This window comes from Salinactinospora qingdaonensis (assembly GCF_039539445.1).
Lineage (GTDB): Bacteria > Actinomycetota > Actinomycetes > Streptosporangiales > Streptosporangiaceae > Salinactinospora > Salinactinospora qingdaonensis.
Map to the genome: position 1 here is coordinate 1 of NZ_BAABDD010000004.1, position 115343 is coordinate 115343.

Below are 115343 nucleotides of genomic sequence, written 5' to 3' on the forward strand. Positions count from 1 at the left end.
CCGACACCCCACACGGCCCCGAATTCCTCATCGCCTGGACCACCCTGCACCACCCACCCATCGGCCCCCGCGCCGAACTACTCGACCACGCCATAACCACCTACCAACACCCCACCCCCCACCGCACCGACAACACCCACCACATCCTCACCAACCCACCCTGACCCACCACCACAACACAGCCCACAGAAGAAGCGCGGGACCGAGCACCCGCAGAAGCGCAGCCGGACTACTCATCCCCGCTGGCCACAAAGACACGAGATGGCGAGCCTTCGGCTACTTCCACCTCGCGACCGTCCTCCATCGCCACAACGCGATCGCACCGCGCAGCCACCCGCGGATCGTGTGTGGCGACCAGGAGGGAAGCGCCGTGCTCTCTCAACGAGAGCAGCAGGGTCACGACTTCCTGGGCTGTCGCGACGTCCAACGCGGCGGTGGGCTCGTCGGCGATGACCACGCTGGGCCGGTTCACCAGTGCACGCGCGATGGCCACCCGCTGGCGCTCCCCCTCAGAAAGCCGGGAAGCACGCCGACGGAACGCCCACCCGAGACCGACACCGCCGACCGCTTCATACGCGCGCCGCAGCCGCTGCCGCCGCCCCACGCGAGGCCGTGCATACTCCAGCGGGACCGTGACGTTACCGGCGACGCTGTCGGTGTCGACGATGGCGAGATCCTGCTGAATATAGCCGAAGAACTCATTGCGCAGCCGCGCCCGCTTCCGCTCCTCAACAGGTGCCGGGGCGCCGTTGACGGCCACGGTGCCACTCGTGGCCGCGAGGGTGAGCCCGACCAGCCCCAACAGCGTCGACTTCCCACAGCCGGACGGACCCATCAGCGCCACCGCCTCACCCGCCTCGACAGACAGCGACACGTCGCGGACCGCCTCGACACGCAGCCGCCCCTGCCCGTAAGTCTTCGACAGCCCGCAGGCTTCCAGCAGCGCCACCGTGTTCTCACCGACCTCTCAACTCGCGTCCGCTGTGCTGCTTGACCGCCCAGACCCACAGGCACCCGAAGATCACCACGACGAGCGCGAGCACCCACATCGCCCCCGACGACACGGGGCTACCGATCAGCCAGAGCCCCACCAGGGGCGGCAGCGGCGCGGCCAGCACCACAAGACCGACGAAACCGCCGATCCGGGCGGCAGTGTGGCCCCGACCGGCGCCGTAGGCGCGCCGGATGGCGAAGACCGCCCGCTCCCGACGCAGCGCCTCACCCGCCGAAGCGGCGAACGCGAGCAGCACCAGCCCCAGAAAGGCTGCCATGCCGGCGATGTACATCGCTGACACCACCATGAAGCCGGTGAGTCGCTGCGGCTGATCGACGGCGACGTTGCGCGGCACGAGGTAGAGGCCGCCAGTCGCGTTGCCGTCGACGTGGGCGGCGATCTCGGCGTCGGTCACGTCGAACAGGACGGCCCGCGCCATCGCCTCCTCACGCTCGACCGGGTTGAGCCGCGGCAGGCTCTCCGGCGGCATGTTCAACACCACCCGCTCGTCCAGCGGCACCGTTCCGAGATTGGCGTCGAAGTAGGTGGCTGCGCTGGGCAGCTCCTCGAACCGGGACAGGGTGTAGCCCGCGAACCGCACCGGCCCCACCGGCTGTGTGACCTCGGCGCCACGCATGGCGCACGGCGCCGGCTCGCACACGTCGAGGCCGGGCACCATCTCCTCCAGTTCCGCGCCGACGAGGATCACGGCCGGGCGTCCACCGGCGAAGTCGGAAGTGTCGAGCCGCACGTTCTTGATGACGGCGGTGTAGGCGTGCCCGTCCCGGATCGTGGCGACGAGGTCCGCCACGGTGCTGTCCGGCAGAGTGGTCGTGGTCGCGAGACGTTCGTAGTAAGGAGTGAAGACCACCGCCTCGCGGTCACGCATCTCCTGGGCGCCGCGTAGCGCTGTGAGCTGCCGCAGGACATCGGCGAGCAGGAACGCCAGGACCACGCAGGCGAGCGCGATCATGGCGGCCAGCGACAGCATCATGGGCCAGCGACGCAACGCCATGCGCACCCCGCCGGCCAGGTCACGAAGCACGGCCCGCCCCGTTCCGCGCCCACGTGCCCGCGACGGCAGCCGCGAGCCACGCCCCGGCCGCGAGCACGAGACCGAGCCCCACACTCGCACTCATTAGCAGGTACTCGGTACGCCCCAGCACCTCCCGGCCCGCCAACGCGACCAGCGCACCCGACAGCGCGACCCCGACCACGATCCCGAAAGCTTGGGCCGCGAGACCACGCAGCCACACCTGCCGCACCAACGCCAGGCGGGTGGCGCCGTGACGCCTCCGGATCGCGAACTCGCGCGCCCGCACCCGCAACCCCAACGTCCAAAACAGAGCCGCGGCCAGACACCCGGCCCCCAACAGCACGACGGTGGCCCCGAAAACCGGGTCGCGGGTGAGGTGTCCGGTGAACGGCAGACGCCTCGTCCAGCGGGCTTCAAAACCCGCCCGGTGGAGAATGCCGGTGAATTCGGCCAACTCGGCGGGATCGGTGGTGGTGACAACATAGTCGCCCGGCGGCAGCCGATAATCCCCCAGCGTGCGCACGAACTGGACATCGCCGCTTCCCTCCGGCGGGACCATCGTGCCGACGACCTCCACGCCATCGGGCACCAGCGAGGGAGAGCGCCCCGCCAGCCACTGCTGCTGCGAATAGGTGCCCTCGAACACGTGAGCCGCCGCTGCCGCGTTCCCGCTGCCGCTCGACCGCGCCGGAGCGTACCACGGCACAACACCTTCAGGGTCGGCCACGACCAACTGCGGATACCCCTGCCCAGCGGAACCGATGACCAGCGCCAACGAACGGTCGTCGATAAAATCGCGCAACTCGTCGAGGACAACGGGCACCTCCGCATCATCGACGCCGTGCGGCCCATGAGCGAACCGGAGAGTCGTCACCGTGCCCGGCATCTCGTAAGTGACGTCCTGGTAATTGACGACCGCCCAATGCAGCGCCCATGCCACGAACGCACTCAACACCCCGATGAGGACACTGCTGCACACCAGCCTCACGCGCATGCGCAGCCTCGTACCGACACCGCAGGGCTCGCCTCACCAACCGCTACCAACTCTGATCCCCCCAACTTTAAGGGCGAGGGAGCAGAAGAGGGCGATTAAAGGTTTCCAATTCGGGCTTTGACGTCCTTCGGAACTAATCGCCTTTTCGAAGAAGTGCCGATGATTTCTATGGTTTCTATGCCCTTCGGGCTTTGACGTCCTTCGGAACGTTCGCGTCCAACTTCTCCGCTGTCGAGATCGCCATAGTTTCTATGCCCTTCGGGCTTTGACGTCCTTCGGAACTCGTTACATACTAGAGAACCGCCTGTGCGCCATGTTTCTATGCCCTTCGGGCTTTGACGTCCTTCGGAACCCCTGGCCTGATTTTGGGGGGCTGGCCTGCGATGATGATGTCCGATTGCACGCGATCATGAAAACCACCCCGCAACACCGGGTGATGTGGGTCTCATTTTCAGATTTTGTGGCTGTGACCTGCTGCGATGCTCTGCACGCGATCATGGGTTTTCGGGGGTTCGCGGGTAACCCTGTACATACCCTGTCAGATGATCCAGAAGTCGTTGCGTTCTTCGAGTCGGCGGTTGCCGATGATGGTGATTTTAGCGAGGTCGGGGACACGCAGGGGATAGATACGGACCTGATCCTCGTCGGGGTCGATGATGTCGGTGAGTGCCTGCTGGAGGCGCTCGAAGGCGACCGGGGACTCGACGGTCGCCTCGAACACGCTGTACTGGACACGGGGACCGTAGCCCGACAGCAGCTCGGAGGCGTCGTCACGGCGCTCGTTGTCGGCGATGTCGTAGCAGACGAGGTAAAACCACCGCCGGTGGGGATGCTGGCTCACGAGGCGGTCACCGCCAGGCGAAGGGAGTGTAGGTGGCTTCATCGCCGGCGATGACGGAGGCCATGAGCCGGGCCTGGGTGGTCAGGGCCGTACGGTAGGAGACCCGACGCCCCAAACCGGGATGGCGGGCCAGGGTGAGCATTCGTTTCTCGTAAGCGGCCAGGAACACTTTCAAGGTGTCGGGTTTCATCCGGCAGCCCTGGTCGTCGTCGGGTTCGTCGAAGCCGTCCGGTTGGACCCTTCCTTCCAGCGCCAGGCGGGTAACGACCGAGTCGACGACGAGAGGGCGGAACTCTTCGGTGTGGTGTTCGTTCGTGTCTTGAGCGCTGCGCGATCTCGGTAGCTCCGGGGGTGGGCTATGCCTGGAGGGGTTGCCGTTCGCTCGTGCCTCGATCGCTCCGCGATCTCAGCAGCCTGAGGGGGCGCCGTGGCTGAGGCGACCGAAAACGATGCGGGTGGCCACGGGGTGAGGGAGCGTCACTCTAGTCTGGAACTTCGCTCTAGCGCGGGATGTCGCCCTAACCTAAAACTTCGCTCTACCTCAGGACGCCGCTCTAACCCGGGATGTTGCTCTGACTCGGGCTTCGCCGTAGCGCGGGAGGTTGCTTTACCCCGGGGCGTCGCTCTACACCGGGAGGTTGCTCTACGTTACGGACCTACTGTCCACGTTCATCGGTGTAGTGCATCGCTCTACACCGGGAGGTTGCTCTAACTCGGGCTTCGCCGTAGCGCGGGAGGTTGCTTTACCCCGGGGCGTCGCTCTACGCCGGGAGGTTGCTCTACCTCAGGACATCGCTGTAGCGGGACGTTGCTGTAGGGCAGGATGTAGCGAGGGGTCGGCTATCTCTCCGGGGGCGGTGGAGTGTGGCCCCTGCTGCGGGGACGGCTCCGCTTGCCAGCGGGTGACGAGCGTTCGAGCTAGGGCGGTAGGGAAACGTGACCCTCCCGGCGCAGCTGCCCGCGGCAGATGCCCCCAGAAAGCGTCAGGCCGCAATACCCACCACCCACCTCAGGCCACAGCCAGCCCGTCCCACCCACCTCAGGCACAGCCAGCCCGTCCCACCCACCTCAGGCCACAGCCAGCCCGTCCCACCCACCTCAGGCCACAGCCAGCCCGTCCCACCCACCTCAGGCCACAGCCAGCCCGTCCCACCCACCTCAGGCACAGCCAGCCCGTCCCACCCACCTCAGGCACAGCCAGCCCGCGGCGGTACCCGCCTCACCTCGGCCACAGCCCACCTGTCGTGGTATTCGCTCACCCCAGCCACAGCGCCCCCTCAGGCTGCTGAGATCGCGGAGCGATCGAGGCACGAGCGAACGGCAACCCCTCCAGGCATAGCCCAACCCCGGAGCTACCGAGATCGCGCAGCGATCGAGGCACGAGCGGCGGGAAACACTACGTGCCTCCTCACCCCGAACCCACGCCGCGCCGCAGGCCCCGCGTGCGCGGGGGCTTCTATGGGGTGTGGTCAAGCCGCTTGTGTGGCTGTGGGGTGGTAGAGCGCTCCGTCACGCAGCATGGCGAAAGCGCGGGATCTCCTCGAAACAGTCCTCGATGTCGGCGCGCACCACCCAGGTGTTGCCCGCCTCCCGCGCCGTCGCCAGCGCGTGCAATGCGTCAGCAACCCCCAAACCTTTGCGGTAGGCGAAGCTCCACGGCAGCAACACCGGGTCGACAAAGGGCTCCACCACCCTCAGCACCGCTCGTTCCACCACCCGATCGATCACCGCCGGGACCGCGAGAACTCGCGAGCCGCCCGAGGACTTGGGAACCTCGATCGCCACCACCGACTCCGGCTCGTATTCATCAGCCTGTAGCTGTTCCCCCAACTCCAGCAGCCGCCGCAGGGCTCCTCGCTCAAACTCCCGGACCTGCTCGGACTTCACCCCGTCCTCGAGGTCGTTATCCCGCACCTCGTTCCAAGCCGTAGATAAGAATTCCTCGCTTGCCACTCGCCTTAAGAGAGAGCCCATCGCATATTCCTCAAAATAAAAATTAAAAATTCAGACTTTGATGATCCCCGGAGTCTTCTCAACGAGGCCGTTCAGACCAAGGCGCAGCGTTTCTATGCCCTTCGGGCTTTGACGTCCTTCGGAACCCCTGGCCTGATTTTGGGGGGCTGGCCTGCGGTGATGGTGTCCGATTGCACGCGATCATGGAATCCGCCCCACAACACCGGGTGATGTGGGTCTCATTTTCAGATTTTGTGGCTGTGACCTGCGGCGATGTTCTGCACGTGATCATGGGTTTTCGGGGGTTCGCGGGTAACCCTGTACATGCCGTCCGCGCCTGCGGCTCTAGGGCCGGAGGCCGTAGAGGCGTCATGTTCGCATGTGGTGGGTCGGGCCGCCAGGGGTTTGCCGGTTTTGGTCATTTTTGGGTTTTCCGCGGGTTCTCGTGAGATGGCTTGCTAGCGTCGTCGTTTCGACGCTCCCCTTTCCTGCTCTTCTCTGCTTCCCCGCTTCTGCTGGTGTCTCCTCGCACATGTCCCTCTCGGACGCGCTGCGGCGGCGAGGTGGTGTCCCAGAGGACGAGGCAACCGTGCAGCGGCCGGGCGGGGAACGGCCTGCCGAGGGGAGCCGTGGGGGAAGTAGCCGACCGGAGGTGAGGGGTGGGGCTTGTGCCGGTGGGGTGGTCGTTGCGGCTGCACGGCGAGATGGCCGAGACGGAGGAGTCGAGCGGGGTGGGCGGGTCGGTGTCGGCGGCGCGGTTGCACGGGTTGGCGTGTGCGCTGGTGGAGACGCCCGACAGCGAGCACGCGGGGCAGGTCAAGCCGTTCAGTGTCGCCGTACCGCCCGCGTGTCCCAGAGGGGAGGGTATGCGGATCGGATGGCTCGATGACACGCGACTCCCCGACGCCGAGGCGTGGCCGGGGCGGCGGGTGTGGCTGGGTGCCGCACCGGTGACGGTGGGCGCGGTGGAGCGCGACGCGGTCTCCTACGCCGACCTGGCCGACGCCGCACCGGCTTCGCGGGTGCGGGTGGAGTTCCACACGCCCACGTACGTGAACCGGGCGGGGCGCCAGATCCCGCTGCCCGAGCCCGAACTGCTGCTGGGCGGGCTGCTGCGCCGTTGGCAGCACTTCAGCCCCGTCCCCGTCGCCGAGGCGACCGCCACGGCGCTGTTGGAGCGGGTCCACATCGCCCAACATCGGGTGCGCACTGTCGCGGTGCCCATGCGCGGCGGCGGCCGGGCGGGGTTCGTCGGCCACGCCGTGTTCGGGGTGCCTTCCAAGGCCGACACCGTGGTGAAACGGCTGTTCGCGGGGCTGTGGCGGTTCGCCGAGTACGCCGGGGTGGGCGCCCAGACCACCCACGGCCTCGGCCACGTGACCGTGGCGACACGATGAGCGAGGTGACGGTGGACGACACATCCCAACAGCCAGAGCCCACGGCGGAACAGGCGGGCCGGTCGCGGCGGGATCTGGTGATGGTCGCGTTGACGGGGGTGCAGCGTTTCATCGAGGAGTCGCGCTCCACCTCGGACCTGCGCGCGGGCAGCCGGATCATCGCCGATCTGGCCACCGAGGCCGCGCGGGTGTTCGAGGAGGCCACAGCCGAGTTGGTGTTCCCGACCTCTACCGCCGGTCAGGTGGGGGTGCCCAACCGGGTGGTGGCGCTGGCCCCGCAAGAGCAGGGGACGGTGCTGGCGCGCCGGGCCGCCCGGCGGGTGGAGGAACAGTGGCGGGCGTGGGTGCGCACGCACCTGGGGCGCGACGCCGCCACGCCGGGCATGCCCGGCGTGGTGTGGGTGGCCGTGCCGCCGGCGGAGGGCGGCTATCCGCAGCAGTGGCGCCAGGCTCAGCAGCGGCTCGCGGCGCGGCGTGGGGTGCGGGACTTTCCTGCCCAGCAGGCCCTGGCCGCCGACCTGTGTTCGCTGAGCCCGCGCTGGCCCGCGGTGGAGCCGCCGCGCAAGAACATGCGGCCCTTCGAGCGGGATCGGCTGGGCGCGGCGAACTGGGTCAAACGCGAGCGGGGCCGCAGGGGCGACGGGATCGCCTCCACGAGCGGGTTCGCCTCGGCCCCGTTCCGCGCGAAGGTGTTGGAGCACATGGCGCACCCGAAGGTGGCCGCCGCGGTGGCCGACCTGCGTGACGCGGTGGCCGCGGCGAAGCTCGGCACGTGGGAGCGGCCGGTGCCCGGCCTGCCCAAACCCAGAGGTAAGGGAGCGCAGGTGGGGGCGGCCCGGTGGCTGTGGCGATACGGCGGCCGGTGGGTGTACCGCGACACCTGGGAGGCCGAGGGGCTGGCCCGCGAGGTGGGGCGCCGCAGCGGCGACGCGGACTTCGCCGGGTTCCGCGACACCGTGGGGTTGGGCCGCATGGCCGCGGCCACGCTGCAAAAGGTGATGGCAGAAGAGTTCGCGGTGGCCGAGCCGGCGGCCCACCTGGCGCTGCTGGCCCAAGACCTGGACGGGATGGGGCGCCACCTGTCGCGTTCGGCGCTGCTCTCGCCCGAGGCCCACGCCGACCTGTCGCGCGCCTTGGGGCGGGTGGCGCGCTCCCAGGCCGACCTGCTGCGAAGCCCGGAGATCCTGGGCGCGGAGGTGTACGCCGGCGGCGACGACCTGTTGGCGTTCGTACCCGCCTCGACCGCGCTGACGGCCGCGCGCGGCTGCGAAGGGGCGATCTCGGCCGTGTCGGCGGAGCTGCCCACGGCCAGCAGCGCGGTGTTGTTCTTCCACCACAAGTACCCGCTGCGGCTGGCGCTGGCCGAGGTGCGGGCCTGCCTGGAGCGCGCCAAGGCGGTGCCCGGCAAGCACGCGCTGGCGGCGGGCTATCTGCGCCGGGCGGGGGCGCGCGAGGTGTGTGTGCAGCCGTGGGTGCCCAACCGGCTCGCGCCGGGACTGTCGGCGGGTGACTACCTGGCCGACTTCACCCCCGGCGCGGACGCCGACGCGCCCCGACTGTCGCCCGGTCTGCTGCGCGACGTGGAGCGCGACGCCGCCGCGCTGGCTGAACTCGACCAGGACACTTTCGAGGCCGAGCTGCGCCGGCTCGTCCACCGCCACACCTCCGGCGGCGACGAGCGCACGCGCCGAGAGTTCGCGGTGCTGGCCGGGCGGCGGCTGCGGACGTTGAGCGCCCCCGACAACCTGCCCGCCGACGATTCCCACCGTTCGTTGATCGCCGCCGCCCGGGTGGCGGTGTTCCTGCGCCAGGAGTGCCGATGACCAGCAGCGCCGCATCCCGCGCGGGGGCTGTCCGTACGAGCTGGGTGGCCGTGGAGCCCCACGACACGGTGCAGGTGCGTGACGGGCGCCGGTTCGACGCCGGCACCGAGGACACCACGGTCGCCGAGACGGTGCGGCCCTGGCCCAGCACCATCGCCGGGGCGCTGGGCGCGGTCCACGGCGGGGAGCTGGGGGCGGTGCGCGGTCCCGTGCTCGCGCACAAGGACGCGGGCGGGGTGTGGCGGCCCTACTTCCCGACCCCGCTGGACCTGGTGACCTCCGAGGAGAGGACCGCGGTGTACCGGCTCCGCCCCGGCGGCCCGACCGAGGGCACCGACCTGGGGGAGTTGCCCGACGGTCCCGAACGGCTGCTGGAGCCGGCCGCCCGACTGTCGAAGCCCGCCCCGGTGGATGGGTGGATGCGCGCCGCCGCCCTGTCGGCCTACCTGCGCGGCGAGCTGCTCTCGGGTTCCGGGTCGGCGCCCATGGGCCGGTTGGGGTTGTCGAAGCAGGAGCCGCTGGTGCCCGAGCGGCGTATCGGCATCGCCCGGCAGGACCGGGGCGTGCGCAGTGGCTACCTCTACCAGGCCGGTCACCTGCGCCCCAATCCCGGTTGGGGGTTCCTGGCCGAGGTCGAACAGCCCGCCGGCGCGCGGGAGCTGCCGCCCGGTCCGCTGACGCTGGGCGGGCGCGGGCGCCTGGCCGAGCTCAGCGACGCCGCCCCGGCAGCGGCGGACACCTCCGCGCCCCGCCTCGACTGGCCCCGCCCCCCTGAGGAGTTCCCGGAAGGGAAGGTGCTGCTCTACACCGCCACCCCGGCGTTGTGGCCCGGCGGGTGGCGTCCCCCGCTGCCTGAGGGGGCGCGGCTGGTGGCCGCGGCCGTGGGTTCGCCCCTTCCGGTGGCCACCGCCTCGCCCAAGCGGGGCTTCTGGGGCAGCCGCGCGCTGCGCTGGGCGGTCCCGCCCGGGTCGGTCTACCTGGTCCGGTTGCCCCCCGACACGGCCGCGGCCACGGCCGCCGCATGGCACGGCCGCGCGCTGGCCCCCTCGGCGGACTGGGACACCGAGTCCGGCGACGAACCCCAACCCCCCACCGACGTCCCCCGGCTGGACACCGCCGGGTTCGGTGTCGTGCTGACAGGAGTGTGGACTTGACCTCGTTTCTGCTGTACCTCTACGCCGAGTCGCCGCTGCATCCCGGGGCGGCCACCGGCGACGGCGCGTTGGATCTGCCGATCCAGCGCGAGAGCGCCACCAACTATCCCCTCATGTGGGGGCAGAGCCTCAAAGGTGCGCTGCGCCAGGCCGCCCGTGAGTCCGGGTGGGAAAGCGAGCACGAGATCCAGGTGTTCGGTTCCGAAGTCGGCCACGAGGAGGAGGGCGACAGCAACGGCGAGACCACGCCGGGGCGGCTCGCGGTGGGTGACGCCCAGCTCGTCGCGCTGCCGGTGCCCACGCTGCGGCGCTCTTTCGCGTGGGCCACTTCGACGCTGGCGCTGAGCCGGCTGGCCCGCAAGTACGCCATCATCGGCCGCGCCGACGCGGCCCCGGAGCCGCCCGCCCCCGAGGACAGTGAGGGCATGGCCGGCGCCCACGTGTGGGGCGGGACGATGCAGGAGGTTCTCGGCCCGTGCCTGGTCCACCTCACCGCGCCTCCCGGCGGCGGCCAGCAGCCGCCCAACGCCGTGGCCCGGTGGGCGGAGCTGCTGGCCGACGACGCCGTCGGCGACGCGGCCCACATGGCGACCTTCACTCGAAAGCTGCGCGAGGACCTGCTGGTGGTCGGCGCCGACACCATGACCACGCTGCTGCGCGAGTGCACCGAGTTCGCCGTGCGCGTCCAGCTCGAAACCGAGGCCAAGAAGGTCCGCAACGGCCCTTTCACCAGCGAGTACCTGCCCGCAGAGACGATCCTGGCCGCCGTGGTGACTCTGCGCGAGAAACCCGCCTCGGCCAACACCGCTCGACTGCGCGCCCTGCTGGACGGTGCGCTGCTGCGCGTCGGCGGCGACGAGACCATCGGCAAGGGCATGGCCTGGACTCGCATCATCGACGGAGGCGGCCGTGGCTAACCGTGTGGACCAGTCGATGGCCGCCCGAGCGGCCGAAGTCCTCAACCTCCAGGTCGACGCCCCCAACCTGTCCAAACGGCTACGCACCCGGATGCGGCAACTCCCGATGCGGCTGCGCTCCTCCGGGCTGGCCGCCACGTTCGCCTTCATCGACGCCAGGTGCGGCGGCGGCGACACGATCGCGCAGGCTTACACCCAGTTGCGCGGCGCCATCATCAGCCACATCGGGGAACGCGCCCTGCTGGGCGAGCTGGCGCCCGACGCGACGCCGGAGGAGTTCCTGCGCGAACTGGCCATGGCCGACACCGCCGCCCACAGCCGCATCACCGCCGAAATCGACCTGCTGGCCCGCTGGCTCAGCCGCATCGCCGACGCCCGCTTCGGCGCGCTGGCCCGATCGAGCCAGAACGGCCAGAACGAGCAGGCCGGGCACGGCGGCCAGGGTGGCGCGGCCGGCGACACCGACGAGCCCCAAGAGGAGCAGACATGACCCCGCCCGCCAACCGCCGCACCGGCTCGGGAGGCCGAGGGGGCGGCGAGGACGTGCGACTGCCCATGGAGCAGGTGCTGCGCCTGTCGCTGGCCGGCCCGCTGGGATGGGTGCTGGAGGCCGGCGTGTTCCAGGAGCCCGACAGCGACGGCGATAACAAGTGCAGCAAGAACCGCCCTCCCACCCGTGGCGGTTCGGTATACCGCCGCGACGGCGGCTCCGCCCTGGAGGCGGGCGCCAATGCGCTCGTCGTGCTGCGCCGGCTGGCCGTCCACCAGGAGTTGGACCGCGATCCGAGCGTGCCCGCCCAGCACAACGAGCCCTTCCTCACCTGGGCGCACCAGCACCGGCTGGGGTATCGCGACGACTGGGCCGAGGCCGTGGCCCAGCGCCGCCGGCACGCGCTGCACCGGCTCGCCGACCGGGGGTTGCACATCCGCCGGGTGGAGCTGCGCACCGAATGGCGGCTCGTCGTCGGCCTGGGGGAGGCCATGGGGGGCACGAGTTCGGATTGAGCCTGCACGGCACCCTGGGCTGGCCCCACATCCCCGGCTCCACCCTCAAAGGCGCCGCCGCGGCGTGGGCGCGCCGGCAGCAGAAACCCGCCGAGCGGCGCGCGGCCGTCTTCGGCGGGGTCGCCGCCACCCCGGGCCGCCCCGACGACAAGCCCGACCCCGTCCCCGCCACCGGGGAGGTCGAGGGAGACGAACTCGACGCCGAGGCTCCGGCGGACCCGGGCGACGACTCCGACCCCGACGCCGCCGGCACCACCCCCGGCACGGTGCGCTTCCTGGACGCCCTGCCCAAACCCAACGCCGCTCCCAAGGACCGGCTACAGGTGCACAGCGACGTGATCACCCCGCACCATTCCGCCTACCACACCCAGGAGCAGCCGCAGGCCCCCGGCGAGCACGAGCAGCCGAGACCGCTGCCGTTCCTCTCCCTCAGCGGCGTCTTCGTCGCCGACCTCGTCGGCGACGACCCCGACACCACCGAGACGGCCGCCGCCTGGCTCGCCGAAGCCTGCGACGACCACGGCATCGGCGCACGCACCAGCGCCGGCTACGGCTACCTCACCGCCACCGACAACGTCGACTGGACGATCCGATGACCACCCACCTCATCTCCGTGGGCCTGACCCTGCGCGACAACCTGGGCAGCGACCCCGCCGCCCATCTCGACGGCGACCACGACGACGCCCTGGACGCCCTCCACGAGCTGCTGCCCACCCTGCTGCCCGACAGCGGCGACACCGCCGTCCACCGCGAACGGCTACGGCGCGAACTCACCCCCGCCGGCGACGCCGCCACCGCGCTAGAGGACCAGATCAGCCGGGTCCGCCCCGAATTGTGGACCAGTCGGGCCAGCGCCGAACTCGCCACCTTCGCCCGCCACAGCGACCAGCGACCCGCCGCGCCGCCCAAACATGCTCACCTCGACAAAAAGGACACCGTCGTCCTGCTCACCACCGACACCGTCGCCGGGCTGCGCGCCGGGTTGTGGAACGCCCTGGCCCTGACCGCCGGCCAGCGCGACCGCGTGCGCTACCTGCCCCACCCCGAAGAAGCCGACCGCCACGCGCGCGGCGAGGTCGTCATCGCCGCTGTTCCCGGCCTGGACGCCGCCGACGACGCCGACATGACCCGCGCCATGCGCCACCTGGGCATGCTCGGCCGCATGCTCATCGACCACATCGCCGGCCCCGGCGCCGACTACGTCTTCCACCTCTCCGGCGGATACAAGGCCGCCATCCCCTACCTCATCGGCCTGGCCGAAGGCATGCGCGGCCTCATCCACCGTGACAGGGAGGTCAAGAGGGAGGTCAAGTCCGTGCACGCCTACGTGCTGCACGAGAGCAACACCAGCCGCCTCATCCGGCTCCCGCTGCGCACTTTGCCCTACGAGGTGATCCGCAACGAACTCGCCGATGTGGACCCCGACGACACCCCCACCGACGGCCGGGGCCGCCGGCTGCTCCAACCCCCCGCCCACCGGCTGCTGGAGGGCTACGCCTACGAGCCCGACCGCAGAGGGTGGCGGCTCACCCCCTTCGGCGAAGGACTCCTCGCGCTGATCCACTGACCCCGCTTCTTCCCGCCCCCTCAAGCTCTGCAAGGCGGTGGCCATTGCCCGACCACACCCCGCGCCCCGAGCAACTCCCGCCCCTGCTGCGTCCCCTCGCCCAGCGGCTGGACTCCGGCCTGCTGCCCAGCGCCAGGAAACTCGCCTCACCCGACCCCAGCCCCACCGAGTTGACGTGGCGGTACCTGAGGCGACGGCTCCACAGGCTGTGGAGCGCCGCACCCGACACCCCGGATGAGGCGGACCCGAGCGCCCCGGAGGCGCTGGATGGTGGAGACGGTGCGCCTGGCACGGAGGGACCGGACGGTGCGCCGGCCAGCGACGACGCCACGCCACCCCGGACAGAGCGGCCAGCCGCCGTGGAGACCGCCGAGGCTGTCGGAACCGTCGAAACGGATGGGGCCGCCGAGAGCCCCGCGGCTATCGAAGCGGATAGAGCCACCGAGAGCCCTGCTGCCGTCGAAGCGGCGATCGAGGAGTTCCGCCGCTACCTCGCCACCCCCGACGAGCGGGTACGGCGCGAACTGCGCACCCTCGTGCTCTACCCCCACGAACTGCTGCGCCACTCGGTGAAGGTCGGCGGGGTCAGTGACGAACGCGACCACTGGGTGCGTGCCTGCCGCGTCGTCGAAGCGGTTTGGCGCCATGTCGACTCCGCCCCCGACACCCACGGCGACCTGGGGCGACTGCGCCCCATCGCCGCCCGCAACCGCTTCCTGGTGCTCACCGAGCCGATGCGCTACCGCAGCCGCGCCCTCACCCCCCGCCTGCCCTTCCCTCGCGGTGGCCTCGCGCCGAGACTGCCGGTGCCCCGCAGCGGGCGGGCGTGGCTGCCCACCCCACTGGATGCTCCCCACGGCGACACCTACGGCGTCTTCAACCGCGCCTTCGGTCACCAGACCCACGCGCTGCTGCTGTCCCGCGCCCGCGCCGCCCGCCGCGACTGGTACACCTGCCTGGACACCTACCAGGCCCAGCCATTGCTCGCCCAAGCGCCCTCCGCCGCACTCGAAACCGAGGTCGCCGCCGTGGCCACCGCACGCGGCTACCGCAGCGGCCCGCTGGTCATCTCCGTCAACGACCTGAACCTCTCCGCCCGCCCCGACGGCGAAGACGAAGCGATCACCTGGGGGCTCGTGCAGCGCCACCTACTGCCGCGCTTCACGTTCCTGCCGACCGTCGTGCTGCGCGACACCCCCCTCCTGGGCCTCGACCACCTCCTTGCGGCGCTGGCCCTGGCCTGCGGGATCTCCGCTCCCGCCGCGCTTGCCCTGGGCGCGCCTTTTTCCACCGCCGCCCTGCTCGCCGCGGGGTGCTACGCCCTCATCGGCGCCGGCGCGCTGGTCTTCGGACGCATCTGGACCGCCCCCTGGCTGCTGCGGCTGCCCGCCACCGCCGCCCTGGGCCTGGTGGTGCTCATCCCGCTGCCCGACTGGTGGCAGCGCGCCAGCCTCGACCTGCCCTTCCCAGAGCCGACCCAAGTTGCGCCGCTCCTGCTGTTCGTGGGGGTGTCCCTGGGCTATCTGCTCATCGAGGCCCGCAACCACGGGGCCGGCCGCCTATCGGCACCAGTGCGCGCCGTGACCGTCGTGGCCGCCGGCGCACTGCACGCCTTCCTGGTGAGCCTGCTGGGCCTCGTCGTCATCGCCCCCGCCTTCGGTGAACACACCAACGGCACCGGGATCGACGCGGTCTGGAACGGCGCCACCGGCGACCCGGCGGCGGTGCTGGCGCTGGCGACCGCCTGGTGCCTGACCGTGGGCGTGTTCTCCCAAGTGCTGTGGGACGACCGCCCCATCACCGCGCCCCTAGCCCACCTGCACTGGCGAAACGACCGCTGACCACGAGCCTGTGAGGAGAAGCGCCCCATGGCCTGGACCCAGGTGCGCCTGCGCGTCACCACCCCGCTGTTCAACCACACCGACACCGACGGGCTGCGGGTCAGCTCGCTGCGCGGCCCCATGCGGTTCTGGCTGCGCGCCCTGGCCGGAACCCGCGTCGGCCCCCACATCGGTACCCTGCGCCAACTGGAGAACACCGTCTTCGGCAGTACCGACAACCCGGCCCCGGTCCGGATGCGGCTGGTCGACCCGCCCGGCGCCGTCACGGCGCCCCGCCCTGCCTTCCTCGACACCGCACCCGCCGAAGACGACGGAGACAGGGTGGAACCCGCCATCGGCTACCTGCTGGGCCAAGGGCTGGGAACCATCGCGAAGGGCTACCAGATCACCCGCCCCTACGTGCAGCCCAAACCGGGGTACTTCACCCTCAAGCTCGCCTTCTCCGGCAACGATGCGATCGACGTGCTGACCCTGGCCGCGCTGTGGATGACGTGCGCCTACGGCGGAGTCGGCGCACGCACCCGGCGCGGCTTCGGCGGCCTGTACATCCTCGGCGCCACACCGGCCACGGGCTCGCTGCCCGGCCCCTGGGACACCGAGACACTGCGCAGCCCCGGCCTGTCCCATTACGCCGAACTGGACACCCTGCACCCCACCGGTGTCCTCGCCCAATGCCTGCCCTACGTCGACGAACTCCTCGCCACCCTGCCCGACACCTGTCACGCGCGCCCCTGGCGCGACGACGAACGCCCCACATACCCGGTGATGAGCACCGCCCACACCCGCGCCGGTCTCAGCTCCTACACCGCCGCCACGTGGGACGAGCTCCTGGCCCACGTGGGACGCCAGTACCGCCTCTTCCGCGCCACCCGCGACAACAGCGCCTCCAAAAGCAACTACTCCCCGAAGGTCAAAACCCCCGAACACCTCAGCGTGGTCAACGGCGACTCCGACCGCTTCCCGTTGGGCGCGCTCGGCCTGCCCGTCGTCTACTCGAAAGGGGGCATCATCGGCGGGCGCCGCGCCTCACCTTTGTGGCTGCGTCCCATCGGCGACTCCGGAACCTGGCGACTGTTCTCCTTCGCGTTCCGCGCCAGGTTCCTGCCCGAAGGCACCACTGTTCCCATGACCGGACGCGAGGAGGGCGTGACCGTCACCGACGACGACGTGACCACCCGCACCGACAACTGGATCACGGGCATGAAAAACAACGACAGCCCTTTCCCCGATGCGTCCTCCCCCTGAGAACCACCCGATGACAACACCGGCGGATGTATGCTTCGCTTCTCCGAGCAGCGGGAACACGGCCGTGTACAGGGTTTCGCGCGAACCCCCGAAAACCCATGATCACGTGCAGAGCATCGCCGCAGGTCACAGCCACAAAATCTGAAAAATGAGACCCACATCACCCGGTGTTGCGGGGTGGTTTCCATGATCGCGTGCAATCGGACATCATCACCGCAGGCCAGCCCCCCAAAAATCAGGCCAGGGTTCCAAAAGACGTCAAAGCCCGAAGGGCATAGAAACAGAGTGAGCCAAACTGGGCGCGAACCTTCGCCATGTTCCGAAGAACACCAAATCCAGTAGAAAGCTAATTCTCTCTGTCCCGGTCTTCCTCGGGCGATTCGATCGGAGGTTTTCGCCGCCGATGTCGAGTGTCCGAGGCGAATACGATCATGGGATGCGGACGGCTGGGGCGCGTTGTCTTCACGCGCTGGTCGCTGGTCGTGAGCGCCTTTAGCCGTACCGGTGGTGGGGTCGGCGCGACTGCGTCAACGGTCCAGCTCGTGCAGGTCGACGACCACATCGGCTCGGGTGGCTTTCGTGCCGATCGCGGCAGCGGCTGCCGTCATCGGCCCTAGGGCGTCGCCGAGACGTGGGGCCGCCATGGGGGCCAGGAGTGCGAGGGCGGCCACGACGCCCTGCCCGGACATCGTGATCGGCATGGCCAGGGAAGACACACCCATACGGTGTTCCTGTGCGCTGCGGGCGAGCTGTTCGCTCTGCACCGTGTGCAGTTGGCGCCGCAGCACGGCGGAGTCGGTGACGGTGTACTTCGTGTGCGGGGTGAGGTCTGCCATCACCGCGTCTTGCAGGTCGGCGGGGGCGTAGGCGAGCAGGACCTTGCCGACCGCGGTGCAGTGCAGCGGGAGCCACCCGCCCGGGCGGTGCCGGGTGGGAAGTGAGCGGGAGCCGGCGAGCCGGTCGATGACCAGTGCACGCGTGCCGTCGCGGACGGCGAGGTGGACCGTGTGGCCCGTGCTCAAGACGAGATCCTGCAAGTAGGGCAGTGCCGCCTCGCGCAGCATCGTCGGCGGGGAGAGCAGGCCGAGCCGCCACATCCGCGCCCCGATCTCGTAGGCCCCGTCCGGGCGGCGGCTGAGCAGGCGCGCCTCGCAGAGTTCGGCCACGAGGCGGTGGGCGGTGGCCAACGGGAGGTCGGTGCGGCGGGCGATCTCCGACAGCGACAGTACACGGTGGCCGTGGTCGAAAGCGTCCAGCGCCGAGAGGGCACGAGAGGTCACCGACCGTCCGGGCGCGGTGCGCGCCGGCGGCCGGTGCGAGCGTTTCCGCATGTGACCAGCTTAAAGAGGCTTCCATTCGATGGAAAGCCCGATAGACGGGTCCGCGATGCTGGAAAGAGAGTGTTCTCAGCCATACAGCGGGGCGCTCCACGCGCTCGGCGGAGAGTCCCCCACCGCACGGCCGCAGGCGCGCCGTGAGAGAGGACGCATTCGTGAGGGATCACTACGACGCGGTGGTGCTCGGGGGCGGCCACCACTCGACGATCATCGCCTGCTACCTGGCGCGGGCCGGGCTGTCGGTGGGGGTCTTCGAGCGGTCGGGGCGGCTCGGCGGAGCGGCGCTGAGCGGGCCGGGTCCGCTGCGCGGGTACACGATGAACCACTACTCGCACTGGACACGGTTCTACTCGCATCCGGCCTACCGGGATTTCGACCTGCACTCCGAAGGGCTGCGGTACGTGTTCCCCGAAGGCAACGAAGCCATGGTGTTCGACGACGGTACGGCGTTCCTCGGCTGGTCGGCCTACCGGGTCGTGGACGAGTTCGGGCGCCAGGAGCCGTGGCCCGAGGGGGTCGCCCGCACCGAGGCGGCGATCCGGGAGTTCTCCGACGTCGACGCCGACACCTACCTGCGGTGTTTGGAAGCCTACGACACCGAGTGGAAGCGGGCGTTCGGACGGCACCGCTACACCCCGCCGCCGCCGTGGGGCACCCCCGACCCGCTAGAGGAGCTGGTCGGCGACGGCGAACTGATCGAACCGGTGCACATGTTCATGAGCGTGCGCCAGCTCGCCTACGACTTCTTCGTCTCCGACGAGCTGCGCACCCTGTTCATGCGGGCCGCGGCCACCTCCACCGGCGCCTACCCCGACGACGTGCTCGGCCTCCAGGGGCTGGTGCACGTGCTGGCGCTGACGCTGTCGCTGGAGCCGGCCGCGGTCGCCGTCGGCGGCACCGGCGCCATCACCGACGCGCTGGTCAGCGCGGGGCGTCGACGCGGCGTGGAGTACCACACGCACCAGGCGGTCAGCGAGATCCTCGTCGCCGAGGGCCGCGCCGCCGGCATCCGGCTGGGCGGCGGCGACGTCGTGGGCGCCGAGATCGTGGTGAGCGGCCTGGGCATGCCGCAAACCGTGCTTGACCTGCTGCCCGATGTGCCCCGGCCGCCGCGGGTGGACCACCGGCTGCGCAACATCCACTACGACCGGGGGCAGTTGGTGTGGGCGAACGTCGCGGTGCACGAGCTGCCCGACTACGCGGCCAAGACGGGCGACCCGCGGGTGGGGCCGCAGCCGCGGCTCTACTGGGGCCCCAAGGACCCCGACTGGCTGGCCACCCGCTACCAGGCGGAGATCATGACCCGCGGCTTCTCCAGCCAGCTGTTCGCGCTGACCAGCGCCGACACCATCTGGGACCCGAGCCGGGCGCCGGAGGGCGAACACCTGGTGGGCTTCGAGGAGTTCACCGCGCCGCTGCGGCTGTTCGACCGCGACGGCTGGAAGCGCATCGAGCGGGACTTCCGTTCGGCGATGGTCGAACAGTGGCAGCGCTACGCGCCGAACATGACCGAGGACAACATCGCCGGCGTGCGCCTGATCCTGCCGCGCGACGTGCTGGCCACCCACCCCGACATGGGCGAGGGCGGCTACAGCCAGGGCAGCACGATCGCCAGCCAGCAGGGCCGCTTCCGACCGATCCCGGAGCTGTCCGGCTATCGCACGCTGCTGCCCAACCTCTACACCTGCTCGTCGAGCATGCACTCCGGTTCGGGCATCGGGCGCGGCAACAGCCGCAACTGCTGGCGGGTGATCGCCGATGACCTGGGGATCGACCCCGAGGCGACCGTGCGTCACCCCGACACTCCCGCGGGAGCCCCGGCGTGAGCGCGGTCGGCCTTCCCGGGCTGCGGGTCCTGGTGACCGGCGCCGCGCGCGGCCTGGGCCGCACGATCGCCGCCGAGCTGGCCGGGGCGGGGGCGCGGGTGCTGGCCGTCGACGTCGACGAGGTTCGGCCCATCGCGGCCGGCGACGCGGAGGTACGAACCGGCCGCGTCGACGTCACCGACGAGACCTCGGTTCGCGCGGCCGTCTCCCGCGCCGAAGAACTGTTCGGCGGGCTGGACGCCGTGGTCAACAACGCCGCGCTCGTGGCCGTGACCCGGGCTCGCGCCGGCGAGATCCCGGTGGCGGAGTTCGACCGCGTCATGGCGGTCAACGCCCGCGGGCCGTGGCTGCTGTACCGGGCGGCGGCACCGTCGCTGACCGCCGCGGGCGGCGGCTCGGTCGTCAACCTCACCAGCGAGACCGCGGTCAGCGGCTCGCGGCACCTTTCGCACTACGTGGCCAGCAAGGCCGCCGTCGTCGGGCTCACGCGAGCGCTGGCCACGGAAGGGGGGCCGCTCGGAATCCGGGTCAACGCGGTGGGTCCCGGCTTCACCGACACCGAAGGGGCGCGCGCGATCGGCGACCCCGACACCTACGACACCACCGCCACGCCGCTGGGCCGCGTCGGCACCCCCGACGACGTCGTCGGCGCCGTGGCGTTCCTCATCAGCGAGGCCAGCGCGTTCGTCACCGGGCAGGTGTTGCTGGTCAACGGCGGCCGGGTCCTGGCCTGAGCCGGAGAACTAGGAGTGATCGATGACAACCACCGAGGCCGTGCCGCAATCCCACGCCAAGCCCAACTTCCCCGACCCCTACAGCATCCCCACACCCCCCGGCGCCGAGGGGTGGCAGGAGATGTACCCCTACTACAACCTGTTCCTGGAGTCGCGCCGCGACCGTGACGCGCAGCGCACCTGGTTCCGCAACGGGATGCACTTCCCCGAGCCGATGCCGCCGTTCGACATGGTCACCTCCGACAGCGCGTTCATGAGCACCGGCGTGATGAACACCCGCGTCTTCGCGCTGCCGCCCGCACTGGGCATCGACGTGCGGGTGCTCAACGGCTACGTCTACATGAGCGCCAACAGCGTCGAGGACCCCGCCGAGGTGGAGCGCCGCGCCGAAGAGTTCGCGGTGCGCGTGGGGTACTACTACCAGAACTGGTCGGAGCTGTACGCGAAGTGGGAACGCAAGATGAGCGACCACATCGCGGCGCTCCGGGCGGTCGAGATCCCCGAAATGGGCGAGTACGAGCCCCGGGAACGGGTGCTGGCCGGGCGCGGCGTCGCCTCGGCCAACGACCTCCTGGTGGCCTACCAGGCGATGCTGGCCTCGCTGGACGCGGCCTGGAACCTGCACTCCGAACTGCTGAACATGGGATACGCGGCGTATTTGAACTTCCTCACGCTGTGCCGCGGCCACTTCCCCGAGATCACCGACCAGACGGTGGCCACGATGGTCAGCGGCGTCGACGTGCTGCTGTTCCGCCCCGACGACGAGCTGAAGAAGCTCGCCGCCCGCGGTATCGAACTCGGGCTCGCCGCTGAGCTGACCAGCGGCGCCCCGGCCGAGGAGGTGCGGGCGCGCCTGGCCGGTTCCGAGGCGGGGCGGCAGTGGCTGGCGGACTACGCCGAGTCGGCCGAGCCGTGGTTCCACTTCTCCTACGGCAACGGCTTCTACCACCACCACCGCAGTTGGTCCGACGATCCGGCGTTTCCCATGACGATGATCGGCGAGTACGTGGGACGGCTCCAGGCCGGCGAGGACCTGTCGCGGCCGATCGAGCGGCTCTCCGCCGAGCGCGACGAGACCGTGGCCCGCTACCGCGAACTGATCGAAGACCCCGGCGAGCAGGAGGCGTTCGACGAAGCGCTCGGGCTGTCCCGGCTGGTGTTTCCGTACGTGGAGAACCACAACTTCTACGTCGAGCACTGGTACATGACGACGTTTTGGAACAAGATGCGGGAACTCGGTGCGCTCTTCGTGCGCTACGGCTTCTTCGAGCAGCCCGACGACCTGTTCTTCCTGCGCCGCTCCGAGGTCGCCGACGCCGTGGCCGACCTCCAGATGGCCTGGTGCGGCGGCGGGGAGCCGCTGGGCCCGGACCACTGGCCGCCGATCGTGGCGCAGCGCCGCCGCATCCACGAGGCGCTGCGCCGGTTCTCGCCACCGCCCGCCCTGGGGCCGGCCCCGTCGGGGATCGTGGAACCGATGACGATCATGCTGTGGGGCATCACCGACGAGCAGGTCGACAAGTGGCTCGCCGCCCAACAAGACGGCCACGACGGCGCCACCCTCGCCGGTTTCGCAGGCGCGCCCGGGGTGGCCGAAGGACCCGCGCGGGTCGTGCTCACCCCCGACGAACTCGACACGCTGCAAGAGGGCGAAATCCTCGTCGCCCCGATCACCAGCCCCAGTTGGACGCCGGTGTTCGCCCGTATCAAGGCCGCCGTCAGCGACATCGGCGGGATCATGTGCCACGCCGCCATCGTCTCCCGCGAGTACGGCCTGCCCGCCGTCGTGGGCACCGGAACCGCCACCGCCACCATCCGCACCGGTCAGCGCGTCCGCGTGGACGGCGACACCGGCACCGTCACCCTGCTGGAGGACTGATGCGTACCTACACCCGCTCATTCGCCGAGCTGCGGCTGTCAGACCGGGGCGAGGTCGGCGGCAAGTGCGCCAGCCTGGGCGAACTGCTCAGCGCCGGCGTGGAGGTGCCTGAGGGTTTCGCCGTGACCGTCGCGGCCTTCGAGGCGTTCCGCGACACCGACGGCCTGCGGCAGCGGCTGGCCGCCCTGGTGGACGGCGTCGATCCCGCGAGCGCCGCGGCGCTACAGGCAGCGCACGAGGACGCCGCCGGGCTGGTGGGCTCGGCGCCGCTGCCGCCCGAGGTGGAGGCCCAGATCCGGGACGGTTACGCGAAGTTGTGCCGGGAGCGGGGCCACACCGACGTGCCCGTGGCGGTGCGCTCCTCGGCGGTGGCCGAGGACGGTGACGGGGCCAGTTTCGCCGGTCAGCAGGAGACGTTTCTGTGGGTGGTCGGCGCCGACAGCGTCGTCGACCACGTCCGTGCCTGCTGGGCAAGCCTGTACACGCCGCAAGCCATCGCCTACCGCGCGCGACTGTCGGCCCAGGAGGCCGCGGAGGCCACCCGCATCTCGGTGGCCGTACAGGCCATGGTGGACGCGGCCGTATCCGGGGTGGCTTTCACCGTCAGCCCGCGCACCGGCGACCGCTCGGTCGTGGCTGTCAACGCCAGTTGGGGACTGGGGCACGCGGTGGTCTCCGGCGAGGTCACCCCCGACGAGTTCTGGGTCTGCAAGGTCGGCCCCCAACTCACCGACAAGACGGTGGCGGTCAAAACCGCGCAATCCCTGGCCGACCCGACCGGGCAGGGCGTGGTCACCGTCCCCGTGCCCGAGCATCGCCGGCGGGTCGCGTGCCTGGACGACGAGGAAGTCCTGGCGCTTGCCGAGCTGGCGATGCGCGTCGAGCGCCACTACGGCTGCCCCCAGGACATCGAATGGGCGCTGACCCGGTCCGACCAGGGACGTCCTGCCCGGTTCGTCATGTTGCAGAGCCGTCCCGAGACCACGTGGCGACAGCGCCAAGACGAGACGCGGACCAAGCGAGCGAGCGCGGCCGGCGGATACCTCAACCTGGTCCACGCGGCGGGCCGGCGCCAGAAGGAGGCCACCTCGTGACCCCGCCACCCGCCGACCAACCGCCGTCCTGGAACGAGCTGCTGGACCTCGTCGCCCGCCTGGACAGCTCCCCTTACGCCGACGTCGAACTCGACCTGCCGGGGCTGCACCTGCGGATGTCGACCGCCCCGGGGACCGCCGAGGGCGACAGCCCGGCTCCCGCGCCGGCGGTCCCCGCCCAGCCGCCGACTCCCCCGCCCGCCGAGGAAGCGCAACCGGCCGAGGCGGGAAGCACCACGGCCGGGGCGCAGCTCGTCGACGTCACCGCGCCGCTGCTGGGCACGTTCTACCGCCGCCCGTCCCCCGACGCCGACCCGTTCGTCGAGATCGGCTCCGAGGTCACCGCCGACACCAGCGTGGGCATCGTCGAAGTGATGAAGATGATGACACCGGTGCCGGCCGGGGTCGCCGGGCGGGTCGTGGAGATCCGTGCGCAGGACGGCGAAGTCGTCGAACACGAGCAGGTGCTGGTGCGGATCGCCCCGGAGGGCGGCCTATGACCCGGGTGCTCATCGCCAACCGGGGTGAGATCGCGGTGCGCGTCATCGCCGCCTGCCGGCGGCTGGGGCTGTCCCCCGTGCTCGCCGTGAGCGCCGCGGACCGCGACTCGCTCGGCGCCCGGCTGGCCGACCGGGCACTGTGCATCGGACCGGCCCCCGCCACCGCCTCCTACCTGCGGCCCGAGCTGCTCGTGGAGGCCGCGCTCGCCGCGGAGGCCGCCGTGCTCCACCCCGGCTACGGTTTCTGTAGCGAGCAGCCCGCGCTGGCCGAAATGTGCGCCGAGCACGGGATCGCCTTCGCCGGGCCGCGGCCGGAGACGCTGCGGGAATTCGGGGACAAGGGCTCCGCCCGGGCGGCGGCGGTGCGCGCCGGTGTCCCCGTGGCCGCCGGCGGGGAGTTCACCGACGTCGACCAGGCCCACGAGATCGCCCGCGGCGCCGGGTTCCCGGTGCTGGTCAAAGCCGTCCACGGGGGCGGCGGTCGCGGCATCCACCTGGCGCGCGACGAGGACGAGCTGGCCCGGGTCGTCCCGGTGGCCGCCTCCGAGGCCCAGGCGGGGTTCGGCAATCCGGCGCTGTACGTCGAACAGTTCTTCCCCCGCGCCCGCCATGTCGAGGTGCAGGTCTTCGGCGACGGTGAAGGCGGCGTGGTGGTGCTCGGCGAGCGCGACTGCTCGGTGCAGCGGCGCCACCAGAAGCTGCTGGAAGAGTGCCCGGCCCCTGGGCTCTCCCCGGCCACGCGGGAGCTGCTACGCGGCAGTGCCGAACGCCTCGCCGCCGACGTCGGCTACCGCGGCGCGGGAACAGTGGAGTTCCTGGTCGACACCGAGGCCGGCACCGACCCGGCCACTGTGGTCTTCCTGGAGGTCAACGCGCGCATCCAGGTGGAGCACCCGGTGACCGAGGAGGCGTACGGCGTGGACCTGGTCGCCGCCCAGTTGCGGTTGGCTCTCGGCGAGCCGCACGGGCTGCCCGAAAAGCCGCCGGAACCGCAGGGGCACGTGCTGGAATGCCGCATCAACGCCGAGGACCCGTGGCAGGACTTCCGGCCCAGCCCGGGCCGCATCGGGGTCGCGGAGTTCCCACGCGGCCCCGGAATCCGGGTCGACACCCACGTCACCGCAGACCACCTGTTCCCGCCGCACTACGACAGCCTGCTAGCCAAACTCATCGTGCGCGCCCATGACCGGACCGCCGCGATCGAGGCCATGCGCGGCGCGCTGCGAGCCACGCAGGTCACGGGGGTCGCCACCACCGCGCAACTGCACGAACACCTACTCGCACACCCCGACTTCCAGGCGGGCTCGGTCACCACACGGTGGCTGGACGCGACCTGGCCACCGCAGCAGCACCGAGGCGGGGAGGGAGACACCGCATGACCCGGCCAACGATCCGGCTCGTCGACACCAGCACCCGCGACGGCAACCAGAGCCTGTGGGGCGCCACCGGGCTCACCACCGGCATGGTCGAAGCCGTCGCCCCAGCCCTGGAACGCGCCGGGTTCTGCGCCCTCGACTTCACCTCGTCGACCCACCTGTCGGTCGGCGTGCGCTGGCACCACGAAGACCCGTGGGAACGCATCCGGCGGATGCGGGCCGCCACGCCCACCACGCCACTGTCCCTGATCACCACGGGCATGCGGTTCATGTCCTGGGACCGCTCCCCAGAGTCGGTGATGCGGATGTCGCTACGGTGCCTGGCCCGCAACGGGATGCGTCGCCTCCAGATCGCCGAGCCGATGAACGACACGACCGCGGCGCTGGCCGTGGCGCGCATGGCCAAGGAGGAGGGCATCGAGCAGGTCGTCGGCGCGGTGACCTTCACCGAGTCACCAGTGCACACCGACGACATCTACCGCGAGACCGCCGCCGAACTCGCCGGTGACCCCAGCATCGACGCGGTCTACCTCAAAGACCCCGGCGGGCTGCTCACCCTCGAACGCACCCGCACCCTCATCCCCGAGCTGCGCGAAGCCGTCGGTGAGCTGACCTTCGAACTGCACAGCCACTGCACCGCCGGTGTGGCCCCGCAGGTCTACGTGCTGGCAGCCCAGCTCGGCGTCGACGTGCTGCACACCGCCATCGGGCCGCTGGCCAACGGCACCAGCCAGCCCTCGGTGACCACCCTGGCCTCCAACCTGGACGCGGTGGGCATCGACACCGACGTCGACCTCGACGCCATCGCCGAAGCCGAAGAGCTGTTCCACCGCTTCGCCGAACAGCAGGGCCTCGAACCCGGGCGGCCCACGGAATTCGACCTGAGCGTGCACCGCCACCAGGTTCCCGGCGGGATGATGGGCACACTGCGCCGCCAGCTCGACGAGCTCCGGCTACCCGACGCGCTGCCGGAAGTGCTGGAAGAGGTCGGGCGGGTCCGCGCCGAACTGGGTTACCCGATCATGGTCACGCCCTACAGCCAGTTCGTCGGCAGCCAAGCGGTGTTCAACGTGCTCGCGGCGCGCGCCGGCCGCCCACGCTGGGACCGGCTGCCCGACGAAGTGATCCGCTACGTCCTCGGCCACTTCGGCACACCCATCGCAGACATCGCCGACGAGGTGCGCGAACGGGTCGCAGTGGCCCCGCGAACCCGCGAACTCGACCAGCCGCGGATCGAGCCGACCGAGGAGGAGCTGCGCGCCAAAGTCGCCTCCACGCTCGGCCGGCCGGCCACCGACGAGGAGGTCGTGCTGCGCACCGTGCTCCCCGCCGACCAACTCGACGCCGTCGCCGCGGCCGGCCCGGCGCCGGCCTGGAGCGACACCCCCGAGCCCGGCTCCGGCGGCACGCTGCGGGACTTCCTCGACGGTGTCGCCGAGCTTCCCCGGTGGCGCTTCCTGCACGTGCGGCTCGCCGACCAGTCGATCACGCTACGGCGCCACCCAAGCGCAACGGAGGGACCGTGAACGCTCCACCCCTACCCGCCGAGGTCCACCACCGGCTCGCCACGGCCGAGGGCGTGCTGTTCGACATCGACGGCTGCCTTGTGCTGTTCGGCCAGACCCCGCACGACAGCATCGCGCTTCCGGGCGCCGCGGCGGCGATCACCGCCCTGCGCGCCAGCGGCCGGGCGGTGGCGGCGTTCACCAACGCCTCCGCCAAGACCCCCGCCGGGATCGCGGCTGCCCTGCACGAGCTGGGCATCCCCCTCGACGAGCACGAGATCCTCACCCCGGCCGCAGTCGCGGCCGAGGTCATCACCAGCCGCTACGCCGACCGGCCGGTCCTGGCCTTCGGCGGCCCCGGGCTGCTCGACGTGCTCCACGCCCGCGGCACGGCACTCCTGGACGAGGACGCCGACCCCACCGACGCCGCCGCCGTGGTGGTCGGGTGGGACACCAACTTCCACCGCGACCGGCTCCAGCGAGCCGCCGAAGCCCTGTGGAACGGCGCCGAACTGCTCACCACCAGCGACGCGCCGAGCTTCGCCTCCCGCGGGCGGCCCACGGCGGGCGTCAGCGGTTTCATCGCCCACGGCCTGGCCCACGTGACCGGCGCGCAGGTGGAGATCCTCGGCAAGCCCTCCCCCACGGCGATGGAGATGGCCGCCCGGAAACTGGGCGTGGACCACGGGAAACTCCTCGTCGTCGGCGACGACCTGACGCTGGAGATCCGCATGGCCCTGGCCGCCGGCGCGACGGCCGTGCTCACCACGACCGGCACCCACAGCGCGACCGACGCCGCCGCGGCCCCGCGGGCCACGCGGCCCGATCTCGTCGTGGACGGCCTGCCCGAACTGCTTGCGCTGTGGCCCGAGGTCGACGAGGCCGACGGAGGTGGACTATGACCGCTCCCCGCAGCGGGGACGTGCTGCGCGAACCGGCCCCCGACGTCCATGACACCACCCGGATCGGCGCCTACCTGCGGTGGCTGCAACACGCCCGCGGCCTCGCCTTCGATGACTACCACGCCCTGCACCGCTGGTCGGTCGACGACCTCGACGGCTTCTGGTCGTCGGTGTGGGAGTTCGCCGGCGTGCGCGCCGCCACCCCACCCGCCGCGGTACTCGCCGACCCGACCATGCCGGGGGCGACATGGTTCCCCGGGGCCACCCTCAACTACGCCGAGCACGCCACCCGCCCCACCGGCGTGGCCGCGGCGGCCCCGGCCGTCATCGGCGTCTCCCAAAGCCGCGAGCGGGTCCAGCTCAGTTGGGCGGAACTGGCCGACCAGGTCGCTCGCGCCCGCGAGGGGCTGCGCCGCCTCGGCGTCGGGCGGGGCGACCGCGTAGCGGCCTACCTACCGAACCTGCCGGAGACCGTGGTCGCGTTCCTGGCCACGGCCAGCCTCGGCGCCGTCTGGGCGGCGTGCGCCCCGGAGTTCGGCGCCCACAGCGTCATCGAGCGCTTCGCCCAGGTGGAGCCGACGGTGCTGCTCGCGGTCAGCGGCTACCGCTACGGCGCCAAGGAGATCGACCGGCGTGACGAGGTCGCCCAGATCCGCGCGGCGCTGCCGTCACTCCACCACGTCGTGGGGGTGCCCTACGGCCCGGGCACGCTACCGGAAACCGTCTGCTGGACGGACCTGCTCGCCGAGCCGGCGCCACCGGCCTTCGACCCGGTGCCCTTCGACCACCCGCTGTGCGTGCTGTTCTCCTCGGGCACCACCGGCCCGCCGAAGGCGATCGTGCACGGCCACGGCGGAATCCTGCTGGAGCACTTCAAGAACCACCTGCTCAGTTGGGATCTGCACCCCGGAGACCGGATGCTGTGGTTCACCACCACCGCGTGGATGATGTGGAACTCGCTGGTTTCCGGACTGCTCGCCGGCGCCACGATCGTCACGATCGACGGCGACCCGGTGCACTCCGGCTTGGACTGGCAGTGGCGGTTGGCCGAGGAGATCGGCGCCACGCTGATGGGCGCCAGCCCCGGCTACCTGATGGCGTGCCGCTCGCAAGGGCTCGCGCCGGCTCGCCACCACGACCTGTCGCGGCTGCGCCAGATCGGCGCGGCGGGCAGCCCGCTGCCGCCGGAAGGCTACGACTGGGTGACCGAACAGTTCGGCAGCCGGGTGCTCCTCAACGTCGGCAGCGGCGGCACCGACGTGTGCAGCGGCATCGTGCAGGGCGGGCCGTGGCAGCCGGTGGTGCGCGGGGAGATCTCCGGCCCCTGCCTGGGCGTGGCCGCCGCGGCGTTCGACCCCGCCGGACACCCGGTCGTCGGCGAGTTCGGTGAACTGGTCATCACCGAACCCATGCCGTCCATGCCGCTCGGCTTCTGGGGCGACGACGACCGGTCGCGGTACCGGGCCGCCTACTTCGACACCTACCCCGGAATCTGGCGCCACGGCGACTGGGCGCGTTTTTCCTCGTCGGGGAGCTGCGTGATCGCGGGCCGGTCGGATGCCACACTGAACCGCGGCGGCGTGCGGCTGGGAACCGCCGAGTTCTACCGCGTCGTGGAGGAACTGCCCGAGATCGTCGACAGCCTCGTCGTCCACCTCGAAGACGCCCATGGCGGCAACGGCGAGCTGCTGCTGTTCGTGCAGCTCGCGGCGGGCCACGAATTCGACAACGCGCTGCGCGAGCGCATCGCGGGCGCGTTGCGGACGGCGCTGTCCCCTCGACACGTGCCCGACCGGGTCATCTCCGTGGCGGCCGTGCCTCGCAACCGCACCGGTAAGAAGCTCGAAGTGCCGGTGAAGAAGATCCTGCGCGGCGCCGCCGTCGACGAGATGCTCAGTCGAGACGCCCTGGCCGACCCGCGCGCGCTCGACGCCTTCGCCGCGCTGCCCGCACACCATGGATGGGAGACCGCGTGACCACACTCGACCTCGACCAGCTCACGGCGGTGGATGTGCACGTCCACGTCGAGCAGGACAGCGACGGCTGCTTCTCGCTCGACCGGGAACTGTTGGACGCCTCCGCGGCGTATTTCAAGTCCGACGAGCACCGCACCCCCACGCTGGAGCGGATCGCCGAGTACTACCGGGAGCGGCGGATCGCCGCCGTGGTGTTCACCGTCGACGCCACCGCCGGCACCGGGCACCCCGCCCTGTCGAGCGAGGAGATCGCCGAGCAGGCCGCACGCCACGCCGACGTGCTCATCCCCTTCGGCTCGGTGGACCCCCACGCCGGCAAGGCAGCCGTGCGCCAAGCGCGCCGGCTGGTCACCGAGTACGGCGTGCGTGGCTTCAAGTTCCACCCCAGCTTGCAGGCGTTCGAGCCGAACGAGACGCGCTTCTACCCGCTGTACGAAACGATCGCCGACTTGGGGGTGCCCGCGCTGTTCCACACGGGGCAGACGGGCATCGGTTCCGGCCTGCCCGGCGGCCGGGGGATCAAGCTGCGCTACTCGGACCCGATGCTGCTCGACGACGTCGCCGCCGACGTCCCCGAACTGACCGTCATCCTGGCCCACCCCTCGGTGCCGTGGCAGGACGAGGCGATCTCGATGGCCACCCACAAGGCCAACGTGTTCATCGACCTGTCGGGGTGGGCACCGAAGTACTTCCCGCCGCAGCTCGTGCGGGCGGCCGGCAGGATGCTCAAGCACAAGGTCCTCTTCGGCTCCGACTACCCGCTGATCCCGCCGGACCGCTGGCTCGCCGACTTCGACAAGCTCGACCTGCCCGACGCCGCGCGCCCGCTGATCCTCAAGGAGAACGCCGCCGGCGTACTCGGGCTCTAGTCTTCGGCGACGCGGTGACGGCGATGGCCGCGCGTGCGGGCTCTCCCGATCACGCCCCTTCTCTCACGGCAGACTGCGCCGTTCGCGTCGCGCTGTCTCACCGCACAGCGCGACGCCATAGGCGCGGTTGGCGGACGCGCGAGGTTTCCCGCGGCTGTGGGTGGGCGGCGTCCTCAAGGGGGAGCGCGTGCATGGCCGGGGAAGCGCCGGCTGCTCGCGAGGCGTCACGGCCCCGTGTGGCACGCACCCTCCCGCGGCCCGCCTGCGTCGCGGCCGGAGCGTCTTTTCGCCGACGCAGTCATATCTGGGCTGAGCGGAAAACGGAAACGTGCCCCCTGCGCCTCTCGGCGCAGGGGGCACGTTGAGGAGCGTCGCCCGGTCACAGCCGGGCGGCTCAGACTCCGGTGGCCGGCGCGCCCCTCAGGTCACACGGTGCGCCGGCATCCGGCCTCAGGCGGTGGAGAACGTGAACCAGTTCAGGTTGACGAAGTCGGCCGGCTGGCCGCTGGAGAAGGTCACGTAGACCGTGTGGGTGCCGGTGACCGCGCTCATGTTCGCTGGAACGGTCTGCCAGCTCTGCCACCCGCCGGTGTTGGCGATCGCGAACGTGGCGACGGGGGCGGCTGTCCGACTGTCCAGTCTGACCTCGACCAGACCGCTCACCCCGCCGGCCGCGCCCGAGGCGACGCGGGCCTTGAACTGGCGCGCGGCGGTCGAACCGAAGTCGACGCCGTCGAAGCGCAGCCAGTCGCCGTCACCGATCTGGGCGACGTTCTGCCCGCCCCCGGTGTCGGAGGTCGCTTCCAAGACGGTGCCCGACTGCGCCTGGTAGTCCTCGCCCTGGATGGTGGACCGGGCGTCCACGCCGCCGTCCGGCGGGTCGGTGGGATCGGGAGAGGGGGAGGGGTCGGGATCGGGGTCGTCACCCGTGCCGCTCTCCCACACCCCGACGTAGTCGACGCGCATGGGCGCTCCGGGCTGCGTGGCGGCGGTGGGGGTGGCGCTGCCCTGCACCCCGTCGGGGAAGGCACCGCCCATGGCGACATTGAGCAGGATGAAGTAGCCGGCGTGGCTGGTCATGTCGTCCCACGTGCCGGAGCCGACCTGGCTCTCGTCGACACTGTGGTACTGCTGACCGTCGACATACCAGCGCAACTGGCCGGAAGAACCGCTGCGGTCCCACTCGAAGCGGTAGGTGTGGAAACCGGACTGGCAGGTCGAGCCGGGGCAGGCCCGGCTGTCGCCGAGGCCCTGGGTTTCGTTGCACGGCCCGCCTGAGGAGACGCCGCAGTGGAGCACGCCCCAGACCGAGTCGATGCCGTTGACGTTCTCCATGATGTCGAACTCGCCCACGCTGGGCCAGTTCCAGTAGTCGCCCCGGTAAGGCGAGCCCAGCGCCCAAAACGCGGGCCAGTAGCCGAGGGCGGCCTCCCCGGTGATGTTGGGGACCTGGATGCGGCCCTCAATGCGCAACGTGTTGCCGTCGGCGGGTTTGAAATCGGAGCGCCGGGTCTCGATCCGCGCGGAGGTCCACTGGCCCGAGGCGTCGCGCCTGGGGGTGATGGTGAGGTTGCCCTGGCCGTCGAGACTGATGTTCTCGGGGTTGTCGGTGTAGGTCTGGATCTCTCCCGTACCCCAGTTCGCCGGGCCTCCCGGGTAGGAGGTGCCGGTGTCGATGATCCAGTTCTCAGAGTCGGGCAGCGAGCCGGCCGGGCCGGTGAAGTCGTCGCCCCAGACCAGGTTCCAGCCGTCCGGATCGGGGGGCAGGGCGGCCTGGGCGGGTGCCGTCGCGGTGGTCACGGTGGCGAGAGGGAGGAGGAGCGCGCCGAGCGCGGCGAGCAGCGCGCGGGGGCGTCTGCTCCTGGGAGGTTGATGGCTCTCCATGCTGGCCTCTTTTCGTGCGATTCGCGTGTGGCTGCGTTCGGTCGGGCGCAGGGTGTCCGTGCCGGTACGGCTGCGGACCGGCACGAGCACCGGCGGAGTTTCGGCTAACAGCAAGAGAGCGCTCTCTCACATAACGAACATGACATACACCACACAGACAGACAAGACGTGAGGAACATTAACTTCCCGTATTCAAAACAGCAGCGCCGATGACGGGGAACACGATGGGCCACGGCCTGGAAAGCCACCTGAGCTTTCTTCCGAAAACCCATCTCGAACTGGGATGATGGCCGCATAGGGCACAGCCGCCGATCGTGTGGCCCCACTGATGTGGTCACCTCCGCAGGCGGCTGTTTTTCCGCATGTCATAACGGGGTATGACACAGCGGTATTCGCCATGAACGCGAACGGACATCCCCGCATGGAGCGCGGAACTCTCCAGAGAGCGCTCTCCGAATGAGTGGTCGGCTGCGGCCAGGGGAGGATCATTGGGAGACAAACGTCCCACCTTGGAGGCGGTCGCGGCTCGCGCCCAGGTGTCCCGCGCGACCGTCTCCCGCGTGGTCAACGGGCAGGCCACCGTCAACCCCCAGATCCGAGACGCGGTCCTGCGCGCCATCGAAGAGCTGGGGTACGTGCCCAACTCGGCGGCACGCAGCCTGGTCACACGGCAGACCGACTCGATCGCCCTCGTCGTCTCCGAACCCCCCACCCGCGTGTTCTCCGACGACCCGCTGTTTTCGCTGGTGATCCGCACCGTAAGCAGCGAGCTGGAACTGTCGGGCAAACAGGTGATCCTGATGCTGGCCGGCTCGCAGCGGGCGCAGGCGCGGGTGGAAGACTACGTCGCCGGCGGGCACGTGGACGGAGTCATGTTCGTGTCGATGCACGGCGCCGACCCGCTCCCGGGCGCCATCGCGCGCATGGGGGTACCGGTCGTGTCCTACGGGCGGCCCGCGGTCGCGGTGGACCTGCCCTATGCCGACAACGACAACGTGGGAGGCGCGGCCCAGGCCGTAGAGCACCTGCTCGACATCGGCCGCCGCCGCATCGCCACCATCGCCGGCCCACAGGACATGATCGGCGGGCAGGACCGACTCACCGGCTACCGTGACGCGCTGCGAATGTCGGACCGCCGGTCGATCGTGGCGGTCGGGGACTTCACCCGAACCTCCGGCGTGACGGCCATGCGCCATCTACTGGAGGACGACCCCGAACTCGACGCGGTGTTCGTGGCCAACGACCTGATGGCCATCGGCGCCCTCCAGGCGTTGCGCCAGGCCGGGCGGCGGGTCCCCGACGACGTCGCCGTCGTCGGCTTCGACGACATCGAGGCCGCCGGCTTCACCGACCCGCCGCTGACCACCGTGCGGCACCCCGTCGTCGAGCAGGCCACCGCCATGGTCAAGCTGGTCCTCACCCCGCCCGAGGAGCGCGAAACCGACCACGTGATCCTGCCGACCGAACTCGTCGTCCGCGACTCCGCCTGAAAGGGGAATCCCCCTCCCGCCGCTTTCGGTGGGTCCTGATCCAGCGGCCGGGGGAGTACGACGCCGGTACACCCGCCCCACCGTGACGGCGCTGGGTTCTGGTTGTCGAACGGCTGGGGTGTGGGGTGGGTGGGGATGTTCGTCGTCCGCTCGTGCCTCGATCGCTTCGCGATCTCGGCAGCCTGAAGGGACGCGGTGGCTGGGGTGAACACCACCACCCAACACCCCCCGACACCCCAAAGAGACCCGATAGCTGGGGTGAACGCGATCACCCCACGCGTCCAGGAAGCCCCGGCCGAGACGAGAGGCTGTTACGGCGCCATACGCCCCTCTCGCCCCCACCAGGCTCTGCTTTTTGAAGAAACGGCGAAGGCCAGCAGCGGACACACGCGGATGAGCGCCTCCGCCGTCGCCCCTGGGCTGCCGAGATCGCGAAGCGATCGAAGCACGAACCAACGACGAACACCCCCACACACCCCACAACACCCCAAAGAGACCCGATAGCTGGAGTGAACACCACCACCCAACACCCCCCGACACCCCAAAGAGACCCGATAGCTGGGGTGAACGCGATCACCCCACGCGTCCAGGAAGCCCCGGCCGAGACGAGAGGCTGTTACGGCGCCATACGCCCCTCTCGCCCCCACCAGGCTCTGCTTTTTGAAGAAACGGCGAAGGCCAGCAGCGGACACACGCGGATGAGCGCCTCCGCCGTCGCCCCTGGGCTGCCGAGATCGCGAAGCGATCGAAGCACGAACCAACGACGAACACCCCCACACACCCCAGCCGTTCGAAAAACAACGACCTAGCGGTCCCCGCCGTACCGTGTCGCGGCGGGCGCGCCCGCCGCGACACGATCGGGAGCCAAGACGGCCGGTCGCTGCCGGCCCCGCGGGCTCAGCCCTGCGTCGGTTGGCTCATCTGGGGCAGCGCCTCGCCGCCGGCACGGTAGGCGTCGGCTTGGAGCTGGTACAGCTCGGCGTAGAGCCCGTCGAGCCCCATGAGGTCGTCGTGGGTGCCGTTTTCGACGACGCGGCCGTGCTCCAGCACGTAGATGCGGTCGGCCATGCGCACACTGGCCAGCCGGTGGGTGATCAACAAGACGGCGGCGCCCTGCGCCGCGGCCTGGAGGGTGTCGAAGAGGTGCTTCTCGGCGCGGGCGTCCAAGGCGGCGGTGGGCTCGTCGGCGATGAGCAGATCCCCCTGCCGGTAGAGGCCGCGGGCGGCGGCGATGCGCTGTTTCTGCCCGCCGGAGAGGTCGGCGCCGTGGGCGAAGCGTTTGTCGAGAAGGGTGTCCAACCCGTAGTCAAGGCCGGCGATGACCTCGTCGGCGCCGCTGAGGTCGAGCGCGCGCTGGAGGCGGTGGGGGTCGGTGTCGGCGTCGGTGGCCATCGTGATGTTGCGGCGGGCGTTGAAGGGCCACTGGGTGTAGTCCTGCCGCATGGTGGCGATGCGCTCGCGCAACTGGTGGGCGTCGATGGTGGTGATGTCGCGGCCGTTCCAGGCGATGGTTCCGTGCTGCGGGGTGTAGAGGCCGGCGATGAGGGTGGCCAGGGTGGTCTTGCCTGAGCCGTTCTCGCCGACCAGAGCCACCACCTCGCCACGGGCCAGGGTGAGGTCGACGCCGTTGAGGGCGGGACTCTGGGCGCCGGGGTAGGTGAAGGTCACTCCCGTGACGGTCAACTGCTCAAGCGGGCTGGGCAGGGAGTTCGGGGCGGGGGCGGGGGTGCGGCGGCGCGACTCGGTGCAGGCTTCCAGCAGGTCGGCGAAGTACAGGCCGGCCTCGTAGCAACTGTTGACCGCGGTGACGAGCCGATCGAGCGCGGCCTTGCCCCGCCCCAGGGCGAGGTAGGCGGCGCCGGCCACCGCCAGCGGCATGAGGCCCTGCACCAGCAGCGCGAGCAGCGCAAGGTAGGTGAACAGCGTGACCAGCCCGCCCACGGCGTCGCCGGTGGCGCGGGTGGTGGTTTGGCGCCGCACAATGGCCAGCATGACCTGCTGGACGTAGGAGGCGATGCGCCGGTATTCGGCGAGCAGGCTGGGGGCCATGTTGTAGGCGCGCAGCTCGGCGGCAGCGTCGCGTTGGGAGACCATGTCGCCGAGGATGTAGCGGTGCCGGTTGGTCGCGCTGAGCCGGCGCAGTTGCGTGTAGCGCATGCGGGCCGCGCGCACCGCGGCCCAGCCTGCCGGCAGCACCGTCAGCGCCAGCAGCGGCAGCAGGACGGGGTGCAGCACAGTGACCACCGAGGCCACCGCCACCAACCCTACGATCTCGGTGATGATGTCCACGGTGTAGTCGGTCATGTTGCGGGCCTCGAAGATGCCGCGGTCGCGGGCGCGGTAGATGGCGTCGCAGTAGTCGCTGTCGTCGAAGGACTCCAGCTTGACCTGGGAGACCAGCGTCATCAGCTCGATTTGGAGCACCCGGTCCACCTGCGGGCTCAGTCGTCCTTGCGCCCAGATCGCCGCCGAGGTCAGGGCCGAGCGCCCCACGGTGGCCGCTCCGGCCGCCAGCAGCGCGGGCAGCGCCGCCTGGATGCGTTCCGGGGTGGGGCCGTTGGCGAACAGGCTGTGCAGCACTCCGGTGATGGCCACCAGCACGAAACCGCTGAGCACGCCCGCGGCGGTGTTGCACACGAGCGCGACGAGCGTGTCGCGCGGGCTGGCCCGCCAACTCCACCGCAGCGCCGTGGCCATCAGCGAAGGCAACCGGGCGGCCATGCGCCAAAACGACATGCGCTCCAGGTCGGCCACCCACGGGAAATAGCGCGATCCGGCTAGCTCGGGAAGGTCGACCTTGGGTTCCGTCCTGGTTTTGTTTCGGCGGAAAAACCGCAGCATACTCATCCTTAAATAGGCGTGCGTAGGTGCCACAGGAAAAGGATCTTTATGGCCGCTTCCTTATGTTTTCCAATCCGGACAGGCGAGAACGCCCCATTCTCGACCAAAACCAGACCATCGGAAACCGGCCCACTCGCATTCCCGTGCGGCAGGGTTGTTCAAGATACCGAAGCGGGACGACACATCAGATGACTCTCGTCGCCGGAGGCTCTCGTATAGCCGGACGGATACTGCGAGGCGCCGGAGCTCTCGCCCGCTGGCGCAGCGCGAACCGCGGCGCCGTCTCCCCTGGCTGTATCGCAGGAGCGCCGCCCAGAGAGCCTCACTGAGCACAGACGACACCGCCAACTCGCCCTGCCCTGGGAGTGACTTTCAGGGCACAGCCAAACGATCCGTATTTACCGGAAAAGGAATTATCATGAGGGTGAGCATGGATGCGGTGATCACCGCCAGACTAGCCGCAACTCGAATTCGGTCATACCGGAGGTGACACTGACCAATGGCCATAAAAGCAGAAAAAAGGAGCTTCCCACGGAAGAGACAATTCAGGCCAACGGGGCAGCCTGGCTGGGAATTCGAGTAGCTTGCCATGACAGACGAATAGCAGAGAGGGGACCTTTGCCACAGCCTAGGACCTGCCGGGCACCCCTGACTTTTCCATGGAAGGCTTACTTAAAAGGTTTACTTAACTACAGAAAGTGAAAAAATTTCAGCGTGAGCACTACGAGAAACGAAGAACACTCCCTCCTCCCCATGCGGGCGGTTTGGGGCGCCGTGTGGCTCGGGGCCGCTCTGGTCTGGATCGGCCTGCTCGCCGTGGAGTGGTACCTCAGCGGTCCCACCGCTTGCCCTCTCACTTCGGAAACACCGGTGTACGGCACCGCGCAGTGGTCGTGGTGGCCGCCAGGACGGATCTGTGTCTGGGAACTCAGCATCGGCACCGAGGAATACACCATCACTGATCATCCCTCCCACTCCCGCCTCGCCATCCCGCTGCTCCTCCTGCTGTGGGGTGCCTCGCTGCTGACCCTGAGACACCGGGCGAAGAAGCGGTGACGTGGAGCAACCACAGCGCAAGGCAGCACGCCACCCGAAGAACGTGACCGCGAAACGCGACCTCCTCAGCAGCCCCCACGATCGTCCCCCGCTGATTTCGCTGAGCATCGGTATCACGGCGCGCCGGCAGGGGCGCTACCCGTTGGCCCAACGGGCCTGCCACGATGCGCGCGAACGGTACCGCGCGAGGTACGGGCCTGAGGACGTCGGCACGCTGGTCAGCCGGGGTGAACTGGCGCTGGTACTGGCCGACCTGGGACGGCCAGCGGCGGCCGAGGAGGAACTGCGCGCCGTGACAAAGACTGCCCGGCGCGCGTTGGGAGACGCTCACCCTGCCACCATGGCCCTCCGCGACAGTCTCACCCCTGTGCAGCACCATACGGGGCGCATCCCAGAGACCGAAGCGCTCTGAAGGACCAGCCCCCGCCGTCCTCGCGGCAGGGGCGGTTGGGCTGCGCTCCGGGGAGATCGGCCAGGTCAGCGGCGCCGGTTGTTGGTGGGGCGGGAGCGTCGGGAACCGTGGCTTCGGGACGGTGACGGCGGTGTGGGGGCGGTCTGCGAGGCGAGATGCCACAGCGAGGCCCACTGGTGGGCGGTGAGGTCCTTGGGCAGGGCCTGCGGTGACACGCGATGCTCGCGCAGCCAGCCGCGCAGCGCGGCGGTACCGAAGCGCCCCGTCCGGGTGAGGACCTCCTGGACGCCACGGCCGCGGCCGGTGAAGACCTCCTTGACGAAACGCTGGTAGGGCGCGCGGTCGGCGACGAGCGGGGTGGCCCGGCGGGTCATGGTGAGCAGCCCGCCGTCCACGCCCGGCACGGGCCGAAACGCCCGTGCCGGCACCCGTTGGTGCAGCGTGAACTCGTACCAGGGCCACCAGCTCGCGGTGAGCAGGGTCGCTCCGCCCACGCCGGCGCGGCGGCGGGCGACCTCCCACTGCACCAGCAGGGTCGCACTGCTCCAGTGCGATGCGGCGAGGATGCGCCTGAGCAGTCGCGTGGTGAGGTGGAAGGGGATGTTGCCCACGATCACGTGGGGGTGGCGGGGGAAGCGGTAGGTCAGCGCGTCCCCGGTGTGGACGACGACATGGTCGGGGGTGCGCCGGTCGAGGCGCCGGGCGCGCTTGGGGTCGACTTCGACGACGGTGAGGTTGCGGCCCAAGCGGCTCAACGGCAATGTGAGTGCGCCGTCGCCTGGGCCGAGTTCGACGATGGGACCGGTTGTGCGTGCGATGAGGGCGTCGATCGCGCTGATCACGCCGCGATCGACGAGCAGGTTCTGGCCAAGCTCGTGGGGTCCGCCCGCGTAGGAAGAAGGCATGAGTAGTGTGCTCCGCAGCGAAGTGATCGGAGCCGGGCAGCATGAGAACGCCGCACCGGCGGTGGCCCGGGTGCGGCGGAGCTGGCGCGTGCTAGGTCAGCCCGCCGCTATGAGCGGCGAAGGCGAACTATCACGCTGAACCCCCTGTTGTCGGTGGCGCTCGTGCTGCTACTCATCGTTTGGACTGTAACGGGTCGGAGTCTGCTGGTGCGAGCGATTTTTCGTTGCCGCGTTAGCTGCGGAGACCGGCGCCGACTGGTTCCGCCGAAACGGGCAGGGCCACCGTAGCGACGCCACGGCGGCCCTTGGATGCGTCCGTATGCGGTTGTCGGTGCTCGTGGCGCCGCCGGGTCAGTGGGCGCCGATGGGCAGTCCGCTCAGTTCGCGGTGCAGGGCCGCGCTCAACTCGTTGAGCCCGGTGATGTCGACCTCGATGCCGTTGTGGCTGAACTTCTCGGCGGCTTTGTCCAGAACCGCGACCGCGGAGGAGTCCCAAACGTGGGCGCCGGTGAGGTCGATGGTGACCCGCTCGATGCCCTCCTCCTGATAGTCGAACTGGCCGAGGATCTGGTTGCTGGAGCCGAAGAAGAGTTCGCCGTGGACGAAATAGACCCTGCTGGTGCCGTCGGGGTCGAGCACGCTGGTCAGTTGGGCGAGCAGCGCGGCTCGGCGGGCGAAGAGCACCATGGAGGTAATGACACCCACGAACACCCCGATCGCGAGGTTGTGTGTGGCCACGATCACAGCCGCGGTCACCACCATGACGAACGTTTCCCCGTAGGGCATCCGGCGGAGCGTGCGCGGCCGGATGCTGTGCCAGTCCATGGTGCTCGCGGCCACGAACACCATGACCGCCACCAAGGCGCCCATCGGGATGGCCGCCGCCAGGTCACCGAGCAGCACGACGAGCACCAGCAGGAACACCCCCGCGAGCAGTGTCGACAGGCGGGTGCGCGCCTTGGAGCGCACGTTCATCACCGTGGGGCCGATGGTGGCGCAGCCGGCCATGCCGCCGAAGAGGCCGGTGATGACGTTGGCCCACCCCTGGCCACGGGCTTCGCGACCCTTGTCGGAGCCGGTGTCGGTGTACTCGTCGACCAGCTTGGCGGTCATGAGCGACTCCATGAGCCCCACGAGCGCCAGTGTCAGGGACGTGGGCGCGATGATGCCCAGCGTCTCCAGGTTCAGCGGCACGTCGGGCAGGAACGGCACGGGCAGGGCGCCCGGCAATTCCCCCATATCCCCCACAGTGGGCACGTCAAGACCCACGAGCCAGGTGAACCCGGTAAGGACGACGATAGCGACCAGCGGCGCCGGAACCGCTGTGGTGAACCGGGGCAGCACCACAATGACGGCGAGCCCCACCACGATCATCGTGTACACCTGCCAGCCGTCGCCGGCGAAGTGCGGGATCTGGGCCGTGAAGATCAGGATCGCGATCGCGTTGACGAACCCGGTCATGACGCTGGGCGGGACGAACCGCATGAGCTGTGCCACGCCGAGAAGGCCCAGCACCACCTGGAAGCCCCCGGCCAGTATGGTGGCCGCGAGCAGGTAGTCGACGCCGTACTCGTGGCCGATCGGGGCCACCACGAGCGCCATGGCCGCGGTGGCTGAGGAGATCATCGCGGGCCGCCCGCCGAGGAAGGCGAGCGCCACCGCCATGGTGAAGGAGGCGTACAATCCCACCCGGGGATCGACTCCGGCGATGATCGAGAACGAGATCGCGTTAGGGATCAACGCCAAGGCCACCACCAGGCCAGCAAGGGCCTCGGTGCGCAGCACCGACAGGAGCGAGAGCGTGGACCCGCGCCACGCCTTCGTCTGTGTGGTCATAAAGCCGCTCGCTTTCAGCAGCTCAGGCGGGACCGCGTAGAGCGGCCGGCCATGGATCGGTCAGGGCGGGAACGGACTCGGTGCGGAGAAACCGGGCATGAGGCTGCCCGGCGGTCGTGTCACGGGTCGGGGAACAGGACGATCCCGAAGGATTCTTTGCAGAGCGAGTCCGTACGTCCCCTGTGCCCGGCGGCGCGACGTGCCCCGACGGAGAGGACGCAATAAAAAAAGAACCTCGCACGTGGGGGGTGCGCAGTCCTGGCGAAAAACACTACCCAGCCGAAGGACTCCTGGTCACCGTGAATTTCTGAGACGGTATTCACACGCCGAGCTGGTTTCGGTGAGCCCAGCCAACGAGTAGTCAACAATCACCCGACTTGGCTGGCCACAGCCCCGACTACCTGGTAAAAGCTGCAAGCCAAGGCATGCCCGCTTTTACGGTCACCGCTGCGTATGGCTTCCGGACAGAGTGCTCGCTCCTCAGTAGGCGGCGATAGGCCCACTGTCGGTCACGGCGCCACGTAGGCTGACCGTTCGGACCGTGAACCAGTCGGCCAGCGGCGAGCGAGGAGAGACTGCGTGACGCGCATCGGGATCACGGGGCATTCCAACCTGGCGGCGGAGAGTGTGGCGCTGGTGCGCCGGGAGTTGGCCGCTGCACTGTCCCCCTACGCCGGTGAGGGGCTTGTGGGGGTGTCGTGCCTGGCCCGCGGCGCCGACCAGCTCTTCGCCGAGGCTGTTCTCGACACCGGCGGCGCCCTGGAAGTGGTGCTGCCCTCGGTGGACTACCGGGAGACCAAGGTCAAGCCCGACAATCTCGACCAGTTCGACAGGCTGCTCATGCGCGCGGAGCTGGTGCGCTACATGCCGCACCGCACTGCCGGCGAGGCCGCCTACGCCGACGCCAACGAGACGGTTCTGGCGCGGATCGACCGGCTCTTCGCCGTGTGGGACGGCCGGCCCTCGGGCGGCAAGGGCGGTACCGCCGACGCCGTCGAGGCGGCGCGCGAGCGGGGCGTGCCGGTGGAGGTCATCTGGCCCGAGGGCGCCCGCCGCGCGTGAGCGGACAGCCGGGGCGGAGTCAGTCGGGCGGGTTGGTGGCCAGGGACAGCAGACCCTCGGTGTTGGCGGAGATGAACTCGGCGGCCTGCGGGGGCTTGAGGTCGATCTGGGCGATTCCTTCGGGAGTGAGGGGAACGCGCACCAGTTCGTAGGTGCCGTTCTCGGGTTTGTCGAACTCGGTGCCGGTGCGGTTGTCCAGATCTAGGGAGAGCAGCCGGGCTACGAAGAAGTGCTGGATGGCGATCCCGCTCTGACGCTGGTCGGTGACGATGAACACCTGTTGGGCGTCGGCGATCTTGCCGCCCAGCTCCTCGAAGACCTCGCGGTGCAGGGCCGCCTCGACGCTGGTGTCCTCGGCGTCGACGCCGCCGCCGATGGTGGCCCAGTAGATGTCACGTCCGGGCTTGTCGCGTTTGAAGAGGACGAGGTGTGCGTCGTCGTCGAGGAGGATGGCTCGGGCGATGCGCTTCACGACCGTTGGCATATGTAGGGGGTTCCGTCCTTGTCCGGATAGCCCGCTCCCTCGCTGGTGCGAGAAGGGGAAAGCGGGTTCGCGCCGTCGTTTCTCGTGAAGGGCTCATGTTGCCACGGCCGGTGGCGTGAGGTGACAGGCGGGTAGCTTACCGGCGACTTCGGTGCTGCCTCCAAAGGCGGTTTGGCGTGGCCGAACGTGTGGTTTGCGGCGAGCGCCGCAGTGCCCACTCGGGGTAGGCGAAGCGGCAGACCGGTTACCGGCACTGACAAGGTTCCAGTTCAAGGGCGGTATTCGAGCCGAGCCCCGGACGGCGCACCGACAGCGTGACTCGGCTCGCGTGCCAGCTCGTCCTCTCCTCGTTGTCGTCGACGGACTTTTGGACCCTCGAGTGCCGGTCGGCGCGATGGGGACCTTCGAGGGCGCCCCTGAAACGGCGGGACTATCGAACGGCGACCCCCCACACCGCCGTGTTCACCGGCCAAAAGAGTGAGTTCCGGAACTTGCGCTCCTCGATGCTCACGGACGCGAATCCGGCCCCGCGAATGGTTTCGGGGGTGTGGCGGTGCGTGTCGCACCCCTCGAACAGCCACCCCCACGGGCGCCGGATGGATCTTTGCACCCGAGCCCTGAGACTGGAATGCGGGGCGGCGACGTGCTCGATGAAACGGAACCGCCCACCGGGCCGCAAGATCCTGCGGATCTCCGACAGCACCAGCTCCGGGTCCGTCACAGTGCACAGCACGAGCGAACAGATCACCTCGTCGACCGAGGCGTCGGGAAGCGGGATGGCCTCCGCTCCGGTCGGCAGGATCGTCAACTCGATCCCGGCCGAGGCACAGCGCTGCCGAAGGCGGTCGTGCATGCGCAGGCTGGGCTCGATCGCGTACAGATGGGTGCCGGGTTCGAGGTAGCAGATGTTGGCGCCGGTCCCGGCGCCGATCTCGACCACGGAGCCGGCGGAGGTTCCGGTGAACGCGGCCTGTTTGTGGCGGCGCGCGATGTGGTTGATGTATCCGGCGAACGCGGTGAAGAACCAGGCGTTGAAGCCGCTCACCGCGCCGTGGTCGAAGGACAGGTCGTCTCGGAGCGGTCCCACCGTCAGAGGTTGCGGGTCGCCGCCGGAGTTGGTGTGCTGCGAAGAGTTCACGGTGTTCCTTCCGGGTTTCCGGCGACGGTGGAGCGCCGCCGAGGGCCAGGTGTCAGAGACATTCGGCGAGCAGGGTGGCCGCGCGGCGAGCACCGCCGCCGTCGACCGGCTGGTAGGTGAGCGTGCGGCCCAGTTCCTCGGTCATGGCGTGGGCGATGGCCTCGGGCGTGGCCGTGGCGTAGTCCATGGCCCGTCCGGCGCCGTAGCGGCGCAGCCGGTGGGGGACGTGGATCTGTTGTTCGAAGTGGTTGCGCAGCGGGAAGTACAGGAAGGGCCGTCCCGTCGCGGTGAGTTCCATCGTCGTCGTCAGGCCGCCCTGCACGAGGGCGAGGTCGCAGGCGGCCAGGTGGCGGTGGAGGTCGGGAACGTAGGCGCGCTTCTCGACGCCGGGCGCGTCGGGAAGTGAGGCCGGGTCCAGGCGGGGGCCGGTCACGACGATGGTGCGCAGCCCCGGCACGTTCTCGGCCGCCAGTGGATGGGCCTCGATGACGCGGCGCAGCAGCGAGCCGCCGACACCGGAGCCACCCACGGCGGCGATGACCACCGTCTCGTCGGGGTGGTAGCCGAGCTCTCGCCGTAGATGGGAGCGGTCGCCCAGCGAGGCCGGGTCGAAGCCGGTGATGTAGCCGGCGAAGCTGTAATGGGCCTGTGTCCACTCTCGGATACCGGGTAGCCCGGGGCCGAAGGGCAGGTCCACGACGTCGTCGGGGTCGCCGACGAAGATCGAGACGTCGCGGATGTCGGGGTGTTGCTCGATGTGGCCCAGCATCTCGGCGTTGTAGTCGGCTGTCAGGAGCCGCTCTCGCTCGCCGCCGGCGGGCATGGGGACGTAGCCGACGAAGTCGGTGAGCCAGGCGAAGCGCGCCCGCTTGACGGCCGGGTCCTCGTGGAGGAAGTGGTCGACGTCCCAGGACTCGTCGCCGACGACGAGGTCGTAGTGTTCCTGCTGGATCACGTCGAGGAAGGTCATGAAGTTGGCGACGAGGATCTCGTCCATGCGCCGCACCGCCTCGAAGACGTGCAGGTCGTGTTCGCAGGACTCGGCCTGTAGGTGAGCGGACTCGCTGGCCAGCGCACGGCTGGCCGGGTGCACCCGTTCCCCGGCGGTGGCGAGCACGCGGGTGACCGGGTCTTGGGCGAGCCAGTCGATGCGCGCGTCCGGGACGAGCGAGCGCAGTTCCGTGGCGATGGCGAGGTCGCGGCGAGCGTGGCCGAGACCGATCGGCGAGGAGAGGTAGAGCACCCGAGGTCGGGAAGCCTCCCGGCGGGGGCCGCGAGACGGCCCAGTGCGGCGCGGCTCACTGTCGGCCGCCGTGCCGGCCTGGACGGTCTCGTCGACGAACCGGCGCAGGAGCCGGTTCACCTGGACCGGGTAGCGGGCCTGAGGACAGTGCCCGGCGCCTTCCAGCTCCACGATGGGTGCCCGCAGCAGCGAGGCCACGGAGCGTCCCAAAAAGACCGGGCCGATCCGGTCCTGGGTGCCGTGCACGACGAGGACCGGGCAGGTGATCCGTGGAGCCAGCGCGCGCAGCCGTTCGGCGGACTTTGCGGGAGGGACCCCGGCCCGGTCGCTCAACGTGGCGGCCAACGCCTCGGGGGTCGTCTCCAGGCCCCAGGAGACCGCGTCTTCCCAATGCTTGGTGGAGTGCGGGTCGTTCATGGCCTCGCCGGCGAAGAACCGGACGAAGCCCGCGAAGTCCCGCTGGAAGGAGTGCCGATTGTACCGGTTCCAGCCTTCGTCGCTTCCCTTGTCCTCGTCGAAGGTCAGCAGCGCTTGAGCCAGTGGGTAGTCGTCGCGTCCCGTGACGTTCAGCGTCGTGCCGATGAGGACGGCGCCCGCCACCCGCTCGGGGTGGAGTGCCGCGAGGAGGTAGGCCAGGATCGAGCCGAAGGAGTTCCCCACGAGGACGGCTCGCTGCGCGCCCGCCGCGTCCAGGACCGCGAGCGCGTCCTCGGCCTGCGTGTGAACGTCGTAGGCCGCGGGATCGACGGGCCGATCGGAGGCTCCGTTGCCCCGGGGGTCGTAGGTGATCACCCGGTACCGTTTCGCCAGGTACGGGATTTGGGCCTTCCACAGTCGGCTATGGACGATCGCCCACGCGGGAAGGAGCAGGACGGTCACGTCTCCGTCGCCGTGGACCTCGTAGCCGATCCGGACGCCGTCTCGATCGACGAAACCGGTGGTGTCAGGTTGCCGGGCGCGCATCGTCGCCTCCGTGTTTGAGTGCGAGCCGGCGGTCGATGGCCGCCAGGAGTTCCGTATGGCCGGTGTCGATACCTGCCAGGCGTTCGATGAGGATGCCGATCTGGAAGGTGCGGATGAGCGTGGCCAGGGCGAGGACGTCGTCCTCGGCGAGGTCGGCTCCGTACTCCTGGGCCGCTCCGGAGACCGCGGTGCTCAGCATGTCGGTGAACCTCTCCATCGTGCGGCTGAGGCCCTCGCGGTAGACGTCGTCGTTCCACGCCTTGGCGAACAGTTCGGCGACGAGTTTCGGGAACCCGGCGGCCAGGTCGACGTCGATCAGGTTCATGGCGGTTCGCCATTTGTCGATGAATGCCTCGTCACCGCCGTACAGCTTTTGCTGGCGGTCGAGGATGCGGTCCGCCGCCCGGTCCAGGGTGCGCAGGGTCAGCGCTTCCAGCGAGCCGAAGTGGTACCGGATCAGACCGTGGGGCTGACCGGCTTCCTCGGCCACCCGCCGGGTCGACACTCCCGCGTAGCCGTGAGTGATCAGGAGCCGCTCGGTGGCGTCCATGAGCGCCGTGGCCGTCTTGTGGTCCGGACTGCCGTCCCTCGCCAATGTGACCCCTTCCACGCAACGTCTTCTACAAGTGGATAACTAATACTTCTCCACTTGTAGAACAACCGGAGGGGCCTGTCAAGAAGGATGGAATCGCGGGGTTTCGTTCCTTTAGGTAGCTAAACGATTACGGAAGCCCTGGAGGGGCTCGACTTACTGACGCGATGCGCCGGACACCGCGGCCTGGCCCCATGGCGCGACGGCAGACCGGCCGAAGAGAACGACGCAGCGCACCCTGGCCTCCCCCTGCTCGTGGGCCGAGCGGAAAACAAGCCGACGGTCGCTCTCCTGAGGAGACGGCCTGGAGGTCGGTGCTGTGCGTTGGGACTGGCGCGGGTGGCGGGGCAGCGAGGGCCTGCGGTGAGTGTGGGGTGGGCGCCGGGCGGAGCCCCCGTGTCAAGGAGTCGGGTGGGGCAAAGATGGCCAGGTCACGGGAGGCTGAAAGTAGCCATGTGGTCCCGCGGCTTCTCCTGCTGTCCTTCGACTGCGCGCTGATCGTCGTACCCCGCTGGCAGGGTGAACGCGCTCGAGCCCCGAAGTAGGCGATATGAACAGGGAGGCGTCGTGGCCGGCGGTAAAGCGGAGCGGGACGGGTTGTTGCAGGAGCTACGCGAGCAGGTCGAACTGCTGGAGAAGGACATCCGGGCGCGCAACGACCGGGTGTCGGAATACCAGGCGGTCTTCGAGACGGAGTACCGCAAGCTGGTTAAAGCAGCGCGCATCGACGGTCCCTACGAGGCGTGGCGCCGCCATCGGATCACCCAGGTGGCGGCGGGCTGGGTGCTGGCCACGCTGTTCGTGCGCTTCTGCGAGGACAACGGGCTGATCGAGCAGCCGTGGCTGGCCGGTCCCGCAGAGCGGCTCGCGGTGGCTGAGTCCCGGCACGCTGCGTTCCTGGGCGAATCGCCCGACCGCGGCGACCGCGACTGGCTGATCGCCGCCTTCGACCACCTGGCGGCCTGCCACCCCGCCATGGCCACACTGTTGAACCGCGAACACAACCCGCTGTGGCAGCTCCCGCCCAGCGACAAGGCCGCCAGTGAACTACTGGGGTTCTGGCGCCGCCGCGACTCCAGCGGAGAACCCGTCCACAGCTTTGTGGACGCAGACCTCGACACCGGCTTCCTGGCACACATCTACCAGGATCTCAGCGATCCGGCCCGCAGAGCCTACGCGCTGTCGCACACGCACGAAGCCGCCGAGGAACTCGTGCTCGACCTGACGCTGGAACCGGCGATCGAGGAATTCGGGCTCGAACCGGAACTGGAGGTGCGCGACGCCGACGCAGCGGTGATCTGGCGCCACGTGGGCCTGCGCACCATCGACCCGGCCTGCGGCAGCGGGGGATTCCTGCTGGGGCTGTTCCGGCGTATCCTGCGCAAACACCGGCAGGCGGCGGAAAGCGACACCGCCGCTGGCTGCTCCGTGGACGACTGGGCGCTGATCCGCACGGCGCTGAACTCGGTGCACGGCTGCGACACGAACCCGTTCGCCGTCGCCATCGCCCGGTTCCGCCTGCTGGTCGCCGTTCTCGACGAGGCGGGGCTGCGGCGCCTCGACGAAGCCCCCGAGTTCGCGCTCAACGTGGCGGTCGGTGATGCGCTGCTACACGGCCGCGGCGTGCTGGGGAACACGAACACCCCGCCGGTGGCCACCAACAAGAAGAGGTTCTTCCACACCACCGAAGACGTGTGGGCCTACTCCGAAACCGTGGACCTGCTCGGCGTGAACAGCTACCACGTGACGGTGGCGAGCCCGCCCGCCGGCGGGATCGTCGACGAGCGGGACCGGGAGAAACACCGTTCTGCGTACGACGTCTGTCCGGACGACCACTCCCCCGTTCCCCTGTTCTCCCAGCGCCTCTTCGAGCTGGCCACACGCGACGACGGCGGCTTCTCGGGGCAACTGGCCGCGAACCACTTCATGAAGCGGGAGTACGGGAAGAAGCTCGTCGAGGACTTCCTCAGCCGGCGGGTCAAGCTCACCCACGTGCTCGACACCTCGGGCGCCTACACCACCGGCGACGACAAGCCGACCGTGATCCTGGCCGGCCGGAACACGGTCTACGGCTGGGACGCCCCGGTCCGCGTGGCGCTCGGCATCCAACGCGAACCCGGTAATCCGGACAGTACCGCCAGCGCCGCCGAAGGGGCGGTGCTGCGCGCCATCGCCGAGCAGATCGACAATCCGGAGACGGAGTCGGAGTGGGTCAGCGTCCACGACTTCGATCGCGGGTTCTTCGCCGGCCACCCATTGTCGCTGCCCGAGGGCGGTGGGACGGCGCCGGAACGGGACATGGCGAAAGCAGCGGCGCGTCTCCTCTCTGACCTCACCGAGGACATCGGCGGCTACGCGACCCTGCGCGAGAGCGGGGCCTACGTGGTCGGCCGAGCCGAAGCCGGCAGGAAAGGGCTCTTCCCGGAACACGTCCGCCCCATCGTCGACACCGTGTTCATCGGCGACTGGGTGCTGCCCGACGACACCTACGCCGTCTTCCCCTACACCGACCACGGCCGAACCGCCGCCGTCACCCCCGCCGCCGAACGGTTCCTGTGGCCCAACCGCACGCCGCTCGAATCGCGCCACGAACTCTCGCCTGCCCGGGAAGCACCGGATCGGGCGTGGTTCGAGTACGCGAAGCTCTCTCTTGACAAGCACGACTGCCCTTTCCTGATCCCGTTCTCCTTCACTGCCACGCACAACCACTTCTTCCTGGACCGCGGCGAACGGATCTTCGGGCACTCCACCCCCGTGATCCAACTGAAAGCGGGAACGAGCGAGGACGAGCACCTGAGCCTGGTGGGTCTGCTCAACTCGTCGGCGGCGTGTTTCTGGCTGAAGCAGACCTCCCGCGACCGTGGGAAACAGCTCGGAGGCCGCGACTTCGCGCGTGAGAACTGGGAACGGCCCTACGAGTTCACCGCGGACACGCTCGACGACTTCCCCCTTCCCCCCGCTCTCCCGCTGGAACCGGGCACCTACCTCGACCTCTTCGCCCAAGAACTCGCCGCCCACGAGCCCGCCGCCGTCGCCGCGAGCGCGGCGCCCACCCGCGAGCGGCTGGACGCCGCCCACGCGTCGCACACGTCGGCCCGACAGTGGATGATCGCGCTCCAGGAGGAGCTGGACTGGCAGGTCTACGGCCTTTACGGGCTGTTCGACGAGGACGAGACCGCCGCGCTCGTCTCGCCGGACGTCGACGAGGTGCCCGAGGTCGACCTGGGCGAGCGGGCGTTCGAGATCGTGCTCGCCCGGCAGGTGGCCGCCGGGGAGAAGGAGACGAGCTGGTTCGAACGGCACGGCTCCACCCCCGTCACCGAGATCCCCGAGCGCTGGCCCGACTGGTACCGGGAAATCGTGCGGGCGCGCGTCGAGACGATCGAGCGGCACCGCGCCATCGGCCGGATCGAGCGGCCGGAGTACAAGCGGCGCTGGTCGACCGAGGAGTGGGAGGCGAAACAACACCGGGCGGTGCGCGGCTGGCTGCTGGACCGGTGCGAGGAGCCGTCGCTGTGGTTCCACAGCCGCGACGGGCGCGACGCCGCGCCCCGTGCCATGACCGTCGCCGAACTCGCCGACGCCCTCACCCGCGCCGCCGACGCCGCCGACGTCATCGCGGTCGCCGAACTGTACGCCGCCGACCACCTGGGCAGGCCCCACTCCGGGCTCGCCGACGTGCTGCACGAGATCACGGCCGACCAGCACGTGCCCTCCCCTGCCGCGCTGCGTTACACCGAGACCGGTATGGACACCCGCGCCCGGTGGGAAGAGGTTTGGGAGCAGCAGCGCGAGCAGGACCGCACCGGCCGGCGCACGCGGCTGCCCGCCCCGCCCCGCTACGGACCCGACGACTTCCGCGACCCCTCCTACTGGCGCAACCGCGGCACACTCGACGTGCCGAGGGAGCGGTTCATCTCCTACCCCGATGCCGGACCCGCCGCCGAACCGGTGCTGGGCTGGGCCGGCTGGAACCACAGGCAGCGGGCCGAAGCCCTGATGAACCTCACCACCGACCGGGCCGGCACCGACGGCCGGCCATTGGAGCGGGTCGCGCCGCTGCTCGCCGGGGCGCGGGAACTGCTGCCCTGGCTGGAGCAGTGGCACGGCGAGCACGACGAGGAGTGGGACGCGCAACCGGCCGCAGCGGTTCGAGAGTGGCTGGCCCGACAGTACGAGCGGCACCAGCTCACCGAGGAGAGCGTGCGCGAATGGCGTCCCGCGCCCGCCGCGCGGCGCGGGACAGCCGTCTCCTGACCTCATCGTCGATGGATGCGTCGCGGCGAGGGGCGGCGGCTGGCGATCCTTGGCTTGGCACGGTCACGGACGTGGCGATGCCCTCCCTCGCTGCGCCCGCTCACTGGCCCGAAGCCGCCGCGGGCGCACGCCGCCACCAAACCCCGAGGCTGTCGAGATCGCGAAGCGATGGAGGTACGAGTGGCGCGTGCGCCGGCCCCTCACCCGGAATCACGGTCTCGCCACCGCCTCACGTCAGGGCGGCCAACCAACAAAAACACCCGCCGGCACCGCCATAGCGCGAGAGCAGCTCACCGGGCGTAGAGGTCGGGGCGGCGGTCGCGCAGGAAGGGGCGGGTGTGGCGGCGTTGGGTGACGCGGTCGAGGTCCAGCTCGGCGAGGACCAGCTCGTCGGCGCCGGAGTCGCCGGCTTGGGCGAGGATCTGACCGTCGGGGTCGTAGACGGCGCTGGTGCCGAAGTAGTCCTTGGCGCCCTCGGTGCCGATGCGGTTGGCGCACAGCACGAACATGGTGTTGAAGATGGCGTGGGCGCGCAACTCCAGTTGGAACACCTCACGCATGGGGGCGCTGGCCGAGGCCACCGGCACCGCCAGCACCGAGCCGCCGTCCAGCGCCACATGCCGGCCCAGCTCGGGGAAGTGGCGCTCGTAGCAGATGATGGTGCCCACTCGGGTCTGGCCGGTGTCGACGGTCTCGGGCGGGTGCTCGCCGGGCCGGAAGTAGAACTTCTCGGGAAAGCCGTTGGAGAAGGGCAGGTGCGACTTGCGGTACAGCGAGCGCAGCTCGCCGGCCACATAGGTGCAGGCGGTGTTGTGGTAGACCCCGGGCGTTGCGGTGGCCTCGAACACCGAGGAGATGACGGTGATGCCGTGGGCGCGGGAGCGGTCGGCGGCCATCCGGTTGGAGGGGCCGTCGTGGGGGTCCTCGGCGTGGGCGAAGTAGTCGAGGTCGGGTTCGGGCTGCACGAACGGCAGGCTGAACAGCTCGGGCAGCAGCACCAGGTGCGCGCCCTGTTCGGCGGCGGCGTCGATGAGCCGGGCGGCCCGCTGGATCATGGTGGCGCGGTCGGCGTCGACCCGCAGTTGGACGGCCGCTGCTTTCATCGGGGTGCCTTTCGCGTCGGGGAGCACAGTGAGGATGGTGGGCTGTCAGTCGCGGGCGGCGGCCACCAGCCGGGTCAGGGTCTGCTCCTTGTCGCCCAGGGTGGAGATGATGGGGCAGCGCACGCCCGCCTCGTGGTAGGTCTGGAGCCGCTCGAACGCCTCGGCGGTGGTGCCGCAGGCGGTGACGTTTTGCACCAGGCTGTTGGGCACCAGCGTCATGGCGCGTTTGATGTCCTCGGGGGTGGCGGGCCAGCCGGCGACCTCTTGGATGCGGGCCACCAGCTCGGGCTCGACCCCGCAGTGCTCGGCGATGTGGGGCTGCTGCATGAGGTAGAGCGTGAGGAACGCCTTGCAGGCGTCGATGGCCTCTTGGCGGTCGTCGTCGTTGACGCTGCACGCCACGATCTGGGTCGTGTCGATGCTGGCGCGGCCGTCGGCGCGTTTGGCGATACCCGCGGCGATGGCCTTGCGCGCGTCGTCGAGGTAGGAGGGCGGCAACAGGAAATCCATGTGGACACCGTCGGTGAGCTCGCCGGCCAGCTCCAGCATCCGCGGGCCGACCGCGCCCACGTAGATGGGGATGTCCACGGGCCGGTTCTCGCGGTACATGCTGTCGAAGCGCACCCCGCGCATGGTGACGAACTCGCCCTCGACGTCGACGATCTCGTTGCGGAAGAACGCCTGCAACACGCCGATGTACTCGCGCATGGATTTCAGCGGTTTGCGCAGCGGCTCGCCGACTTTGGAGGCCAGCGGCTCCCACCAGGCGCCGATGCCCAGGATGGCCCGCCCGGGCGCGACCTCGTCGAGAGTCTTGAAGGTGACCGCCATCAGCGCGGCGTTGCGGCTTTTGTTGTTGACCACGCCGGTGCCGATCTTCACGTTGTCGGTGCGGTGGGCCACGATCGCTGCGGGGACGATGCCGTCGCGGGCCAGCCGCCCCTCGGCGACCCATACCGATTCCAGGCCGCTGCGGTCGGCCAACTCGGCCTGCCAGATGGTCTGCTCCAGGCTGAGCCGTTCACCGACGTGGATGCCCAGGGGTAGTTTCATGGCGGTCTTCCTCTCCGGTGGCCGCGGCGCGGCGGGCGTGGAACGGGTGGGACGGGGGTTCAGGCGAGGTCGGGGGCGGCGCGGGTGAGGTAGCGGCCCCGGCCGGGGGTGGCGTGCAGTTCGTCGCCGTCGACGATCAGCTCGCCGCGCGAGAACACCTTCCGGGGCCGGCCGGTGACCCGCATGCCCTCGTAGAGGGTGTAGTCGGTGCGGCTGTGCGCTCCGGCGGCGGTGATCGTGTGCTCGGCGGCCGGGTCCCAGACGACGATGTCGGCGTCGGCGCCGGCCTGGATGGTGCCCTTGCGGGGGTAGAGGCCGAAGAGCTTGGCGGGGCGGGTGGCGGTGAGGTCGACGAAGCGGCGCAGGTCGATGCGGCCCTCGACGACGCCGGCCTGGTGGATCACCATGAGGCGCTCTTCCACACCGGGCACCCCGTTGGGCACTTTGGGGAAGTAACCGGTCGAGCGGGACTTCTGCGGCGGCAGGTCGTCGGGCTGGCCGAGGTAGAAGGGGGCGTGGTCGGTGCCGATGGTCGACAGCGCACCGGTGGCCAGCGCCCGCCACAGGTGTTCCTGGTTGGCGCGTTCGCGGATCGGCGGCGAGCACAGGTAGGCGGCGGCCTCGGGGCCGTCGTGGTCGTAGTCCTCGTAGGCGGCCAGCAGGTACTGCGGGCACGTCTCGCCCCACACGTCCAGGCCGCGGGCGCGGGCGGCGGCGATCTCCTCGGCGGCCCACCGGCTGGAGACGTGCACCGTGAACAGGGGGCTGCCCACGCTCTCGGCGATGGCCACGGCGCGGTGCACCGCCTCGCCTTCGGAGATGTGGCTGTGGGCGGCGTGGTGGTGGCGTTCGCTGGTGTGGCCGGCGTCGACGAGGCGGCGGGCGGCGTCGGCGACGAGGTGGCCGTTCTCGGCGTGGACCATGGGCAGCACGCCCTCGTCGGCGGCCAGGCGCATGCCGTGGATGAGGGTGGCGTCGTCGACCATCTGGGTGCCGGGGTAGGCCATGAAGAACTTCCAACTGCTGACCCCCTCGCGGGCGAGCCGGCGCAGGTCGGCCAGGGCGTCGGCCTGCTGCTCGAGGGGTGGGGCGATGGCGTGCAGCCCGAAGTCGACCACGCAGCGGCGGCTGCCGGCCTCGATGCGGCGTTGGAAGGAGTCGTAGAGCGAGTGGTCGGGCTCTTTCTTGGTGAAGTCGACGATGGTGGTGGTGCCGCCGAAGGCGGCGGCGACCGTGCCGGTGTGGAAGTCGTCGGAGGTGCGGGTGGTGAACCCGTCGATGGGGTATTCGAGGTGGGTGTGGGTGTCGACGCCGCCGGGCAGCAGGTAGTGCCCGGTGGCGTCGACGGCCCGAGCGGCCGGCCCCGCGGCCCCCGGCGCGGTGACGGCCGTGACGCGCTCGCCGTCGATGCGCACGTCGGCGAGCGTGTGGCCCTCGGCGGTGACGACGGTGCCGCCGGTGATGAGGGTGGTGGTCATGGGCGCGGGTGCTCCGTTTCGCCGATGGGCGCGGTGTGGGCGTCGGCCAGGGTCAGGACCTCGTCGAGGATGGCCATGGCGGTCTCGATCTCCTCGGCGGTGACCACGAGCGGGGGTGTCAGGCGCAGCACGTTGTTGTTGGCGCTGAGGTAGAGGCCGCGGCGCATCGCCGCCGTGGTCACCTCGGACATGGGGGCGGCGTCGGCGCCGGAGGCGTGGAATCCCACGAGGGGGTCGCGGGTGGTGCGGTCGCGCACCAGCTCCAGGCCGTAGAACAGGCCGCGCCCCCGGATGTCGCCGATGCTGGGGTGGCGCTCGGCCAGCTCGCGCAGCCGCTTGTCCATGAGCCGGCCCTGCTCGCGGGCGTTGTCGATGACGCCTTCCTCGGCCATGATGCGCAGCGCGGCCACGCCGGAGGCGCACGCCAGCGGGTGGCCGGCGTAGGTGAGGCCGCCGGGGAAGCGGTGGTCGCGCAGCCAGGTGCCCAGGTCGCGGGAGACGATCATGGCGCCCAGCGGCACGTAGCCGGAGTTGAGGCCCTTGGCGGTGGTGAGGATGTCGGGCACCACGTCCCAGTGCTGGCAGGCGAACCATTCGCCGGTGCGGCCGAAGCCGGCCATGACCTCGTCGAAGATGAGGAGGATGCCGTGCTCGTCGCAGACCTCGCGCAGGGCGTGCAGGTAGCCGTCGGGCGGGTAGATGATGCCGTTGGTGCCGGTGACGGTCTCGACGATGACGGCGGCGACGGTCTCGGGATTCTCGTAGCGCAGGAGTTCTTCGAGGTGGGGGCGGCCGGTGCACACCGGGCACGGGTCGGGGTGGCCGGCGGGGCAGCGGTAGGTGTAGGGGTCGAGCATGCGCACCACGCCGGGCATGGCGGCGCTCTCGCCGCCCCACCGGCGCGGGTCGCCGGTGAGCGAGAGCGCGCCGGCGGTGGCGCCGTGGTAGGAGCGGTACCGGGCGATGATCTTGTGGCGGCCGGTGGCGTGGCGGGCCAGCCGGATGGCGTTCTCGTTGGCGGCGGCGCCGCCGGTGGTGAAGAACGACATGGTCAACTCGCCGGGGGCGAGCCGGGCGAGGGTTTCGGCGAGGTGGGCGCGCGCCTCGTCGGCGAATCCGGGGCCGATGTAGCACTGGCGGGCGGCGGCGCGCTGGATCTCGGCGACCAGCGCGGGGTGCTGGTGGCCCAGGTTGAGGTTGACCAACTGGGATTGGAAGTCGAGGTAGCGGTTGCCGTCGTAGTCCCAGAACCACGAGCCCGAGCCGCCGGCGATCGGCAGGGCGTTGACCGCGCCCTGGGTAGACCAGGAGTGGATGACGTAGTCGCGGTCGGCCTGCTGGATGCGTTCCTTGGACCAGCCGGCGCTGTCGGTGGCGTGCATGGGGTGGGGGCGTCCTTCCGGCGTTGCGGTGGGGTGGGTGGCGCGGGCGGCGGAGTCAGCTTGCCGGGGCGACTTCGGCGCCGAAGCTGGCGAGCCGGGCCAGCGGACGGCCGGTGTTGCTGGCGGCGCAGACGACGACGATCTCGCGGGGCAGCGGCGCGTCGGCGACCTGGAAGGTCACCGTCTGGTGGTGGGAGCGGGTCTTGGCGTCGAGCTTGTGCTTGAGGGGGATGTCGATGGCGGCGCCGGTGGGGCCGATCTTCTCGGCGGCGGGCAGCAGTTCGGTGCCGGCGGCGGCGTCGCGGAACACGTTGCCGAAGCGCAGGTTGTGGATGAGCGCCGAGCCGTGCTCGACCTCGCCGCCGGTACCCACCAGTGCGGCCTTGCCGAACGCCTCGACGTCCTCGCCGAGGGCGCGCACGCATCGCGGCCCCACCAGCTCGCCGATCTCGGCGCCGATGGCGTCGGCAGTGGTGACCAGGTCTTCGGTGTACTCGGCGGGGTAGGGGGTGTCGATGACGGCACCGACCATGGCGACGCGGTGGGGCCGCTGTAGGGGGCGCCCGTTCTCTCGGCCGGTCTCGTGCACGATCTCGACGATCTTGCGGACGGTGACGTTCACGGGGTGCTTCCTCTCCGATCGGGAATCGGCGGGACGCCGACTGTGTGGTTCATTGAATGAACCGATGGTTCAGATGATGCGGGCACGGGGGGCGGGTGTCAAGACATGCCAGGTGAGCCGCGGGTCACCGCGGCGCCGCGTACACCTCCGGACGCCGATCCCCCAGCGGGTCGTTGAACGAGGCCGCGCTCGGGTCGGGACGGGTGGCGATCAGGTCGAGCTCGGCCAGCGTGACGCCGGTCCCCTCCGTGGAGGCCGGTCCGGCCAGCGGCCAACCGTCGCGTCCCACGATCACGCTGGAGCCGATGAAGGGCTGGCCGCGCTCCACCCCCGAGCGCCCCGCGGCGGCCACCGCCAGCTTGTTGCTGTGCGCGCCGGTCATGCACATCAGGTTGGCCATCACCACCTGGCCCGCGGGCTGCTCGGGCACCGGCACCCAGTTCGACGGGGCGCACACCACATCGGCCCCGCCCAGCGCGCACGCCCGGAAGCTCTCGGGAAACCACAGGTCGTAGCAGATCAGCATCGCCACCCGGCCCAGCTCGGTCTCATAAACCGGAAACCCCAGGTCGCCAGGTCGATAAATCCGCTTCTCGTCATTCCACAGATGGACCTTGCGGTAGCGGCCCACCAGCCCATCCGGGCCGAGAAGTACGGCGCTGTTGTACAGTGCGTCGCCGGCGCGCTCGATCACCCCCGCCACCACCCACACGCCGTGCCGGGCGCACAACTCGGCCCACGCCCGGCACGCCGGCCCGCCGGGCACCTGCTCGGCGTGAGCGCGGGCATGCTCGGGACCGGTGAAGACGTAGCCCGACACCGCGGCCTCGGGCAGCACCAGCAGCCGCGCCCCCGACGCGACCGCCTCCTCCATCATGGCCAACGCACGCTCCAGGTTGCCGGCGTTGTCGCCGAGCACCGGCTCGGTCTGCAACGCGGCCACCGTCACCGCGCCCGGCGGGTTCGGTGAGCGTTCGGTTACAACGTCTCGTGCCATAGGTCGTCACCTTTTCCTCGCGTGGCGCCTCCCGAAGGTCTCACCGGTGGATCACCGCCCCGGTCACCTCCAAGACCCGCTCCAGTTGCCCCGCGGCCTCGCGCACGTGGGCCGCGATCTCGGGGATGCGTTCCCGCGTGATACGGAAGGTGGGTCCGCCGATCCACACCGCGTAGGGCTCGGTGTGGCGGGTGCGCACCGTCGCGGCGACGGCGGCGGCGCCCTCCTCCATCTCGTCGTAGGCCACGGCGTAGCCCCGCTCGCGCACCTCGGCCAACTCCTCCAGGAACACCCCCAGATCGGGCAGGTGCGCCGGCCGGTTCTCGGCGAAGTCGTCGCCGAAGTCCGCACGCACCTGCTCGGGGGTGAGCGAACTGAGCAGCGCCTTACCGGTGGAGGTGCGCCACACCGACAGGGTGCGCGGCACCGGCCGGTAGGTCTGGCCGATAACCTTCGGGCCGGTGACCTGGGAAACCACCATGACGTGCGGGGGCATCAGTACGTCGAGCCCGGAGGTCTCTTGGGTCCGCTCGGCCAGGTCGCGCAGGATGGCCTGCATCTGGGTGTGGGCGCCGCCCTGGTCGAGCAGCCCACCCACGATCGACAGCAGCCCAAAGGAGACCCGGTAGCGCTTGGTCACCGGATCGAGGTCCAGCCACCGCTCCCGCTCCAGCACGCTCAACACCCGGTAGCAGGTCGCCTTGGGGATCTCGGCGGCCCGGGCGACCTCGCTCAGCCCCATCCCTTCGGGGTTGGCGGCCACCGCCCGAAGAATCCAGATCGTGCGCTGGACTAGCCCTGCCTCGCTCATGCGGACGCTTCTTTCCATCGTGGGGGTAGGGGGACGCCGCGCCGGGGGAGGCTCCCCGCCACGACGCCACGACCCTAACCACAAACCATCGCCCTCATTAGGAGGGCGAACGTCTTATTCGCCGCCGGGGGTCACCTCCACCTCCCTGGCGTCGAAATCGGCGCCGACGACGTCGAGCCCCTCTTCGGCCGCGGCCTGGCGGGCGGCCTCGCTGAGGTCGGTGCGGTAGGCGTCCTCGCCGGGCGCCTCGGGCAGCACCTCGCCCTCGACCGCGGTCTCGATGGTCTGCTCCCAGGCGTCGGGGTCCATGTCGCCGATGCCCTCGACGCCTTCGGGCGAGGGCCAGATGAGTTTATTGACCTCGTTGAGCTGCCAGGTCATGTGGCCGCGGCCCAGCGTGGTGCCGTTGTCGAGCACGATGTCGACACACTCCTCGAAGGAGTCGCGGCAGAACCCCCACCCCTGGAAGGTGGCCTTGAGGAAACGCTGGGCGATGTCTTCGTTGTCGCCCTCGGCCAGCCACGCGCCGCGGGCATAAACGCTGTCCTCCAGCGTGAAGTACCCCAACTCCTGGAGGTCGATGACGTTGAAGTCGGAAGGCTGGTACAGCTCACCCGTCTCGGGGTTGGTGGCCTCCAGCAGTTGGGCGTACTCGTTGTAGGTCTTGGCCTGGGCGGCGTCGATTTCGCGGTTGAGCAGCAGCGACATGTCGAAGGGCTGCTGCACGACGGTGGTGTCCTCGTCGAGGTCCAGCCCCGCGCCGTGCATCGCGGCGCGCAGCGTGAGGTCGTTGCCGAACCCCCAACTGCCCACCCGCTTGCCCTCCAGATCGGACAATGTCTCGATCCCGGAGTCGGCCCAGCTCACCTGCAAGTAGGCGCCACGTTGGAAGATCTGGGCGATGTTGACGATGTCGGCGCCCTCGGCGCGGCTGGCCATCGACTTGGTGACGTGGCTGACGGCGAACTCGGCGTTACCCGAAGACAGCAACTGCTGCGGGACCACGTTGACCCCGCCCTCCTTGATGGTGACGTCGAGGCACTCCTCGCTGTAGAAGCCCTCGTCCTTGGCGGCGTAGTAGCCGGCGAACTGCGACTGGGCCACCCACTGCAACACGACGGTGACCTCGTCGACGCTTTCGCAGTGCTCGGCCGCGCTCGCATCGTCGCCGCCGCCCCCGCCGGGGGTGGCCAGGTCGGCGCTCTGGCCGGCACAGCCCGCCGCGGCCAGCAGCGCGGCACCGGCGGCGGTGGCCAGCAGGCGACGCGACCAGGGCGGTGGAGTCGGGGAGAACACAGGTGGGGTCATGGGGAGATTCCTCTCTGCGGTGGGGACGGTGGTGAGCGGTGGGTCAACGGTGGAAGGGTCAGTCGGCGGTCGAGCGCACGGTGGCGTGCCAGGGCATCAGCAGCCGCTCCAGCAGGTTGATCGCCCCGAACAGCGCCAGGCCCAGCGCGGCGGCGACGAGGATGCCCGCCCACGCCTCGGCGTAGCGGGGCAGCGCCGCCATCTGGGCGATGTAGACACCCAAGGCGTTGGCCAGCCCGCCGAAGTACTCGCTGACGATGACGCCGATCACGCTGAGCGTGGCGCCCAGCTTCACCCCGTTGAACAGGTAGGGCAGGGCGTGGGGCAGCCGCGCCCGCAGCGCCACCTGACGCGGGGTGGCCGCCATCGACGCCATCACCTCCAAGTGGAGAGGAGAGATGTCGAGCAGGCCGCGCGCGGTGTTGACCAGCACGGGGAAGAACACCATGATCGCCGCGACCCCGGCCTTGGACGCGATGCTGGCCGTGCCCAGCCAGTTGTTGAAGATCGGTGCGAGCGCCACGATGGGGGCGCAGTTGACGATGACGGCCACGGTCAGCACCGGCGCCGAGATCGAGCGGAACCGCGCCAGCAGCAGCGCTACCGTCACGCCGCCCGCCACCCCGGTCAGCAGCCCCAGCAGCACGGCCTGCACCGTGACCACCGAGGCGGCCAGGATCGTGGTGAGGTTGGCGGCCAGCGCGGCCCCGATCTCGGTGGGCGCCGGCAGCACGAACGACTCCACGTTGAAGCCGCGCACCAGCGCCTGCCATAGCGCCAGGATCACCACGGGTGCCGCGACCGCCGGCACCACGTGGCGCACCAACCAAGGCGCCACCGCCGGGGCACGGCGGGGGCCGGTGTCGGTCGTCGCCGTCATGCCACCGCCTCCTCGCCGGCCAGGACCGCGTGTAGCGCCGTACGCACTTCGGTGACCGTGTCGTAGAACTCCGGGGCGGTGCGCACCTCGGCGGTGCGCGGCGCCGGCAGGTCGACGTCGACGGTCGTGGCCACCTGTCCCGGACGCGGCGACATGATGACCACCCGGTTGGACAAAAACACCGCTTCGGCGACGCTGTGGGTGACGAAGACGATCGTGGTCTTGGTGCTGTCCCAGATCCGCAGCAGCTCGCCCTGGAGGTACTCGCGGTTCATCTCGTCGAGCGCGCCCAGCGGCTCGTCCATGAACAGCAGCTTGGGGGAGCCGGTCAGCGCACGGGCGATGGCCACCCGCTGCTGCATCCCGCCGGAGAGCTGCCATGGGAAATGGCGGGCGAAGTCCGAGAGCCGCACCAGCTCCAGCATCTCCCGGGCGCGGCTGCGGCGCTCGCTCTTGGCGACCCCGGCCAACTGCAACGGCAGCTCGACGTTGCCCAGCACTGAACGCCAGTCGAACAGGCCCGGCTGCTGGAACACCATCCCGTAGTCGCGGCTGGTGCGCGCCTGCTCGGGGTTCTTGCCGTTGACCTCGATGCGCCCGCTGGTGGGCGAGGTGAGGTCGGCCATGACGCGCAACAGCGTGCTCTTGCCGCACCCGCTGGGCCCGAGCAGCGAGACGAACTCGCCCGCCCGAACGGTGAGGTTGATGTCGTGCAGGGCGGTGACGGATTTCTGGCCGGAGGCGTCGAAGACCTTGCCGAGGGCGTCGGCGTCGATCACCACACGATCGCTCATGGGGTTGCCTTTCGTCGGGGTTGGCGTAGCGGGGCCGCGGGCCGGTTCGGTCGGGTGGAAGGAGACGAACTCAGCCACGCGGGCGGTGGCGCAGCGCCAACCGTTCGGCCAGGTTGACCAGTTGCACGAAGACGATCCCGGCCAGGGACGCCACGAGCACGGCGGCGTAGAGCTTCTCGGGGCCGCTGGAGTAGTAGTAGGTGAAGTTGAGGATCGCGCGGCCGATGCCGTTGCCGGTGCCTGCCGACAGCTCACCGACGATCGCGCCGATGACGCTGGCGGTGGCGGCCACGCGCATCCCCGCGAACAAGTAGGGCAGCGCGGCCGGGAACCGCAGCGCCCACAGGGTCTGGCGCCGCGAGGCCGCGATCGAGCGCATCAGCTCCAGTTGGATGGTCGCCGGCGATTGCAGGCCGCGCAGCGTGTTGACGGTGATCGGGAAGAACGCCAGGTAGGCCGAGATCGCGGCGACCGTGAGCGCCGCCGGCATGCCCACCTGGCCGCCCCAGACCACCACCATGGGGGCGATGGCCACCAGCGGCACGGTCTGCGAGGCCACCACCCACGGCAGCAGCCCGCGGCGCACCGGCGCCAGCAGCAGGAACAGCACGGCCAGCGCGCACCCCAGCAGCAGGCCCAGCACCAGCCCGGCCAGCGCCTCCTGAAGCGTGACCGCGGCCTGCTGCACCAGGTAGGAGCCCAGGGAAACGTCGACGCCGCGCTGCACCGGCGCCCCCAGTGAGCCCAGGATCGCCCCGACGTGGGGCATCGCCATGTCGTCGGTAGCTACCGGCAGGGCGATACCGAGACCGGGGATCACGTCGCCGATCGAGCGGCCGAGGGCTTTGTAGCCCTCCCACAGCGCCGTCCCGGCCACAGCGACGATCAGGAACCACCCCACCGGACGCAGAGCGGCGGCCATCGAGCCGGCCTGCCGGCCGAGGGTCGCGACGGCCTCCTGGGCGGCCGGAGCCGCTGATGGTGGTGGCCGCATCCGGGTCTGTGCCATGGCCTGACCTTCCGTGAGCTGTTGAGGCGTCCGAACCGGCCGGTCTCGTGAAACCGCTGGAAAACCGGATCGGTCTACTCAGTGAACCACTGGATCATTTTGGTAGCTCAATCAAGCCACACGCCCAAGAAGGCCGTCAATCCCCGGAAGGCCACGTCAGCCGATACGTAACAGCCTCTTCACACAGTTCACTAAAACGAAAAACCACACATAACACCCATTGTCAAATGTAGGATGACTAGCTTCCTCGCTGGTAAGGCGCTCTTGATGGTCTGGCCGCCCGCATCCGAAAGCCGTGGCGCCGCGGCGTGGGCGGGTGTAACAGATGCCCGTCGCTCGCACCTCGATCGCTTCGCGATCTCGGCAACCTAGGAGCGGTGGTGGGTAGAGGTGGTGTGGAATCGGTACTGTGCGCCGGAGTCGGAGGCGACAATGTAGGCGGCGACGACAGGCGGTGGGTAGGGCGGGCGCAGGGTCGGTTCCGGTTCGCTGGGGGGCGTGGGTGGCCGCTGCGAGATGGGAGCGGGGAAGGTAGAGCTTCCATGATCATCGCGGCTGTCGAGGGCGCCACGAACCCGCGACCGGCCTGTTCCGCAGGCGGGGCGGGCTTCCCCTCGCCCCGAAAGGCGTCATAAACCCGGCAAACCAGCTCCCGCGCGGCCGCCATGATCACGACGAGGATGCCCATTCGGCGATCCTGGGCCAGGAGAGTCGCCGAACATGCATCCAAACCGATCCCGCCACCCGTCCTCGCTGCCCCCGATCCCGGTGCACAGTGTCGACTCGGTGCCTACCCGGCCCCGCACCCCCTCAGGCTGCCGAGATCGCGAAGCGATCGAGGCGCGAGCGACGCAAAACGCCTCTACCCGCCCCACCCACCACCGGCCGTCGCCGCCTCACGTCCCCCACCCCGACCTCAGCACACAGCACCGACATGCAGCGCTCCTGCGTTCCCACTCCCCTCACCGCCTTCCCCCACCCGAAGAACTCAGAGCTTCTTGAAGTACCGGGCGATCGGGAGCTGCACGAAACCGGCCCGCTCGTAGACACGGCGGGCGGGAGCGTGGCCGGGGTCGCCACCGGTCTCCACCATGGCCACGGCCATGCCCTGCTCCTTGATCCACTCCAGAGCGAACGAGGTCAGCGCCGTTCCCACACCGCTGCGCTGGTGGTCGGGGTCGACGGCGACCATGTAAATCTCCCCCAGGCTCGCCTCATGGTCCAACCGCACGGCGACGAAACCGGCCACGAGCGTGTCGACCTCGGCGACCCACACGTGGATGTTCTCCGAGCCGCACGCCTGCTGGACCGCACGGCGCTGATCGGCACGCCAGTCCGGGTGCATCTGCGCGTACACCCCAGAGTCGCCCAAGACGTTCTCCAGCGAAGCGAAGACCGGCGCCCACGCCCGCAGGGAAAGAGCGACCACCGTATCCTGATCACGATCCTCGAACGCACGTACCACCGGTCTCATCTCTTCAGGATGTCATCCCGGCGTGCCCGCCGACATCGAATTATCCTCGTGCCCAACCGCTGGGAGCGTGGCGACGTCCCTCGGCGGGGCGGACCATGTCGCCCGGTCGCCTCTTCCGACGTGTCCAGGAGGGGGCGCAGCGGCAGCGGCCGATCACAGCTCCGTTCCGGCCTTCCCACGAGGCCCGGCATCCGTGCCATGGATAACTGGCATCGACGGCTTCTCCTTCCGCAATGTGGCGACGAAATGTCACTCTGTGCGGCACACGCTAAGGAGAGCCGATGGGTTTGGTACCGGCAGGCAACGGCCGTCCGCGTCCGCCGGCGGTCCCGCGCGTCCAGGCGGGTCCGGACCCCCGCAGGTGCGCGCGACACGTTGCCGCCCGGCTCCAGCCGAGCGCCGGGAGCCCCGACCGGCCGGCCCCTTCCGATCGCGGCTTCGCGCCCCCGCTCTCGCACGGCAGGCTCGGGCCGGTGCGTCCAGCGACAGCGGCGCAGCGTTCCCGAAAGCAAACCCGACGACAGCGCTCACCGAGGAGAGGGAGTAGCGATGAGGCATGAAGTCCGCGGTAGGGGACACGGCGGTGTGCGGCGCTCGGTGGTGGTGATCGCATGAGCGCGCGCATCGACCACACCACCACCTCGGGAACGTTCAGCCTCGACGGCCAGACGTTCGAGGTCGACAACAACGTATGGGTCCTCGGCGACGACACCGAGTGCGTCGTCATCGACGCCCCCCACGACCTCACCGCCATCACCGAGCTCATCGCCGGCCGGCGAGTCGTGGCGATCCTGGCCACCCACGCCCACGACGACCACGTCACAATCGCGCCAGAGTTGGCCGCGGCCACCGACGCGCCGATCCTGCTCCACCCCGCCGACCTACAGGTCTGGGAACTCACCCACCCCCAGCGCCCGCCCGAGGGCGCCCTGCGGGAGGGCCAGCTCATCGAGATCGCCGCCACCCACCTGCGCGTGCTGCACACTCCCGGCCACTCCCCCGGCTCCTGCTGCTTCTACGTCCCCGAACTCGGCGCCGTGTTCAGCGGCGACACCCTCTTCCGGGGCGGCCCCGGAGCCACCGGGCGCTCCTTCTCCGACTTCGAAGTCGTCATCGAATCCATCCAGGAAAGCCTGCTCACTCTCCCCGCCCACACAGCCGTCCACCCCGGCCACGGCCCGTCCACCACCGTCGGCGACGAAAAACCCCACCTGCACGCGTGGATTCGCCGCGGCTACTGAAACGACCCGCCGGCCCCCTCAGCGGGCGCCGGGGAGCCGTCCTCCCCGGCGCCACGCCGCCGACGGCTCAGCGCTGTCCCGACGAGGGCGGACGGGCAGCGCGCACAGCCCGCCACAGCCGCTCCGCCAACAAGAAGAGCAGGAACGACACGCCCAGGGTGGGCAGCAGCACCATGAGCACCGCGAAACCGACCAGCAGCGGGAGCGGAACGTTGCGCAGGAGTGGGCCCGCCGCGGGAGGTGCCCCGAGCCCGCCGGCCGGGCGACGCAGCCACCACATGCGGTAGCCGGCGAGGATGAGCACGACCAGCGCGAGGGCGAGCAGCGTCAGCCCCACCTGGTTAACCACCCCGAACAGCTCCGCCTGATGGAAAGCGATCCCGACAGTGGTGGCCTTGGCCAGCAGCGGGTAGTCACTCCACTCGACGCGGTCGGTGACCTGGCCGGTGGCCGGGTCGATGGCTACCGTGGTGTCCTCGATGGGCCACTGGCGCTTGTTGACCTCAGCGGTCCAGGCGTGCCCCGGCTCGCCCGGCGGGGTGAGTTCCAGCGCGCCGGACAGGCCGGCCTCGTGCGCCGCGGCGGCCACCCCGTCGATGTCGCCCGTGAGATCGACGTCAGCCGATTCACCGGCAGAGCCCCCGGACTGGCTCGCCGCTTCGCCACCGGCCACCTCGGTACTGACCGAGGGCGCCCCCGAACCCAACTGCGCGCGCAACGCATCCAGCCATGTGCCCGCGTAGTTGGTCCAGGTCAAGCCGGTGACCACCAGGAGTGCGAGGAAGACGGAGATGACCACACCCAACAGCGAGTGCACCGAGCGCCACCGCGACCATCCCGGACGGCGCATCCGGAAGGCTTGGGCCAGTGCGCGCTTGCTGCGAGGCCACCACAGGTACAGGCCGGTGAAGATCGAGACGAGGACCCAACTGGCGGCGAGTTCGGTCACCGGCTGCCCGAACGCCCCCAGATGCCAACTGGAGTGCAGGTTACGCAACTACTCGTCGGGGCGCTCGGACTCGGTGATCTCCCCGGTGACGTGGGCCGATGCGGGATCGACGTAGACGGTGACGGCGCCCTCAGGCGGGCCGAACCGTCGGGAGGTGGCGCGAGCGTGACACCGGTCGTCTCCGAACTGTCCTCGGGCGCTGGGGTGACGGCGTGCACCTGCCAATCGGGGTACTGGGCTTGTGCGGCACTGACCTGCTCGCCCAAGGGCCGCGCCGGTTCCTCGGCGGTCGCGGTGAGCGTCTCGTGGTGCAGCGCGGCTTCGATCTGGGGATTCCAGGCGTAGAGGATGCCGGTGATCGCCAGCGAGAGCACGATGGGTGCGACGAGGAAACCACCGAAGAAATGCAGCCGCCATAGCAATGGCTGCAACAGCGAGTGACGCTTTGTCGGGCGTTTCCCGCCGCGTTTGGGGCCCGGCGGTGCGCCGGAACCGGTCACCTCTGTGGTGGGGTGGTCATGTTGGGGGACATGCCCTACCTCCTTCTCGATCCACCCGACGTCGCTCTGCGAAAGCTAGGGTGGCCTGGTCTTTTATTGCCGGCTATGGGCCTCGTCGCCTGCCGTGGTCACTGTGTTGTTCAGTCAAGCCAACTCGATATGAACCGGTTTTTCCTATTTTGTGAAATAGTAGACCATAGTCACCGTCGCAGCGAGGAGCGGGAACGACCAGAAGAACATCCCAGGGGCGGACCATCCGGGGAATGAAAAGCACCCCAGCGCCACGAAGAAAAAGCAGCAGGTCATCCCCTTATCGACGGTTGTTTGTGCAGCCAATCGGAACAACGGATATGTGATAGCTATCACCGGAGAACAAAATGCACTATGAGCGGCAGCGAAAATTTCGGAATATCCGTTGTCCTCTTGCCGGTAGCGTGCTTTCGCACCAGCCATTACGCTGCGACGCTCGCCGGGCCAGCGGTCAGCGCGTGGCGCCCGCACCGCCGACCCGATACAGAGCAGGTCTGAGCTGGGAAATCACGCATCCACACTCCGAGATCCGGATTTTCGCCAGTTCAGATCGCTAGGGGGCTCCACGGCTCCGCCGACGGTGGGCTACCAGCGTCGAAAACGGCCGGTGGCGCCGATCGAGTCACCACCGCCCGGGAAGGAGACTTCCTCTTCGTACCGCCGACCATGGCGCACGCCTTCGCGGCGGCCCCCGATGCAACGGCCGACGTGCTCATCATCCAGACCCCCGACGCCGAGCGTTTCGAGTACTTCCGGCTCATCGACCGGATCAACAGAGGCGAAGCCGAGCCGCAGGAGCTCCTCGACACACAGGAACGCTTCGACAACCACTTCCTGGACAGCCCTCTCTGGCGCCAGACCCGCGACACGGGAGGCGAGCGGGAGCGGCTCGTCAACCTCCCCGACTCTCCCCTCGCGTGACCGGCCAGTGGGCGGTGGTCGCTCCCGAGGCGGGTGCCGGAGCGGCCAGTGGTTCCCGCACCTCGGTGGGGGCGGCAGCGGCCACCAATTCGTCGAGCATCACCGAGACGGCAGGCGCCCGCGCCCCCGCCACCACCACAGCGTGCACCCGACGCTCGGCCAAGTCGGGCACCGCCCGCACCACCACCCCTGACGGGCGGTGCAGGGTCAGCGCCAGCTCAGGCAGGGCGGTAATCGCCAGCCCCCGCGACACGAGCCGCTGGATCGCCACGTAGTCGTCGGTGGCGTAGGCGACGCGCGGCTCGAACCCAGCCGTATGGCAGGTACGCACGAGATGGTCACGACAGCGCTCGCACCCCGAAGCCCACGTTTGGTCGGCCAGATCGGCCAGCCGCAGGCCGTCTTGGCCGGCGCACGGATGGTCCGCCCCCGTCACTACCAGTACCGGGTCGGACATCAAGAAAACCTCGTGCACCCGGGTGTCAGCGTCGGGCGGGGAATCGCCGTAGCGGAACGTGAGCGCGATGTCGACCTCTCCCGCGCGCAGCAGACCCAGCGCCTCGGCCGGCTCGGCCTCGACCAGGCTCACCGTGACCCCAGGGGCACGCCGGTGCAACGCGGCCAGCGCATCGGGGACCACAGCGGCGGCAGCCGTGGGGAAAGCGGCCAGCCGCACCCGCCCGCCGCGCAGTCCCGCGATAGCCGCGACCTCTTCCTCGGCCATGGCCAACTCGGTCAGCACGGCGTCGACCCGCTCAACCAGCACCCGGCCCGCCTCGGTCAACCGGACGCCGCGCCCATGCCGGGTGAGCAGCGGGGTGCCCACCTCGGCCTCCAGCCGGTTGATGTGGTGGGAGACCGCGGGCTGGGTGTAGGACAGCGCGGCGGCTGCGGCCGTCATGGAACCGAGCCGGCCCACCTCGCGCAGGATGCGCAACCGGTGCAGATCAAGCACACAATGAAGATATCAACCAGGTTTATCGGTGAGCTAAAAAACAATCGTTTGTCCTTGGGCTGCCGCGAGGGCACGATCGGGCCATGAACACTCCGACCTCGTCGTCCCGTCCCGAAACGAGCGCGGCTTCCCTCCGCGAACAGTTCGACACCGAGGTGACCTACCTCAACACCGCCACCTACGGGGTGGCTCCGCGTCCGGCGAGCGCGGCGGTCCACGAGCACGAGCGCCGGCGCGCGGCCGGCCGCCTAGAGCTGGCTGCCCTCGACGAGGCGGTGGACCGTTCCCGGACCGCCTTCAGCCGGCTCACCGGCATCCCATCGCATCGAGTGGCTGTGGGCTCGCAGGCATCGCAACTGGTGGGACTCGTCGCCGGCGGGCTTCCCGCGGACGCGCAGGTCGTACTCGCCGAGGGCGACTTCACGTCGCTAATGTTTCCCTTCCTCGCCGCCGCCGAGCGGGGCGTGCGGGTGCGTTCGGTCCCGCTGGAAGCGCTCCCCGAGGCTGTGACCGACGAGACCGACCTCGTCGCCGTCTCGGCAGTGCAGTCATCCGACGGGCGGGTCGCCCCGATCGAGGAACTGTGCACGGCAACCCGCGAGCACGGCGCCCGACTGCTCCTCGACACCACGCAGTCCACCGGCTGGCTGCCGCTGCCCGTCGATCGGATCGACCTGCTCGTATGCGCCGGCTACAAGTGGCTCCTCGGGCCGCGCGGGGTGGCCTTCCTCGCCGGCACCGAGGAAGCCCTCGCCGGCCTCCCGCCCCTGGGAGCCAACTGGTATGCCGGCGCCTCGATCTGGGACTCGCTCTACGGCGAACCGCTGCGACTGGCCGACGACGCCCGCCGGCTGGACCTGTCGCCGGTGTGGGCCTCATGGGTGGGGCAGGCACCTGCGCTGGAGATGCTCGCCGACGTGGGAGAGACCGCGATCGGAGAGCACAACCGGGCCCTGGCGCGGCGCTTCCGCGCGGGGATGGGCCTGACGGACACCCAGCGCGCGGAGTCGGCGATCGTCTCGCTCGATGTCGATCCACAACGGGCGGCCAGGCTCACCGAGGGCGGCGTCGTGGCCGCCATGCGCGACGGCCGGCTACGGCTGTCGTTCCACGTCTGCAACGACGAAGCCGACGTCGACCGTGCCCTCAACCTGCTGTGCGGCGCCTGAGACGGCCCCGGAAAGCACAGAAGTCGGTTGCTCAACAGCCGTGTGCAACACATGTGCGACAGCTCGCGGCAACCGACTTCCGCCCTTGCTCTTGACCACGCATTCCCCTGGGCGAACGGCGGCCCTGTGCGGTGGAGGTGGGATTCGAACCCACGGTAGGTTGCCCTACACTCGCTTTCGAGGCGAGCGCCCTCGGCCACTAGGCGACTCCACCGCGCGCCACTCTACCTGAAACGTCGGGGTGTGAAGAACTCGGTGAGGAGCGCCGCGCACGCGCCGGCGAGCTCGGCATCGACCAGATCGGGGGGCACAACCTCCGGACGGTGGTTGAGTCGGCGATCCCGCACCACGTCCCACAGCGACCCCACAGCGCCGGCCTTGGGATCGCGGACCCCGTAGATGATCCGGTCGACCCGGGCCAGCACGCTCGCCCCGGCGCACATCGTGCACGGCTCCAACGTCACCGCCAGCGTGTGTCCGCTCAGCCGCCAGCTCCCCACGCGGGCAGCGGCGGCGCGCAACGCCAGCACCTCGGCGTGGGCCGTGGGATCGCCCGTCGCCTCACGCTCGTTGTGGCCGGCCCCGACAACCGTGCCGGCGCCATCGAGTACCACGGCCCCCACGGGGACATCGCCACTGCCCGCGGTGGCGCGCGCCTCGGTCAGAGCGAGTCGCAGCGCCGCGTCGAAGCCGGCGCGGGCCGTGGGGGCGGTCATATCCGAAGCGCGTCGAAGGAGTCGGCGAACCCGGCCCGGTCGGCGACCGCGGCCAGCGCGTCGGCCGGCAGCACCCCCTCGCGCAGCGTGAGAGCGACGAGATCCTCTTCGGGAGTGCCCAAGTCATCGAGGAGAGTGCTGTCGCCGGCGGGGTCGGGGTAGGGAGTCTGGCCGGTGCCCTCGGCGTCCTCCGGGTCTTCCGCCTCCTCGAGCTGGCCGTCGGTCTCCAGCAACACCGCCGCGATGGGGTAACCGTCGACGACCCGGGTGTCGGAGACGAACACCTGCGGGTTGGCGTGGTCGTCGACCCGCACGATCCCGAACCATTCATCGTCGGCCTCGACCATCAGGATCATGGTCCCCTCGGCCGCGACGGTGTCGCGAGCGCTCACGACATCGCGCATGAGATCGACCACGTCGTCGATGCCTCCGACATCGGACAGGTCGATCTCGATCCCCGACCAGTCATCGGCAGAACGGGCGAACACCGCTGCGAAGATCGACACCCGGGCTCCCCCCATCCTCTCTACGAGTCCTCAGGTTGGTGACCTCCTGCGATCTTCCACACCTACCAGCGGCTTAACCCAAGGCGTCCAAAGCTCGTTGGAACGCCTGTTGGAAGCCCAGCCGTTCGGCGATACTGGCGAGGACCTCGTCGGGGTAGAGATCGATGTCCCCGGCCAGCGCGCCGAGCTCCATCTCGTCAAGTCCGAGGTCAGCGAGGATCGATAGGTCGCCCGCCGGGAGCACCTGATCGAGATCCTCGTCCTCGGGAACCTCGATGTCGAGGTACTCCAGTACCTCGCGAGCCACCTGCCACTCGACCGAGGCAGTGACGTCGGAGAGAAAAATGCTGACATCGTCGCGGCCGTAGACCCGCGCGATGATGAAGAAGTCCTCTCCGACGGAGACCAAGCCGATAGCGCCACTGATGCTGGGCTGCTGGCGCAGCGCGTGCACCAAAGCCTTGAGATCGTATGTCAGCGCTACCGGGAGTAGATCGACGTCCCAGTAGTCCTCTTCTCGGTAAGCGACGGCCACGAAGTCGTACGAGCCGTCGTCGCCCTCTTGGAGTTGCGTCATCGTCGCTCCACCCGGATGCCCGTGATCCCGCCAGGATCGCAGATCGTCCGGAGCGGCGTCACCGTAACGGCCACTCTCGCCCCCGACCTGGTCTGTCCAGTGCGAATTGTCCTCGTGATAGAAGTCCGCGCTCACAGGTTCCATTAGAACGGACGCTCCGTCCCCAGCAGAACGGATTTGCGAACTCTGCCGCCTCAGTCAGGGCGATCACACCACGACTGGCGAGGGAGAACACCTGGTGAGACACGTTTCACTCCCCCATGAGCCAATTTGTGTAAGGCCCCGTACTCCAAGAAATCATCGTGGGCGTTGCCGCGACGAACGGAGATCCCCGCCATCAGCCCCACGGCGCCGACACGGCTGGACATGGTGACAAACCGGGCCCGCCGCCGTGGGCCACTCGTTAGACTCTGACGCCGGGCAGCCCGGTTTCTCCAGTTCAATGGGGTGTTTTTGGCGTATGGACGTCCATGTGATCGACCACCCGCTCGTGGCGCACAAGCTCACGATTCTTCGCGACGTCCGCACGGACTCCCCCACGTTCCGCAGGCTGGCCGACGAGCTGGTCACGCTGCTGGCCTACGAAGCCACGCGCGACGTCCGGGTGACCGAAACGACCGTTGAGACGCCACTCGCACCCGCCCCCGGCGTGCAGTTGAGCCGACCGCGCCCCCTCGTGGTTCCCATCCTGCGGGCCGGTCTGGGGATGCTCGACGGGATGACGCGGCTGCTGCCTACTTCGGAAGTGGGTTTTCTGGGGATGGCCCGCGACGAGGACACGCTGCTGCCGGCGGCCTACGCCGACCGGCTCCCCCACGACCTGTCGGAACGGCAGTGCTACGTGCTCGACCCCATGCTCGCCACCGGAGGCACGCTCGCCGCGTCGCTGCGGCTGCTCATCGATCGGGGCGCGGACCACATCACCTCAATCTGCCTCCTGGCAGCGCCGGAGGGACTGGAGGCGACCCGCGCCAAGCTGGCGCAGGCAGCGCCCGACGAGCGTTCCGTAAAGCTGCGGGTGGTGACGGCGGCCGTGGACGAGCGGCTCGACGCCAACGGCTTCATCGTGCCGGGGTTGGGCGACGCCGGCGACCGGCTGTACGGGTGCCTGTGACCACAGCGCGGCCAGGATGGATTAACCGGTTTCAGCGCTGGTGAACGGGATATCCGCGGCGGGGTGACTACCACAGCACGAAAACGGGTATAAGGGCCACACAACACAGCCGAAAACGGGGGGCATCCCCCGTGATGGCAGGACATCCAGCCACACAACGTGTGCGAATGCTCGGGTGGGTAGCTGTGAGAAGCATGTGCGTAAAGCATGTTTTTTGTGCTAGCCGAATTCATCCCGAGATGAAGATGTGACACATTAGAGTGATCATGGTTGTTGTGATCCTTTAGCCCATGTGAAGCGCCCGACGAAGCCAACCCGCCACAACTGCATACGCCGAGGCGAACACAGGAGCCCCCGACCCAGCATCCACAACAGCCTCCGCTCCCCTTCCCACTCTCCCGCGCCTTCGGCACCGCGATCGGCGGCATAACATGGCCGATCACGTGCCGTAGAAAGACGGGTACGGAGAGCTATCGATCACCCTTAACCCCTCAAGGAGTGACATGTCCGAGAAGCACGACACCGCACCCCGAGAGTTCTCCACCGTCATCAGCAAACTTCGGGCTGAGTTCAACGGCGTACACCCCGATACCACGGTGTCGAGATGTGTGAACGCGGCTCGCCATGGCGCGCAGGACGTGACGGGACGGGCTACTCCGGACCTGGTGGAGCGGATCGCTCGGCAGCACCTGCGGGTCTTGGCGGTGGCACTGTCCGAACAGGGATGACCGTTATATGGCAGTGAGGACAACCACAACGTGCTGACCTGGGGCGCCACGCCGGGTGAGGCGATTCCCTTTACTCCGTACCCGGCTGATGTAACAATCGTTGCGGGTTAGTGGGTAGCTGCATTCTTGGGGAGCCGGCATGGATAGAGTGAAACAATGGTCGAAAATTGCGCTTGTTGCCTTTGTTGCCTTCTATCTACTCACTCAACCTGAATCAGCCGCGGGAGTGATCGACGCCGGTATGGGCGGCATCATGTCAGCGGCCGATTCCCTATCTCGCTTCGTAAACGCGCTGGCGGTCTAGAGGTACCGCAGCCATGATGAAGCTCGTCCACAGTCCGGAGGACGACGCGCCAGCGTCGGTCCACCGTTACCTGCTGCCTCATGAGAAGCAGGTCATTACGATGCGCCGGCACCCCGCCGTGCTCCTGATGCCAGTGGCGGTGGTGTTGGGCAGCCTCATCGGTGCCGGCATCCTGAGTGGTTTCGTGGGCGCGCCGATAGCGGTGGCCGTGGTCTGGTGGGTCTGGCTGTTGGTCCTCGTCTGGTTCGTGTGGCGAGTGGCGGAGTGGTCGGTAGAGTACTTCGTCATCACGTCGGCGCGGCTGCTGCTCACCACGGGGCTGATCACGCGGCAGGTCAACATGATGCCGCTCGGCAAGGTGACCGACATGCGCTTTGAACGTTCGATCCTGGGGCGGCTGATCGGCTACGGCACGTTCGTCATGGAGTCGGCCGGTCAGGACCAAGCCCTGAGCAAGATCAACTACGTTCCTTATCCTGAGCAGCTCTACCTGGAAGTCGTGGGGCTCATCTTCCCTGGCGACTAGCCGCCGGCCGATACGGCACAGCGCCCGCCTACGGCGGGCGCTTTTTCGTGTTTGGGACAACCTGAGGTATACCAAAGTTGACTCAAGAGTAAATAAAGGGTTAACTAGAGGGAGCCACTTAAGGAACGAGGAGGTGTCGTGATGGCTCGCCACGTAAGCGGCACGCCACTGTCCGCCCGTCCGATTACCCCCCGCCGGCGCCGCCGCGGCCTCAACCGCGTCCGCACCACGACGACCTCCTGCGCTGCGGCCAGCACCGCTGACGAGACGCAGCAGCACGCCGGGCCGACGCTGCGGTGGGTCCTGATTCCCGACGCCGCCGGGCGCATCCGCCCGCGAGCCGAGTGGCACTAGCGACGGATCACACCACTTGAGCCGGGGCCGGTCACGTACGTGACCGGCCCCGGCTCAAGTGGTGTGATCTCCATCTTTGGGAGCTGAATCACGCCGCGAGCGCGCACCCCTCGGGTGACGGCGCGAGAGCCAACCAAAAGTGAACAAAAGGTGAACGAGGCTCCCCGAAGAGGATGCCTCCCGGCCGACAGCACTGACAGGGTGGGGTTTTCCCGTCGCTCGTGCGTTGATCGTCGTGTGGTCTCGGTGGTCGTGGCGGGCGGGCGGCAGCAGGTGGGGGTCCCCCGCTTACCCGGGTCTAAAAAGATCGCTGTTCGCTCGTGCCTCGATCGCTACGCGATCTCGGCAGCCCGAAGGAGGCGCTGTGGCTGGGGGCGAGCGGAAACGACGTGGACACCCCAGGGGTGAGGCAGCGCCGCTCCGGCCCGCGATGTCGCCCCGCCCCCCAAACCTCGCCAAGCCCCCGCTCTCCCCCGGGAGGGGGTGCGGCTGCCCCAGAACATCACTGTCGCGGGAGATGTGACTGTCGCTGGGATACAGCGGTGGACGGCGATCTCCGCGGGGATGGTGGCAGAGGGCGCACCGGAAGGCGTTGAGCCGCGGCCCCACCCCACCCCGTCGCAGTGCCCCCTCGCCTTGGCCGCAGCCCGCCCCAGGCTGCCGAGATCGCGCAGCGATCGAGGCACGAGCGATGGGAAACACCGCATGCCTTCCTCGAGCCAAAACCCCACCCCGCCACAAGCCCCGGCGGGGGAAGGTCAGCCGGGCGCCATGTCGACAAAGCGACTGTAGTGGCCCTGGAACGCCACCGTGACCGTGGCCGTGGGCCCGTTGCGGTGCTTGGCCACGATGAGATCGGCCTCGCCGGCTCGCGGCGACTCCTTCTCGTGGACATCCTCGCGGTAGAGCAGGATCACCATGTCGGCGTCCTGCTCGATGGACCCGGACTCACGCAAATCACTGATCTGGGGTTTCTTGTCGGTTCGCTGCTCTGGCCCCCGGTTGAGCTGCGACAGCGCCACCACGGGAACCTCAAGTTCCTTGGCGAGGAGCTTGAGCGAACGCGACATCTCCGAGACCTCCTGCTGCCGGCTCTCCACCCTGCTGCTGGAGGTCATCAGTTGCAGATAGTCGACGACGATCAACTTGAGATCGTGCTGCTGCTTGAGTCGCCGGCACTTGGCGCGAATCTCCATCATCGACATGTTCGGGGAGTCGTCGATGAACAGCGGCGCGCTGGCGACCTCACCCATACGTCGCGCCAGGCGCGCCCAGTCGTCGTCGGTCATCAGCCCCGACCGCATGGTGTGCAGCGGCACCCGCGCCTCGGCAGAGAGCAGCCGCATGACGATCTCGTTGCGCCCCATCTCCAAGCTGAAGACGACGCTGGCCATCTGGTGGGAGATCGAGGCCGCGCGCGCGAAGTCAAGCGCCAGCGTGGAGTTATGGGTGGGCACCCGCGCCCGGGTCGCCAGGTACACGTGGTCGGGGTGGTCGATCTGCACACAGCGCACCGGAACGGGGGCGACGGGGCGCACCACGGTGACCACGCGGGGGCCGATACGGACGGTGCCGCCGCGCTCGGCGAGCAGGCGGGTCGTGGTGAGCAGCGGGGTCGCCGCCGGCTCCGCGGTGACGGGCCACTGGTGCTCGGCGTCGGCCACCACCGTCGTGCCGTCGTCGAAGGTCAGCTCGTAGCAGGGGCGCTGGTGCATGACCTCTGTCGCGGCGACGACCCGCGTGGGGGAACCGTCGGCCGCCACGAGACTGTCGCCGACCTCGACCTCGCCCATGGTGGTCCACCCGCCGGGGGTGGGCAGCGGCGTGTCGAGGGCGAGCGCCTTTCCCACGGCCGGACGGGCGGCGACGATGATCATCTGCCCGGGGTGTAACCCGTTGGAGAGCTGGTCGAAGTCGGTGAAACCGGTGGGAACCCCGGTCATAGAGCCATCGTGGGAGGAGATGGCCTCGATCTCGTCGAGAGCGCCCGGCATGATCTCGCTGAGCGGGAGGTAGTCCTCTCCGGTGCGCTTCTCGGCCACGCGGTAGACCTCAGCCTGCGCGCGGTCGACGAGGTCGTCGATCTCGCCGCCGCCGGAGTAGCCGATCTGGGCGATGCGCGTGCCGGCCTCGACGAGGCGGCGCAGCACAGCCCGGTCGGAGACGATGCCGGCGTAGTAGCCGGCGTTGGCGGCAGTGGGGACGGCCTCGATCAGGGTGTGCAGGTAGGGCGCCCCACCGACGCGGGTGATATCGCCACGCTTGGTGAGTTCGGCGTTGACCGAGACGGCGTCGACGGGCTCACCGCGGGAGAAAAGGTCGATGACGGTGTCGTAGATCGTCTGGTGCGCCGGCCGGTAGAAGTCGGCGCTGCGGACGATCTCGACGACCTGGGTGATGGCCTCCTTGGACAGCAGCATCCCCCCCAAAACGCACTGTTCGGCGGTGATGTCGTGGGGAGGTGTGCGCTCGAACCCGCCCCCTTCTGGTGGCCCTTCGGCAACGCTCACGACTTCCCCCTGGGCTGGATGGTGCATACCCCGAGCTTGGATTCTCGCCACTGAGTACGACAGTCAGCAAAGCTGCCTGTGGACAAAACTGGGGAGATCTTGTGGACGAAGCGCGTCTTCTTGCGGATAGCTTGTGCACAACGCCTGTGGATAACTTCTCGCCGTCCACCAAACACCCCTTTTGAGCTGCGAAAACACTGTGCACCGGCTGTGTGTGGAAGAAATTTCTGCCTTGGATTTCCACAAGTTATCCACAGGCATATCGGGGTGAGGTGGATAACTGTGGACACCCCCGTCATCCGCTGGGATAAGAGCGGTAGCGTGACTAGGCCATGCCCAGACTGTTGTCGGCCCCACCGTTGCGCCACCCGCACGACCGCGAGATCTTCCGTCTCGCCATCCCCACCTTCTTCGCCCTCGTTTCCGAACCGCTGTTCCTGCTCGCCGACTCCGCGGTCGTCGGCCAACTGGGCACCGCGCCTCTGGGCGGCCTGGGGGTGGCCAGCCAGATTCTGCTGACACTGGCGAACCTGTGCATCTTCCTGGCCTACGGCACCACGTCGGCGGTGGCACGCAAGTTCGGCGCCGGTGACATCCGCGGCGGTATCCGCGACGGTGTGGACGGCATGTGGCTGGCCGCGCTCATCGGCGTCGGAGTCGTCGCCGTGGGCGAACCGCTGGCGCCCCTGCTGGTGGAGTCGCTGGGCGCCTCGCCCGACGTCGCACCACACGCGCTGACCTACCTGCGCGTCAGCCTGCTCAGCGTCCCAGGGCTGCTGGTCATCATGGCCGGCACCGGTGTACTGCGTGGCCTGCAAAACGCCGCCGTCCCCCTTGTCGTCACCGTGGGGGCCAACCTCGCCAACATCGCGCTGTGCGTCACGTTCGTGCTGTACCTGGACTGGGGCATCGCCGGTTCCGCCTGGGCGACGGTCATCGCCCAGACTACGGGCGCGGCCTGCTATGTCGCCGTGGTCACCCGGGCTGCTCGCCGTTACCGGGTGGGGCTGCTGCCCGACGTGGCCGGCCTGCGCTCCTCGGCCGCGGCAGGGGCGGCCCTGTTCGTCCGCACCGTGTCGCTGCGAGTCGTGCTGTTGCTGGCCACCTCGGTGGCCGCCCGGTTGGGCGACCCCGAGATCGCCGCCCACCAAGTGGTCTCGCAACTGTGGTCGCTGCTGGTGTTCGCGATGGACGCCATCGCCATCGCCGGCCAGGCCATTATCGGGCGCTACCTGGGCTCGACCGACGTGGCCGGCACCCGGGCCGCCACCCGACGGATGGTCGAGTGGGGCATCGTGCTGGGTGTGCTTTTCGCCGCTGTAGTGCTGCTGGTACGGCCATGGGTACCGGCGGTGTTCACAACCGACCCACAGGTGAGCCACCTGATCCTGGGCGGCCTCGTCGTAGTGGCGCTGTTGCAACCGCTGAGCGGCGTCGTGATGGTGCTCGACGGCATCCTCATGGGTGCGGGTGACCAGCGTTACCTCGCGTGGGCGAGCTTCGTGACGATGCTGGCCTACCTGCCGTTCGCCGCGGCGGTGCTGTGGCTGACCCCACGCGAACCGGCCACCGGTCTGGTGGGGCTGTGGCTGGCCTTCGGCGTGTGGATGCTGGCCCGTGGGCTCACCCTGGGCCTGCGGGCCAGGGGAACGGCATGGCTGGTCACCGGCGCGGCACGGCCGTGACCAGCCCGACGGGATCACAGCGGCGCTTCTTCCTCACCCACCGCGGGGCCGTGGTAGTACAGCTCCCTGCGCTCATTCTGGGGCACTCCAGGATGGGAGGGGCGGTGCTCGACCGCGATGTCGACAGGAGCCAACTGCCGCACCCGTGCCTGAAGCTCAGCTAGCCGCGAGCGCACGCTGCGTCGCACCTCGGGCAGCATGGAATACAGCCGATCGCCAGGGCAACTGGTGAAGTTGTAGTCGCGGTGGCCGACGATGGCGTGGTCGGGGTCGAGCCCGTAGACGTAGCACAGCCAGGCGCAGGTTTCCACCAAGGAGACCATGAGTGCGCCCGGTGGGGTCGCGGAGGCATAGCTGCCCTCGTTTTCGATCCCGATGGTGTGGGAGTTATGGCTGGCGGTATGGGCGCCCACGACATGTTCGCGCCGGCGGATCGCCAGCAGCGAACGATTACGGCCCTCCATGATGTGGCCGCCGCGGCTAATGGTGAGTTGCTGGCCGACGTCGCTCCACCCGTTGTGGTCCATGTGGTACCTCTGGATGGCCCTGGACAGTCGAAAGGCGTGGTATCTGGAGTAGTCCGTGCTGTTGGTAGTCGCCGTGTGATGCACGACGATATGGTCTGGCCGCTTGTCGAGGACGGTGGCCCTGTATTTCGCCCCGCGCGCGTTCCAGTGGCCGCGGTGATGGATTGCCGGCTCGCCCGCGGCGAACGCGCTGGACGCGTCGCCGACCTCGATGGCACCCCCGACGAGCACGCCGCCGGCCACGACCGCGGCTCCACGGAACACGCTGCGGCGGGTCATCTCCCCTGCTGCTGCACGCTGTTCATGAGTCGACACTCGGCCTCATCCTTCCAGTGGAGTAGTAGGCCCACCGATCACCATAGGTGACGATCTGAAAGCAAATAGTTACCTCATGCGGCATGTCGCATCCTTGGCGATAGGCACCACTGGGTTAGTGAACCGCAGAAGCCAGACATAGCGGGCGTGCAACGTCACGCGCCGAGCGAGCGGGGCCGGTACCGGCCGCCGGGGGAACAGCGGGACCACCGGAAAAACGAGGTCCCGGCTCCGCTGCGCGGGAACCGGGACCGGAGTGGGTCGGGCGCGTCCTACACGCCGGTGACCTCCAAGTGGATCGTCGCGGTGACCTCCGGGTGGAGGCGGATCTCGACCGTGTGGTCACCGGCGGACTTGATGGGGGTGCGGATCTGGACGCGACGCTTGTCGATCTCAGGGCCGCCGGCGGCCTTGACCGCCTCGGCGACATCGGCCGGCGTGACCGAGCCGAACAGCCGACCCGACTTGCCCGCGCGCCGCGACATGGGGACCTTGAGGGCCTTGAGCTGGCCCGCGATCTGGCGCGCGTCGTCGAGGCTGCGGATCTCGCGTGCGGCACGGGCCCGCCGGATCGAGTCGATCTGCTTCTGGCCGCCGCGGGTCCAGCGCACCGCGAATCCGCGCGGCAGCAGATAGTTGCGGCCGTAGCCGTCCTTCACCTCGACGACATCGCCCGGGGCGCCGAGGCCGCTGACCTCGTGGGTCATGATGAGTTTCACGACTTGAACCTCCGAATCCCCGTTAGCGAGCGCTGCTGGTGTAGGGCAGCAGGGCCATCTCGCGAGCGTTCTTGATCGCCGTGGCGACGTCACGCTGGTGCTGGGTGCAGTTGCCGGTGACCCGGCGGGCACGGATCTTGCCGCGCTCGGAGATGAACTTGCGCAGCAGGGTGGTGTCCTTGTAGTCGACGTAGGACAGCTTTTCCTGACAGAACAGGCAAACCTTCTTCTTCGGCTTGCGCGCTGCCGGTTTCGCCATCGTGGTGCTCCTTTACAAGAGCCCCGGATACTCCCGGGGATGGTCGTTTCGATCGGATATGCGCGTATCGGCGACGCCACGGCCGCGAGCGCGTGCCTAGAACGGCGGCTCGTCGGAGAAACCGCCGCCACCACCGCCGCCGCCGAAACCGCCGCCAGTGGCCCACGGGTCGTCAGCGGGCGGGCCGGAGCGACCGCCGCCCTGCTGGCCGCCGCCGAAGCCACCGCCCTGGTTGCCGTAGCCACCACCGAAACCGCCGCCTTGCTGGCCGCCTTGGCGCTGGGTCCGCGTCACCTTCGCGGTGGCGCTGCGCAGCGCTGGGCCGACCTCGTCGACGTCGATCTCGAAGACGGTGCGCTTCTCGCCCTCCTTGGTCTCGAAGGAGCGCTGCTTGAGCCGTCCCTGCACAATGACACGCATGCCGCGTTGCAGGCTCTCGGCCACGTTCTCCGCGTACTGGCGCCACACGGAGCAGTTGAGGAACATGGACTCGCCGTCCCTCCACTCTCCGCTCTGCCGGTCGAACTGGCGCGGGGTCGAGGCCACGCGGAAGTTCGCGACCGCGGCACCGCTGGGAGTGAATCGCAGTTCAGGGTCGTCGACGAGGTTGCCGACGAGCGTGATCTGGGTTTCGCCTGCCATGGAGTGGCTCCGGTTTTCCTAGGACGGATCAGGCGGATGCGGAAACAGTGCGATGTAGGCCGTGGGGCGTGCGACTCAGTGCGCCGCGGGCCGCAGCACCTTGGTACGCAGGACAGCCTCGGTGAGGCCGAGCTGGCGGTCGAGCTCCTTGACCGTCTCGGGCTTGGCGGTGAGGTCGATCACCGCGTAGATACCCTCGCTGTTCTTGCCGATGTCGTAGGACAGGCGGCGCCTTCCCCACACATCGACCTTCTCGACCGAGCCGCCGTCGTTGCGGACGACGCCCAGGAACTGTTCGATCGAGGGCGACACCGTGCGCTCATCGAGGCTGGGGTCGAGGATGATCATGACTTCGTAACGACGCATAGGCGTTCGTACCTCCTCTGGACTGACGCGGCCATGGCTATAGGGGCCATGGCAGGAGGGCAGGAGCCCCACCGGATTCGACCACTGTCACATCAGGGGGCTCGGAGCCGGACTAAAAGCCAAGGTTACCAGCGCTCACGCCTGCGAATCGCCGCTCCGCAAGCAATCCACAACGAGCAGCACACATACCGCCAGCAGTGAGAACAGCCGCCCCAACAACACGACGGCATACAGGCCAACCCCGATACCGGCATCGGGAGCGCCCTCGGGCGGGGAGAACGACAGCAGGTACTGCCAAATCCCCAGGATGTAGCCGACCTCGGCCACCTGCCACGCCCCGAACACCAGCAGCGCCGGCCAGCGGCCGACGTTGCGGGGCCATGCCAGGGCCGCCAGCGGCAGCAGCCATAGCACGAACTGCGGCGACCACACCTTGTTGGTCATCAAAAACGCGGCGACCACCAGGAAGACGAGCTGCTCCAGCGGCGGCCGGCGCCGGGCGAACAACCCCAGCAGCGCGACCCCTGCGCACGCCACCACCAGCGAGCCGGTGCCCACGAGGTTGACCAGATCCAGGTTGGCGGTGTCGAACAGGTCGAACTCACCGAGAAGGTAGTAGATCGACCCCCAGTCGGCGCCGCGCTCCCGGCTGAAGGTGAAGAACTCCGCCCAGCCCTGCGGCGCGACCAGGTAGATGGGCAGGTTGACCGCTACCCAGGTGAGCACCGCGGCTCCTAGGGGACGGCCGAGGTCCCCGCCCACCTGTTGCCAGGAGCGGCCGTGGCGGAACCGGTCGCGCACCGCGAGCACGAACAGCGGGCCGAAGAACAGGAACGGGTAGAACTTGGCGGACACCGCCAGGCCGATGAGCGCGCCCGCCGACCACTCCCGCCCCCGCGCATAGGAGACGAGACCGCCGATCAGGAGCGCCACGGCGAGCATGTCCCAGTTGATGTAGGCGGCCAGCAGCGCCGCGGGCACCAGCGCCGTGAACGCGCCAGCGGCCAGGGCCCGGCGGTGGTCGAACAGCGCACCGTCGGGGGAACCGGCGGCGGCGATGCCGCCATGGCCGGCGAGCCACCCCACGCCCAACACGGTGGCCGTCAGGCACACCGCCATCACCAAAGCGGTGAGGTCGAAGTAGGCGTAGCCGCGCGAGGTGGCGTCGGGCAGCCACGAGACGGCGCGGGCGAGGACGTGCATCAGTTCGCCGGTGAGCACCGGGTACTCCACCGGCTTGTCCAGGTAGGGGACGGTACCGGCGTCGAGCTCGTCGCGGTAGTAGAGCGGGAAGACGTCGGTGTAGCACGCCTTGGCGAACTGGGTGCCATCGACCCAGGCGCCGCCGAACCGGCAGGGGGCCTTGAGGAGGTAGCCGAGCAGAGCGCCGAGGGCGGCGACCCCGACGAGCTGGGGCCAGGGGAACGCCTGGCGCTGGGTGGGGGAATGAACGGTGCCGGCGACGTCGTCGCCGGCACCGCCGGTCAATCGCTGGGCCACGGGTTATCCCCCACCCAAGAGGCCGCCACCACCGCCGGAATTACCGCCGCCGCCACCGTTGCCGGGGCTGTTGTCGTCGCTGGTGCACTCCCCGTTCGGACAGTCCTCGCCGTTGGAGGGGGAGGTGGTGTTGCTGGGCTCACCGGACGGCTCCCACCCTTGGCATTCCTCCGGGAAGGTCTGGCGGACCTGCGGGATCGAGCAGTCGAGCCCCCCGTTGGGCCACGACGGCGAGAAGGACGGGTCCGGCGAGGAGACGGTGGGGTCGGGCGAGGGCGAACTCGTCTCCTCCTGGGTCTGCGTCGCGCTGGGGCTGGCGCTGGCGCTCGGGCTGGGCTCGATGAAGCGTCGCTCCTCACCCATGTAAACGGGCTCGGGGAACTGCTCGACGGGCTCGCCCTCCATGGCCTTGGTCATGAACGCCTGCCAGATGCTGGCCGGCAGCGTCGAGCCGTACACCCCGGCCAGGCCGGGGATCTCCACGGGCTGGCCGTCGTCGCGGTGCAGCCCCACGGCGGTGGACAACTGCGGGGTGAAGCCCACGAACCACGCCGACTTCGCCGAGTTGGAGGTACCGGTCTTGCCGGCCACGGGACGGCCGTCCAGGGTGGCCTCGCCGGAGTTGCCCTGCTCGACCACCTGGGTCATGGCGTAGGTGGCGTCGGCGGCGGCGTCGGCGCTGAACGCGCGGCTGCCGGTGTCGAGCAGGTCGGCGTCGTTGGGCTCCAGCACGTTACCGTCGCGGTCCTTGACCTCGACGATCATGTGCTGGGGCATGTGGACGCCGTTGTTGGCGAAGGTGGAAAAGCCTGCGGCCTGGTCGACGGCGGCCACCTCGTGGACGCCCAGCGTGATGTTGGGGCCCAGGCCGGCGGTCTCGAACTGCTTCTCGGGGATGCCGGCCCTCTGGGCGGTCTCGCGCACCTTGGCCGGCCCGACTTCGACAGCCAGCGCGACGAAGCTGGTGTTGATCGAGTTGGCCGTGGACTCGATGAGATTGACCGGCCCGTAGGAGACGTTGCTGTCGTTCTCGACCGGGGCGTTGAGCCCGGGGAACTCCTGCGGGGAGTCGCCGTCGAAGACGCTCCTGAGCCCGATGCCGTTCTCCAGGCCGGTGGCCAGCGTGTAGGGCTTGAACGCCGAACCGGCCTGGCCGCGCTCGATCAGTGAGTTGTTGGCATCGTCGACGAAGTTGCTGCCGCCGTAGAAGGCGCGGATCTCGCCCGTCGCGGGGTGGACCGCGGCGAGACCGTAGTTGGTCTCCTCGGGCATGCCCTCGGGCCGGGTCTCGCGCACCGCCGCCTCGGCGGCCTCCATGAGGCTTTGGTCCAGCGAGGTGGTGATGCGCAGCCCGCTGTTGATCTGGGTATCGGACAGCTCGTAGCGGTCGCGCAACTCCCGCTGCACCGACTGGATGATGTAGCCCTTGTACCCCTCGTAGGAGTCACCGGGCTCGTAGGGCTGGAGCTCGGGGAACTCCAACCCGGCGGCCTCGGCCTGACTGAGCCCCCACTCGGGGTCTTCCTTGTGCAGCTCGACCATGCCGTCGACGACGTAGTTCTCCCACCGGTCGTGCAGCAGCTCCTCGGTCTCCGAACCTTCCTCGTAGTTCTCGAAGTTGCCGGGCTGCTGGATGATCGCGCCGATGAAGGCACCCTCGGCGTAGTCGAGGTCTTCGACGTTCTTGCCGAAGTACGCCTGTGCGGCGGCTTGGACGCCGTAGGCCTGCCGACCGAAGTAGATGGTGTTGAGGTACTGGGTGAGGATCTCGTCCTTGCTCAGCGCCTGGCCCACCTTCAAGGCGATGAAGATCTCCTTGAACTTACGGACGTAGGAACGCTCCTGCGACAGCCCGTCATAGTAGTTACGCGCCATCTGCTGGGTGATGGTGGAACCACCGCCGGCGCTGCCACCCGAGAGGACGGCGCGCGTCAGACCGGTGGGGGAGATGGCGGGCTCCTCCCAGAAGCCGCGCTGTTCGGCGGCGAGCACGCCGCTGATGACACTGTCGGGGATCTGGCCGCGCTCGACGATGACGCGGTTGGTCTCGCCGAAGGTCGTGGCCTCACTGCCGTCTTTGTAGCTGATGGTGGTGGAGACCTCGGTGACCTCGGCCTGGGCCCTCATGTCGCTGGCGTCGGGGGTCATCGCGTAGGCGACGCCAGCGAAGGCCACACAGGCGACGAAGCCGACACCGCAGGTGACGATGGCGGGCTTCCAGGTCTTGGACAGGAACCTGCGCAGCGGGCCGCGCTCGTCCTCCTCGTCCTCCCACTCGTCGGGGGGTCGACGGCGCCCCCCGCCTCCGGCGCCGTGCGCGGCGGCGTGACGGCGCCCCTCCTGGGGTGCTGTGGCGCGCGAGCGGCGTTCCGGCGGGCGCTCGTCGTCGAAACCGCCCTCTCGCCGGCCGGCGCGTCGCCGACCACCCGTCTCTGGCGATGCGGCCGAACGGTGTGCCCGTGGGGGCGGGCCGCCGCGGTCGTCACGGTCCTCACGCGAACGGCGGGGGCGACGCTCGGAGGAGTCGTCTCCCCAAAAGCCCGCCCCGGTGTCGTCTTCTCTGGAATCCCTGGTCCTGCGGCGACCGGCAGCGCGTTCGTCCTCAGCGTAGCCGCGAGGCTCTCGCCTGCCGCTATCGCCGCGCGGGTCGTTGGCGGGGCCGTTGGCCCGGCGCCGCCCGCCGGCGTTGCGTCGTCTTTCGGTACTCACGCGTCCTCGTCTGTTCTGTTACGGCCGATCGGCCTCACGACTCGGGGATAGGGGGATAGCGTTCTCCGCGACGGAGCACAGGATCGAACGGGCGCCCGGTGGGGTAACCGGTTTGCTCGCGCTCACGAAATCCGGTCGTGAGACGCGCGCGAAGCGCTTCCGGTTGGCCGGCCGCTCGTCCGAGACGGTTGCCCGCTGTTTCCTCCTGTCGTGACCTATCGGGACGAAAACTCCAGAGCGAGACGTTGCCCGCATCATGGTCAAAATCAGGGGCGACCTGATGCGGGAGGACACGACCGGGGGCATCGACCCGGCACGGCCGGCGTCGTCGCTCTTTGCTAGGCCGTTGCTAAAACAGCCGGCGGAGTGGCCATTCACGGGTATGACCATCCCGCACTTCAGGCATGGCACCTCGACCGGTACCCCGCCCTGAGAACGATGGTTACGTTAGGGCGGCGCTGCCGTATAGCACAACCCACCGAGTGAGGGTACCTGGCGACACGGCCAAGGCTGGCTGCCGATTGGAACCGACATATGGCAAACAGCGTACGGCGTCTAAGGCCGGCGTGGGGCGCCTGTGGCGGGAAAAGTGCTGTCGGGCATGATTGCGGCAGCTCAGCGCCTCCGCGACCGGACACGCCCAACCGGGCGTGAGACGGATGGCGGCTGCGGTGTTACGAAGGCAACGACGAAGACCGATGTATCGAACCGATATAGTCAATTCGTACAAAACACGTGAGCGGACCTACCGCGAGTGTCATGGCCTGATCCGGCCGGGCGTGGCACCACCGACGATCAACCACGGCGTCATACGAGACTGCGTAAGGGAGGTGTCCGGATGAGCGCGAGCCGCGCCCGGGTGCTGGAGCTCGCTGTGCTCGGCGCCCTCAATGAAGCGCCGCTTCACGGCTACGAGCTGCGCAAGCACCTCAACGGTGAGCTCGGGGCCTTCCGGGCGTTCTCCTACGGCTCGCTGTATCCGTGCCTGCGGGACCTGCTACGCCGCGGCCTGGTCCGCGAGGTGACCGGTGACCCGCCCTCCGGTCGGGGGCGGCGCTCGCGTATCGTCTACCAACTGACCCCCTCGGGTAAGGCGTGGCTGGAGCGGCTGCTGGCCGAACCCGGCCCCGCGACCCTCGACGACGCCTGTTTCGGCGTGCACTTCTCACTGTTCTGCCACACCAGTTCTGACGTGCGCCTGCGCATCCTCGAAGGACGCCGAAAGCGGATGCAGGAACGGTTGGAATGGCTGCGCGAGCGGGTACGCACGGCCGCGGCCCGCGGCGACGACTACGGGATCGAACTACACCGTCACGGCGCCGAGTCAGTGGAACGGGAGATGTACTGGCTCGACGACCTCATCGTGCGTGAGCGCGGGCGAGCCGGGCAGGCGGAGATGGAGGGCTCCGCGACGTTGCAGGCGCGTCCGGGCGCTCCCCCGCCGGCGGACCGATCAGTATGAACCGCGGCGAGGTTTCCGCCGCAATCGGGCGCGCGCCCGCCCGTTGGTGCGCCGCCTTTAGTCCACGTCAGTAAATACGAAGGAGCAAGGGTCAATGGGTTCGGTGCGCGTAGCCGTCGTGGGCGTCGGCAACTGTGCGGCCTCGCTCGTCCAGGGCGTCCACTATTACCGGGACGCCGATCCGCAAACCCGTGTACCCGGCCTGATGCACGTCCGTTTCGGGCAGTACCACGTGCGGGATGTGGAGTTCGTCGCAGCGTTTGACGTCGACGCCAAGAAGGTCGGTCAAGACCTCTCCGAGGCGATCAAAGCCAGCGAAAACAACACGATCACCCTGTGCGACGTGGCACCGACCGGCGTATCCGTGCAGCGCGGGCCGACGTTCGACGGTTTGGGCAAGTACTATCAGGAGACCATCGAGGAGTCCCCGGAAGATCCGGTGGATGTGGTCGCCGCTCTCAAGGACGCGCAGGTCGACGTCTTGGTGTCGTATCTACCGGTGGGATCGGAGGAGGCCGACCGATTCTACGCCCAATGCGCGATCGACGCGGGTGTGGCGTTCGTCAACGCCCTTCCGGTGTTCATCGCCTCCGACCCCGAGTGGGCGGAGAGGTTCACGGCCGCCGGGGTGCCGATCGTGGGCGACGACATCAAGTCGCAGTTGGGCGCGACCATAACGCACCGGGTCATGTCGAAGCTGTTCGAGGATCGCGGCGTCATCGTCGACCGCACCTACCAGCTCAACTTCGGCGGCAACATGGACTTCATGAACATGCTGGAACGCGAGCGGCTGGAGTCGAAGAAGATCTCCAAGACGCGGTCGGTGACCTCGCAGATCCCGCATGAGCTCAACGCCGGATCGGTCCACATCGGGCCGTCGGACCACGTGCCATGGCTGGACGACCGCAAGTGGGCCTACGTGCGGCTGGAGGGGCGCGCGTTCGGCGACGCTCCCGTCAACCTGGAGTACAAGCTAGAGGTGTGGGACTCCCCCAACTCCGCCGGCATCATCATCGACGCGATCCGGGCGGCCAAAATCGCCAAGGATCGGGGGATCGGCGGGCCTGTCCTGTCGGCCTCCTCCTACTTCATGAAGTCGCCGCCGGTGCAGTACTCCGACAGCGACGCCCATAACGCGGTGGAGAGGTTCATCGTCGGCGAAGCCGACCTCTGAGGTCGTCTCTTAACCAGGATGGCGGCGTAACGGGGGAATCGCCGCACCACGGCCTTGGCCGGCTCACCAGCCACACCGGCCTACACGTGGCCACCGCGGGGCCTCCCCACAGCCCGGGCCCCGCGGCAATGCCGGTCGCTATGCTCATCGGGTACCTCTCCAGGCGCCCTGGAGGCCGAACGTCATAGGGACCGACGATGCACCCACCCCCCGACCCCCACCAGCCGCAGCAGTGGCCACCCCCATCTCCCCCGGGACCGCCTCCCCCACCCGGCCCGGGATATCCACCGGGCGGGCCACCGGGGTACCCCCCGCCCAAGGAACCTCCCGGGCCGCCAGCCCCCAAGCGCAACACCGGACTGGTGTTGCTGCTGGTCGTCCTGACGTTGGTGGTCATGCTGGTGGCCGCGGTGGTCGGGACGTGGCTGCTGTGGAGGGGGTCCGCTCCCGAGCCGGTCACGGCTCCCACTTCGGCCGAATCGCAACGCGACACCGAGCGGTCGCCGCCGGCTTCGTCCTCCCCCACAAGCGACGCGCCGCCCCCATCGGAGCCCGCGGAAGAGACGGGAAGCTACGCGGGCACGATCCCCGCCGCCGTCGCTGGGGACTGGACCGGCGAGATGACCCAGTACGGCCCCCAGGGCGAGGTCGTCAGTTCGTGGACGCTCACCCTGCACCTGCCCGAAGGTCAGCAGGAGGCGAGTGGAACCCTCGACATCGGAAACGGGGTATGCGAGTGGGAGATGACGGTCACCGAGGTGACAGACGGCGCGGTGAGCTACGACTACACGACCGTCTCCGATCCCCAAGGCATCTGCGTGGCCGCCGGCCTGGTAACCACCAAGCTCGACGACTCCGGCGAACTGGCCACCAACGTCAAGGTGAGCTGGGGGACGGAAGGGATGAGCACCGCCCAGGGCACCCTGGCGCGGGTCTCGTAGAGATGTCGTCCTGGCGTTTTGTCGCCCTGTCTCCAGAGTGACAAAACGCCAGGCGAGCCGCCAGAACCGTACGTAAAGTGTTTATTCCATCACTTATAGCGGAATCCCAATCGCGTAAACACATAGTGTCCTCGTTCCGTGACACGGAGCCTCCATGCGTGGTTGGGAGCGCCTCGCCGCCATGACGGCTGCGGCTGTACTGTCCTCCTCCCTGCTCGCTCCAGCGCCAGCCTCCGCGCTGGCCCTGACCTGCTGGACCGGCGTCCACCACAACAACGACCACCACGGTTTCGCCTTCTGTAGCAACGACACCAACCGCACGTACACGTTCCGCGTGGTAGTCGTCTGCGGTTGGGCACCCGATGTAAAAGGCAACTGGGTAACGCTGCGACCGGGCCAAACCGGCCAGTCCGACGGGGTCTGCGCGTTCTACAGCACCGGAGTCGGCTCGGTTGGGGTCGACGAACGGGCAGTGTGACCCCCGCGCTCCCCGACTCCCCCGAGCTTGTTGTGAGGGCGTGTTCCGCCCGTCCACGCACCAACGCCGCAGCCGACAACCGGAGGTGAGCCGGACGCTTGGGCCGGTCACCCCGGGCCCGCCACCGCGCCTCCTCACGCCGCCACGGCTGGCACCCGGCCCAGGAGTCTCACCGCCGTTGGGAGAAGGCAGGGCAGGCCGCGTGGCCAGGTACACCACTGACCGGTCACCCTCATAACCAGACCATCGCCCCCGCGACGACCGGATGAATCGGGGGAACAAGCGGCACTGGAACGTTGCCGAGACGGTCCCACCGGGTAGCGGGGCAGTGGAGGTGGGAACGTGACAGAGGTAGCGCCGACCCTGATCTACGACGGCGACTGTGGGTTTTGCACCCGCAGTGCCCGCCAGGTCGAACGGCTTCCCGTGCGCGTGCGGCTGGCACCGTGGCAGACCAGCGACCTCGCCGCGCTGGGCATCCCCGAGGAACGCGCCCGGCGCGAGGTGGTGTGGGTCGAACGGCCCGGCCCGGTGCGCGGCGGCGCCGCGGCCGTCGCCGAACTGTTCAAGCACTGCCGCGGCCCGTGGCGCCTGGTCGGGATCGCGATGACGCTACCGCTGATCCGCACGCTGGCCGCCTGGGTGTACCGGCTGGCCGCGCAGAACCGGCACCGGCTGCCCGGCAGCACTCCGGCGTGCCAACTCCCCGCTGAGCAGCGCCCCGGAGCCGGCGGCGGCCGGCCACGGTGAGCCGACGCGCCGTTGGCTACGGCACCGCACTCTTGGGATTGCCCCCCTAAGCTGCCGAGATCGCGAAGCGATCGAGGCACGAGCGAACAGGCGGCCCCAACACCACGCGCCGCCCCCTCACCTCTTCGAAAAACAGCGCGTAGCAGCGAACCCGGCGGCCGGCAGGTCGGTGAGGCGTCATGTCGACACGGCGCCACTACGCCGGGAAATGTCGACATGACGGCATCCCGCTTCCCGGGCGGGGATTCCCTCCCCGGGAGGCGTCAGAACCAGCTCTCGGCCATGTCGAGGGTGGTGCGGTCGAGACTGGCCAACAGGTCGAGTTGCGGGCCGGTGCGCGGCAGTTCGTGGCGGAAGAAGAAGCGGGCGGCCTGGCGCTTGCCGTCGTAGAAGTCGCCTTCCTTGCCGTGGGCGGCCAGCAACTGCTCCAGCCAGATCCAGGCCACGACCACGTGGCCGACGGCCTCCAGGTACACGCTGGCGTTGGCCAGCGCGGCCTCGGTGTCACCGTAGCCCCACACCTGGGTGGTGACGGTAACGACCCGGTCGATGGCCGCCTGTAGCCGTTCGCCCAGTTCGGCGGGCTCGTCGCCGGCCTTGCGCGCCTGTTCCACCGTGGTACCGATGCGCTCGGCCAGCAGCGCCAGTCCCGCCCCGTCGCGCATGGTGACCTTGCGGCCGAGCAGGTCCAACCCCTGGATGCCGTATGTGCCCTCGTGGATCGGGTTGAGCCGATTGTCGCGGTAGTGCTGCTCCACGTCGTACTCGCGGGTGTAGCCGTAGCCACCGTGCACCTGGATGGCCAGGTTGTTGGCCTCCAGGCACCACTGTGAGGGCCAACTCTTGACGATGGGGGTGAGCACGTCCAGCAGCAGCCGTGCCTGCGCACGCTCGTCCTCGGACTCGGCGCTCTTTTGCTCGTCGAGCAGTCGGCCGCAGTAGAGGACGAGCGCCAGCGCCCCTTCCACGTAGCTCTTCTGGGCGAGCAGCATCCGTTTGACGTCGGCGTGCTGGATAATCGGCACCTGGGGCGACCGGGGGTTCTTGTCGCCGACGGGACGCCCCTGCGGCCGTTCTTTGGCGTAGGCCAACGATTTGAGGTAGCCGGTGTAACCCAACGCCATAGCCCCCGCCCCGACCTCAACTCGAGCCGAGTTCATCATGTGGAACATGTAGCTCAACCCTTGGTGGGGGGCACCGACGAGGTAGCCGACCGCTCCGGGACGGCCGTCGGGGCAGTGGCTGCCCTCGCCGAAGTTGAGCAGTGTATTGGTGGTGCCGCGGTAGCCCATCTTGTGGTTGAGCCCGGCGAGGACGACGTCGTTGCGTTGCCCGAGGCTGCCATCGTCGTTGACCAGGATCTTGGGGACGATGAAGAGGGAGATGCCCTTCACGCCGGGCGGTCCGCCGGGGATCTTGGCCAACACGAGGTGGACGATGTTCTCGGACAGTTCGTGGTCGCCGGCTGAGATCCACATCTTGTTGCCGAAGAGCCGGTAGGTGCCGTCTTCTTGCGGTTCGGCGCGGGTGGTGATGTCGGCCAGCGAGCTACCGGCTTGGGGTTCGGACAGGCACATGGTGCCGAAGAAACGCCCCTCCACCATGGGCCGTACCCAGGTGTCGATCTGCTCGGGCGAGCCGTTGGCGAGCAGCAGGTTGGCGTTGCCCACGGTGAGGAACGGATAGGCCGCCGTCGCGATGTTGGCGGCCTTGAACCAGGCCGCGCACGCGCTGGCCACCATGTGCGGCAGTTGCATGCCGCCGACCGATTCGTCCATGCCGCCGGCGAGCAGTCCGGTCTCGGCGAAGACTTCCAGTGCCGCTTTGACCTGGGGCGGTTGGTGGACCCGCTGGCCGTCGAAGGTCGGCTCGTGGGCGTCGCTGTACTTGTTGTGCGGGGCGAAATGGTCGGTCGCCACCTGCTGCGCCAGGTCGAGAACGGCGTCGAAGATCTCGCGGGAGTGCTCGGCGTAGCGCGGACGCTGGGTGAGCGCTTCGACATCGAGCCACTCGTAGAGCAGGAAACGCAGGTCGTGGGGGGAAAGGAGGAGGGACGACGACACAGGACTCCTCTCGGGATACGAGCTGGATGCTCGACGTCGACAATATACCGACTAGTCAGTATGGCACTATGAGTCGCCTCCTCCCAGCCGGGGGCCGATCGAACCGGTCAGCAGCAAGGCCACGCTCGAAGCGCGGCGCACGGCCCCTTCCGTCACCGCCCTCTCGCCCCAGCGTCGCCGAAGGGGGATGGCCCCGCCACGAGAGGAATGGTGTGCGGCCACCTCAACGGGGAGCTACATTGCTCGCTTCGGGAAACCGGTGGCGCGGAGGGGGTTCCTACTCAAGAAACGCTAGATCACATGCTCGATGGATGGACTAAGCACCCTGTTCTCGCCGGAGAGCGCCACCGGCGAGGAGCGGCCGATGCACAGGGGAACGTGGCCCCATATCCTCACGACAGGAGCTAAAAGCAAACTTTCGCCGGGCAATAAGCGGTCACTGGCACGAATTGTCCCGATCGACGAGCGACAACGCACCTCGGAACACGTCCGAGGAGGCCTCTCCCTCGAACGCTGTTTCCGGCCGGGCCGCGATCCGACGACGCGGGTTACGGCGGCCCGGAAAACACGCGATCGAACGGGAAAGGCAGTGGTGACTCACGCCGTCGGCAGCGGTCCCGGTCGCTGCGGCCGGGACCGCTGCCGACGCGCCGTTCACCGTGCGGCGCGCTCGCGCTAGTAGAGGATCGCGTCGGGGCCGAGCAGGCTCTTGATCTCGCCGGAGAACGCCGGCCCCGGCGTGACAGAGTAGTCGGGCAACGCCATGAGCCGCGTCTTGCGCGGGTTGGTGACCTTGAGCCGTACCGGCGTCTCACCACTGTGCACGGTCAGCGTCTGCTTCAGCTCGGCCACCAGGTCGCGGGTGATCGCCTTCTCGGGCAGGGTGAGCACGATCGGCGGCTCCCCCTCGTCGGTCGCGGCGTCGGAGATGTCCAGCGGCGACATGTCCGACGCGAACAGCGAGTAGGTGCCGTCACGCTCGTTGATCCGCCCCTTGACGGTGATGGCGGTGTCCTCGATGAGCGCCTCGGTGTAGAGCGGGTAGGTCTTGGGGAAAAACAGCACCTCGATCGAGGCGTCGAGATCTTCGACGGTAACGATCGCCCACTGGTTACCCGCCTTGTTCACCCGCTTGTCGACCTTGGAGATCAGCCCGGCGATACGCACCTCCTCGTTGGCCTTGCGCTCGCCGTTGACGACCTCCAGCACCGAGGCTTCGCGCGATCGGGCGAGGATGCGCTCCGTGCCCGACAGCGGATGGCTGGAAACGTAGAGCCCCAGCATCTCCCGCTCGAAGGCCAGCTTGGTCTTACGGTCCCATTCCTGTTCGTGCCACGTGATGTTCAACCCGATCGGGCCTGCGGCCTCGCCGCCCTCGTCGTCGCCGCCGCCGAACAGGTCGAACTGGCCGTGCGCCTCCTGGCGCTTCGCCCCGATCATGGCCTCGACCGCGGTCTCGTGGTGGTCGCAGAGATCCTTGCGGGGCTGGCCCAACGAGTCGAACCCGCCCGCCTTGATCAGGGACTCGATGACGCGCTTGTTGCAGGCCGTGGCGTCGATCTTGTTCAGGAAGTCGACGAAGGAGGTGAACTTCCCCTTCTCCTCGCGAGAGTTGATGATCGAGTCGACGACGTTGGCGCCGACGTTGCGCACCGCGCCCATGCCGAACCTGATGTCCTTGCCGACAGCGGTGAAGCGCAGACCGGACTCGTTGACATCGGGCGGCATGACCTTGATCCCCATGCGGCGACACTCGGCCAGATAGACCGCCATCTTGTCTTTGTCGTCACCCACCGAGGTCAGCAGCGCCGCCATGTAGGAGGCGGGGTGGTTGGCCTTGAGGTAGGCGGTCCAGTAGGAGACGATCGCGTAGCCGGCGGCGTGGGACTTGTTGAAGGCGTAGCCGGCGAAGGGGAGCATGACGTCCCACAACGCCTGCATGGCCTCTTCGGAGAAGCCTTTCTCCAGCATCCCCTCCCGGAACTTGACGTACTCCTGCTCCAGGGCCTCCTTCTTCTTCTTGCCCATGGCGCGGCGCATCAGGTCGGCGCCGCCGAGGCTGTAGCCGGCCAACTGCTGGGCGATCGCCATCACCTGCTCCTGGTACACCAGCAGGTGGTAGGTCTCGCTGAGGATCGGATCGAGCGCGTCCTTGAGCTCGGGGTGGATGGGCTGGACTTCCTTGCGCCCGTTCTTGCGGTCGGCGTAGTCGACGTGGGCGTTGGCCGCCATGGGGCCGGGCCGGTACAGGGCGTTGGCCGCGGTGATGTCGGGGAACTCGGTGGGCTGCATGAGCTTGAGCAGCGTGCGCATGCCGCCACCATCGAGTTGGAACACCCCGAGCGTGTCGCCGCGCGCCAGCAACTCGTAGGTCTTCTTGTCATCGACTGCCAGGTGCTGCAAGTCGATGTCAATACCCTCGTTGGACTTGACGTTGCTGATCGCGTCACCGATGACGGTGAGGTTGCGCAGCCCGAGGAAGTCCATCTTCAGCAGGCCCATCTCCTCGCACTGCGGGAACGGGAACCCGGTGATGATGGCGCCGTCGGTGTCGCGCTTGTGCAGCGGGATGATGTCGATCAGCGGCTCGGCCGAGAGAATGACGCCGGCGGCGTGCACGCCGGTGCCGCGGGTCAGCCCCTCCAACCCCTGCGCGGTCTCGACGACCTGGCGCACCTGATTGTCCTTCTCGATGAGGGAGCGCAGCTCGGCCGCCTCGCCGTGACGCTCGTGTTCCTCGTCGAAGATCGCCGAGAGCGGGATCTCCTTGCCCTGGTTGGCGGGCGGGAACGCCTTGGTGATCTGGTCGCCCAGCGAGTAGGGCAGGCCGTGGATGCGGGTGGAGTCCTTCACCGCGGCCTTGGCCTTAATCGTGCCGAAGGTCAGGATCTGGGCGACTTGCTCCTCGCCGTAGAGCTCGGTGACGTAGCGGATCATGTCACCGCGCTTACGCTCGTCGAAGTCCAGGTCGATATCGGGCATGGTGACACGTTCGGGGTTGAGGAACCGCTCGAACAGCAGCCCGTGCTTGAGGGGGTCGAGGTCGGTGATCCCCAGCACGTAGGCGATCATCGACCCGGCTGCCGAGCCACGGCCGGGGCCGAGGGCGATGTTGTTGTCGCGGGCGTACTGGCAGATGTCGGCCACCACGAGGAAGTAGGCCGGGAACCCCATCTCGTTGATGATGTGCAGCTCGTGGTCGATACGCTCGCGCACATCCCGACTGGCACCCTCGGGGTAACGCTTGGCGATGCCACGCTCGACCATGGTGCGCAGCCAGCTCGCCTGAGTCTCCCCCTCAGGCACCGGGAACTTCGGCATCAGGTCACGGTGGGCGAAGACCTCGTCGTAGCCGCCGGGCTCGACCCGCTCGGCCACCAGCAGCGTGTTCTGGCACCCCTGTAGCCAGGCGTCGAAGGAGTTGAGCCCCCGCATCTCCTCGGGGGTCTTGAGGTAGTAGCCCGAGCCGTTGAACCGGAACCGGGTCGGATCGTCGAGGTTCTTGCCGACGCCGACAGCCAGCAGCGCGTCGTGGGCCTGGGCTTGGTCCTCGGTGACGTAGTGGGAGTCGTTGGTCACCACCGGCGGCAACCCCAGTTGCTTGGAGACCTTGAGCAGGCCGTCACGGACCTCGCGCTCGATGTCGATGCCGTGATCCATCAGCTCGACGAAGACGTTGTCCTGGCCGAAGATGTCTCGAAGGCTGGAGGCGTACTCCATGGCCTCCTGCTCCTGGCCCAGTCGCAGCCGCGTCTGCACCCCGCCCGAGGGGCAGCCGGTGGTCACCATGATCCCTTCGCTGTGCTGCGACATGATGTCCAAGTCCATGCGGGGCTTCATGTAGTAGCCCTCGGTGGAGGCCAGGGTGGACAGCTTGAACAGGTTGCGCAGCCCTACCGCGTTACGCGCCCACATTGTCATGTGCAGGTACCGGCCGCCGCCGGAGACATCCTTGCCGCCTTCAGTGGCGTCGTCGCCGGTGCCGCGGCCCCAGCGGACCCGTTGCTTGTGGAAGCGCGACTCGGGCGCCACGTAGGCTTCGATGCCGATGATCGGCTTGACGCCCGAGCCCTTCGACTCCTGGTAGAAGTCGTAGGCGCCGAACATGTTGCCGTGGTCGGTCATGGCCACCGCCGGCATGTTCAATCGCGCCGCCTCCGCGAACAGCGGTTTGAGCTTGGCCGCGCCGTCGAGCATCGAGTACTCGGTGTGGACGTGCAGATGGGCGAAGGAGTCGGCCATGACGCGGATACTCCCGTGCGACTCGTGGGACTGATGGTGTGGCACGAGCCTATGACGGTTACAGCAGTGGTGCCGTACTTTCCACTATCGCCGCAGCGACCGGCGGGGTTCAAGCACCATCAGGGAACCTCGTGTTTCGCGTGAAACAACCGGCCACGGGTTGGCCGTACCCCCGATACCAGCGACGATCCGGCGATCCAAGCGGGAAGGCGACCGGCAAGACCACCGCGGCGGGAGGCTGCTCACACCCGTCCCACGCCACACCCCGACATGTCGACAAGGCGCTTTGCGGTCAGCAGCCACGTCAACTCCCCACAAGGCACCCTTCGCCGGTCTTTACAGGGCAAACTCTTAGGCAACGGAGTCGGCCTCGTGGAATGTGCGCAGCACAGCAGCGATAGCGGCAACCTCGTCGAGGTTGCCAGTGCTGACATCCAGGACAAACCGCTCCGCCCGATCCTCCTCAAGTGGCTCTAGCAACGGAAAACCGTTGACCTCCAAAAAAGTGGCCGCACAGTTCCAAGCGGCGCGCTTGTTGCCGTCGACGAAGACGTGGTTGCGCGCCAGGGAATGCATAAGAGCCGCGGCTTTCTCAAAAAGACCGGGATAGTGCTCAACGCCGAAGAACGAAGAGCGCGGACGATGGGCCGCGCTCTCTAGCAAACCATAGTCCCGGATCTCTGCGTCGCCTTGCCCTCTCTGGCGTAGGCTCACACTGGTGATGTCGACGACCAACTGCGCCGTCAGATAGATGACGGGGGCAGCGGTCATCTACTGAGCGAGCCTCTCGTTCAGCCCTGAAGATATGCGCGCGACCCGGGCCGCAGCTTCCATGACGCGCCGATGATGGATGCTGGACAAGATGCTGTCATGAGCCAGCCTCTTGACGCTGGTTCCCTCCGCCCTGGCTGCTTGGCGGAGCTGCTCCATCTCTTCTTCAGAGAAGTCGATGTTGAGCGCAGGCACCCTCAACCACCTCATTCGGCACCGGATTTGGTACCAGTATATAGCCGAGCGCAGGTCGCGGCCTTCCGGCCACAGGCAGGTGAGACCGCCACACCCCGACATGTCGACAAGGCGCTATGGCGGTCGGGCGCTATTCGACGTGCTCGGCGGCCCAGCGGCGCAGTTCTTCGGTCGCGGCCTCCTTGCCCATCGGGCCGTTCTCCAACCGCAGCTCCAGCAGGAACCGCCATGCCTTGCCCACCAGCGGGCCGGGGCCGACGCCGAGGATCTGCTGGATCTCGTTGCCGTCAAGGTCGGGACGGAGCTTGTTCAGCTCCTCCTCCTCGGCTAGGCGCTCGATGCGGCGCTCGATGTCGTCGTAGGCACGCGCCAGCGCCGCGGCCTTGCGACGGTTGCGCGTGGTGCAGTCAGCGCGGGTGAGCACGTGCAGCCGCTGCAAGAGAGGACCGGCGTCGCGCGCGTAGCGGCGCACCGCCGAATCCGTCCACTCCCCTTTGCCGTAGCCGTGGAACCGCAGGTGCAGCGCGACCAGCTTGCTGACGTCGGCCACAACGTCCTTGGGAAAGCGCAGCGCCGAGAGCCGGTTCTTGCTCATGGAGGCTCCCACCACCTCGTGGTGGTGGAACGTGACCCGGCCTCCCTCGCCGAACGAGCGGGTCTTGGGCTTGCCGATGTCGTGCAACAGCGCGGCCAGGCGCAGCACCAGGTCCGGCTGCATACCGCGGCGCTCCTCCAGCTCGATGGCTTGGTCCAGTACGGTCAGCGAGTGCTCGTAGACGTCCTTGTGGCGGTGGTGCTCGTCGATCTCCAGCCGCAGTTTGGGGATCTCGGGCAGCACATGGCGCGCGAGGCCCAACTCCACCATGAGCTCCACGCCCCGCCGCGGTTCGGGACTGAGCATCAGCTTGCTCAGCTCGTCACGGACCCGCTCGGCCGAGACGATCGTCAGCCGATCGGCCATGCCGGCGGCGGCCTCCCTCACCTCGGGCGCCAGCGTGAACCCCAACTGGGCGGCGAAACGCACAGCCCGCATGATGCGCAGCGGATCGTCGCTGAAGGAGTCCTCCGGTTTGCCCGGAGTGCGCAGGGTGCTCTCGGCCAAGTCCGTGAGCCCGCCGAAGGGGTCGACGAACTCCTGCCCCGGCAACCGGACGGCCATGGCGTTGACGCTGAAGTCGCGCCGCACCAAGTCCTCGTAGAGCGAGTCCCCGTAGCTGACCTCGGGCTTGCGGGATTTGGGGTGGTAGGCCTCACTGCGGTAAGTGGTGATCTCCAGTTGGTGGCCGCCCTTGCGCAACCCCACGGTGCCGAAGTCGATACCCACGGTCCACACGGTGTCGGCCCAGCCCTCGACAAGCTCAAGGATGCGACTGGGCACCGCATCGGTAGTCAGGTCGAAGTCGTGGACCGGCCGTCCAAGCAAGGCGTCACGCACCGGACCGCCGACGACCGCCAACTCATGACCACTGGCGGCGAATCGCTCCCCCAACTCTCCCGCGATCGGCTCCATCGAGCGCAGCAAACCGACGATCGCGCCACGCTGGTCGGCTGTGGGCTCTCCCCCCCGACTTTCTGGGCGAGGCGTCGCATTGGTTTCGGACTCGGGGGCACCCCCCGGAAACACACTGTTCGGCACAGGCACAGAGGTTAGGCCCGGTTGGCGCCTCGTGCGAATCCATTCCACCGACGAGCCTGGTGGAGGGGTGTGGTGTTTCCTCGCCGGATGCTCCGCCCCCTGGGCGGCGCCAAGGCCACAGCGCGACTATGACGACACCGACGTGAAGACATGTCGACATAGCGGTATGTTCCTGCCGGTCCGCCCCGATGGCCTCGACCGGCCATCACCCACCGAGGCTCAGCAGCGCAGGCGATGCGCCGTGCGCGCGCCAGACACCCTTCAAAAACCGCGCCGGCGACACGGTATCGTCACACCCAGCGGGAGCGGATGTCTTGCGGCGGCAGCACGCCGCCGCGGCCTCGGAGAGGTGTCGCTTTGGCGGGGGCTCCCGTGGCACCGTGGGGTGTGCGAACCGCTGCTCCCGCCGACGGCCGAGGCGCGGTAGTCACCGAGACAACCGGGGCGCCAGAGCCGGCGCCAGCGAGGCGGCGCCCCGCTGCTCACGGAGGTCTTACAGCACCACCCCTAACCTGCCAGTGACCGGCGGCCCTCGGCCTCGGCCCCGACGCCCAGACCGCGCGGCACCGCCGGTTAACCATCGTCAACCCGACCGGAAATCCTGAAGGCGTGCGTCGAATTGCTCATCTAGGCGCGGTTATGGCCACGGCCGCGGTACTGGTTCCGGCAGTGGCCCTCTCCCCCGCTGGCCATGCCGATATCGCCCCGGTGCCTCTGGCGGGAGCCGTCGTCCCCACCGAGGAGGAGGCCGGCGCCAGTCCGGTTCTCGTAGACGAGATCACGCCGCAGGCCGCGGACGAGGAGAGCACGGTCCACGTGAAGGGGCGGTTCTCCAACACCACCGGGGACACGCTCAGCGGAGTAACGGTACGGCTGCGCTACTCCTCCTACCCGCTGCTCGGACGGGAGCAGCTCGCCGCCCACGCGGCGGGCGACCGCGGTGACCCGCAGGGGTTCGCTGCCATAGCCGAGGTCGAGAGCGAGATCCCACCGGGCGAGTCGACCGAGTTCAACCTCCGGGTCGAGACAGCCAACTTGGGCATGAGCAGGTTGGGGGTGTACCCGCTAGCGGTCGAGGCGGTCGAGGCCACGGGAGCGCGACTGGGTATCCAGCGCACCTTCCTGCCGTACACCGGCGAAAGCGAACTCGGCTCCCTCGACATCGCCTGGATCTGGCCGCTCATGGCCCGGCCACAACGCGCCGATGACGACACCTTCCTCACCGGCGGCCTTGACGAACAACTCGGCCCCAACGGCCGACTCGGACAGCTCCTGGTAGTGGGCGCCCAAAACGGCAACTTCGGCCAACCGCCCGAGCCCTCCCAGCCAACGCAAAGCGACGAGGACAGCCAAGACGAGGCGGCCGGCGACGGCGGTGACGACGAGGCCAGCGATGCGGGCGACGACACCGCGCCACCGGAGACCGGCACGACCGCAGACCCCAACAAAGTCCCGCTCACCTGGGCCATCGACCCCAGCCTGCTCGCCGATATCCAGCAGATCTCCGAGTCGAGCTATGCGGTGCTCAACGCAGCCGGCGAGGGAGGCGACCCCACAGCCTCATCGGGGCTGGCCGACGTCACCGAGCAGGACAGTTCCACTAACGCGAAGATATGGCTAGAGCAGGCGCGCGCCATCATCGGCGACGATCCGCTCCTGGCCACCCCCTACGCCGACGTCGACCTCACCGCCCTCCTCAACGCCGACCTGCGCGACGACGCGCAAGACGCGCTCTCGCTGGGGCGCGAGACGGTCACCCAGGTCCTGGAACGCTCGGCCGACCCTTCGCTGGCCTGGCCGGTCGACGGGGTCATGAACGAGGAAACCCGCGACCTGCTCGGCGACAACGGCGCCGACACGTTCGTCCTCAGCGAGTCCGCACTACCCACCGGCGACGACCCCGGCGTCTCCGGTACCGCCGTCCCGCTCTCGGCCGAGGAAAGACACGGGGAGGCCACCGCTCTCGTGGCCGACGACCACCTGAGCACACTCCTCGGCCAAAACAACGGCTCCAGCGGCGAAGCACTGATGGAACAGCGCTTCGCCGCCGAAACCGCGATGATCGCCGCTGGCAGCAGCGGAGACTCCCGTCCCCTCGTCGTGGCTCCCCCCCGCGACTGGAACCCCGCTCCCGAAGTGGCCAAAGGACTGCTCGACGCCTCGCAGGAGCTGCCCTGGCTCGACCCCACACCGCTCACCGAGATCCAGGCTGAGGACGCCACCGCGCAGCAGCGACAACAGCTCGCCTACCCCGACAGCGCGGCCGAGGCCGAACTCGGCAGCGGCCAACTGGAGGAGATCAAGCGAATCCGGCGCGAGGTGCGGCTGTTCAACAGCATCCTCGCCGACGACGGCGACCCGCTCCGCCCCGCGATCCTGCGCCTGGAGTCGGCGGCCTGGCGCGAGGAGGAGAAGCTGGCCGCCCGCGCCAGAAAACGGGTCAGCGAGATAGTCGATCACACGATGTCGAAGGTCAGGATCATGGAGGGCGAGCCCGTCACCCTCGCCAGTAAGGAGGGGACGATCCCCATCCTGGTGGCCAACGACCTCAGTGACCATCCGGTCAAGATCCGGCTGTCGGTGATGTCAGACAACGCCGAGCGGCTCTCGTTCGGTGGCAGCAGCAACTACACCGAACTGATCGAAGAGATCGACCCCGGCGGTAAAACCACCGTCTACGTGCCGCTGACGGCCAGGGTCAACGGCCGCACCGTGCTCCACATGACATTGCAGAACTCCACCGGGGAGCCGCTCAGCGAGGAAGAGATCCAGACACCGGTCAACGTCACCGGCCTGGGCAACAGCGCCCTCATCATCAGCGGCGGGGCCGCGCTCGTACTGATCATCGTGCTCGCGCCGCGCGCGGTGCGCAAGTGGCTGCGCAATCGAGCGGGAGCCGGCGACGCCGCCCCCGCCGACCCGCCCGAGCCAGCCCCCGAAGAGGACGGAAACGTCACGGCGGCCGGCGACGCCGCGCCGGAGCAGGACGACGCCACCACAGCACCCGCTATGACGCACAATGGCAGGGGCCCCTCCGACGGCTCGCCCTCCTCACACGCCGACACCACCGGTTCGGATACGGCCGTGCCAGAGGAGAGCGGCGGTACAGATACCGAAGGGTACCGATCCTGACCTCCAGCAACCCCACGATCCGAATGCGTACTCATCCGACTCGCAACAGACGGCGCGCCGGCCGTCACGGGCACTCGGGTCTGGCGGATCAGCCATGACTCCACCCCCTGGCGTGGGTGGTCGGCGCCGACGGCGCGACCGCGGACGCCACCGACGAGGAAGGGAGCCGGTTCCGGTGGCGACTGAGACCACGAACGGCAGCGCCGACAACAGCGATAGCGCGGGAGCCTCTGCGGCGAGCGAGCCGACAGTGACGGCTCCCGAGAACAAGTCGACCGGCGGCATGATGCGCTCCAGCGCCGTCATGGCCATGGGAACCATGGTCTCGCGCGTCACCGGCTTCATCCGCACGGTGGCGCTCGCCGCCGCGCTGGGAACCCAACTCCTCGGCGATGCCTACAACACCGCCAACACGATCCCCTTCATCATCAACGACCTGCTCATCGGCGGTCTGATGGTGAGCGTCATCGTCCCGTTCCTCGTCAAGCGCCGTAAGCGCGACAGCGATGGCGGTAAGGCCACCGAGGATCGCCTGTTCACCAGCGCGGTGCTACTGCTGCTCGCCATCACGACCGTCGCGATCCTGGGCGCACAGGCACTGATCGGCCTCTACGCCGGAGAGTTCACCGAACCACAGGCCGAGATCGCGGTCTACATGGCCCGCTTTCTGCTGGCGCAGATCTTCTTCGTGGGGCTCAGCGGCCTCATCAGCGCCATGCTCAACACCCGCGACCGTTTCGGCGCCCCCGTGTGGGCACCGGTGCTCAACAACCTGGTGATCATCGCCGTGGCCGGTGCGTTCCTGTGGATCGCCGGCCCCGGCCGGACCCCCGAGACGGTCACCCAAGCGGAGCAGACCCTCCTGGGGCTGGGCACCACCTGCGGCATGGCGTTGCAGACCGTGGTGCTGCTGCTGGCGGTGTGGCGAGCCGGTTTCCGCTGGCGTCCCCGGCTGGACCTGCGCGGTTCTGGGCTGGGCGAGGCGCTGCGCACGGCCGGCTGGATGTTCCTCTACACCTGCATGACTCAGGTGAGCTTCCTCATCACCACCAACATCGCCACGCGGGCCGGTGTGGAGAGCGTGCGCGAAGGCACTGAGGTGGGTGCGGGCATCACCGCCTACAACTACGCCTACCAACTCTTCCAACTGCCCTACGCGATCATCGCGGTCTCGCTGATCACGGTGCTGCTACCGCAGATGAGCGGGTTCGCCGCCGACGAGCGCTGGGACGAGGTGCGGGGCGGCTTCTCGCGCACCCTGCGGGTGTCGGCGCTCATCCTCGTGCCGCTGGCGCTGGCGATCGCGCTGTATTCGGTGCAGGTGTCGATCCTGGTGTTCGCACGGGGCAACACCTCTGTGGCGGACGCGGCCAACATCGGCGCCGTACTGGCGGCCATGGCCCTCGGGCTGGTTCCCTTCACGATCTTTCAGCTCATGCTGCGCGTGTTCTACGCCATGGGCGACACCCGCACTCCCGCCCTGATCAGCATCGTCAACACCGCCGTACACGGCACGCTGGCCATCGTCGCCTACCTGGTGCTGCCACCGAGCGACGTCATCGTGGGGGTTGCCGGCGGCTTCATGTTCTCGTTCCTGGTCGGCCTGCTCATCGCCGGTGGCGTGTTGAGCCGACGCCTGGGGGGACTCGACGGGGGGCGTATCCTCGCCACCCTGGTGCGGCTTTACCTGGCCGCGGCCCCCGCCGTGGCCGTGGGGTACGCGGTGCTATGGCTGTTCACCGACACGTTGGGATCTGGACTCACCACGAACATCGGGGCGCCGGTTGTTGGTTGTCTGCTAGGGGGAGCGCTGTTCGTGCTGTTCGCCTGGCTGCTAGGGATCAGTGAGCTGCGATCGGTAACCGAACTTGTACGCACCAAGCTGCCGGGACGACGCTGAGCGTAGATGCCCGGTAATGCCGGTGATCTGGGACGCTAGGGCGAGCACAGCGTAGGTCGGCGGCATCGTTTATCCTCACCCGGAAACGATAAACGGTGACTGAAGTCACAAGTTATGTCGAAAGCGGATGTGCCCAAGATTCGACTGCGCTGATCACCTGGAGCACATGACGGTGGGTAACCACCGGAAGGACCGTTATGCATGTCACGTACGCCCTGCTTGTCCTCCAGAAGGCTCGGTCAAGCGTCCTAGCATGGAACGGCAAATTCTCTCTCCATCACCCGCCTTTTTCTAAGCTGCCCGAAGGGAGGTTGGGGACAAGCGACATGGTCGAACCCCCGGTGGCCCCGCTGGAACCGTCCAACCTTGCCGTCGCCGGTGCCGCCGACACTCGACCATCGCGTCCGTCACTCCCGGCATGAGCACCTTCATGATTGAGCCTGGCGCGCGGCTCGCGGGCCGTTACCGACTCGAGGAACTGGTAAGCGAGACCAACGGCGCCACCCTGTGGAAAGCCACCGACGAAACGCTCGCCCGGTCGGTCGGAGTCTGGACCTTCGCCGAAGGATTCCCCCACACCACCGAGGTGGTGCGCGCGGCACGCGCGGCCAGCCGCATCGCCGACGCCCGCGTCACCCAGGTCTTTGACGCCGACGACTCCGGACCCACCGCCTACGTGGTCGAGGAGTGGATCACCGGCCAGTCGATGGCCGAACTCCTCACCCGAGGTCCGATGGACCCCGAACGCGCTGCGGGACTCGTCGCCGAGGCGGCCGAGGCCCTCGCCGCGGCCAACGCGGCCGGGATCTTCCACCTGTGCCTGGAGCCGAGCAAGGTCACCTGGAGCCCGGGCGGAGCGGTCAAAGTCACCGGCATCGGGGTCGACGCCGCCCTGCGTGGCATCACCAGCGAGCGTCCCGACATCGCCGACGCCCAAGGCATCGGCGACCTGCTCTACGCCGCGCTCACCGCACACTGGCCACGCGGCGAGCGCACCGGACTGCCCGCAGCCCCCGCGACCGGGGAGCGCCCCTACGAACCAGGCCAACTCCGCCCCGGCATCCCCGACCGGCTCAACGACATCATCTGCCGGTCCGCGTTCCAGGAACCAGGACGCGGGGGGCCGCTGACCACTTCCCAGGCCGTCGCCGACGCGCTGGCCGACGTACCGCGCATGGTGCCCATGCCGGTCACCTCCGCCGAGTCGGCGGCCCCACCCCCTGAGACCGGCACCTCACGCCAGTCGGGCGGCATGCGGGTGCCTGAGCAGCACTCCACCCCGCCGCCGCGACGCTCACGCCCTACCCGAGGCACCCGCCGCGCCGCCCGAAAACCGCCAAGGGGCGCGAGCAAAGCACTGCTCGGCGCGGCTGCCTTCGCCGTCTTCGCCGCCGTCGTGAGCGGCGCTTGGGTGCTGGGAAACGTCATGCGCGGCAACGACAACCCGGAGGCCGGCGGGGACGAACCGGCACAGCAACAACCGGCCGGAGTCGACGAGCAGGCCCTCGAAGACCTCACCCCCGCAAGTGCCACCGGATTCGACCCCGCCGCCGGTGGCGACGGCGACGAACACTCCGAGAACGCCGGTCTGGCCATCGACGGTGACCCCAGCACCGCCTGGAGTACCGAAGGCTACAAAGATCCGCTGTTGCACCTCAAAGAGGGTGTCGGTCTTCTCATCGACATGGGCGAGACCGTGACCGTACGTGAGATTGACCTCGCTCTGACCGACGCCGGTCCCGCCGAGTTCGAGATCATGATCGGCGACGAGAAAAACCGCGATTCTATGACCACTGTTCACATCGAGGGTGGGGCCAGTGGGGACGTACCCGTTAAAGTAGATGAACCCACGAAAGGACGCTATGTCGCAGTGTGGTTCACTGATCTTCCCTCCGTCGAAGGCAAATACCGAGGCACAATCCACGAGGTCGAACTGCGCGGGAATACGTGAACACGGTGAAGGACGCTGTTCAGGAGCTCCCCGATAAGGAGCTGTTGTCCAGGCACAACGAGGGCGACGACCAGGCTTTCGGTGAGCTCGTGCGGCGACACCGAGAGCGGATGTGGGCAGTCGCCATTCGTGTTCTGGGCGATCCTGAAGAGGCCGCGGACGCGCTTCAGGACGCGTTCGTCTCGGCCTTCCGCGGTGCGCACCGATTCCGTGGCGACGCGATGGTGAGCACCTGGCTGCACCGCATCGTCATCAACGCCTGCCACGATCGCATGCGGCGCAAGATGGTGCGCCCCGCCACCCCTACCGACGACGCCAACCTCGACATCCTCTCCAACGAACGCGCTAAGGGAGCCTCCGACCCGACCAGCCGCAGCGACGCCGCCATCGACGTGCACGCAGCGCTGGCCCAACTGCCGGAGGAACAACGCATAGCGCTCGTTCTCGTCGACATGGTCGGTTACCGCGTCGACGAGGTGGCCGTGATCCTGGAAATCGCTCCGGGCACGGTCAAGAGCCGCTGTGCCCGAGGTCGCGCGCGACTTCTGCCATATCTCACGCATCTCAGGAACCCTGAAGCTTCGCAAGACGTCACACCTCCGAGAGGAGGTGGCAGGAGATCGTGACGTCTCATATCGATACGGAGACCCTCGCGCTACTGGCAGAAGGACTGCTGGAGGAGGACGAGGAGAACTCCACCCAGGCACATGTGACCGAATGCGATCGGTGCCGCAGCCAGATGGCCGCGTTAGCCGACGTTTCGCGAGTTCTGGCGGAGGTGCCGGCTCCACCACTTCCCGATGGTCTTGTGGACCGCATCGACGACGCACTGCGCCACGAGGCCGAGAAACGCACCGACTCCCCCACGACCGTTGACGACGGACACGGCGTCGTGGTCGGCGGGGAAGTGCTCGCCCTACCGCCCCGTTCAGGGCCGCCACGCTGGCTGCCATACCTGGCTGCCGCAGCCGCAGCGGTCTTTGTGGTAGGCGGCGGAGCGGCTGTGGTCAGCAACATCACCCCTACCGGGGATAAGACAGGAGCGGGGAGCACGGCGTTCCAGGAGGAAACCTCTGAGCGCGAGGCCGCTTCCGCCTACCGTCCCTTCGTCGTCTCCAGCGGCACCGACTACACCGACGACGAACTGGCGGAGCAGGGCGAGGCCGTACTCGAGGACAGCCCACTCGCCAACGGCGCTGAATCGACCGCTGACGGCGCAGCGGAGGAGCCCCTACCCGACAGCCCAACTCTCTCCGGCGACATCGCCACATGCGTTCGAGAGCTGAGCAGCCGTAGTCAGGAACGGCCGGTGCTCATCGACAGGGCCACATATGAGGGAGCACCCGCCTGGATCATGCTGTTCCGCACCGCTGACAGCTACAACCTCCAGGTGATGTCGACCAAGTGCGGTGAGAGCGTCGACCCCGCCGGCGCCACACTCGCCGAAACCACACTCCCGTGACGTAGCCACGATCAGGCCCCGCCACAGCCTCGTCACGCTCGGACGTCGGGAATGGTCCACGCTTACCATCTGTTGGTAGAGAACGACCTTTCCGGTAGCGCCATCCGGCGACCGTACAACTGTTAAGGGGCCTGTAAGCGTGAGCGACGTCCGTAACGTGATCATCATCGGGTCGGGGCCCGCCGGGTACACCGCCGCCATCTACGCCGCGCGCGCAGAATTGCGGCCACTCGTGTTTGAAGGATCGGTGACCGCCGGCGGTGCACTGATGAACACGACCGATGTGGAGAACTTCCCCGGCTTCCCCGACGGCATCCTCGGTCCCGACCTCATGGACAACCTGCGCAAGCAGTCCGAGCGTTTCGGTGCGGAACTGCTGCCGGAGGATGTCACCGAGGTCGATCTTGCCGCCACCCCCAAAGTCGTGCGGGCTGGTAGTGACACCTACTACGCTCAGACCATCATCCTCGCCACCGGTTCCGGATACCGCAAGCTCGGCGTCCCCGGTGAGGAGGAGTTCTCCGGACGAGGCACCTCGTGGTGCGCCACCTGCGATGGCTTTTTCTATCGGGATCAGGACATCGCGGTCGTGGGGGGCGGCGACAGCGCCATGGAGGAAGCGACCTTCCTGACGCGGTTCGCTCGTTCGGTGACCGTCATCCACCGTCGTGACGAGCTGCGCGCCAGCAAGATCATGCAGGATCGCGCGTTCGCCAACGACAAGATCCGGTTCGTCTGGAACAGCGAGGTCTCGGAGGTCCTAGGCGACAAGAAGGTTTCCGGAGTCCGACTGCGCAACCGTGAAACCGGCGAGGAGAGCACGCTCGACATCACTGGCCTCTTCATCGCGGTCGGCCACGATCCTCGTGTCGAGCTGTTCAGCGACCAACTCGAACTCGACGCCGACGGTTACCTCGCTGTCGCGGCGCCCACGACCAAGACGAACATCCCCGGCGTCTTCGGCTGCGGCGATGTCGTCGACCACAGTTACCGGCAGGCCATCACAGCGGCCGGAACCGGCTGCTCGGCCGCCCTTGACGCCGAGCGCTACCTTGCTGAGTTGGGAAGCTGACCCCACTCCTACCGCTTCACCGCAATCCACATTCCATTCCGTTAGGAGAACTCACCGTGGGCAACCTCAAAGAGGTCACCGACGACAGCTTCGACGCTGACGTCCTGAAGAACGAAAAGCCGGTTCTAGTCGACTTCTGGGCAGACTGGTGCGCCCCTTGCCGTCAGGTACACCCGGTTCTCGAAGAGATCGCCTCCGAGCACGGCGACAAGATCGAGATCGTTAAGCTCAACGTCGATCAACAGCCCAACGTGGCTCGGGAGTACGGCATCATGAACCTCCCGACGATCAACCTGTACAAAAACGGTGAGGTGGCGAAGCAGATCGTGGGTGCCAAGCCCAAGCGGCTGCTCCTCAAAGAGATCGAGGAGTACCTCTGAGCACCTCGCAGTAACGCGCCCCTCACGTGTTTCACGTGAAACGGCCCCGGAGAGAAATCTCCGGGGCCGTTGTGCTGCGGTATCCCATGTGGGCTACCGAAACGAGCGCTATGAGCCGCGCTTTTCGGGGTCCATCGTCGCGATGATGCGCTCCAGGTCATCCATCGTTGCGAACTCCACGACGATCTTGCCTTTGTTGCGCCCCATGTTGACCTTCACCCGGGTGTCGAACATGTCGGAAAGTCGACTCGCCAACTCCTCGACGTGGGGCGAGGGCTCCTGCCGCGCAGGGGTACGGCGCTTGGTCGGCTTGGTTTCCCCACTGTCGTCATCGCCCACCGCGATGATGTCCTCCAGCGCTCGCACGGAGAGACCTTCGGCGACGATGCGCTGGGCCAACCGATCTTGAAACTCGGAGTCCTCCACCGAAAGGAGGGCACGGGCGTGCCCCGCGGTGATGACGCCTGCGGCAACCCTCCGCTGCACCGCCGGGGAAAGATTGAGCAGGCGCAGCATGTTGGTGATGTGAGGCCGCGATCGCCCGACCCGCTTGGCGAGTTCGTCGTGAGTCGCCCCGAAGTCGTCGAGGAGTTGTTGGTAGGCCGCTGCCTCTTCCAAAGGGTTGAGCTGTTCACGGTGGAGGTTCTCTAGCAGCGCGTCGCGAAGCAGCTCATCGTCACCCGTGTCGCGCACGATGGCCGGAATCCGGTCGAGACCAGCTTCCTTGCTGGCTCGCCACCGGCGCTCCCCCATGATCAGTTCGTAGCTTCGGGGGCCGAGCTTACGTACGACAACGGGCTGCAACAGCCCGACTTCCGAGATAGAGGCAGTGAGCTCTTCGAGGAGATCCTCATCGAAGTTCTGCCGCGGCTGACGCGGGTTCGGGGTGATCTCACCGAGGGGAAGTTCCTCCAGGTAAGCACCGCTCACCTGCTCCGGCTCCAGAGGGGATGGATACGAGGATTCGCCGATGCCGGCGCTTTCCTCATTTGGGACCGGCCCTTGTGGAATGAGTGCGCCCAGTCCCTTACCCAGACCGCGCCGCTGCTGGCTCACCACCGTCTCCCTTCAGATCTGATCACCGGTTGCCGACAACCGCGGCTGCACGGAAGGCGATCTCCTTGGCCGCTTCCAAGTAAGCGACCGCCCCACTAGATCCGGGGTCGTAGGTCATCACCGACTGGCCATAGCTGGGAGCTTCGGACACCCGGACGCTTCGGGGAACGAGCGTCTTGAGCACCAGCTCACCGAAGTGTGACCGGACCTCATCTGCGACCTGCGACGCCAGCCGAGTACGGCCGTCGTACATCGTGAGCACGATCGTGGAGATCTGCAACTGCGGGTTGAGGTGGGACTTCACGAGTTCCACGTTGCGCAGCAACTGACCGAGCCCTTCCAAAGCGTAATACTCACTCTGGATGGGGATGAGGACTTCCTGACAGGCGACCATGGCGTTCACGGTGAGCAGGCCGAGCGAGGGCGGGCAGTCGATGAAGACGTAATCGAGTTCGCTGTAGTCGTAGTCGGAGAACGCACGCTTGAGCCGCGACTCTCGCGCCACGAGGGAGACCAATTCAATCTCGGCACCGGCGAGGTCGATCGTGGCCGGTACACACCACAGGTTGGGGATGCCCTCGACGGGGTGAGCGAGATCGCGCAGTTCCTCTTCCTCCACCAAGCAATGGTAGATGGAACGCGAGTCCGGCGTGCGCTCTACTCCCAAAGCTGTGGATGCATTCCCCTGTGGATCAAGGTCGACAACCAACACCCGGTTACCGTGCATGGCCAAGGAAGCCGCAAGGTTGACCGCGGTCGTCGTCTTCCCCACGCCACCCTTCTGGTTGGCCACACTGATGACACGACACTCATCGGGACGTGGCCAAGGCTGTTCCCCTCTTCCTTGTACCGACATGGCCGCCCGTGTCGCTCGGGCAATCGGAGTATCAAACTCAGCATCCGACGAAGCCGCACCGGCATGGGTTTCGCGTGAATCGTCGCTGGCAACCGGGGACTCGTGCTCCCAGTGCGACGTTTCACGTGAAACGGTGTAGCCGGTGGAACTCAACGAAAACTCGGGGCGCATAGCTTCGTCGGTTTCACGTGAAACGTAGGCGCCATCGGACTGGTTCTGGGACACGAATGAGTTCACCTCTTCCGTCCGCGCTTCTTGCGTCCACCCTGTCCACGCTTAGATCCAGGCTGGGTGGCTAGGCCGCTCTCGGATGTGACCGTGACGCGAACGACCGTGGTAGCGGGATCGACTTTACCTTGACCCACGCGAATAACATCTGCAACGCAAGGGCGTTGCTTCAATAAATCACCGCGAGCGGACTCAAGTTCCGCCGCTGCCTGCTCTCCTTTGAGCGCCAGCAGACTGCCGTTCTTCCGCAGCAGGGGGAGCGCCCAACCGGTGAGGCGGGTAAGCGGAGCGACAGCGCGTGCTGTCACGATATCCGCTCTCAGTTCTTCTTTCACCTCTTCGGCTCTCCCCCGTCGCACCGAGGCATTGGGGAGTTGGAGCTCCCCCAAGCATTCCCGCAGGAAAACCGTTCGCCGCAACAGGGGTTCCAGGAGCACCACAGAAAGATCGGGGCGGAGAATGCTCAGCACGATACCGGGAAGTCCTGCTCCGGACCCTACATCGATGACCTCGGCTCCCTTGGGGATGAGTTCCTCGACCACCGCGCAGTTCATCACATGTCTGTCCCACAGTCGTGGGACTTCACGCGGGCCGATGAGCCCGCGTTCCACCCCAGTATGGGCGAGTAGATCGACGTAGTGCCGTACCACGGGCAGGGCATCACCGAACAACGCCTCTGCCTCTTCCGGCTCCGGCAAGGCCCCGTGCGCGTCAGCACCCGAGGTCATCACTCACCACCTTGGCCCTCATCATGTCAACAGATCGACTTATCCCTGGGGCACGAAACCGATCCGCGCGGCAGCTACGACGGACAACTGGACCCGTTGGCGACCTCAGTCACTCGTCATTACAGCGAGTCTTACGCCCTCCCACCGCAGCCGCTGCCGTTCGGACGCGGTGGAAGCCGGGACAGGGCAACGAAAAGCGCCCCTCACAGCGATCCTAAGCGTGAGGGGCGCATGCGTGTTTCACGTGAAACAGCAGTGTGCATCGAACACCTACTCGGCTGGATACACCACTACATAGCGGTTGGGCTCCTCACCTTCCGACTCACTACGAAGACCTGCCGCAGCGACGACATCGTGCACGACCTTGCGCTCGAACGGAGTCATCGGCTCCAGCGACACTGCCTTACCTGTGTTGTTAACCTCAGTGACAGTCTTGTGGCCGATCTGCGCCAACGACGTGCGCTTCTGTTCCCGGAACCCGGCGATGTCGAGCATCAGCTTGCTACGGGAACCGGTCGTACGGTGCACCGCCAGCCGGGTCAACTCCTGAAGGGCTTCAAGTACCTCACCGTTGTCCCCGATGAGTTCGTCCAACGTGCCACCCACGATGGAGACCATGGCCCGATCGCCTTGGACGTCCATATCGATGTCGCCGTCGAAGTCAGCGATGTCGAGTAGCCCCTCGATGTAGTCGGCCGCGATGTCACCTTCCCGTTCCAGGGCTTCGATGTCGATGGTGGATTCCGCGGATCGACCAGCCGGTGGCGCGGCAACAGCGACGCTGCCGCTGTCCTGCTCAAGGCTGTCGGTGTTGCTGTTGCTCACAGCGGGGTTTCTCCTTACATCACGATCCTGCCGGTATCGCACTCCAGGGCCGTGCCCGCGGCCTATGCGGAGTACTTCCCAAGATCAGTGGACCCTATCGCCGATTCTGCTCGTCACTACCGACGCGCTTAGACCTGGGCTGCTTCTTCGGCTGCTTACGCACGATCTTAGAGTCTTCCGCCCCGTCCGGGGTGGCACCGTCCTTACTCACCGTCTCGGGCGCGTCGCTGTTCTTGCTCCGCCCAAAGAGCCCCTGAGTAGAACCGTTGGCAGAACCGTTGGCTGCGGCCTTCTCTTCCTTCTTCTTGGCCTCGGGCGAACCGGGAACCGGGTGTTGCTTGTAGAGGAAGTGCTGCTGACCCATCGTCCAGACGTTGGAGCTGACCCAGTAGATCAAGACACCGACCGGCATGCCGAGGCCGAAGAGACCGAACGCGGGAGCCAGGTACATCATGATCTTCTGCGACTGCATCATCGGGTTGTCGGGCATCTGCGTCATGCTGCGTTTGATGCCCTGCCGCATGCTGAGGAAGGTCGTGACGCCCATGAGCACACACGCGATGGCGATGACGATCTTGGCGATGATCGGGTCGGCGTCGTACTGGGAGAGGTCGGCGGCCGAGCTGGTGAACTGCGCGGAGATGGGGGCGTGGAAGATCATCGCGCCGCGCATGCTCTCGACGAGCTCCGTTGAGAAGCCGTACTTGGCCTCCCCCTGCGCGACGGTGCGCAACACGTTGAACAGCGCGAAGAAGATGGGCATCTGTAGCAACAGCGGGAGGCAGCCCATGACGGGGTTGGCGCCGCTCTCCTGATAGATCTTCATCTGCTCTTGCTGCAGACGTTGCTTGTCGTTTTTGTACTTCTCCCGCAGCTTCATGATCTGCGGCTGGATGTCCTGCATCTTGCGCTGCGTGTGCATCTGCTTCACGAACAGCGGGACCATGAGCAGCCGCATGAGGATCGTCAGCGTGACGATGGACAGGCCCCACGCCCAGCCGCTATCAGGGGCGAACCCTATGAAGGTCAGACCCGAGTGGATGTGAATCAACACCCACGCGACGATGTTGTATAGCCAGTCCAGCACCAGCCAACCCCTTTACTTCAATCCGGTTACGAACCCGAGGGGCCGGAGGTAATATCGTCGACCTCCGGCCCGGTGTCGTTGGTTTTCTCGACGCGCTCGCCCTGCTCGCCTTTTCTCGGTGGAACGGGGTCGAGGCCACCCGGATTGAACGGGTGACACCGGCCGATCCGGCGAACCGCCAACCACAGTCCCCGCAATGGCCCGTGCACCTGGAGTGCCTCCACGGCATAAGCGCTGCATGAGGGATAGAAACGACAGACCGGAGGCAGCAGCGGGCTGATGAAACGCTGATAACCCCGGATGGGGACGATGAGCATCCGCGCCAGAGGGGTCGGTCCGTCGTGTGTCATGAGGTCGCCAGCTCCCACCGCTCTACATGTTCTCTGGCGCGCCCCGGCCGCGCCCACCGCGACGGCGTGTCGCTTCGTTACGGGAGCGTGTGACCTGGGCCAAGGCACCATCGAGCTGAGCGGCCAGCATGTCGTATCGTTGCGTCGCGGCCAAAGGCTTTGCCCGCACTACTAGCAGGCTACCTGCCGGCAGGGCTGAGACTCGCTGGCGCATGAGATGCCGCAGCCGGCGCTGCACCCGCTTGCGGGTCACGGCCGGCCCAACCGCTTTGCTGACGATGAACCCCACTTTGGGGGCGGCACCGGCGTGAGTGTCCTCACTTTTGGGCGGTGGAAGGTAGATCACCGTAAGGGACTGGCGTCCGGCACGCCGACCGTTACGCATGACGAGCCCGAACTCCGAACTGCGCCGCATGCGATTGGCAGCAGACAACATCAGGTCGGCCTCTCGGAGACAGCAAGCGGACCGGTCGCCAGCGCAGGCGAACCGGTCCGCTGTGATGTATGACTCGTCGCGGCGCTTGTCGCAGCTTAGTGACTCGTGGTCAGTCGCGCGCGCCCTTTCCTACGGCGCGCCGCGATGATCGCGCGCCCCGCACGGGTGCGCATGCGCAACCGGAAACCGTGGGTCTTCGCGCGACGCCGGTTATTCGGCTGAAACGTACGCTTACTCACTGCTGTGCTCCAGGGGCGTAGGAAAGTACACGGTGGCGCCCCCTTGCCGGGACGCGCGCTGCGTTGTGTCGGGTCACCTTCTGATCGCGTGTGCGCTTATCGGCCGACTCACCCGCACGGGCCCGCCCTGCCGGCACCAGTGGTTCCAGGCGGTGGCTGCTGTGGATGCGCGCCGCGATCGCGACTCGAACATAACGAAGATACGGGGCGCTCTCGCGATGGTCAAATCCACAAGCCGCGCACAAGCTGGCGTGACCAGGCAACCAAG

100 protein-coding genes, 1 tRNA gene and 1 pseudogene are annotated in these 115343 nt (G+C 68.6%); 47 read left to right on the plus strand and 55 right to left on the minus strand.

Annotated features, from left to right (window positions below; genetic code table 11):
* Positions 1-229: 229 nt before the first annotated feature.
* The 6 genes from ABD848_RS05455 to ABD848_RS05480 form a co-directional block, all read right to left on the minus strand.
* Positions 230-949: an ABC transporter ATP-binding protein gene (locus ABD848_RS05455; RefSeq protein WP_344967984.1), complete on the minus strand. Its 720-nt coding sequence runs from the start codon at positions 947-949 to the stop codon at positions 230-232.
* Positions 950-956: 7 nt separating this feature from the next.
* Entirely contained in the window at positions 957-2039 is a 1083-nt protein-coding gene (locus tag ABD848_RS05460; RefSeq protein WP_344967987.1) for a hypothetical protein, read from the minus strand.
* Positions 2029-3024, minus strand: a complete 996-nt coding sequence (locus ABD848_RS05465; protein WP_344967989.1) for a hypothetical protein — start codon at positions 3022-3024, stop codon at positions 2029-2031. Before ABD848_RS05465 ends, ABD848_RS05460 begins: the two co-directional genes overlap by 11 nt.
* A gap of 538 nt (positions 3025-3562) precedes the next feature.
* Entirely contained in the window at positions 3563-3865 is a 303-nt protein-coding gene (gene cas2 / locus ABD848_RS05470; protein WP_344967992.1) for a CRISPR-associated endonuclease Cas2, read from the minus strand.
* Between the two features lie 7 nt (positions 3866-3872).
* Positions 3873-4259, minus strand: coding sequence for a CRISPR-associated endonuclease Cas1 (locus tag ABD848_RS05475; RefSeq protein ID WP_344968504.1), 387 nt, complete (start codon positions 4257-4259; stop codon positions 3873-3875).
* A gap of 1115 nt (positions 4260-5374) precedes the next feature.
* On the minus strand, positions 5375-5779 hold the full coding sequence (locus ABD848_RS05480; RefSeq protein WP_344967994.1) for a reverse transcriptase domain-containing protein: 405 nt from the start codon (positions 5777-5779) through the stop codon (positions 5375-5377).
* Positions 5780-6477: 698 nt separating this feature from the next.
* Between ABD848_RS05480 and cas6 the strand changes: the two genes are divergently transcribed.
* From cas6 to cmr1, 10 genes are read left to right on the plus strand one after another with little or no spacing between them, the layout of a single operon-like run.
* Entirely contained in the window at positions 6478-7215 is a 738-nt protein-coding gene (cas6, locus tag ABD848_RS05485; RefSeq protein ID WP_344967996.1) for a CRISPR system precrRNA processing endoribonuclease RAMP protein Cas6, read from the plus strand.
* On the plus strand, positions 7212-9038 hold the full coding sequence (locus ABD848_RS05490) for a Cas10/Cmr2 second palm domain-containing protein (protein WP_344967998.1): 1827 nt from the start codon (positions 7212-7214) through the stop codon (positions 9036-9038). Before cas6 ends, ABD848_RS05490 begins: the two co-directional genes overlap by 4 nt.
* Positions 9035-10192, plus strand: a complete 1158-nt coding sequence (locus tag ABD848_RS05495; RefSeq protein ID WP_344968001.1) for a type III-B CRISPR module-associated Cmr3 family protein — start codon at positions 9035-9037, stop codon at positions 10190-10192. The genes ABD848_RS05490 and ABD848_RS05495 overlap by 4 nt, the downstream gene beginning before the upstream one ends.
* Positions 10183-11109 carry a type III-B CRISPR module RAMP protein Cmr4 gene (gene cmr4 / locus ABD848_RS05500; protein WP_344968003.1) on the plus strand — a complete coding sequence of 309 codons (927 nt, stop codon included), beginning with the start codon at positions 10183-10185 and terminating at the stop codon, positions 11107-11109. Before ABD848_RS05495 ends, cmr4 begins: the two co-directional genes overlap by 10 nt.
* Positions 11102-11599: a type III-B CRISPR module-associated protein Cmr5 gene (locus ABD848_RS05505; RefSeq protein WP_344968004.1), complete on the plus strand. Its 498-nt coding sequence runs from the start codon at positions 11102-11104 to the stop codon at positions 11597-11599. The genes cmr4 and ABD848_RS05505 overlap by 8 nt, the downstream gene beginning before the upstream one ends.
* Entirely contained in the window at positions 11596-12114 is a 519-nt protein-coding gene (locus ABD848_RS05510; RefSeq protein ID WP_344968007.1) for a hypothetical protein, read from the plus strand. Before ABD848_RS05505 ends, ABD848_RS05510 begins: the two co-directional genes overlap by 4 nt.
* Positions 12111-12710 carry a type III-B CRISPR module RAMP protein Cmr6 gene (gene cmr6 / locus ABD848_RS05515; RefSeq protein WP_344968009.1) on the plus strand — a complete coding sequence of 200 codons (600 nt, stop codon included), beginning with the start codon at positions 12111-12113 and terminating at the stop codon, positions 12708-12710. The genes ABD848_RS05510 and cmr6 overlap by 4 nt, the downstream gene beginning before the upstream one ends.
* Positions 12707-13681: a hypothetical protein gene (locus ABD848_RS05520; protein ID WP_344968011.1), complete on the plus strand. Its 975-nt coding sequence runs from the start codon at positions 12707-12709 to the stop codon at positions 13679-13681. The genes cmr6 and ABD848_RS05520 overlap by 4 nt, the downstream gene beginning before the upstream one ends.
* A gap of 44 nt (positions 13682-13725) precedes the next feature.
* The gene (locus ABD848_RS05525; protein ID WP_344968014.1) at positions 13726-15522 is read left to right on the plus strand and encodes a hypothetical protein; all 1797 of its coding nucleotides are present in this window, start codon (positions 13726-13728) and stop codon (positions 15520-15522) included.
* 27 nt (positions 15523-15549) lie between these two features.
* Entirely contained in the window at positions 15550-16767 is a 1218-nt protein-coding gene (gene cmr1, locus ABD848_RS05530) for a type III-B CRISPR module RAMP protein Cmr1 (protein WP_344968016.1), read from the plus strand.
* A 527-nt stretch (positions 16768-17294) separates the two neighbouring features.
* Here the strand turns inward: cmr1 and ABD848_RS05535 are convergent.
* Complete coding sequence (locus tag ABD848_RS05535; RefSeq protein ID WP_344968018.1) at positions 17295-18098, minus strand: IclR family transcriptional regulator; 804 nt, start codon at positions 18096-18098, stop codon at positions 17295-17297.
* Between the two features lie 161 nt (positions 18099-18259).
* On the opposite strand from ABD848_RS05535, the gene ABD848_RS05540 reads away from it, so the two are divergent.
* Genes ABD848_RS05540 through ABD848_RS05585 form a run of 10 tightly spaced genes read left to right on the plus strand, consistent with a single transcriptional unit; the run spans position 18260 to position 30765 of the window.
* Positions 18260-19930, plus strand: coding sequence for a phytoene desaturase family protein (locus ABD848_RS05540; RefSeq protein WP_344968020.1), 1671 nt, complete (start codon positions 18260-18262; stop codon positions 19928-19930).
* Entirely contained in the window at positions 19927-20664 is a 738-nt protein-coding gene (locus tag ABD848_RS05545; RefSeq protein WP_344968023.1) for an SDR family NAD(P)-dependent oxidoreductase, read from the plus strand. Before ABD848_RS05540 ends, ABD848_RS05545 begins: the two co-directional genes overlap by 4 nt.
* 22 nt (positions 20665-20686) lie before the next feature.
* Positions 20687-22543 (plus strand): PEP-utilizing enzyme, encoded by a 1857-nt coding sequence (locus tag ABD848_RS05550; protein WP_344968025.1) that lies wholly within the window; start codon positions 20687-20689, stop codon positions 22541-22543.
* A complete protein-coding gene (locus tag ABD848_RS05555) occupies positions 22543-23637 on the plus strand; it encodes a PEP/pyruvate-binding domain-containing protein (protein WP_344968027.1) in 1095 nt (364 codons plus the stop codon). The genes ABD848_RS05550 and ABD848_RS05555 overlap by 1 nt, the downstream gene beginning before the upstream one ends.
* Positions 23634-24137, plus strand: coding sequence for an acetyl-CoA carboxylase (locus ABD848_RS05560; RefSeq protein WP_344968029.1), 504 nt, complete (start codon positions 23634-23636; stop codon positions 24135-24137). The genes ABD848_RS05555 and ABD848_RS05560 overlap by 4 nt, the downstream gene beginning before the upstream one ends.
* Positions 24134-25516, plus strand: coding sequence for an acetyl-CoA carboxylase biotin carboxylase subunit (locus tag ABD848_RS05565; protein ID WP_344968031.1), 1383 nt, complete (start codon positions 24134-24136; stop codon positions 25514-25516). Before ABD848_RS05560 ends, ABD848_RS05565 begins: the two co-directional genes overlap by 4 nt.
* Positions 25513-27039 (plus strand): hypothetical protein, encoded by a 1527-nt coding sequence (locus tag ABD848_RS05570; RefSeq protein ID WP_344968033.1) that lies wholly within the window; start codon positions 25513-25515, stop codon positions 27037-27039. The genes ABD848_RS05565 and ABD848_RS05570 overlap by 4 nt, the downstream gene beginning before the upstream one ends.
* A complete protein-coding gene (locus tag ABD848_RS05575; protein WP_344968035.1) occupies positions 27036-27920 on the plus strand; it encodes an HAD-IIA family hydrolase in 885 nt (294 codons plus the stop codon). Before ABD848_RS05570 ends, ABD848_RS05575 begins: the two co-directional genes overlap by 4 nt.
* Positions 27917-29896, plus strand: a complete 1980-nt coding sequence (locus ABD848_RS05580; protein ID WP_344968038.1) for an acetoacetate--CoA ligase — start codon at positions 27917-27919, stop codon at positions 29894-29896. The genes ABD848_RS05575 and ABD848_RS05580 overlap by 4 nt, the downstream gene beginning before the upstream one ends.
* Positions 29893-30765 carry an amidohydrolase family protein gene (locus ABD848_RS05585; protein ID WP_344968040.1) on the plus strand — a complete coding sequence of 291 codons (873 nt, stop codon included), beginning with the start codon at positions 29893-29895 and terminating at the stop codon, positions 30763-30765. The genes ABD848_RS05580 and ABD848_RS05585 overlap by 4 nt, the downstream gene beginning before the upstream one ends.
* 450 nt (positions 30766-31215) lie before the next feature.
* Here ABD848_RS05585 and ABD848_RS05590 read toward each other — a convergent pair whose 3' ends face one another.
* Positions 31216-32649, minus strand: coding sequence for a glycoside hydrolase family 16 protein (locus ABD848_RS05590; protein WP_344968042.1), 1434 nt, complete (start codon positions 32647-32649; stop codon positions 31216-31218).
* A gap of 488 nt (positions 32650-33137) precedes the next feature.
* On the opposite strand from ABD848_RS05590, the gene ABD848_RS05595 reads away from it, so the two are divergent.
* Complete coding sequence (locus ABD848_RS05595; protein WP_344968044.1) at positions 33138-34139, plus strand: LacI family DNA-binding transcriptional regulator; 1002 nt, start codon at positions 33138-33140, stop codon at positions 34137-34139.
* 897 nt (positions 34140-35036) lie between these two features.
* Here ABD848_RS05595 and ABD848_RS05600 read toward each other — a convergent pair.
* Complete coding sequence (locus ABD848_RS05600) at positions 35037-36980, minus strand: ABC transporter ATP-binding protein (RefSeq protein ID WP_344968046.1); 1944 nt, start codon at positions 36978-36980, stop codon at positions 35037-35039.
* Positions 36981-37694: 714 nt separating this feature from the next.
* Between ABD848_RS05600 and ABD848_RS05605 the strand changes: the two genes are divergently transcribed.
* Both ABD848_RS05605 and ABD848_RS05610 read left to right on the plus strand, forming a co-directional pair.
* Positions 37695-38036, plus strand: a complete 342-nt coding sequence (locus ABD848_RS05605) for a hypothetical protein (protein ID WP_344968049.1) — start codon at positions 37695-37697, stop codon at positions 38034-38036.
* Position 38037: 1 nt separating this feature from the next.
* Positions 38038-38448, plus strand: coding sequence for a tetratricopeptide repeat protein (locus ABD848_RS05610; RefSeq protein WP_344968051.1), 411 nt, complete (start codon positions 38038-38040; stop codon positions 38446-38448).
* Positions 38449-38513: 65 nt separating this feature from the next.
* Here the strand turns inward: ABD848_RS05610 and erm are convergent, their stop codons facing one another.
* On the minus strand, positions 38514-39353 hold the full coding sequence (gene erm / locus ABD848_RS05615; protein WP_344968053.1) for a 23S ribosomal RNA methyltransferase Erm: 840 nt from the start codon (positions 39351-39353) through the stop codon (positions 38514-38516).
* Between erm and ABD848_RS05620 the strand changes: the two genes are divergently transcribed.
* Positions 39352-39492: a hypothetical protein gene (locus ABD848_RS05620; protein WP_344968055.1), complete on the plus strand. Its 141-nt coding sequence runs from the start codon at positions 39352-39354 to the stop codon at positions 39490-39492. The genes erm and ABD848_RS05620 overlap by 2 nt on opposite strands.
* Before the next feature lie 212 nt (positions 39493-39704).
* Here ABD848_RS05620 and ABD848_RS05625 read toward each other — a convergent pair whose 3' ends face one another.
* Complete coding sequence (locus ABD848_RS05625; RefSeq protein ID WP_344968057.1) at positions 39705-41189, minus strand: SulP family inorganic anion transporter; 1485 nt, start codon at positions 41187-41189, stop codon at positions 39705-39707.
* 579 nt (positions 41190-41768) lie between these two features.
* Here ABD848_RS05625 and ABD848_RS05630 point away from each other — a divergent pair.
* A complete protein-coding gene (locus ABD848_RS05630; protein ID WP_344968060.1) occupies positions 41769-42251 on the plus strand; it encodes a hypothetical protein in 483 nt (160 codons plus the stop codon).
* A 19-nt stretch (positions 42252-42270) separates the two neighbouring features.
* Here the strand turns inward: ABD848_RS05630 and ABD848_RS05635 are convergent, their stop codons facing one another.
* The 4 genes from ABD848_RS05635 to ABD848_RS05650 form a co-directional block, all read right to left on the minus strand.
* A complete protein-coding gene (locus tag ABD848_RS05635) occupies positions 42271-42735 on the minus strand; it encodes an NUDIX hydrolase (protein ID WP_344968062.1) in 465 nt (154 codons plus the stop codon).
* Positions 42736-43165: 430 nt separating this feature from the next.
* Complete coding sequence (locus tag ABD848_RS05640; protein ID WP_344968065.1) at positions 43166-43873, minus strand: class I SAM-dependent methyltransferase; 708 nt, start codon at positions 43871-43873, stop codon at positions 43166-43168.
* Between the two features lie 52 nt (positions 43874-43925).
* A complete protein-coding gene (locus ABD848_RS05645; RefSeq protein ID WP_344968067.1) occupies positions 43926-46079 on the minus strand; it encodes an alpha/beta hydrolase in 2154 nt (717 codons plus the stop codon).
* The gene (locus tag ABD848_RS05650; RefSeq protein WP_344968069.1) at positions 46060-46689 is read right to left on the minus strand and encodes a TetR/AcrR family transcriptional regulator; all 630 of its coding nucleotides are present in this window, start codon (positions 46687-46689) and stop codon (positions 46060-46062) included. Before ABD848_RS05650 ends, ABD848_RS05645 begins: the two co-directional genes overlap by 20 nt.
* 549 nt (positions 46690-47238) lie before the next feature.
* Between ABD848_RS05650 and pglX the strand changes: the two genes are divergently transcribed.
* Entirely contained in the window at positions 47239-50928 is a 3690-nt protein-coding gene (gene pglX, locus ABD848_RS05655) for a BREX-2 system adenine-specific DNA-methyltransferase PglX (RefSeq protein ID WP_344968071.1), read from the plus strand.
* Between the two features lie 290 nt (positions 50929-51218).
* Here pglX and ABD848_RS05660 read toward each other — a convergent pair whose 3' ends face one another.
* From ABD848_RS05660 to ABD848_RS05715, 12 genes are all read right to left on the minus strand, one after another.
* Complete coding sequence (locus ABD848_RS05660; protein WP_344968074.1) at positions 51219-52031, minus strand: carbon-nitrogen hydrolase family protein; 813 nt, start codon at positions 52029-52031, stop codon at positions 51219-51221.
* 45 nt (positions 52032-52076) lie between these two features.
* Complete coding sequence (locus ABD848_RS05665) at positions 52077-53084, minus strand: LLM class flavin-dependent oxidoreductase (RefSeq protein ID WP_344968076.1); 1008 nt, start codon at positions 53082-53084, stop codon at positions 52077-52079.
* Positions 53085-53143: 59 nt separating this feature from the next.
* A complete protein-coding gene (gene hydA, locus ABD848_RS05670) occupies positions 53144-54562 on the minus strand; it encodes a dihydropyrimidinase (protein WP_344968078.1) in 1419 nt (472 codons plus the stop codon).
* On the minus strand, positions 54559-55944 hold the full coding sequence (locus ABD848_RS05675; RefSeq protein ID WP_344968080.1) for an aminotransferase class III-fold pyridoxal phosphate-dependent enzyme: 1386 nt from the start codon (positions 55942-55944) through the stop codon (positions 54559-54561). The genes hydA and ABD848_RS05675 overlap by 4 nt, the downstream gene beginning before the upstream one ends.
* A 55-nt stretch (positions 55945-55999) precedes the next feature.
* Positions 56000-56566, minus strand: a complete 567-nt coding sequence (locus tag ABD848_RS05680) for an amino acid synthesis family protein (protein WP_344968082.1) — start codon at positions 56564-56566, stop codon at positions 56000-56002.
* 124 nt (positions 56567-56690) lie between these two features.
* Positions 56691-57563 (minus strand): nitrilase family protein, encoded by an 873-nt coding sequence (locus tag ABD848_RS05685; protein ID WP_344968084.1) that lies wholly within the window; start codon positions 57561-57563, stop codon positions 56691-56693.
* A gap of 40 nt (positions 57564-57603) precedes the next feature.
* Positions 57604-58374 carry an IclR family transcriptional regulator gene (locus tag ABD848_RS05690; RefSeq protein ID WP_344968086.1) on the minus strand — a complete coding sequence of 257 codons (771 nt, stop codon included), beginning with the start codon at positions 58372-58374 and terminating at the stop codon, positions 57604-57606.
* Between the two features lie 114 nt (positions 58375-58488).
* A complete protein-coding gene (locus ABD848_RS05695) occupies positions 58489-59682 on the minus strand; it encodes an ABC transporter substrate-binding protein (protein WP_344968089.1) in 1194 nt (397 codons plus the stop codon).
* Positions 59683-59740: 58 nt separating this feature from the next.
* A complete protein-coding gene (locus ABD848_RS05700) occupies positions 59741-60562 on the minus strand; it encodes an ABC transporter permease (protein ID WP_344968091.1) in 822 nt (273 codons plus the stop codon).
* Positions 60559-61356: an ABC transporter ATP-binding protein gene (locus tag ABD848_RS05705; protein ID WP_344968093.1), complete on the minus strand. Its 798-nt coding sequence runs from the start codon at positions 61354-61356 to the stop codon at positions 60559-60561. The genes ABD848_RS05700 and ABD848_RS05705 overlap by 4 nt, the downstream gene beginning before the upstream one ends.
* Positions 61357-61426: 70 nt before the next feature.
* Positions 61427-62365 carry an ABC transporter permease gene (locus ABD848_RS05710; RefSeq protein ID WP_344968095.1) on the minus strand — a complete coding sequence of 313 codons (939 nt, stop codon included), beginning with the start codon at positions 62363-62365 and terminating at the stop codon, positions 61427-61429.
* 988 nt (positions 62366-63353) lie between these two features.
* Positions 63354-63839 carry a GNAT family N-acetyltransferase gene (locus ABD848_RS05715; RefSeq protein WP_344968097.1) on the minus strand — a complete coding sequence of 162 codons (486 nt, stop codon included), beginning with the start codon at positions 63837-63839 and terminating at the stop codon, positions 63354-63356.
* A 611-nt stretch (positions 63840-64450) separates the two neighbouring features.
* On the opposite strand from ABD848_RS05715, the gene ABD848_RS05720 reads away from it, so the two are divergent.
* A complete protein-coding gene (locus tag ABD848_RS05720) occupies positions 64451-65080 on the plus strand; it encodes an MBL fold metallo-hydrolase (RefSeq protein ID WP_344968099.1) in 630 nt (209 codons plus the stop codon).
* A gap of 67 nt (positions 65081-65147) precedes the next feature.
* Here the strand turns inward: ABD848_RS05720 and ABD848_RS05725 are convergent, their stop codons facing one another.
* From ABD848_RS05725 to ABD848_RS24985, 3 genes and pseudogenes are all read right to left on the minus strand, one after another.
* Positions 65148-66077, minus strand: coding sequence for a PepSY-associated TM helix domain-containing protein (locus ABD848_RS05725; protein WP_344968101.1), 930 nt, complete (start codon positions 66075-66077; stop codon positions 65148-65150).
* On the minus strand, positions 66078-66254 hold the full coding sequence (locus ABD848_RS05730; protein ID WP_344968103.1) for a hypothetical protein: 177 nt from the start codon (positions 66252-66254) through the stop codon (positions 66078-66080).
* Positions 66254-66529: pseudogene (locus ABD848_RS24985) on the minus strand (PepSY domain-containing protein); the annotation flags it as partial. The pseudogene ABD848_RS24985 and the gene ABD848_RS05730, both read right to left, overlap by 1 nt.
* 696 nt (positions 66530-67225) lie before the next feature.
* Between ABD848_RS24985 and ABD848_RS05740 the strand changes: the two are divergent.
* A complete protein-coding gene (locus tag ABD848_RS05740) occupies positions 67226-67480 on the plus strand; it encodes a hypothetical protein (RefSeq protein ID WP_344968107.1) in 255 nt (84 codons plus the stop codon).
* On the opposite strand, the gene ABD848_RS05745 is transcribed toward ABD848_RS05740, so the two are convergent.
* Entirely contained in the window at positions 67452-68435 is a 984-nt protein-coding gene (locus ABD848_RS05745; protein ID WP_344968109.1) for a LysR family transcriptional regulator, read from the minus strand. The genes ABD848_RS05740 and ABD848_RS05745 overlap by 29 nt on opposite strands.
* 83 nt (positions 68436-68518) lie before the next feature.
* On the opposite strand from ABD848_RS05745, the gene ABD848_RS05750 reads away from it, so the two are divergent.
* Positions 68519-69604 (plus strand): aminotransferase class V-fold PLP-dependent enzyme, encoded by a 1086-nt coding sequence (locus ABD848_RS05750; protein ID WP_344968111.1) that lies wholly within the window; start codon positions 68519-68521, stop codon positions 69602-69604.
* Positions 69605-69733: 129 nt separating this feature from the next.
* Here the strand turns inward: ABD848_RS05750 and ABD848_RS05755 are convergent.
* The 4 genes from ABD848_RS05755 to ABD848_RS05770 form a co-directional block, all read right to left on the minus strand.
* Positions 69734-69818: transfer RNA gene (locus ABD848_RS05755), tRNA-Ser, on the minus strand.
* A gap of 10 nt (positions 69819-69828) precedes the next feature.
* Positions 69829-70320, minus strand: a complete 492-nt coding sequence (locus ABD848_RS05760; RefSeq protein ID WP_344968113.1) for a nucleoside deaminase — start codon at positions 70318-70320, stop codon at positions 69829-69831.
* The gene (locus ABD848_RS05765) at positions 70317-70826 is read right to left on the minus strand and encodes a tRNA adenosine deaminase-associated protein (protein ID WP_344968115.1); all 510 of its coding nucleotides are present in this window, start codon (positions 70824-70826) and stop codon (positions 70317-70319) included. Before ABD848_RS05765 ends, ABD848_RS05760 begins: the two co-directional genes overlap by 4 nt.
* Positions 70827-70899: 73 nt before the next feature.
* On the minus strand, positions 70900-71403 hold the full coding sequence (locus ABD848_RS05770; RefSeq protein WP_344968117.1) for a tRNA adenosine deaminase-associated protein: 504 nt from the start codon (positions 71401-71403) through the stop codon (positions 70900-70902).
* Between the two features lie 460 nt (positions 71404-71863).
* Between ABD848_RS05770 and upp the strand changes: the two genes are divergently transcribed.
* From upp to ABD848_RS05795, 5 genes are all read left to right on the plus strand, one after another.
* Positions 71864-72517: a uracil phosphoribosyltransferase gene (gene upp, locus ABD848_RS05775; protein ID WP_344968119.1), complete on the plus strand. Its 654-nt coding sequence runs from the start codon at positions 71864-71866 to the stop codon at positions 72515-72517.
* Between the two features lie 503 nt (positions 72518-73020).
* Positions 73021-73245 (plus strand): hypothetical protein, encoded by a 225-nt coding sequence (locus ABD848_RS05780; protein WP_344968121.1) that lies wholly within the window; start codon positions 73021-73023, stop codon positions 73243-73245.
* Between the two features lie 139 nt (positions 73246-73384).
* Positions 73385-73549: a hypothetical protein gene (locus tag ABD848_RS05785; protein ID WP_344968123.1), complete on the plus strand. Its 165-nt coding sequence runs from the start codon at positions 73385-73387 to the stop codon at positions 73547-73549.
* A 16-nt stretch (positions 73550-73565) separates the two neighbouring features.
* The gene (locus ABD848_RS05790) at positions 73566-74075 is read left to right on the plus strand and encodes a PH domain-containing protein (RefSeq protein ID WP_344968506.1); all 510 of its coding nucleotides are present in this window, start codon (positions 73566-73568) and stop codon (positions 74073-74075) included.
* Between the two features lie 141 nt (positions 74076-74216).
* Positions 74217-74429 (plus strand): hypothetical protein, encoded by a 213-nt coding sequence (locus tag ABD848_RS05795; RefSeq protein ID WP_344968125.1) that lies wholly within the window; start codon positions 74217-74219, stop codon positions 74427-74429.
* Positions 74430-75187: 758 nt separating this feature from the next.
* Here ABD848_RS05795 and dnaB read toward each other — a convergent pair.
* Positions 75188-76939, minus strand: coding sequence for a replicative DNA helicase (dnaB, locus tag ABD848_RS05800; RefSeq protein ID WP_344968508.1), 1752 nt, complete (start codon positions 76937-76939; stop codon positions 75188-75190).
* Positions 76940-77271: 332 nt separating this feature from the next.
* On the opposite strand from dnaB, the gene ABD848_RS05805 reads away from it, so the two are divergent.
* Positions 77272-78624: an MATE family efflux transporter gene (locus ABD848_RS05805; RefSeq protein ID WP_344968127.1), complete on the plus strand. Its 1353-nt coding sequence runs from the start codon at positions 77272-77274 to the stop codon at positions 78622-78624.
* Between the two features lie 14 nt (positions 78625-78638).
* On the opposite strand, the gene ABD848_RS05810 is transcribed toward ABD848_RS05805, so the two are convergent.
* The 7 genes from ABD848_RS05810 to ABD848_RS05840 form a co-directional block, all read right to left on the minus strand.
* Positions 78639-79430, minus strand: a complete 792-nt coding sequence (locus tag ABD848_RS05810) for a peptidoglycan recognition protein family protein (RefSeq protein ID WP_344968510.1) — start codon at positions 79428-79430, stop codon at positions 78639-78641.
* 308 nt (positions 79431-79738) lie between these two features.
* Entirely contained in the window at positions 79739-80185 is a 447-nt protein-coding gene (rplI, locus tag ABD848_RS05815) for a 50S ribosomal protein L9 (RefSeq protein ID WP_344968129.1), read from the minus strand.
* Positions 80186-80207: 22 nt separating this feature from the next.
* On the minus strand, positions 80208-80444 hold the full coding sequence (rpsR, locus tag ABD848_RS05820; protein ID WP_344968131.1) for a 30S ribosomal protein S18: 237 nt from the start codon (positions 80442-80444) through the stop codon (positions 80208-80210).
* A 96-nt stretch (positions 80445-80540) separates the two neighbouring features.
* Positions 80541-81086 (minus strand): single-stranded DNA-binding protein, encoded by a 546-nt coding sequence (locus ABD848_RS05825; RefSeq protein WP_344968133.1) that lies wholly within the window; start codon positions 81084-81086, stop codon positions 80541-80543.
* A 75-nt stretch (positions 81087-81161) separates the two neighbouring features.
* Complete coding sequence (gene rpsF / locus ABD848_RS05830; protein WP_344968135.1) at positions 81162-81452, minus strand: 30S ribosomal protein S6; 291 nt, start codon at positions 81450-81452, stop codon at positions 81162-81164.
* Positions 81453-81587: 135 nt separating this feature from the next.
* A complete protein-coding gene (locus ABD848_RS05835) occupies positions 81588-82952 on the minus strand; it encodes a glycosyltransferase family 87 protein (RefSeq protein WP_344968137.1) in 1365 nt (454 codons plus the stop codon).
* Between the two features lie 3 nt (positions 82953-82955).
* Positions 82956-85661, minus strand: coding sequence for a transglycosylase domain-containing protein (locus ABD848_RS05840; protein ID WP_344968139.1), 2706 nt, complete (start codon positions 85659-85661; stop codon positions 82956-82958).
* Between the two features lie 838 nt (positions 85662-86499).
* Between ABD848_RS05840 and ABD848_RS05845 the strand changes: the two genes are divergently transcribed.
* From ABD848_RS05845 to ABD848_RS05865, 5 genes are all read left to right on the plus strand, one after another.
* Complete coding sequence (locus tag ABD848_RS05845) at positions 86500-87123, plus strand: PadR family transcriptional regulator (RefSeq protein ID WP_344968141.1); 624 nt, start codon at positions 86500-86502, stop codon at positions 87121-87123.
* 94 nt (positions 87124-87217) lie between these two features.
* A complete protein-coding gene (locus ABD848_RS05850) occupies positions 87218-88297 on the plus strand; it encodes an inositol-3-phosphate synthase (protein ID WP_344968143.1) in 1080 nt (359 codons plus the stop codon).
* A 362-nt stretch (positions 88298-88659) separates the two neighbouring features.
* Positions 88660-89238, plus strand: a complete 579-nt coding sequence (locus ABD848_RS05855) for a hypothetical protein (RefSeq protein WP_344968145.1) — start codon at positions 88660-88662, stop codon at positions 89236-89238.
* Positions 89239-89392: 154 nt separating this feature from the next.
* Entirely contained in the window at positions 89393-89716 is a 324-nt protein-coding gene (locus tag ABD848_RS05860; protein WP_344968147.1) for a hypothetical protein, read from the plus strand.
* A gap of 342 nt (positions 89717-90058) precedes the next feature.
* Positions 90059-90466 (plus strand): thiol-disulfide oxidoreductase DCC family protein, encoded by a 408-nt coding sequence (locus ABD848_RS05865; protein WP_344968149.1) that lies wholly within the window; start codon positions 90059-90061, stop codon positions 90464-90466.
* 263 nt (positions 90467-90729) lie between these two features.
* Here ABD848_RS05865 and ABD848_RS05870 read toward each other — a convergent pair whose 3' ends face one another.
* From ABD848_RS05870 to ABD848_RS05885, 4 genes are all read right to left on the minus strand, one after another.
* Positions 90730-92529 (minus strand): acyl-CoA dehydrogenase, encoded by a 1800-nt coding sequence (locus ABD848_RS05870; protein WP_344968151.1) that lies wholly within the window; start codon positions 92527-92529, stop codon positions 90730-90732.
* A 675-nt stretch (positions 92530-93204) separates the two neighbouring features.
* Positions 93205-96771: a DNA polymerase III subunit alpha gene (gene dnaE, locus ABD848_RS05875; RefSeq protein ID WP_344968512.1), complete on the minus strand. Its 3567-nt coding sequence runs from the start codon at positions 96769-96771 to the stop codon at positions 93205-93207.
* Between the two features lie 351 nt (positions 96772-97122).
* The gene (locus ABD848_RS05880; RefSeq protein WP_344968153.1) at positions 97123-97542 is read right to left on the minus strand and encodes a type II toxin-antitoxin system death-on-curing family toxin; all 420 of its coding nucleotides are present in this window, start codon (positions 97540-97542) and stop codon (positions 97123-97125) included.
* Positions 97543-97867: 325 nt separating this feature from the next.
* On the minus strand, positions 97868-99247 hold the full coding sequence (locus ABD848_RS05885) for a CCA tRNA nucleotidyltransferase (protein ID WP_344968155.1): 1380 nt from the start codon (positions 99245-99247) through the stop codon (positions 97868-97870).
* 735 nt (positions 99248-99982) lie between these two features.
* On the opposite strand from ABD848_RS05885, the gene ABD848_RS05890 reads away from it, so the two are divergent.
* From ABD848_RS05890 to trxA, 7 genes are all read left to right on the plus strand, one after another.
* Positions 99983-102505 (plus strand): DUF6049 family protein, encoded by a 2523-nt coding sequence (locus tag ABD848_RS05890; protein WP_344968157.1) that lies wholly within the window; start codon positions 99983-99985, stop codon positions 102503-102505.
* A gap of 175 nt (positions 102506-102680) precedes the next feature.
* Complete coding sequence (gene murJ, locus ABD848_RS05895; RefSeq protein ID WP_425567445.1) at positions 102681-104405, plus strand: murein biosynthesis integral membrane protein MurJ; 1725 nt, start codon at positions 102681-102683, stop codon at positions 104403-104405.
* 430 nt (positions 104406-104835) lie between these two features.
* Entirely contained in the window at positions 104836-106356 is a 1521-nt protein-coding gene (locus ABD848_RS05900; protein WP_344968159.1) for a protein kinase family protein, read from the plus strand.
* Positions 106353-106982, plus strand: coding sequence for an RNA polymerase sigma factor SigM (gene sigM, locus ABD848_RS05905; RefSeq protein WP_344968161.1), 630 nt, complete (start codon positions 106353-106355; stop codon positions 106980-106982). The genes ABD848_RS05900 and sigM overlap by 4 nt, the downstream gene beginning before the upstream one ends.
* Positions 106979-107818 (plus strand): hypothetical protein, encoded by an 840-nt coding sequence (locus ABD848_RS05910; protein WP_344968164.1) that lies wholly within the window; start codon positions 106979-106981, stop codon positions 107816-107818. Before sigM ends, ABD848_RS05910 begins: the two co-directional genes overlap by 4 nt.
* 139 nt (positions 107819-107957) lie before the next feature.
* Positions 107958-108890 carry a thioredoxin-disulfide reductase gene (gene trxB, locus ABD848_RS05915; RefSeq protein WP_344968166.1) on the plus strand — a complete coding sequence of 311 codons (933 nt, stop codon included), beginning with the start codon at positions 107958-107960 and terminating at the stop codon, positions 108888-108890.
* 56 nt (positions 108891-108946) lie between these two features.
* Positions 108947-109270, plus strand: coding sequence for a thioredoxin (gene trxA / locus ABD848_RS05920; protein WP_344968168.1), 324 nt, complete (start codon positions 108947-108949; stop codon positions 109268-109270).
* 108 nt (positions 109271-109378) lie between these two features.
* Here trxA and ABD848_RS05925 read toward each other — a convergent pair whose 3' ends face one another.
* The 8 genes from ABD848_RS05925 to rpmH form a co-directional block, all read right to left on the minus strand.
* Positions 109379-110326 (minus strand): ParB/RepB/Spo0J family partition protein, encoded by a 948-nt coding sequence (locus tag ABD848_RS05925; protein ID WP_344968170.1) that lies wholly within the window; start codon positions 110324-110326, stop codon positions 109379-109381.
* Between the two features lie 22 nt (positions 110327-110348).
* A complete protein-coding gene (locus tag ABD848_RS05930; protein ID WP_425567448.1) occupies positions 110349-111182 on the minus strand; it encodes a ParA family protein in 834 nt (277 codons plus the stop codon).
* Between the two features lie 233 nt (positions 111183-111415).
* Entirely contained in the window at positions 111416-112138 is a 723-nt protein-coding gene (rsmG, locus tag ABD848_RS05935) for a 16S rRNA (guanine(527)-N(7))-methyltransferase RsmG (protein WP_344968174.1), read from the minus strand.
* 270 nt (positions 112139-112408) lie between these two features.
* Entirely contained in the window at positions 112409-112873 is a 465-nt protein-coding gene (locus tag ABD848_RS05940) for a Jag family protein (protein WP_344968517.1), read from the minus strand.
* Between the two features lie 184 nt (positions 112874-113057).
* On the minus strand, positions 113058-114050 hold the full coding sequence (gene yidC / locus ABD848_RS05945) for a membrane protein insertase YidC (RefSeq protein ID WP_344968176.1): 993 nt from the start codon (positions 114048-114050) through the stop codon (positions 113058-113060).
* Positions 114051-114076: 26 nt separating this feature from the next.
* Entirely contained in the window at positions 114077-114400 is a 324-nt protein-coding gene (gene yidD / locus ABD848_RS05950) for a membrane protein insertion efficiency factor YidD (protein ID WP_344968178.1), read from the minus strand.
* 22 nt (positions 114401-114422) lie between these two features.
* Positions 114423-114836, minus strand: coding sequence for a ribonuclease P protein component (rnpA, locus tag ABD848_RS05955; protein ID WP_344968180.1), 414 nt, complete (start codon positions 114834-114836; stop codon positions 114423-114425).
* Between the two features lie 95 nt (positions 114837-114931).
* Complete coding sequence (gene rpmH / locus ABD848_RS05960; RefSeq protein ID WP_344968182.1) at positions 114932-115075, minus strand: 50S ribosomal protein L34; 144 nt, start codon at positions 115073-115075, stop codon at positions 114932-114934.
* Positions 115076-115343: the final 268 nt, after the last annotated feature.

Coding starts and splice junctions, on each gene's coding strand:
- ABD848_RS05780 (WP_344968121.1), top strand. CDS start 73,021: ATGTCCGAGAAGCACGACACCGCACCCCGAGAGTTCTCCACCGTCATC.
- ABD848_RS05685 (WP_344968084.1), bottom strand. CDS start 57,563: ATGGCACGAGACGTTGTAACCGAACGCTCACCGAACCCGCCGGGCGCG.
- cmr1 (WP_344968016.1), top strand. CDS start 15,550: ATGGCCTGGACCCAGGTGCGCCTGCGCGTCACCACCCCGCTGTTCAAC.
- ABD848_RS05625 (WP_344968057.1), bottom strand. CDS start 41,189: ATGACCACACAGACGAAGGCGTGGCGCGGGTCCACGCTCTCGCTCCTG.
- ABD848_RS05750 (WP_344968111.1), top strand. CDS start 68,519: ATGAACACTCCGACCTCGTCGTCCCGTCCCGAAACGAGCGCGGCTTCC.
- ABD848_RS05785 (WP_344968123.1), top strand. CDS start 73,385: ATGGATAGAGTGAAACAATGGTCGAAAATTGCGCTTGTTGCCTTTGTT.
- dnaE (WP_344968512.1), bottom strand. CDS start 96,771: ATGGCCGACTCCTTCGCCCATCTGCACGTCCACACCGAGTACTCGATG.
- ABD848_RS05465 (WP_344967989.1), bottom strand. CDS start 3,024: ATGCGCGTGAGGCTGGTGTGCAGCAGTGTCCTCATCGGGGTGTTGAGT.
- ABD848_RS05930 (WP_425567448.1), bottom strand. CDS start 111,182: ATGTCGGTACAAGGAAGAGGGGAACAGCCTTGGCCACGTCCCGATGAG.
- ABD848_RS05580 (WP_344968038.1), top strand. CDS start 27,917: ATGACCGCTCCCCGCAGCGGGGACGTGCTGCGCGAACCGGCCCCCGAC.
- ABD848_RS05520 (WP_344968011.1), top strand. CDS start 12,707: ATGACCACCCACCTCATCTCCGTGGGCCTGACCCTGCGCGACAACCTG.
- ABD848_RS05825 (WP_344968133.1), bottom strand. CDS start 81,086: ATGGCAGGCGAAACCCAGATCACGCTCGTCGGCAACCTCGTCGACGAC.
- ABD848_RS05805 (WP_344968127.1), top strand. CDS start 77,272: ATGCCCAGACTGTTGTCGGCCCCACCGTTGCGCCACCCGCACGACCGC.
- ABD848_RS05885 (WP_344968155.1), bottom strand. CDS start 99,247: ATGGAGCCGATCGCGGGAGAGTTGGGGGAGCGATTCGCCGCCAGTGGT.
- upp (WP_344968119.1), top strand. CDS start 71,864: ATGGACGTCCATGTGATCGACCACCCGCTCGTGGCGCACAAGCTCACG.
- ABD848_RS05675 (WP_344968080.1), bottom strand. CDS start 55,944: ATGCACGCCACCGACAGCGCCGGCTGGTCCAAGGAACGCATCCAGCAG.
- rpsR (WP_344968131.1), bottom strand. CDS start 80,444: ATGGCGAAACCGGCAGCGCGCAAGCCGAAGAAGAAGGTTTGCCTGTTC.
- ABD848_RS05690 (WP_344968086.1), bottom strand. CDS start 58,374: ATGAGCGAGGCAGGGCTAGTCCAGCGCACGATCTGGATTCTTCGGGCG.
- ABD848_RS05880 (WP_344968153.1), bottom strand. CDS start 97,542: ATGACCGCTGCCCCCGTCATCTATCTGACGGCGCAGTTGGTCGTCGAC.
- ABD848_RS05695 (WP_344968089.1), bottom strand. CDS start 59,682: ATGACCCCACCTGTGTTCTCCCCGACTCCACCGCCCTGGTCGCGTCGC.
- rpsF (WP_344968135.1), bottom strand. CDS start 81,452: ATGCGTCGTTACGAAGTCATGATCATCCTCGACCCCAGCCTCGATGAG.
- ABD848_RS05600 (WP_344968046.1), bottom strand. CDS start 36,980: ATGCTGCGGTTTTTCCGCCGAAACAAAACCAGGACGGAACCCAAGGTC.
- ABD848_RS05810 (WP_344968510.1), bottom strand. CDS start 79,430: ATGACCCGCCGCAGCGTGTTCCGTGGAGCCGCGGTCGTGGCCGGCGGC.
- ABD848_RS05645 (WP_344968067.1), bottom strand. CDS start 46,079: ATGCGCGCCCGGCAACCTGACACCACCGGTTTCGTCGATCGAGACGGC.
- ABD848_RS05705 (WP_344968093.1), bottom strand. CDS start 61,356: ATGAGCGATCGTGTGGTGATCGACGCCGACGCCCTCGGCAAGGTCTTC.
- ABD848_RS05795 (WP_344968125.1), top strand. CDS start 74,217: ATGGCTCGCCACGTAAGCGGCACGCCACTGTCCGCCCGTCCGATTACC.
- ABD848_RS05770 (WP_344968117.1), bottom strand. CDS start 71,403: ATGACGCAACTCCAAGAGGGCGACGACGGCTCGTACGACTTCGTGGCC.
- ABD848_RS05720 (WP_344968099.1), top strand. CDS start 64,451: ATGAGCGCGCGCATCGACCACACCACCACCTCGGGAACGTTCAGCCTC.
- hydA (WP_344968078.1), bottom strand. CDS start 54,562: ATGACCACCACCCTCATCACCGGCGGCACCGTCGTCACCGCCGAGGGC.
- ABD848_RS05710 (WP_344968095.1), bottom strand. CDS start 62,365: ATGGCACAGACCCGGATGCGGCCACCACCATCAGCGGCTCCGGCCGCC.
- ABD848_RS05490 (WP_344967998.1), top strand. CDS start 7,212: ATGAGCGAGGTGACGGTGGACGACACATCCCAACAGCCAGAGCCCACG.
- ABD848_RS05760 (WP_344968113.1), bottom strand. CDS start 70,320: ATGACCGCCCCCACGGCCCGCGCCGGCTTCGACGCGGCGCTGCGACTC.
- rnpA (WP_344968180.1), bottom strand. CDS start 114,836: ATGTTGTCTGCTGCCAATCGCATGCGGCGCAGTTCGGAGTTCGGGCTC.
- ABD848_RS05495 (WP_344968001.1), top strand. CDS start 9,035: ATGACCAGCAGCGCCGCATCCCGCGCGGGGGCTGTCCGTACGAGCTGG.
- ABD848_RS05665 (WP_344968076.1), bottom strand. CDS start 53,084: ATGAAACTACCCCTGGGCATCCACGTCGGTGAACGGCTCAGCCTGGAG.
- ABD848_RS05740 (WP_344968107.1), top strand. CDS start 67,226: ATGGCGCACGCCTTCGCGGCGGCCCCCGATGCAACGGCCGACGTGCTC.
- ABD848_RS05850 (WP_344968143.1), top strand. CDS start 87,218: ATGGGTTCGGTGCGCGTAGCCGTCGTGGGCGTCGGCAACTGTGCGGCC.
- ABD848_RS05790 (WP_344968506.1), top strand. CDS start 73,566: ATGAAGCTCGTCCACAGTCCGGAGGACGACGCGCCAGCGTCGGTCCAC.
- ABD848_RS05590 (WP_344968042.1), bottom strand. CDS start 32,649: ATGGAGAGCCATCAACCTCCCAGGAGCAGACGCCCCCGCGCGCTGCTC.
- ABD848_RS05900 (WP_344968159.1), top strand. CDS start 104,836: ATGATTGAGCCTGGCGCGCGGCTCGCGGGCCGTTACCGACTCGAGGAA.
- ABD848_RS05550 (WP_344968025.1), top strand. CDS start 20,687: ATGACAACCACCGAGGCCGTGCCGCAATCCCACGCCAAGCCCAACTTC.
- ABD848_RS05510 (WP_344968007.1), top strand. CDS start 11,596: ATGACCCCGCCCGCCAACCGCCGCACCGGCTCGGGAGGCCGAGGGGGC.
- ABD848_RS05635 (WP_344968062.1), bottom strand. CDS start 42,735: ATGCCAACGGTCGTGAAGCGCATCGCCCGAGCCATCCTCCTCGACGAC.
- yidD (WP_344968178.1), bottom strand. CDS start 114,400: ATGACACACGACGGACCGACCCCTCTGGCGCGGATGCTCATCGTCCCC.
- rsmG (WP_344968174.1), bottom strand. CDS start 112,138: ATGACCTCGGGTGCTGACGCGCACGGGGCCTTGCCGGAGCCGGAAGAG.
- ABD848_RS05660 (WP_344968074.1), bottom strand. CDS start 52,031: ATGAAAGCAGCGGCCGTCCAACTGCGGGTCGACGCCGACCGCGCCACC.
- ABD848_RS05570 (WP_344968033.1), top strand. CDS start 25,513: ATGACCCGGCCAACGATCCGGCTCGTCGACACCAGCACCCGCGACGGC.
- ABD848_RS05860 (WP_344968147.1), top strand. CDS start 89,393: ATGCGTGGTTGGGAGCGCCTCGCCGCCATGACGGCTGCGGCTGTACTG.
- ABD848_RS05555 (WP_344968027.1), top strand. CDS start 22,543: ATGCGTACCTACACCCGCTCATTCGCCGAGCTGCGGCTGTCAGACCGG.
- ABD848_RS05565 (WP_344968031.1), top strand. CDS start 24,134: ATGACCCGGGTGCTCATCGCCAACCGGGGTGAGATCGCGGTGCGCGTC.
- erm (WP_344968053.1), bottom strand. CDS start 39,353: ATGCCTTCTTCCTACGCGGGCGGACCCCACGAGCTTGGCCAGAACCTG.
- ABD848_RS05700 (WP_344968091.1), bottom strand. CDS start 60,562: ATGACGGCGACGACCGACACCGGCCCCCGCCGTGCCCCGGCGGTGGCG.
- ABD848_RS05715 (WP_344968097.1), bottom strand. CDS start 63,839: ATGAGACCGGTGGTACGTGCGTTCGAGGATCGTGATCAGGATACGGTG.
- ABD848_RS05845 (WP_344968141.1), top strand. CDS start 86,500: ATGAGCGCGAGCCGCGCCCGGGTGCTGGAGCTCGCTGTGCTCGGCGCC.
- ABD848_RS05535 (WP_344968018.1), bottom strand. CDS start 18,098: ATGCGGAAACGCTCGCACCGGCCGCCGGCGCGCACCGCGCCCGGACGG.
- ABD848_RS05620 (WP_344968055.1), top strand. CDS start 39,352: ATGAGTAGTGTGCTCCGCAGCGAAGTGATCGGAGCCGGGCAGCATGAG.